The sequence below is a fragment of the Rhodococcus sp. IEGM 1305 genome, assembly GCF_030058635.1.
Classification (GTDB): domain Bacteria; phylum Actinomycetota; class Actinomycetes; order Mycobacteriales; family Mycobacteriaceae; genus Rhodococcus_F; species Rhodococcus_F opacus_D.
On the sequence record NZ_JASHKX010000002.1, the window covers coordinates 1 to 115,343 of the forward strand.

Annotated in this window: 103 protein-coding genes and 1 riboswitch (1 of these 104 running past the window's edge); of the genes, 57 read left to right on the forward strand and 46 right to left on the reverse strand. The window is 68.7% G+C overall.

Annotated features, from left to right (window positions below; all coding sequences use genetic code 11):
- Positions 1–132: 132 nt before the first annotated feature.
- Positions 133–1,221 (forward strand): 3-deoxy-7-phosphoheptulonate synthase, encoded by a 1,089-nt coding sequence (locus tag QM693_RS03875; RefSeq protein WP_283351489.1) that lies wholly within the window; start codon positions 133–135, stop codon positions 1,219–1,221.
- Here the strand turns inward: QM693_RS03875 and QM693_RS03880 are convergent, their stop codons facing one another.
- The 3 genes from QM693_RS03880 to thpD form a co-directional block, all read right to left on the reverse strand.
- The gene (locus tag QM693_RS03880; protein WP_283351490.1) at positions 1,222–1,869 is read right to left on the reverse strand and encodes an alpha-ketoglutarate-dependent dioxygenase AlkB; all 648 of its coding nucleotides are present in this window, start codon (positions 1,867–1,869) and stop codon (positions 1,222–1,224) included.
- Between the two features lie 170 nt (positions 1,870–2,039).
- A complete protein-coding gene (locus QM693_RS03885; protein WP_283351491.1) occupies positions 2,040–4,190 on the reverse strand; it encodes an MMPL family transporter in 2,151 nt (716 codons plus the stop codon).
- 169 nt (positions 4,191–4,359) lie between these two features.
- Complete coding sequence (thpD, locus tag QM693_RS03890; protein ID WP_054247095.1) at positions 4,360–5,271, reverse strand: ectoine hydroxylase; 912 nt, start codon at positions 5,269–5,271, stop codon at positions 4,360–4,362.
- A 145-nt stretch (positions 5,272–5,416) separates the two neighbouring features.
- On the opposite strand from thpD, the gene QM693_RS03895 reads away from it, so the two are divergent.
- From QM693_RS03895 to QM693_RS03905, 3 genes are all read left to right on the forward strand, one after another.
- The gene (locus QM693_RS03895) at positions 5,417–6,064 is read left to right on the forward strand and encodes a LysE family translocator (protein ID WP_283351492.1); all 648 of its coding nucleotides are present in this window, start codon (positions 5,417–5,419) and stop codon (positions 6,062–6,064) included.
- Positions 6,065–6,144: 80 nt separating this feature from the next.
- Complete coding sequence (locus QM693_RS03900) at positions 6,145–7,188, forward strand: zinc-binding dehydrogenase (RefSeq protein ID WP_283351799.1); 1,044 nt, start codon at positions 6,145–6,147, stop codon at positions 7,186–7,188.
- A gap of 63 nt (positions 7,189–7,251) precedes the next feature.
- Complete coding sequence (locus QM693_RS03905; protein ID WP_280778644.1) at positions 7,252–7,677, forward strand: VOC family protein; 426 nt, start codon at positions 7,252–7,254, stop codon at positions 7,675–7,677.
- 7 nt (positions 7,678–7,684) lie between these two features.
- Here the strand turns inward: QM693_RS03905 and QM693_RS03910 are convergent, their stop codons facing one another.
- Both QM693_RS03910 and QM693_RS03915 read right to left on the reverse strand, forming a co-directional pair.
- Positions 7,685–8,722: an AraC family transcriptional regulator gene (locus QM693_RS03910; RefSeq protein ID WP_283351493.1), complete on the reverse strand. Its 1,038-nt coding sequence runs from the start codon at positions 8,720–8,722 to the stop codon at positions 7,685–7,687.
- Complete coding sequence (locus tag QM693_RS03915) at positions 8,719–9,906, reverse strand: pyridoxal phosphate-dependent aminotransferase (RefSeq protein ID WP_054247104.1); 1,188 nt, start codon at positions 9,904–9,906, stop codon at positions 8,719–8,721. Before QM693_RS03915 ends, QM693_RS03910 begins: the two co-directional genes overlap by 4 nt.
- Positions 9,907–10,026: 120 nt before the next feature.
- Between QM693_RS03915 and QM693_RS03920 the strand changes: the two genes are divergently transcribed.
- Positions 10,027–10,626, forward strand: coding sequence for a carboxymuconolactone decarboxylase family protein (locus tag QM693_RS03920; protein ID WP_054247119.1), 600 nt, complete (start codon positions 10,027–10,029; stop codon positions 10,624–10,626).
- Here the strand turns inward: QM693_RS03920 and QM693_RS03925 are convergent.
- A complete protein-coding gene (locus QM693_RS03925) occupies positions 10,601–11,521 on the reverse strand; it encodes a sigma-70 family RNA polymerase sigma factor (RefSeq protein WP_283351494.1) in 921 nt (306 codons plus the stop codon). The genes QM693_RS03920 and QM693_RS03925 overlap by 26 nt on opposite strands.
- Positions 11,522–11,801: 280 nt before the next feature.
- Between QM693_RS03925 and QM693_RS03930 the strand changes: the two genes are divergently transcribed.
- From QM693_RS03930 to QM693_RS03965, 8 genes are read left to right on the forward strand one after another with little or no spacing between them, the layout of a single operon-like run.
- Positions 11,802–12,872 (forward strand): ABC transporter substrate-binding protein, encoded by a 1,071-nt coding sequence (locus QM693_RS03930; RefSeq protein WP_283330716.1) that lies wholly within the window; start codon positions 11,802–11,804, stop codon positions 12,870–12,872.
- Positions 12,873–12,910: 38 nt separating this feature from the next.
- Positions 12,911–13,999: an ABC transporter substrate-binding protein gene (locus QM693_RS03935; protein ID WP_280778641.1), complete on the forward strand. Its 1,089-nt coding sequence runs from the start codon at positions 12,911–12,913 to the stop codon at positions 13,997–13,999.
- Entirely contained in the window at positions 13,996–14,832 is an 837-nt protein-coding gene (locus QM693_RS03940; protein WP_005244194.1) for an ABC transporter ATP-binding protein, read from the forward strand. Before QM693_RS03935 ends, QM693_RS03940 begins: the two co-directional genes overlap by 4 nt.
- Positions 14,825–15,700 carry an ABC transporter permease gene (locus QM693_RS03945; protein WP_283330717.1) on the forward strand — a complete coding sequence of 292 codons (876 nt, stop codon included), beginning with the start codon at positions 14,825–14,827 and terminating at the stop codon, positions 15,698–15,700. The genes QM693_RS03940 and QM693_RS03945 overlap by 8 nt, the downstream gene beginning before the upstream one ends.
- A gap of 25 nt (positions 15,701–15,725) precedes the next feature.
- Positions 15,726–17,069: an LLM class flavin-dependent oxidoreductase gene (locus QM693_RS03950; RefSeq protein WP_009477994.1), complete on the forward strand. Its 1,344-nt coding sequence runs from the start codon at positions 15,726–15,728 to the stop codon at positions 17,067–17,069.
- Positions 17,066–18,292 carry an MFS transporter gene (locus QM693_RS03955; RefSeq protein ID WP_283330718.1) on the forward strand — a complete coding sequence of 409 codons (1,227 nt, stop codon included), beginning with the start codon at positions 17,066–17,068 and terminating at the stop codon, positions 18,290–18,292. Before QM693_RS03950 ends, QM693_RS03955 begins: the two co-directional genes overlap by 4 nt.
- A 13-nt stretch (positions 18,293–18,305) precedes the next feature.
- Positions 18,306–19,295, forward strand: coding sequence for an LLM class F420-dependent oxidoreductase (locus QM693_RS03960; RefSeq protein WP_283330719.1), 990 nt, complete (start codon positions 18,306–18,308; stop codon positions 19,293–19,295).
- A 36-nt stretch (positions 19,296–19,331) separates the two neighbouring features.
- Positions 19,332–19,895 carry a GNAT family N-acetyltransferase gene (locus QM693_RS03965; protein WP_283330720.1) on the forward strand — a complete coding sequence of 188 codons (564 nt, stop codon included), beginning with the start codon at positions 19,332–19,334 and terminating at the stop codon, positions 19,893–19,895.
- A gap of 7 nt (positions 19,896–19,902) precedes the next feature.
- On the opposite strand, the gene QM693_RS03970 is transcribed toward QM693_RS03965, so the two are convergent.
- Together QM693_RS03970 and QM693_RS03975 are read right to left on the reverse strand one after the other, a co-directional pair.
- Complete coding sequence (locus QM693_RS03970) at positions 19,903–20,571, reverse strand: DUF3239 domain-containing protein (protein WP_271210701.1); 669 nt, start codon at positions 20,569–20,571, stop codon at positions 19,903–19,905.
- A gap of 37 nt (positions 20,572–20,608) precedes the next feature.
- Complete coding sequence (locus QM693_RS03975; protein ID WP_009477999.1) at positions 20,609–22,288, reverse strand: DNA repair helicase XPB; 1,680 nt, start codon at positions 22,286–22,288, stop codon at positions 20,609–20,611.
- 174 nt (positions 22,289–22,462) lie between these two features.
- On the opposite strand from QM693_RS03975, the gene QM693_RS03980 reads away from it, so the two are divergent.
- The 7 genes from QM693_RS03980 to QM693_RS04010 all read left to right on the forward strand — a co-directional run bounded on the left by QM693_RS03980 (position 22,463) and on the right by QM693_RS04010 (position 32,634).
- Positions 22,463–23,224, forward strand: coding sequence for an LppU/SCO3897 family protein (locus QM693_RS03980; protein WP_283351495.1), 762 nt, complete (start codon positions 22,463–22,465; stop codon positions 23,222–23,224).
- Between the two features lie 147 nt (positions 23,225–23,371).
- Positions 23,372–24,583 (forward strand): ROK family transcriptional regulator, encoded by a 1,212-nt coding sequence (locus tag QM693_RS03985; protein ID WP_283351496.1) that lies wholly within the window; start codon positions 23,372–23,374, stop codon positions 24,581–24,583.
- A gap of 290 nt (positions 24,584–24,873) precedes the next feature.
- The gene (locus tag QM693_RS03990; protein WP_283330723.1) at positions 24,874–25,941 is read left to right on the forward strand and encodes an ABC transporter substrate-binding protein; all 1,068 of its coding nucleotides are present in this window, start codon (positions 24,874–24,876) and stop codon (positions 25,939–25,941) included.
- The gene (locus tag QM693_RS03995) at positions 25,938–26,795 is read left to right on the forward strand and encodes an ABC transporter permease (protein WP_283330724.1); all 858 of its coding nucleotides are present in this window, start codon (positions 25,938–25,940) and stop codon (positions 26,793–26,795) included. Before QM693_RS03990 ends, QM693_RS03995 begins: the two co-directional genes overlap by 4 nt.
- On the forward strand, positions 26,771–27,505 hold the full coding sequence (locus tag QM693_RS04000) for an ABC transporter ATP-binding protein (RefSeq protein WP_283351497.1): 735 nt from the start codon (positions 26,771–26,773) through the stop codon (positions 27,503–27,505). The genes QM693_RS03995 and QM693_RS04000 overlap by 25 nt, the downstream gene beginning before the upstream one ends.
- Before the next feature lie 12 nt (positions 27,506–27,517).
- The gene (locus QM693_RS04005; protein WP_283351498.1) at positions 27,518–28,879 is read left to right on the forward strand and encodes an LLM class flavin-dependent oxidoreductase; all 1,362 of its coding nucleotides are present in this window, start codon (positions 27,518–27,520) and stop codon (positions 28,877–28,879) included.
- A complete protein-coding gene (locus tag QM693_RS04010; protein WP_283351499.1) occupies positions 28,876–32,634 on the forward strand; it encodes an ABC transporter ATP-binding protein in 3,759 nt (1,252 codons plus the stop codon). The genes QM693_RS04005 and QM693_RS04010 overlap by 4 nt, the downstream gene beginning before the upstream one ends.
- Before the next feature lie 42 nt (positions 32,635–32,676).
- Here QM693_RS04010 and QM693_RS04015 read toward each other — a convergent pair whose 3' ends face one another.
- Together QM693_RS04015 and QM693_RS04020 are read right to left on the reverse strand one after the other, a co-directional pair.
- Complete coding sequence (locus QM693_RS04015) at positions 32,677–33,660, reverse strand: alpha/beta hydrolase (protein WP_280778628.1); 984 nt, start codon at positions 33,658–33,660, stop codon at positions 32,677–32,679.
- A gap of 146 nt (positions 33,661–33,806) precedes the next feature.
- Positions 33,807–36,125 carry a helicase-associated domain-containing protein gene (locus tag QM693_RS04020; RefSeq protein WP_283351500.1) on the reverse strand — a complete coding sequence of 773 codons (2,319 nt, stop codon included), beginning with the start codon at positions 36,123–36,125 and terminating at the stop codon, positions 33,807–33,809.
- Positions 36,126–36,185: 60 nt separating this feature from the next.
- Between QM693_RS04020 and QM693_RS04025 the strand changes: the two genes are divergently transcribed.
- Positions 36,186–36,374, forward strand: coding sequence for a hypothetical protein (locus QM693_RS04025; RefSeq protein ID WP_025431899.1), 189 nt, complete (start codon positions 36,186–36,188; stop codon positions 36,372–36,374).
- Between the two features lie 63 nt (positions 36,375–36,437).
- Here the strand turns inward: QM693_RS04025 and QM693_RS04030 are convergent, their stop codons facing one another.
- The 3 genes from QM693_RS04030 to QM693_RS04040 all read right to left on the reverse strand — a co-directional run bounded on the left by QM693_RS04030 (position 36,438) and on the right by QM693_RS04040 (position 38,123).
- A complete protein-coding gene (locus QM693_RS04030) occupies positions 36,438–37,019 on the reverse strand; it encodes a transglycosylase family protein (RefSeq protein WP_283330730.1) in 582 nt (193 codons plus the stop codon).
- An 8-nt stretch (positions 37,020–37,027) separates the two neighbouring features.
- A riboswitch (cyclic di-AMP (ydaO/yuaA leader) is annotated at positions 37,028–37,241 on the reverse strand.
- A gap of 234 nt (positions 37,242–37,475) precedes the next feature.
- On the reverse strand, positions 37,476–37,853 hold the full coding sequence (locus tag QM693_RS04035; protein ID WP_280778625.1) for a YccF domain-containing protein: 378 nt from the start codon (positions 37,851–37,853) through the stop codon (positions 37,476–37,478).
- 30 nt (positions 37,854–37,883) lie between these two features.
- A complete protein-coding gene (locus tag QM693_RS04040; RefSeq protein ID WP_280778624.1) occupies positions 37,884–38,123 on the reverse strand; it encodes a hypothetical protein in 240 nt (79 codons plus the stop codon).
- A gap of 153 nt (positions 38,124–38,276) precedes the next feature.
- Between QM693_RS04040 and QM693_RS04045 the strand changes: the two genes are divergently transcribed.
- Positions 38,277–38,687 carry a cold-shock protein gene (locus QM693_RS04045; RefSeq protein ID WP_005255275.1) on the forward strand — a complete coding sequence of 137 codons (411 nt, stop codon included), beginning with the start codon at positions 38,277–38,279 and terminating at the stop codon, positions 38,685–38,687.
- Between the two features lie 61 nt (positions 38,688–38,748).
- Here QM693_RS04045 and QM693_RS04050 read toward each other — a convergent pair whose 3' ends face one another.
- The 3 genes from QM693_RS04050 to QM693_RS04060 all read right to left on the reverse strand — a co-directional run bounded on the left by QM693_RS04050 (position 38,749) and on the right by QM693_RS04060 (position 41,777).
- Positions 38,749–39,234 carry a DUF2771 domain-containing protein gene (locus QM693_RS04050; protein WP_283351501.1) on the reverse strand — a complete coding sequence of 162 codons (486 nt, stop codon included), beginning with the start codon at positions 39,232–39,234 and terminating at the stop codon, positions 38,749–38,751.
- Between the two features lie 6 nt (positions 39,235–39,240).
- On the reverse strand, positions 39,241–40,911 hold the full coding sequence (locus tag QM693_RS04055) for an MFS transporter (protein ID WP_280778622.1): 1,671 nt from the start codon (positions 40,909–40,911) through the stop codon (positions 39,241–39,243).
- A 71-nt stretch (positions 40,912–40,982) separates the two neighbouring features.
- Positions 40,983–41,777, reverse strand: coding sequence for a glutaminyl-peptide cyclotransferase (locus QM693_RS04060; protein ID WP_283351502.1), 795 nt, complete (start codon positions 41,775–41,777; stop codon positions 40,983–40,985).
- Positions 41,778–41,815: 38 nt separating this feature from the next.
- Here QM693_RS04060 and QM693_RS04065 point away from each other — a divergent pair, with 38 nt between their 5' ends.
- From QM693_RS04065 to QM693_RS04075, 3 genes are all read left to right on the forward strand, one after another.
- The gene (locus QM693_RS04065) at positions 41,816–42,661 is read left to right on the forward strand and encodes a DUF3027 domain-containing protein (RefSeq protein ID WP_280778620.1); all 846 of its coding nucleotides are present in this window, start codon (positions 41,816–41,818) and stop codon (positions 42,659–42,661) included.
- Between the two features lie 176 nt (positions 42,662–42,837).
- Positions 42,838–45,402 carry an ATP-binding protein gene (locus QM693_RS04070; RefSeq protein ID WP_283351503.1) on the forward strand — a complete coding sequence of 855 codons (2,565 nt, stop codon included), beginning with the start codon at positions 42,838–42,840 and terminating at the stop codon, positions 45,400–45,402.
- Positions 45,392–45,946, forward strand: coding sequence for a phosphatase PAP2 family protein (locus QM693_RS04075; RefSeq protein WP_283330734.1), 555 nt, complete (start codon positions 45,392–45,394; stop codon positions 45,944–45,946). The genes QM693_RS04070 and QM693_RS04075 overlap by 11 nt, the downstream gene beginning before the upstream one ends.
- Before the next feature lie 19 nt (positions 45,947–45,965).
- Here the strand turns inward: QM693_RS04075 and QM693_RS04080 are convergent, their stop codons facing one another.
- Positions 45,966–46,214 carry a DUF2530 domain-containing protein gene (locus QM693_RS04080; protein ID WP_009478020.1) on the reverse strand — a complete coding sequence of 83 codons (249 nt, stop codon included), beginning with the start codon at positions 46,212–46,214 and terminating at the stop codon, positions 45,966–45,968.
- A gap of 76 nt (positions 46,215–46,290) precedes the next feature.
- Between QM693_RS04080 and QM693_RS04085 the strand changes: the two genes are divergently transcribed.
- The 3 genes from QM693_RS04085 to QM693_RS04095 all read left to right on the forward strand — a co-directional run bounded on the left by QM693_RS04085 (position 46,291) and on the right by QM693_RS04095 (position 49,748).
- Complete coding sequence (locus QM693_RS04085) at positions 46,291–47,745, forward strand: NCS2 family permease (protein WP_105414310.1); 1,455 nt, start codon at positions 46,291–46,293, stop codon at positions 47,743–47,745.
- A gap of 33 nt (positions 47,746–47,778) precedes the next feature.
- Entirely contained in the window at positions 47,779–48,210 is a 432-nt protein-coding gene (locus QM693_RS04090) for an Rv0880 family HTH-type transcriptional regulator (RefSeq protein ID WP_005244136.1), read from the forward strand.
- Positions 48,211–48,416: 206 nt separating this feature from the next.
- Positions 48,417–49,748, forward strand: coding sequence for an MFS transporter (locus QM693_RS04095; RefSeq protein WP_283351800.1), 1,332 nt, complete (start codon positions 48,417–48,419; stop codon positions 49,746–49,748).
- A 16-nt stretch (positions 49,749–49,764) separates the two neighbouring features.
- Here QM693_RS04095 and QM693_RS04100 read toward each other — a convergent pair whose 3' ends face one another.
- The 6 genes from QM693_RS04100 to QM693_RS04125 all read right to left on the reverse strand — a co-directional run bounded on the left by QM693_RS04100 (position 49,765) and on the right by QM693_RS04125 (position 56,533).
- Complete coding sequence (locus QM693_RS04100; protein ID WP_283351504.1) at positions 49,765–50,619, reverse strand: FAD binding domain-containing protein; 855 nt, start codon at positions 50,617–50,619, stop codon at positions 49,765–49,767.
- Positions 50,616–52,991, reverse strand: a complete 2,376-nt coding sequence (locus tag QM693_RS04105; protein WP_280778615.1) for a xanthine dehydrogenase family protein molybdopterin-binding subunit — start codon at positions 52,989–52,991, stop codon at positions 50,616–50,618. The genes QM693_RS04100 and QM693_RS04105 overlap by 4 nt, the downstream gene beginning before the upstream one ends.
- On the reverse strand, positions 52,988–53,521 hold the full coding sequence (locus QM693_RS04110; protein WP_280778614.1) for a (2Fe-2S)-binding protein: 534 nt from the start codon (positions 53,519–53,521) through the stop codon (positions 52,988–52,990). Before QM693_RS04110 ends, QM693_RS04105 begins: the two co-directional genes overlap by 4 nt.
- Before the next feature lie 96 nt (positions 53,522–53,617).
- Positions 53,618–54,742, reverse strand: coding sequence for a vWA domain-containing protein (locus tag QM693_RS04115; RefSeq protein WP_411194641.1), 1,125 nt, complete (start codon positions 54,740–54,742; stop codon positions 53,618–53,620).
- Positions 54,739–55,632: an AAA family ATPase gene (locus tag QM693_RS04120; RefSeq protein ID WP_283330738.1), complete on the reverse strand. Its 894-nt coding sequence runs from the start codon at positions 55,630–55,632 to the stop codon at positions 54,739–54,741. The genes QM693_RS04115 and QM693_RS04120 overlap by 4 nt, the downstream gene beginning before the upstream one ends.
- 61 nt (positions 55,633–55,693) lie before the next feature.
- Positions 55,694–56,533, reverse strand: coding sequence for an SDR family NAD(P)-dependent oxidoreductase (locus QM693_RS04125; RefSeq protein ID WP_283351506.1), 840 nt, complete (start codon positions 56,531–56,533; stop codon positions 55,694–55,696).
- A gap of 70 nt (positions 56,534–56,603) precedes the next feature.
- Here QM693_RS04125 and QM693_RS04130 point away from each other — a divergent pair, with 70 nt between their 5' ends.
- Together QM693_RS04130 and QM693_RS04135 are read left to right on the forward strand one after the other, a co-directional pair.
- Entirely contained in the window at positions 56,604–57,410 is an 807-nt protein-coding gene (locus tag QM693_RS04130) for a TrmH family RNA methyltransferase (RefSeq protein ID WP_007301148.1), read from the forward strand.
- 2 nt (positions 57,411–57,412) lie between these two features.
- Positions 57,413–57,703, forward strand: coding sequence for a DUF2537 domain-containing protein (locus QM693_RS04135; protein WP_283330740.1), 291 nt, complete (start codon positions 57,413–57,415; stop codon positions 57,701–57,703).
- Positions 57,704–57,728: 25 nt separating this feature from the next.
- On the opposite strand, the gene QM693_RS04140 is transcribed toward QM693_RS04135, so the two are convergent.
- The 3 genes from QM693_RS04140 to QM693_RS04150 all read right to left on the reverse strand — a co-directional run bounded on the left by QM693_RS04140 (position 57,729) and on the right by QM693_RS04150 (position 60,314).
- Positions 57,729–58,520, reverse strand: coding sequence for a DUF6928 family protein (locus QM693_RS04140; protein WP_283351507.1), 792 nt, complete (start codon positions 58,518–58,520; stop codon positions 57,729–57,731).
- A gap of 72 nt (positions 58,521–58,592) precedes the next feature.
- Complete coding sequence (gene sepH, locus QM693_RS04145) at positions 58,593–59,450, reverse strand: septation protein SepH (RefSeq protein ID WP_009478031.1); 858 nt, start codon at positions 59,448–59,450, stop codon at positions 58,593–58,595.
- A gap of 117 nt (positions 59,451–59,567) precedes the next feature.
- Entirely contained in the window at positions 59,568–60,314 is a 747-nt protein-coding gene (locus tag QM693_RS04150) for a GntR family transcriptional regulator (protein ID WP_283351508.1), read from the reverse strand.
- Between the two features lie 176 nt (positions 60,315–60,490).
- Here QM693_RS04150 and QM693_RS04155 point away from each other — a divergent pair, with 176 nt between their 5' ends.
- From QM693_RS04155 to QM693_RS04180, 6 genes are read left to right on the forward strand one after another with little or no spacing between them, the layout of a single operon-like run.
- Positions 60,491–61,507 (forward strand): BMP family protein, encoded by a 1,017-nt coding sequence (locus tag QM693_RS04155; RefSeq protein WP_283351509.1) that lies wholly within the window; start codon positions 60,491–60,493, stop codon positions 61,505–61,507.
- Position 61,508: 1 nt separating this feature from the next.
- A complete protein-coding gene (locus QM693_RS04160) occupies positions 61,509–63,056 on the forward strand; it encodes an ABC transporter ATP-binding protein (protein WP_283351510.1) in 1,548 nt (515 codons plus the stop codon).
- The gene (locus QM693_RS04165; RefSeq protein WP_283351511.1) at positions 63,053–64,171 is read left to right on the forward strand and encodes an ABC transporter permease; all 1,119 of its coding nucleotides are present in this window, start codon (positions 63,053–63,055) and stop codon (positions 64,169–64,171) included. The genes QM693_RS04160 and QM693_RS04165 overlap by 4 nt, the downstream gene beginning before the upstream one ends.
- Positions 64,168–65,091, forward strand: a complete 924-nt coding sequence (locus tag QM693_RS04170; protein WP_283330746.1) for an ABC transporter permease — start codon at positions 64,168–64,170, stop codon at positions 65,089–65,091. The genes QM693_RS04165 and QM693_RS04170 overlap by 4 nt, the downstream gene beginning before the upstream one ends.
- A 23-nt stretch (positions 65,092–65,114) precedes the next feature.
- Positions 65,115–66,095, forward strand: coding sequence for an ornithine cyclodeaminase family protein (locus QM693_RS04175; protein ID WP_283351512.1), 981 nt, complete (start codon positions 65,115–65,117; stop codon positions 66,093–66,095).
- Positions 66,092–66,577: a nucleoside deaminase gene (locus QM693_RS04180; RefSeq protein WP_280778597.1), complete on the forward strand. Its 486-nt coding sequence runs from the start codon at positions 66,092–66,094 to the stop codon at positions 66,575–66,577. Before QM693_RS04175 ends, QM693_RS04180 begins: the two co-directional genes overlap by 4 nt.
- Before the next feature lie 63 nt (positions 66,578–66,640).
- On the opposite strand, the gene serC is transcribed toward QM693_RS04180, so the two are convergent.
- The gene (gene serC, locus QM693_RS04185; protein ID WP_280778596.1) at positions 66,641–67,762 is read right to left on the reverse strand and encodes a phosphoserine transaminase; all 1,122 of its coding nucleotides are present in this window, start codon (positions 67,760–67,762) and stop codon (positions 66,641–66,643) included.
- A gap of 41 nt (positions 67,763–67,803) precedes the next feature.
- Complete coding sequence (locus QM693_RS04190; RefSeq protein WP_280778595.1) at positions 67,804–68,934, reverse strand: citrate synthase 2; 1,131 nt, start codon at positions 68,932–68,934, stop codon at positions 67,804–67,806.
- 270 nt (positions 68,935–69,204) lie between these two features.
- Here QM693_RS04190 and pdxH point away from each other — a divergent pair, with 270 nt between their 5' ends.
- The 5 genes from pdxH to QM693_RS04215 all read left to right on the forward strand — a co-directional run bounded on the left by pdxH (position 69,205) and on the right by QM693_RS04215 (position 74,351).
- The gene (pdxH, locus tag QM693_RS04195; RefSeq protein WP_283351801.1) at positions 69,205–69,876 is read left to right on the forward strand and encodes a pyridoxamine 5'-phosphate oxidase; all 672 of its coding nucleotides are present in this window, start codon (positions 69,205–69,207) and stop codon (positions 69,874–69,876) included.
- Between the two features lie 42 nt (positions 69,877–69,918).
- Entirely contained in the window at positions 69,919–71,205 is a 1,287-nt protein-coding gene (locus QM693_RS04200; RefSeq protein ID WP_283330749.1) for an MFS transporter, read from the forward strand.
- A 52-nt stretch (positions 71,206–71,257) separates the two neighbouring features.
- Positions 71,258–72,217 carry an aldose 1-epimerase family protein gene (locus QM693_RS04205; protein ID WP_283351513.1) on the forward strand — a complete coding sequence of 320 codons (960 nt, stop codon included), beginning with the start codon at positions 71,258–71,260 and terminating at the stop codon, positions 72,215–72,217.
- A gap of 428 nt (positions 72,218–72,645) precedes the next feature.
- The gene (locus tag QM693_RS04210; protein WP_005244092.1) at positions 72,646–73,941 is read left to right on the forward strand and encodes a citrate synthase; all 1,296 of its coding nucleotides are present in this window, start codon (positions 72,646–72,648) and stop codon (positions 73,939–73,941) included.
- Between the two features lie 47 nt (positions 73,942–73,988).
- Positions 73,989–74,351 carry an FKBP-type peptidyl-prolyl cis-trans isomerase gene (locus QM693_RS04215; RefSeq protein ID WP_280778592.1) on the forward strand — a complete coding sequence of 121 codons (363 nt, stop codon included), beginning with the start codon at positions 73,989–73,991 and terminating at the stop codon, positions 74,349–74,351.
- 30 nt (positions 74,352–74,381) lie between these two features.
- On the opposite strand, the gene QM693_RS04220 is transcribed toward QM693_RS04215, so the two are convergent.
- Positions 74,382–75,746: a sensor histidine kinase gene (locus QM693_RS04220; protein ID WP_283351514.1), complete on the reverse strand. Its 1,365-nt coding sequence runs from the start codon at positions 75,744–75,746 to the stop codon at positions 74,382–74,384.
- Positions 75,743–76,459: a response regulator transcription factor gene (locus tag QM693_RS04225; protein WP_005263316.1), complete on the reverse strand. Its 717-nt coding sequence runs from the start codon at positions 76,457–76,459 to the stop codon at positions 75,743–75,745. The genes QM693_RS04220 and QM693_RS04225 overlap by 4 nt, the downstream gene beginning before the upstream one ends.
- A gap of 82 nt (positions 76,460–76,541) precedes the next feature.
- Here QM693_RS04225 and QM693_RS04230 point away from each other — a divergent pair, with 82 nt between their 5' ends.
- Both QM693_RS04230 and QM693_RS04235 read left to right on the forward strand, forming a co-directional pair.
- Complete coding sequence (locus QM693_RS04230; RefSeq protein WP_105414289.1) at positions 76,542–77,459, forward strand: mechanosensitive ion channel family protein; 918 nt, start codon at positions 76,542–76,544, stop codon at positions 77,457–77,459.
- 29 nt (positions 77,460–77,488) lie between these two features.
- Positions 77,489–78,829 carry a cryptochrome/photolyase family protein gene (locus tag QM693_RS04235; RefSeq protein ID WP_283351515.1) on the forward strand — a complete coding sequence of 447 codons (1,341 nt, stop codon included), beginning with the start codon at positions 77,489–77,491 and terminating at the stop codon, positions 78,827–78,829.
- A 21-nt stretch (positions 78,830–78,850) separates the two neighbouring features.
- Here the strand turns inward: QM693_RS04235 and QM693_RS04240 are convergent, their stop codons facing one another.
- Entirely contained in the window at positions 78,851–80,074 is a 1,224-nt protein-coding gene (locus QM693_RS04240) for an MFS transporter (RefSeq protein WP_283351516.1), read from the reverse strand.
- A 96-nt stretch (positions 80,075–80,170) separates the two neighbouring features.
- Here QM693_RS04240 and QM693_RS04245 point away from each other — a divergent pair, with 96 nt between their 5' ends.
- Positions 80,171–80,746, forward strand: coding sequence for a TetR/AcrR family transcriptional regulator (locus tag QM693_RS04245; RefSeq protein WP_280778586.1), 576 nt, complete (start codon positions 80,171–80,173; stop codon positions 80,744–80,746).
- Positions 80,747–80,750: 4 nt separating this feature from the next.
- On the opposite strand, the gene QM693_RS04250 is transcribed toward QM693_RS04245, so the two are convergent.
- On the reverse strand, positions 80,751–82,685 hold the full coding sequence (locus tag QM693_RS04250) for a propionyl-CoA synthetase (protein WP_283330755.1): 1,935 nt from the start codon (positions 82,683–82,685) through the stop codon (positions 80,751–80,753).
- Positions 82,686–82,753: 68 nt separating this feature from the next.
- On the reverse strand, positions 82,754–83,791 hold the full coding sequence (locus QM693_RS04255; protein ID WP_283330756.1) for an alpha/beta hydrolase: 1,038 nt from the start codon (positions 83,789–83,791) through the stop codon (positions 82,754–82,756).
- Between the two features lie 146 nt (positions 83,792–83,937).
- On the opposite strand from QM693_RS04255, the gene QM693_RS04260 reads away from it, so the two are divergent.
- The 3 genes from QM693_RS04260 (at position 83,938) to asnB (ending at position 88,154) form a co-directional block, all read left to right on the forward strand.
- Complete coding sequence (locus tag QM693_RS04260; RefSeq protein WP_283351517.1) at positions 83,938–84,612, forward strand: GOLPH3/VPS74 family protein; 675 nt, start codon at positions 83,938–83,940, stop codon at positions 84,610–84,612.
- Between the two features lie 59 nt (positions 84,613–84,671).
- On the forward strand, positions 84,672–86,141 hold the full coding sequence (locus tag QM693_RS04265) for an HNH endonuclease signature motif containing protein (RefSeq protein WP_502942586.1): 1,470 nt from the start codon (positions 84,672–84,674) through the stop codon (positions 86,139–86,141).
- Between the two features lie 171 nt (positions 86,142–86,312).
- Positions 86,313–88,154: an asparagine synthase (glutamine-hydrolyzing) gene (gene asnB, locus QM693_RS04270; RefSeq protein ID WP_283351519.1), complete on the forward strand. Its 1,842-nt coding sequence runs from the start codon at positions 86,313–86,315 to the stop codon at positions 88,152–88,154.
- On the opposite strand, the gene QM693_RS04275 is transcribed toward asnB, so the two are convergent.
- A complete protein-coding gene (locus QM693_RS04275) occupies positions 88,151–89,647 on the reverse strand; it encodes an acetyl-coenzyme A carboxylase carboxyl transferase subunits beta/alpha (RefSeq protein ID WP_280778580.1) in 1,497 nt (498 codons plus the stop codon). The genes asnB and QM693_RS04275 overlap by 4 nt on opposite strands.
- Positions 89,648–89,863: 216 nt before the next feature.
- Here QM693_RS04275 and QM693_RS04280 point away from each other — a divergent pair, with 216 nt between their 5' ends.
- The 4 genes from QM693_RS04280 to QM693_RS04295 are packed head-to-tail and all read left to right on the forward strand — an operon-like array spanning position 89,864 to position 94,895.
- The gene (locus tag QM693_RS04280) at positions 89,864–90,691 is read left to right on the forward strand and encodes an FAD binding domain-containing protein (RefSeq protein WP_283351520.1); all 828 of its coding nucleotides are present in this window, start codon (positions 89,864–89,866) and stop codon (positions 90,689–90,691) included.
- Positions 90,688–93,405, forward strand: a complete 2,718-nt coding sequence (locus QM693_RS04285) for a molybdopterin-dependent oxidoreductase (protein WP_283351521.1) — start codon at positions 90,688–90,690, stop codon at positions 93,403–93,405. The genes QM693_RS04280 and QM693_RS04285 overlap by 4 nt, the downstream gene beginning before the upstream one ends.
- Positions 93,406–93,422: 17 nt before the next feature.
- Complete coding sequence (locus QM693_RS04290; protein WP_283351522.1) at positions 93,423–94,406, forward strand: antibiotic biosynthesis monooxygenase; 984 nt, start codon at positions 93,423–93,425, stop codon at positions 94,404–94,406.
- 21 nt (positions 94,407–94,427) lie between these two features.
- Positions 94,428–94,895, forward strand: coding sequence for an SRPBCC family protein (locus QM693_RS04295; protein WP_144285353.1), 468 nt, complete (start codon positions 94,428–94,430; stop codon positions 94,893–94,895).
- A 10-nt stretch (positions 94,896–94,905) separates the two neighbouring features.
- Here QM693_RS04295 and QM693_RS04300 read toward each other — a convergent pair whose 3' ends face one another.
- The 5 genes from QM693_RS04300 to QM693_RS04320 form a co-directional block, all read right to left on the reverse strand.
- Entirely contained in the window at positions 94,906–98,085 is a 3,180-nt protein-coding gene (locus QM693_RS04300) for a multicopper oxidase family protein (protein WP_283351523.1), read from the reverse strand.
- A 90-nt stretch (positions 98,086–98,175) separates the two neighbouring features.
- Positions 98,176–99,369: an ABC transporter permease gene (locus tag QM693_RS04305; RefSeq protein ID WP_283351524.1), complete on the reverse strand. Its 1,194-nt coding sequence runs from the start codon at positions 99,367–99,369 to the stop codon at positions 98,176–98,178.
- The gene (locus QM693_RS04310) at positions 99,366–100,262 is read right to left on the reverse strand and encodes an ABC transporter ATP-binding protein (RefSeq protein ID WP_283330763.1); all 897 of its coding nucleotides are present in this window, start codon (positions 100,260–100,262) and stop codon (positions 99,366–99,368) included. Before QM693_RS04310 ends, QM693_RS04305 begins: the two co-directional genes overlap by 4 nt.
- 31 nt (positions 100,263–100,293) lie before the next feature.
- A complete protein-coding gene (locus QM693_RS04315; RefSeq protein ID WP_283330764.1) occupies positions 100,294–100,833 on the reverse strand; it encodes a hypothetical protein in 540 nt (179 codons plus the stop codon).
- A complete protein-coding gene (locus QM693_RS04320) occupies positions 100,826–101,128 on the reverse strand; it encodes a helix-turn-helix transcriptional regulator (RefSeq protein WP_280778572.1) in 303 nt (100 codons plus the stop codon). The genes QM693_RS04315 and QM693_RS04320 overlap by 8 nt, the downstream gene beginning before the upstream one ends.
- A 178-nt stretch (positions 101,129–101,306) precedes the next feature.
- Here QM693_RS04320 and fdxA point away from each other — a divergent pair, with 178 nt between their 5' ends.
- On the forward strand, positions 101,307–101,633 hold the full coding sequence (fdxA, locus tag QM693_RS04325) for a ferredoxin (protein WP_005244047.1): 327 nt from the start codon (positions 101,307–101,309) through the stop codon (positions 101,631–101,633).
- On the opposite strand, the gene QM693_RS04330 is transcribed toward fdxA, so the two are convergent.
- Entirely contained in the window at positions 101,634–103,274 is a 1,641-nt protein-coding gene (locus QM693_RS04330) for an ABC-F family ATP-binding cassette domain-containing protein (protein ID WP_283351525.1), read from the reverse strand.
- A 15-nt stretch (positions 103,275–103,289) separates the two neighbouring features.
- Positions 103,290–103,883 (reverse strand): class I SAM-dependent methyltransferase, encoded by a 594-nt coding sequence (locus QM693_RS04335; RefSeq protein WP_005260540.1) that lies wholly within the window; start codon positions 103,881–103,883, stop codon positions 103,290–103,292.
- 137 nt (positions 103,884–104,020) lie between these two features.
- On the opposite strand from QM693_RS04335, the gene QM693_RS04340 reads away from it, so the two are divergent.
- Complete coding sequence (locus QM693_RS04340) at positions 104,021–104,869, forward strand: aldo/keto reductase (RefSeq protein WP_283330766.1); 849 nt, start codon at positions 104,021–104,023, stop codon at positions 104,867–104,869.
- 68 nt (positions 104,870–104,937) lie between these two features.
- Here the strand turns inward: QM693_RS04340 and QM693_RS04345 are convergent, their stop codons facing one another.
- Positions 104,938–105,378, reverse strand: a complete 441-nt coding sequence (locus tag QM693_RS04345) for a cupin domain-containing protein (RefSeq protein ID WP_105414350.1) — start codon at positions 105,376–105,378, stop codon at positions 104,938–104,940.
- Between the two features lie 152 nt (positions 105,379–105,530).
- Here QM693_RS04345 and QM693_RS04350 point away from each other — a divergent pair, with 152 nt between their 5' ends.
- Both QM693_RS04350 and QM693_RS04355 read left to right on the forward strand, forming a co-directional pair.
- Positions 105,531–105,659, forward strand: coding sequence for a hypothetical protein (locus QM693_RS04350; protein WP_009478066.1), 129 nt, complete (start codon positions 105,531–105,533; stop codon positions 105,657–105,659).
- Positions 105,660–105,663: 4 nt separating this feature from the next.
- Positions 105,664–106,035, forward strand: coding sequence for a tail fiber domain-containing protein (locus tag QM693_RS04355; protein WP_283330767.1), 372 nt, complete (start codon positions 105,664–105,666; stop codon positions 106,033–106,035).
- On the opposite strand, the gene QM693_RS04360 is transcribed toward QM693_RS04355, so the two are convergent.
- Both QM693_RS04360 and QM693_RS04365 read right to left on the reverse strand, forming a co-directional pair.
- Entirely contained in the window at positions 105,995–108,100 is a 2,106-nt protein-coding gene (locus QM693_RS04360) for an MMPL family transporter (protein ID WP_283351526.1), read from the reverse strand. The two genes, QM693_RS04355 and QM693_RS04360, sit on opposite strands and share 41 nt — an antisense overlap.
- Positions 108,101–108,157: 57 nt before the next feature.
- Positions 108,158–111,442 carry an ATP-binding protein gene (locus QM693_RS04365; RefSeq protein WP_283351527.1) on the reverse strand — a complete coding sequence of 1,095 codons (3,285 nt, stop codon included), beginning with the start codon at positions 111,440–111,442 and terminating at the stop codon, positions 108,158–108,160.
- A gap of 67 nt (positions 111,443–111,509) precedes the next feature.
- Between QM693_RS04365 and QM693_RS04370 the strand changes: the two genes are divergently transcribed.
- Complete coding sequence (locus tag QM693_RS04370; protein WP_283351528.1) at positions 111,510–112,184, forward strand: hemerythrin domain-containing protein; 675 nt, start codon at positions 111,510–111,512, stop codon at positions 112,182–112,184.
- On the opposite strand, the gene QM693_RS04375 is transcribed toward QM693_RS04370, so the two are convergent.
- Complete coding sequence (locus tag QM693_RS04375; RefSeq protein ID WP_283351529.1) at positions 112,157–113,650, reverse strand: phospholipase D-like domain-containing protein; 1,494 nt, start codon at positions 113,648–113,650, stop codon at positions 112,157–112,159. The genes QM693_RS04370 and QM693_RS04375 overlap by 28 nt on opposite strands.
- A 114-nt stretch (positions 113,651–113,764) precedes the next feature.
- Between QM693_RS04375 and QM693_RS04380 the strand changes: the two genes are divergently transcribed.
- On the forward strand, positions 113,765–114,865 hold the full coding sequence (locus QM693_RS04380) for a lipase family protein (RefSeq protein WP_283351530.1): 1,101 nt from the start codon (positions 113,765–113,767) through the stop codon (positions 114,863–114,865).
- Here the strand turns inward: QM693_RS04380 and QM693_RS04385 are convergent.
- Positions 114,858–115,343 carry the 3' portion of an NAD(P)-binding domain-containing protein gene (locus QM693_RS04385; protein ID WP_283351531.1) on the reverse strand. It continues 624 nt past the right edge of the window, so 486 of the gene's 1,110 nt are visible here — the last part of the coding sequence; its start codon lies beyond the right edge, outside the window; the stop codon is at positions 114,858–114,860. The two genes, QM693_RS04380 and QM693_RS04385, sit on opposite strands and share 8 nt — an antisense overlap.

Genomic DNA, 115,343 nt, shown 5'->3' on the forward strand with positions numbered 1-115,343 from the left:
CAGGCCGGCCCCGGGTGGGCCGGTCGGCGTAACCACGCGCTGACTTCTTCCACCCCAGAGCCGGATTACAGACCGGCTCGCGGGAATCTCCACAGTCTTCGAGGGCCGGCCTGAGAACAGGAACCCGAACCCATGACTGTCACTCTCGACACCACTACCAGCAGTGATCGGCTGGACGACCAGCGCACCGCCAGCATCAGTCCGCTGGTGGCCCCGTCGGTCGTGCGCCGCGAATACGCCCCCGACGACGTCGCGTCCGCGGCCGTCCGCTCCGGCCGCGCCGACACGGTGAACGTGCTGAACGGCGACGATGATCGACTGCTCGTCGTGGTGGGCCCGTGCTCGGTGCACGATCCGGACGCCGCCATGGACTACGCCCGCCGGCTCGCCGCGAAGGCCGAGGAATTGCGCGACGACCTGCACATCGTCATGCGGGTCTACTTCGAGAAGCCGCGCACCACGCTCGGCTGGAAGGGTCTGCTGAACGACCCGCACCTGGACGGCACGTTCGACATCGACACCGGGATCCGCATGGGCCGCAAGCTGCTGCTCGACGTGTCCTCGCTCGGCCTGCCGGTCGGCTGCGAGTTCCTCGACCCGATCATGCCGCAGTACATCGCGGACCTCGTCACGTACGGCGCGATCGGTGCCCGCACCGCCGCCAGCCAGGTGCACCGCCAGCTGTGCAGCGCGCTGTCGATGCCCGTCGGGATCAAGAACTCGACGGAGGGCGACGTGCAGGTGGCGGTCGACGGCACCCGCGCCGCCGCGGCGAGCCACGTGTTCCCCGGCACCGACCTCGACGGGCAGGCCGCGCTGATCCGCACGGTCGGCAACCCCGACTGCCACGTCATCCTCCGCGGCGGCAGCGACGGACCGAACTACGACGCGGAGACGGTGGCGGACACGCTCGCCCGGCTGCGCAAGGGCGGTCTGCCGGAGCGGGTCGTCATCGACGCCAGCCACGGCAACAGCAGCAAGAACCACGAAAAGCAGGTCGACGTGCTGAACGACATTGCGGCCCGGCTCGAGGAGGGCGAGAAGGGGATCGTCGGTGTGATGGTGGAGAGCTTCATCGAAGCCGGTCGTCAGGACCTCACCCTCGGGAAGGCCGAGGACCTCACGTACGGCCAGTCCATCACCGACGCGTGCATCGACTGGAACACGACGGCGGCGCAGCTGGACCGTCTCGCGCAGGCAGTGGCCGCACGTCGGAAGTGATCACCGCACGCCTCTCGTGCGGAACTGCACGCTGATCCGCGGTCCGAGCGGGCGGGTGCTCTTCGGTACGCAATGCTCCCAGGTGCGCTGGCAGGAACCACCCATCACCAGCAGGTCACCGTGGCCGAGCGAGTACCGGATCGAGTGCCCGCCGCCGCGCGGACGCAGCAGCAGCGGACGCGCGGCGCCGAGCGAGAGGATCGCGACCATGGTGTCTTCGGTGCGGCTCCGGCCGGTGTCGTCGCCGTGCCAGGCGACGCTGTCGGAGCCGTCGCGGTAGAAGCAGAGTCCGGAGGTGGCGAACTTCTCGCCCAATTCGGGTAGGTAGTGCCTGCTCAGGGCGTCGCGTGCCGCGACCAGCAGCGGGTCGGGGAGCGGCTCACTCTCCGGGTAGAACCGGACGAGGCGCGGGACGTCGACCACCCGGTCGTACATCTGGCGCCGCTCCGCCTTCCACGGCACCGTCTCCGCGAGCGTGGTGAACAGCTCGTCGGAACCGGTCAGCCACCCCGGCCGCACGTCGACCCACGCTCCCGCCGTGAGCGTGCGACGCTGCACCGTCGACCCGAGCGCGCCCAGCTCGACACCGAACGACGCGTCGTCGAACAGTGAAGCCTGGAGCGCATACCGCGCATCCGCGGAAGTCATGCCGCCATGCTACCCGATGTTCGAACGTATGTTCACATTGTTCGTGAGGCAGCAGTAGCCGCTCAGACGCACCCCTTCTTGGTTCGCGCACTACTTTTCGGGCCCTGGTAGGGGTGCGGCTGCGAAGAAGTGGTGCGTCTGCACGGAAGCCCGGGGAACGGCGGCGGTTGTTACCGCGGCACCGCCGGCTCGCGGTCGTCGCCGGTGTCGACGGTCGTCTTCTGCCTGCTCGGCCACCAGAAGGCGCGACGTTCGAGTGCCGACAGGCTCGGTACCAGCATCGGGGCCATCGCGAAGGCGGCGATGGCGACGCCGATCGCGACGCCGAAGCCGAGTTCGGCGAGGTTGGCCAGTCCGGTGAGGGTGAGGGAAGCGAAGGTCAGTGCCAGGATCAGACCGGCGGCGGCGACGGTGGGGGCGTCGTTGGAGACGGCGATCCGCGCGGACTCACGCGGGGTGTACCCGTTGCGGAATTCCTCGCGCAGTCGCGAGGCCAGCAGGATGTTGTAGTCGGTGCCGATAGCGACGACGAACAGGTAGAGCACGATCGGAATCGAGAAGTCGATCCCGTCGTAGCCGAGGCCGTGCAGGAACAGGAACACCACGGCGCCGAGGGTGGCGACGAACGTGAGTGCCACGCACACCAGCAGGTTGAGCGGGGCCAGCACGGCGAGCAGCAGCAGGGCGAGAATCAGCGCGATCGCGACTGCGGCGACGGGGAACACGAGGCGCGTATCCGCCGCGAGTTGCGCGCGGACGTCGACGAACGTGGACGTCTGCCCTCCCACAACGACTTCCGAACCGGGGACCGCGCCGTGGGCGGCGTCGCGGATCGGTCCCTCGACGAGGTCGAGGGACGCGTTCGAGTACGGGTCGTCGGCGAGTACGACGTTGACGAGCGCGGCGCGACCGTCCTGACTGGGTCGCGGCGGGGCGACCGAGGACACGCCCGGCACCTGTGTCAGAGCGGTGACGAGCGGGGTCAGCGACGCGGGATCGAGCGGCCCGGGAGCCACGACGTACACCTGGGTCGGGCTCAGCGCACCCGCGGGGAAGGATTGATCGAGGGTGTCGAAGGCCTGCTGTGACGGCGTGTCGGAGGGCAGTTCCCCCAGCGTGTTGTACGTCGACTTGTAGCCGGACGCGAAGGAGGCGAGCGCGATCAACACGACGCCGATCGCGATGGCGAACACGGCTGGGCGGTGCCCGATCGCGGCGCCGATCGACGCGAACGGGGTGTGAGGGCTGTCGTGCCCCGGTCCGAGCGGCCAGAACAGGTGGCGTCCCAGCACGGTGAACACGGCGGGGATGAGCGTCAACGCCGTCACCAGCATGAGGGCCACGGCGACGATGAGTCCCGGCGCGAGCGTGGTGAGCGAGCCGAGTTTCGCCAGCAGCAGGGCGGCGAAAGCGACGATGACCGTGAGCGCCGACGACGCCACGACGCGCCCGACGACGTCGGTGGAGAACACGAGGGCTTCTCGATGCATGTCGGTGGTGGACCCAGCCGCGGCCTGCTGCCGGAGGCGTTCGCGATAGCGGAACAACAGGAAGACGATGTAGTCGGTGCCGACACCGAAGAGGACGACCACGAGGATGGATTGCAGCGACGTGCTGACCTGGAAGTCGAACAGATCGGCGAGCACGGCGGTCAGTCCGGTGACCACCGACAGCACCACGCCGATCACGAGAACCGGCAGGGCGGCGATGACGGGGCTGCGGAAGATCAGGCCGAGCAGGGCGAGGATGACGATCACCGTGGCGATCGTGATGACCTTGTCGGCGTTGTCGTAGGCGGCTGTGGTGTCGACCTGAATGGCCGCGTTCCCGGTCAGCCCGCTCACGAGGCCGGTGCCGTTCAGTTGCTGCTCTGCGTCGCCCCGGATGACCGGCACGGCATCGTTGACCTGGTCGTCGCCGGGTTGTCCGTCGAACACCACCTGCAGTGCGGCAGCCTTCCCGTCGGCGGACAGCGACGCAGGCGACCCTTGCACGCTCACCACTCCTGGGATCGCCGAATTCTGCAGCGAGGTCGCGAGATTCAGTGCCGTCTGCTGGTCGGCGGGTGTCAGCGGGGCGGCGTCTGCACGGACCACCACCAGGCTGCCGGTGGCACCGGACAGGCTCGGGAAGTATTCGTTGCCGACGGCCTGCGCCTCGGAGGACTCGAAAGTGCTGGGCAGGAACGTCTGCTGGTTACCGGTGGTGTAGTCGTCGAGACTCGGTGCGAACAGGATGACGGCTATTGCGGCGACTACCCAGGTCGCGATGACCTGCCACGGGTGTGCGACGACGGTGCGCGCGATGTAGGCAAACATCATTCCCCGTTCCGGGAGATGAAGGTTCGGCCGGCGCCCGGCCGGGCGGTCGAACCGTGCCAAGCCATCGTCGCATGCAGGGCGGCGCGAAGGCTATGGGTTTCACGGCATCGACCGACCGCGGCCCCGCTCCGACATCAGGGAGCGGGGCCGCGGTACGTCATGGTGCTCGTTACCGCAAGGGGGTGAAATCCCGGCTGCCGAGGTAGTCGGGGCGCGGCGCGGGCGCCGAGAACGGATCCGTCAGGGTGTTCTCGACACTGTTGAACACGATGAAGAGGTTGGACCGCGCGAACGGCGTGATGTTGCCGTTCGACCCGTGCATGCAGTTGGAATCGAACACGGTGGCGGAGCCGGCCGGTCCGGTCATCATGTCGATGCCGTACTCGTTCGCCATCCGGGTGAGCGTCGGCTGATCGGGCGACCCGGTGGGGGGAACGTAGCTGACCAGCGATTCCTTGTAGTAGTCCTCGGGGGTCTCGCCGGCGCAGGAGACGAACGCGCGGTGCGATCCGGGCATGATCATCAGCCCGCCGTTGTGCCCGTAGTTCTCGGTGAGCGCGATCGAGATACTCGCGGCGCGAGGAGTGGGCATGCCGTCCTCGGCGTGCCAGGTCTCGAAGTCGGAGTGCCAGTAGAACGGGCCGCCGGTGAAACCGGGCTTGAAATTGAGTCGCGACTGGTGGACGTAGACGTCCGAACCGAGGATCTGCCGGGCGATACCCACCACCTCGGGGCGGCGGATGATCTCGTCGACGACGTCGCTGAGGCGGTGGACGTCGAACACGGAACGGACGGCGCCGTCGCCGTTCTCCCGTACGACGCGGTCGTCGCCGCGCAGCGTGTCGGTCTCGGCGAGGCGGGTCATCTCGTCGACCAGGTTGAACACGTCGCGTGGTGGGATGATCGACTCGGCGGAGTGATACCCGCGTGCGTCGTAGACGGCAATCTGATTCGCGGTGAGCGGACCGGAGCGGGTATCACCCCGTTTCCCGTCCGACCAGGTGACCGGGTCCTGGCGGACGGTCATCGTGCACTCGTTGCGGTCCCTCGTGGGGTAGTTGTCGGCTACGGCCGTACGCATAACTCGTGTTTCACCCTTTCGGATTGGACAACGCTTTACTCTTCCGACGTTCCCACTGGTCGTCGACGAATGCAACCCGGACACAGGTCCACCGAGGCCGTACTGGACCGCGACGGCGCGGCGCCGCGGTGGGATCGTCACGGGCATGATCGATTCGGCGGCGGTACTCGGAGTGGCGGCGATCGCCCTCGGCATGGTTCTCACACCGGGACCCAACATGGTGTATCTGGTCTCGCGCAGCATCACTCAGGGCCGGGCGGCGGGACTGGTCTCGCTGGCCGGTGTCGCTCTCGGATTCCTGTGCTATCTGGCTGCTGCGACACTGGGCATTTCGGCGGTGTTCTCCGCCGTCCCGCAGGCCTACACCGCGCTGAAGCTGGCGGGCGCGTGCTATCTGGGCTGGCTGGCCTGGAAGGCGTTGCGGCCCGGCGGGCACACGCCGTTCGCTCCGTCCCGGGCGCTGCCCCGGGATTCGTCCGCCCGGCTGTTCCTGATGGGACTCACGACCAACCTGCTCAATCCGAAGATCGCGGTGATGTACCTGGCGCTGATCCCGCAGTTCGTCCACCCCGGCGCCGGGCCCGTGTGGTTGCAGAGCCTGCTGCTGGGCAGTGTCCAGATCGTGGTGGCGCTCACCGTGAACGCGTTGATCGTCTGCGTCGCAGGAACTCTCGCGGCGTTCCTGTCCGGACGCCCGGTGTGGCTGCGTGTGCAGAAGTTCGTGATGGGAAGCGTCCTCGGCGGCCTCGCCGTTCACCTCGCCCTCGACCGGACGCGGCCCGCGACGATCTGAATCGGCAGTGGCCTGAATCATGCACACCTGAGCATGTTTCGCGGGTACCGTCGGAAGCGATGACGACGAAGGGGCGAGAGATGACCGGGACCATGCGGGCGCAGCGATTCCATGCGGACACGAAAACAATTGCTGTGGAGGATGTTCCGATCCCGAAGCCCGGTCCCGGTGAAGTGCTCGTCAAAGTGGAGTTCTGCGGCATCTGCCATTCCGACCTGAGTCTGATCGACGGCACGTTCCCCGCGCTGCTGCCCGAGGTGACCCAGGGGCACGAAGCGTCGGGCACCATTGCGAAACTCGGTGCCGGAGTATCCGGCTGGTCCGAGGGAGACCGCGTCGTGCCGTCCGCGGGCAGGCCCTGCTTCGGGTGCCGAAACTGCCGCCGCGGGGACCTCACGAACTGCCTGAACATCCAGCTCATGGCGTTCGCCTACGACGGCGCGTGGGCCGAGTACACGGTGGCGCAGGCCGGGGGCCTGACCCGTATCCCGGACAACGTTCCTTTCGAACAGGCGGCCATCCTCGCCGACGCGGTGTCGACGCCGTTCGGCGCGGTCGTGCGCACCGGCAAGGTGGTGGTCGGGGAGACCGTCGGGGTGTGGGGTGTGGGCGGAGTCGGCACCCACATCGTGCAGCTGGCACGTCTGGTCGGCGCTGTCCCGGTGATCGCGTTCGACATCAATCCCGCTGTGCGGGAACGTGCCCTGGAGCTCGGGGCCGATTACGCGTTCGACTCCCGGGACGAGAACCTGAAGGAGAAGGTCGCCGAGGCGACGGGCGGCCGGATGCTCGACGTCGCGTTCGACGCGGCCGGACTGAAAGTGACATTCGAGCAGGCACTCGACTGCCTGACGGTGGGTGGCCGACTCGTCGCGGTCGGGCTGAGCGCGCAGGAGGCATCGGTGGGAACGACCGCACAGTTCGGGCTGTCCCAGAAGCAGGTGCTCGGCCACCTCGGCTACAAGAACGTGGACATCGAAACCCTCGCCGAACTGGTGTCCCGTGGCCGGCTCGACCTGTCGCGGTCGATCAGCGAGATCGTCCCGCTCGAGGACGTCGCGAAGGGCATCGAGAAACTCGCGAACCACGAGGGTGATCCCATCCGGATCCTCGTCAAACCCTGAGACCGGCAGGTGCCGGGATTCGGCTGGCCGGGACCTGTCGGTGCCCCGCTGTACCGTCGGGCCATGGGATATGAATTTCAAGTCACAGTGGACTCGGAGAACCCGCATACCCTGGCCAAATGGTGGGCGCAGGCGCTCGGCTGGGAGGTGGAGCCGAGCAACGAGGAGTTCATCCGCGGGCTCGTCGAGGCCGGCCACGCGCAGGAGTCCGACACCATGGAGTTCGAGGGTGTCCTCGTCTGGCGGGAGGGTCAGGCGATCCGCGATCCGGAGCACCCGGAGCGCCCGCGTGTGCTGTTCCAGCTGGTTCCCGAACGGAAGACGGTGAAGAACCGGCTCCACCTGGACATCAGGGTCGGGGACGCCCGTTACGAGGTGGCCGAGAAGCTGGAGCAGTCCGGCGCCACCGTGCTCCACCGCGGCCGGCAGGGGCCGAGCGAGTGGGTCACGATGGCAGACCCCGAGGGCAACGAGTTCTGCGTCAGCTGACGCGCTGTCACGCTCCGCGGTAGGAACTCGGGGTGCTGCCGGTCCAGCGTTTGAAGGCGCGACGGAACGCACTGGGCTCGGAGAAGCCGAGCCGCGCCGACAGGTCCTCCACGGTCTCGCCGCGTCGGAGCCCGGCCACGGCGGCGTCGCGGAGCACTTCCTCGCGCAGCTGATTCAACGACGTCCCCTCCTGCCGGAGCAGGCGGCGCAGGTGGGGGACGCTGATCGACAGCATCTCCGCGATGTCCTCGGCCGTCGACGTCCGGCCTTTCATGCCCAGCTCGAGGACCCGGCGCACCTGCGCCGACGCCGTGCTGTCGTAGTCACGCTCCGACATCAGCAGCGTCGGTGACTCTCGGAGGTAGTCCTCGAGCGTCTCCTCGGTCTGGATGATGGGCGCCCGCATGACCGCGTTGTCGAATTCGATTGCGGGAATGTCGGAATCGAAAGTCACGGGGACGCCGAAGATGTGATCGTAGTTCTCGGCGAGCTGCGGCAGCGGCGCCGGATACGGCAGTTCCACCGCCAGCAACCGGACCCTCTTGCCCACGAGCCACGCCGCGAAACGGTGGAGCAGGATCAGCAGGAAATCGGTGGTGACCCGCGTGGCCTCGAGCGACGACTGCACGTCCTCGGTGGACCGTTCGGCCGCGGCCGGGCGGATGTCGATGGTCATCCGGGTTCCGCCGTTGATACCGGGACCGATGTGCAGCGCGGGCAGTGACGGCAGGGCGCGCAGGATGTCGGCCATCCGCTCGAGGGCGGCGGACAGGTCCGCGGTGTGGATCAGGGCGAGGCAGACGAGCCGAAACGTGCCGCGGGGGACCGGGGCCGGGCCAAGCCCGAACAATTCGTCGCCCGTGATCTGCCAGACCGCCTGGGTGAACGCGGTGACCTGGGTCGGCGTCAACCGGGCCAGCGGATCCTCCAGCGACGCCGTCGTGATTCCCGCCGCCGACAGCGCGGGGGAGAGATCGACCCCACTGCGCGCCGACAGTTCGAGCGACCGCCGCACGAAGTCGGCGGGGATGGTGCGGGCAGTCACGATCCGGGCTCCCCGAGGGTCCGGAGCCGCCGCGCCGCCTCCTCGAGCACGTGATCCTGCTTGCAGAACGCGAACCGCACCAGCGGGTTCCACGGCTGCGGATGGTCGGTGAACACACTGACCGGCACCGCGGCCACGCCGATTCGCTCCGGGAGCCTGCGGCAGAAGTCGATGCCGTCGCGTTCACCGATCGCGGTGATGTCGGCGCACAGGTAGTACGTGCCGCCACCCGAATGGACCTCCAGACCGGACGCGACGAGCGCGTCGTACAGCACGTCCCGCTTGGCCTGGAGACTGTCCCGCAGCTCTTTCACCCACTGCTGCTCGTGGCTCAGCGCATGCGCCACCGCGGGCTGGAACGGTCCGCCGCCGACGAACGACATGTACTGCTTCGCGGTCCGGACGGCGTCGATCAGTTCCGCCGGACCGCACGCCCAGCCTATCTTCCAGCCGGTGACGTTGAACGTCTTGGCGGCGCTCGACACCGAGACGGTCCGTTCGTACATTCCCGGCAGAGTGGCCAGGGCGGTGTGCGTCCGGCCGTCGAACACCAGGTGCTCGTACACCTCGTCGCTGAGAACCAGCAGGTCGTGCTCGCACGCCAGCTCCGCGACGGCGGCGATCTCCTCCGGGGTGAACACGGTGCCGGTCGGATTGTGCGGGGTGTTGATCACCAGCATCCGGGTCTTCGGCGTGATCGCGGCCCGCAGAGCGTCGAGGTCGACGACGAACTTCGTGCCGGAGCGGGCGAGCGGCACACTGCGGCGTACCGCCCCCGCCAGCGCGACAGACGCCGCGTAGGAGTCGTAGTACGGCTCGATCAGCACCACTTCCTCACCCGGTTCGACCAGCCCCAGAATGGCGGCGCTGATGGCCTCGGTGGCGCCGACGGTGACGAGCACCTCCGAGTCGGGGTCGTGGTCGAGCCCGTACCGGGCCAGGCGGTCGGCCGCGACCGCCTGGCGGAGCACGGGCATGCCGGGGCCGGGCGGGTACTGGTTGAGCCCGTCCGCGATGGCTCGGCGCGCGGCGTCGAGCATGGACGCGGGACCGTCGGTGTCGGGGAAACCCTGACCGAGGTTGATGGCGTCGTGGCGCACGGCGAGCGCGGTCATCTCGGCAAAGATGGTGGACGCGAACGGCTGCAAGCGCTGGACGGTGCGGTTGCGCGGCGTTGCGGGCATTACTGCAGCGTAGTCGGTGTGACGGCGAGGGTTGCACACGGCCGCGTCACGTTCTGCAGGGCTGTCTCGTCTTCTCTGTAGACGGCGCGCGAAGGGCGCCCGGTGACGATGGAGGACGCAATGCCCCGCATTCCCGCAGTGGCCCCGGCGGACGCGAGCCCGCTGGTGAAGGTCGCCTACAAATATGCTGCCCACAAGTTCGACGAGGTACCCGAACCGTTCACCGTGCTCGCCCATCACCGCAAGCTGTTCGTCGCGTCGGCCCGGCACGAGCTGGCGGTGCAGAAGGCGTCGACCGTGCTTCCCGCGAACGTGCGGGAGATCGCCGTCTACCGCGTGGCGTGGACGATCGGCTGCTCGTGGTGCGTGGACTTCGGCACGATGCTGCAACGCCTCGACGGCCTGGACGTGGAGCGGCTCCAGCACATCGCCGACTACGCCGACTCGCCCGCGTACAGCGAGGACGAGCGCGCGGCCATCGCATACGCCGACGCGATGACGGCGACGCCCACCACGGTCACCGACGAACAGGTGGCGGACCTCGAGCGCCGGTTCGGCCGGGCCGGTGTCGTCGAACTGTCCTACCAGATCGGCATCGAGAACATGCGCGCCCGGATGTACTCGGCGCTGGGCATCACGGAACAGGGTTTCGGCACCGATTCGTGCCGGGTGCCGTGGGCCGACGATGCGGCGGTCACGAAGAATGGTCCGGCAGCCTGATCCCGCCGAACTTCTCCGGATTGGCGATGTCGTACGCCGCGTAGACGAGTCCGTCCCGGACGGTGAACCCACCCACTCGCGGCGGCGAGCTGCGGTGGGCATCGTCGCCGGTGAGTGCGGCACTGAAGAAGCCCAGCTGGCCGTTGACCAGGACCGGCTGCATGACGGTGAACACCGCCGGCCCGTACCGCTTGATGAGGCCGAGGAAGAAGCGGGCGAACTTGTCCGCGCCGTGGATGACGTTGACGGCGGTGCTCGTGGTGCCGTTGGCGTCGCCGATGACGAGGGCGTCCGGGTGCAGCGCCGCGATCACCGCGTCGAGGTCGCCGGCGGCGAGTGCTTCGAGCAGTCGCTGCACGGCGACGGCATGCTCGTCGTCGGGAACGGCGGGTGTGGTTGCGGCAGCGGCCTTGCGGGCCCGCGACGCGAGCTGACGCGCCGCGGGCGTCTCGATGCCGAGAATCCCGGCAACCTCGTCGAACGGGACCCCGAAACCGTCGTGCAGCACGAACGCGACCCGTTGTGCAGGGGTGAGCGTGTCGAGCACGATCAGCGCGGCGAGGCGGTTGTCCTCGTCCCGGACGACCGCTTCCAGCGGGTCCGGCTCGGCCGACGGCGACAGTCCGGTGACGATGGGTTCCGGAAGCCATTGGCCGACATACTGTTCCCTCCGCACCGCCGCCGACCGCAACCGGTCGAGGCAGATCCGCCCGACCACCGTCGTGAGCCACGGCCGGAGGTCGCGGATGTTCTCGGCGTCCGCGTCGTCGAGTCGTAGCCAGGACTCCTGCACGGCGTCCTCCGCGTCGCTGACGCTTCCCGTCAGCCGGTACGCTACGGAGAGCAGATGCGGCCGGTGGGACTCGAATTCGTCTACCAGCGTGGCAGTGGGCATGCCGATATCCTACGTGCGGTCCAGACATAAAATCCGTCGTGTGCGTAACCGTTGACCCTGGTGGTGGGTCCGGACGTATGGTGTGGCGACCACACCACCTCCAGGGAGTCTGCCATGTTCCAGTGTTTCGGCTGTCGTAGCTGACCTGGCTTTTTCGCACCCCTTTTTCTTCTGCACGTCCTGCTCACCCGTCCGGCGACCGCCGGGCGGAGTTCGGGAGTGCGCTCGCACGACCCGCCGCTTCGTCGTGCGCGGGCAACACACACTAGGAAGACCTTCGATGATTCGTCCACGTTTCGCGCGGACTCTGGCCGCAGCGGCCGCCCTTCTCACATTCACCAGCCTTGCTGTCGCGTGCTCCAGTTCGGAGACGACCACGACAGCCGACGGGAAGACGGTACTTCGCTACGAGGGGACCACGGGACAGGTCTCGTTCCCGGAGCTCGCGGCCGACCTGGGCTACTACCAGAAGGTCGAACTGAACTGGATCGGCGACACCACGAGTGGGCCGCAGAGCATTCAGAATGCCGCCACCGGGCAGACCGACTTCGGTGGCGCGTTCAACGGTGCGGTGCTGAAGCTGGCCGCGGCCGACTCGCCGATCACGTCCGTCATCGGCTACTACGGCTCCGACAAGGAGACGTTCAACGGGTACTACGTGCTCGACGGAAGCCCGATCACGTCGGCACGTGACCTGATCGGCAAGAAGGTCGGCATGAACACGCTCGGCGCACACCACGAGTTCCTCGTGCGTGAGTGGCTGGCGCGGGAGGGGCTGACCCCGGACGAGATCAAGCAGGTCGAGCTGACCGTGGTGCCGCCGGTGAACACCGAACAGGCGCTGCGGCAGGGTCAGATCGACGTCGGCACGCTCGGGAGCGTGTTCCGCGACAAGGCAGTCGAACGCGGCGGCATCCGCCCGCTGTTCACCGACGAGTCCATCTTCGGTTCCTTCACCTACGGATCGCTGCTGTTCCGCAATGACTTCATCGCGAAGAACAAGGACGCCGTCGCTGACTTCGTGCAGGGCACGGCCCGCGCGATCCGCTGGACCCAGACGACTCCGCGCGACGACGTGATCGCGAAGTACAAGGACATCATCACCAAGCGGGGCCGCAACGAGACCACCGACCTCGTGGACTACTGGAAGTCGCCGGGTGTGGCGGGTCCCGGTGGCGTGATCACCGACAAGGAGATCGAGACCTGGATCGACTGGCTCGTCCGCAACGGGGAACTCGAGGACGGCAAGCTCACGCCCGCCGACGTCTACACCAACGAGTACAACCCGTACGCCAACGGCACGTACCCCGCCGACAGCGGCCCTGACGGACAAGCGCTGGCCGCCAAGTGAACTCCACCCCAGGTCCCCACGAGAAGAAAGTGATGTCGATGTCCCACTCCCGGTTCCGGCGAGGCGCCGTGCGCGCCCTCGCGGCGACCGCAGCACTGTTCACGTTGGCCTCGGGAGTGGCGGGGTGCGCCGGCTCGTCGGATACTGCCACCACCGAGGACGGGAAGACGGTCCTGCGCTACCAGGGGTGGGCCGGGGACGTGGGATTCCACGAACTCGCCGAGGACCTGGGGTATTACGACAAGATCAAGCTCGAATGGGTCGGCGACACCACCAGCGGCCCGCAGGACATCCAGTCGGCGGCCACCGGCGACATCGAGTTCGGCTCGGCATTCAACGGAGCCGTCGTCAAGCTCAATGCCGCGGGGGCACCGATCACGTCGGTGCTGAGTTCCTACGGTGCGGACGCCGGTGAGTACACGGGATACTTCGTGCTGGACGGCAGCCCCATCCGCTCGGCGCGCGACCTGATCGGCAAGAAGGTCGGGATGAACACGCTCGGTGCGCACCACGAGTTCCTGGTCCGGGAGTGGCTGGCCCAGCAGGGGTTGACCCAGGACGAGATCAAGCAGGTGGAGCTGACCGTCGTCCCGCCGGTGAACAACGAAACGGCCCTGCGCGAAGGTCAGATCGACGTGGCTGCCATCAACGACATCTTCCGCGAAACAGCCCAGGAGCGTGGGGGCATCCGGCCGCTGTTCACGGACCGGGATCTGTTCGGCGCCTTCAGCTACGGCACCTACGTAGTGCGCGACGACTTCCTGGCGAAGAACAAGGACGCCGTCGCGGACTTCGTGCAGGGCACGGCCCGGGCCATCCGATGGACCCAGGTCACTCCGCGTGAGGAGGTCGTCGCACGGTTCAAGAGCATCATCGACAAGCGTGGCCGCAACGAGAGCGACGAGGCCATCGGCTACTGGCGCAGCTCCGGGATTCCCGTCGCCGGGGCCGTGATCCAGGAGAAGGAGCTGCAGACCTGGGTCGATTGGCTCGTCCGCAACGGTGAGCTCGACGAGGGCAAGTTGACCGCAACCGACCTCTACACCAACGAATTCAACCCGTACGCCAACGGCACGTTCCAGCCCGAGAGCGGGCCCGACGGAGAAGTACTGGAAGGACAGAAATGAGCACCACCGCCTCGAACCCCGATCGGGTTCAGACGCCCAAGCTCCGCCTCGAGCACGTCACCAAGCAGTTCGACGTGCGCGGGTCCAAGGACAAGTTCACCGCGATCGAGGACATCGACATCGATCTCGCGGACGGCGAATTCCTCGTCCTCGTCGGTCCGAGTGGTTGCGGAAAGTCCACGCTGCTCGACCTGCTCGGCGGGCTCAGCACCCCCACGTCGGGTCGGATCCTGCTCGACGGGCAGCCGGTGACCGGGCCCGGTCTCGACCGCGGAATCGTCTTCCAGCAGTACGCACTCCTGCCGTGGCGGACGGCCCGGCACAACATCGAGTTCGGGCTCGAGGCCAAGGGACTGCCCAAGAAGGAACGGCGCGAACTCGCCGAGCACTACCTCGAGCTCGTCGGTCTGAAGGGCTTCGGCGACCGGTACCCGCACGAGCTGTCGGGCGGCATGAAGCAGCGTGTCGCGATCGCCCGCAGCCTCGCGTTCGATCCCGAGGTGCTGCTGATGGACGAGCCGTTCGCGGCGCTCGACGCGCAGACCCGTGAGTCGCTGCAGGACGAACTGCTGCGCATCTGGAAGGCCACCGGCAAGACCATCCTGTTCATCACGCACGGCATCGACGAGGCCATCTACCTCGGGCAGCGGGTCGCGGTCCTGACGTCGCGGCCCGGCCGGGTGAAGACGTTCGTGGACATCGACATCGACCGCAGCGGCGAGGACGTCCGGTCCAACGAGCAGTTCCGGCACTACCGCCACCGCATCTGGACGCTGCTGCACGGCGAAGTGGAGCGTGCACAGGTAATCGAGAAGGAGGAAGCACATGTCTAGCGCACTCGCGTCACCGGAAGCTCCCGTTGCAATCGATCGGCCCGGGACGTCGGCTCCGTCGCCCGCTTCCACCCCACCGCAGCCGGGTGCCGTCCAGCGTGCCGGCGCGGCACTGCGTCCGATCGCCTGGCGGATCCTCAAGCCGTCCGTCGCGATCGTCGCCTTCCTGGCGCTGTGGGAGATCGCTCCGCGGGTCGGTCTCGTCGACGAGGTGTTCTTGCCCCCGTTCACCACGGTGGTCGAGGCGTTCTTCGACCTGGTGCAGAGCGGTGAGCTGTGGCAGCACGTGTCCGCCAGCCTCTCCCGCGCCCTGATCGGATTCTTCGTGGCGGTCGTGATCGCGATCCCGCTGGGCATCGCGATCGCCTGGTACCGCCCGGTGTCGGACTTCCTGAACCCGATCCTGGAGCTGTTCCGCAACACGGCGGCGCTGGCGTTGCTCCCGGTCTTCATCCTGATCCTCGGCATCGGTGAGGAGTCCAAGATCGCCCTGGTGATCTACGCGTGCACCTTCCCGATCCTGCTGAACACGATCTCCGGTGTGCGCACCGTCGACCCGTTGCTGATCAAGTCGGCGTCGTCGCTGGGACTGTCGCCCGTGCGCCTGTTCCAGAAGGTCGTGCTTCCCGCCGCCGTTCCCACCATCTTCACCGGCATCCGCATGGCGGCGGCGTCGTCGATCCTCGTGCTGATCGCCGCCGAGATGGTTGGGGCCAAGGCCGGCCTCGGTTACCTGATCACGGCCTCCCAGTTCAACTTCCAGATCCCCAACATGTATGCGGGCATCGTCGCCATCTCGGTTCTCGGGCTGACGCTCAACGCCGTTCTCGTACTGATCGAACGCAGGCTGTCCCGCTGGCGGGTCTAGTCACTTACCGGAAAAGAAACTCCACATGTCACAGGATTCCCAGTTCCACCTCAACGCCTTTCTCATGGGTGTGGGACATCACGAGGCGGCGTGGCGCCATCCCCGCACCGAGGCGCACCGCGTTCTGGACGTCGCACACTTCCAGGAACTCGGCCGGATCGCGGAGCGGGGCAAGCTCGATTCGGTGTTCTTCGCGGACGGTCTCGCCGTCGGACCGCGGATCAAGCACAACACCCAGGCGATCTTCGAGCCCGTCACGTTGCTGTCGGCGATCGCCGTCGCCACCGAACACGTGGGACTGATTGCCACCGCGTCCACGAGTTACTCCGACCCGTACAACCTGGCGCGCAAGTTCACGTCGCTCGACCACATCAGCGGCGGCCGGGCGGGGTGGAACATCGTGACCTCGGCCGGTGCGGACGAGGCTGCGAACTTCGGCGTCGACGGCATCCCCGCACACAGCGGACGGTACGAGCGCGCAGAGGAATTCGTCGACGTCACGCTCGCCCTGTGGGACAGCTGGGAGGACGGCGCGGTGGTGCTCGACCCGGAGACCGGCGTGTTCGCCGACCCCGGCAAGGTTCACACCATCGACCACGACGGACCGCGGTTCCGGGTCAAGGGCCCGCTCAACTCGCCGAGGTCCGCCCAGGGGCGGCCGCTGCTGGTGCAGGCCGGCTCGTCCGAGAGCGGCAAGGAGTTCGCCGCGCGGTACGCCGAGGCCGTGTTCACCGCGCAGCGCACCCTGGAACAGGGTCAGGAGTTCTACCGCGACCTCAAGGCGCGTGTCGTCAAGCACGGCCGCAATGCGGGCGACCTGAAGGTGCTGCCCGGCATCGTGCCGTTCATCGCGGACACCGAGGAGGAGGCGAAGGCGCTCGAGCAGTCGTTCACCGACCTGATCTCGCCCGAGTACTCGCTGCGTCAGCTGTCCACGATGCTCGGTGTCGACCTCACCAAGCATTCCCTCGACGCCCCGCTTCCGCCGCTTCCGCCGCTGGACGAGATCCAGGGCAACAAGAGCCGCTACCAGCTGGTGAAGGACCTCGCGGCGGACGGTTCGCTCACCGTCCGGCAGCTGATCGGGCTGCTCGGCGGCGGACGTGGGCACCGCACGTTCGCCGGGACCCCCGAACAGGTCGCCGACGAGCTGCAGACGTGGTTCGAGCAGGGCGCGGCCGACGGTTTCAACATCATGCCGCCCTACCTGCCCGGCGGACTGGACGACTTCGTCGACCGTGTCGTCCCGATCCTGCAGCAGCGCGGACTGTTCCGGACGGAGTACACCGCGACCACCCTGCGCGGTCACTACGGTCTCACGGACGTCGGTAACCGGTTCGCGGGCGCGGTCGACGAAGCGAGCGCATGAGCGGCGAGACCGGTCTGAAACCTCTCGTCACCACCGTCTTCGTTCCCGCCGCGATCTTCGGCATCGGCCAGGGGGCCGCCGCCCCGGTCATGGCACTGACGGCCCGCGAACTGGGTGCGTCCGTGGCCGTGTCCGGGCTGATCGTCGCGGTCGTCGGGCTCGGCGCCGTCCTGGGCGACCTGCCCGCAGGCCGGATCGTCGCCAGGTTCGGGGAGCGGCGGTCCATCATCGGCGGCAGTACCGTCGGCGCCGCCGGAGTGCTGGTCTGTCTGCTCGCGCAGACACCCTGGATGCTGGGTGTGGGGGCACTGCTGACCGGGCTCGCCAACGCCGTGTGGGGGCTGGCCCGCCAGAGCTACCTGGCCGACGCCGTGCCGATCGGGCTGCGGGCCCGGGCGATGTCGTCGTTCGCGGCGATGTGGCGGCTCGGCTTCTTCGTGGGACCGCTGCTCGGCGCCGCCGTGATCCTGGTGGTCGGCGCCCGGGGCGGATTCATGGTGCAGTTCGTCGGCGTCGTCCTGTCCGGGTGGCTGATGTCGAGGGTCCCCGACCCGCCGCGGCGCCACGCAGGCACCGCCGGTACCCACGCGACGCTGCCGTCGATTCTGCGCCGGCACCGGAAGCTGCTGGCCACGCTCGGCGCCGGGTCGCTCCTGATGGGTGCGGCCCGCGCCTCGCGGGAGGCGGTGCTGCCGCTGTGGGCTGCCCATCTCGGACTCGACGCCGCCCAGGTCAGTCTCGTCTTCGGGGTCGGAGCGGCCGTCGATCTGCTGTGCTCGTATCCGGCCGGACACTTCATGGACCGGTACGGTCGCCGGTTCATCGCGGTGCCGTCGCTTCTGGTGATCGGGGTGTCCTACCTGGCGTTGCCGTTCTCGCACGATCTCCTGTCGATCGGGGTCGTCGCCGTCGTGATGGGCATCGGCAACGGGCTCGGCAACGGTGTGATCATGACGCTCGGCGCCGACATCGCCCCACCGGCGACCCGCGCCGAATTCCTCGCCGCCTGGCGGCTCACCCACGACACCGGCATGTTCGCCGGACCCTTCGGCGTCGGCGCGCTCGCCGCGGTCGTCCCGCTCGGGGCCGCCGTCGCCGCGATCGGGGGAGCGGCGCTGGTCGGCGCCGGCCTCCTGTTCCGGTTCATCCCGGTCTATTCCCCGTGGCCACCGCCGACCCCGCCGGAGCCCGATTCCTTACCGCTCGAAAAACAGGAAGCATAGGTACATTCGTTTCATGCGCTTCGGATTGTTCGTTCCTCAAGGTTGGCGTCTGGATCTCGTCGGAATCGATCCCGCGGATCAGTGGTCGGTGATGCGCGACTTCGCGTTGCGCGCCGATCAGGGTTCGTCCTGGGATTCCCTGTGGGTCTACGACCACTTCCATACCGTCCCGGCACCGACGGAGGAGGCCACGCACGAGGCGTGGACCCTCATGTCCGCGTTCGCGGCGGTCACCTCGCGGGTGCGTCTCGGCCAGATGTGTACGGCGATGAGCTACCGCAACCCGGCTTACCTCGCGAAGGTCGCCGCCACCACCGACCTCATCTCGGGCGGACGCGTCGAGATGGGTATCGGCGGCGGCTGGTACGAGCACGAGTGGCGGGCATACGGATACGGATTCCCCTCTGCCGGTGTGCGTCTCGGTCGCCTCGACGAGGGCGTGCAGATCATGCGTCAGGCCTGGGCCAACGGCATCGCGACCCTCGAAGGCAAGCACTACCAGGTCGACGGTGCCATCGTCCGCCCACTTCCGTTGCAGGAAGGCGGCATCCCGCTGTGGATCGCCGGTGGCGGCGAGAAGGTGACGTTGAAGATCGCGGCAAAGTACGCGCAGTACACCAACTTCGACGGCACACCCGAGGGCTTCGCGCAGAAGTCCGAGATCCTGCGGAAGCACTGCGACACCGTCGGCACCGACTTCGACGCCATCACCCGCTCGGCCAACTACAACGTCGCGATCGGCACCACCGAGGCGGAGGTCGAGCAGCGGTTGCTCACCCTGAAGGACCGGCTCACCCCCCACGTCGGCGCCGACGCCGCCGAGGGTGCCCTGGGAGCCTTCCGCGGAATGCCCGGTGTGGGAACGCCGGAGCAGATCGTCGAGAAACTGTCGGCGCTGAAGGAGCAGGGCATGTCCTACGGCATCTTCTACTTCCCCGAAGCCGCGTACGACACGTCGGGCATCGAACTGTTCGAGAAGGAAGTGCTGCCCGCGCTGCGTTGATCCATAGGCCGCCTCACCGGGCATAGAGTGGCGGGCATGTTCGTCGTCACCCTCGCCGCCGACACGCTGTGGCTGAGCCCGCCGGTCGTCACCGACGTCGACGAGATCTGCGCGGCATGCAGCGACGCGTCGATCGCCGAGTGGACGACGATGCCCGCGCCGTACGGCCGCTCGGACGCCGAGCAGTTCGTGCGGCAGACGGTGCCGTCCGGCTGGGCCGACCGCAGTCCCACGTGGGCGCTGCGCGAACGCGAGGACGGTCCCGTGCTGGGGATGATCGGTCTGATGGCGCGGGATGTGACGGCGGCGGAGATCGGATACTGGCTGTCGCCGGCGGCACGGTCGCGGGGCCTCATGACGACCGCGGTGAACCTGGTGTGCGATTTCGCGTTTCGGCCGGACGGTATGGGGCTCGAACGCATCGAATGGCGCGCGTTCGTCGGCAATCTCGACTCGGCGGCGGTCGCCCGCCGGGTGGGCTTCCGGTTCGAGGGCGTCCAGCGCGCCGGGCTCGTGCAGCGCGGCGTCCGGCGCGCTTCGTGGGTGGCCGCCCTGCTCGCCGGCGACCCGCGGCAACCGGCCGAAGGCTGGCCCGACTAGTTGCCGATCAGCGCAGGCCCTCCGGAAGGTCGTGCTCGGACACCGCGACTCGCTGCTCGGGGCTGGTCCGGATGTGCTCGGACTCGGGGATCCGGCTCTGCAGGAAATCCCATTCGACCTGATCGATGGCGTCTTCCGCGCGGGAACGCACCGCCGCGTCGCGGGTGCCCCACGCGATCGGCATCGGGCTGACCATCTCCCACGTGGCGGCGTCGTTGCGGGTGCTGCGGTCGTTCAGGAGTGCGACGGACGGCACCCTGTCGCCCACCCTCTGCTTCTGACCGGTCCGGATCGGAACGTTGCGAGTGACGAGGGCGTACGACGCCCGGCCCGCGGAGGGCTTCGCGACGTCGATCAGCGACAGCAGGGTGACCGCGCGGGGATGGACCTCCGAGACGACGGCAGGCACCAGCGGGCTCTTCGCGTACAACTCCTCGATGCTGCCGACCTTCTTCGGCACCCAGAACGCCACCCACACGGACGTCAGTGCGGCGATCGCCACGACGACACCGAGGATGATCGACCAGGGGTGGGCGAGCAGGATCAGACCGGCAGCGGCGGCCGCGAACAGCAGAGCCACCACGATCGCCGACACCTGCAGGCGTCGCATGTCGGCGAACGTCTGGTTGACAGACTTCGCGTAGGGCCGGTCGACGGTGAACTCGAAATGTCGCACGGCCCCAGCTTAGAGGCCCCGGTCCGGTGGCAGGCGGTCACCCGATGGCGGGGCCCAGCAGATCGTCGGCGTCGGTGATCCGGTACGCGTACCCCTGCTCGGCGAGGAAGCGCTGCCGGTGGGCGGCGTACTCGGCGTCGAGCGTGTCGCGTGCCACCACCGAGTAGAAGTGGGCCTGGCCGCCGTCGTGCTTGGGTCGCAGCAGGCGGCCCAGACGCTGAGCCTCCTCCTGGCGAGAACCGAACGTACCCGAAACCTGAACGGCGACAGACGCTTCCGGCAGGTCGATCGAGAAGTTCGCGACCTTGCTGACGACCAGCGTCTGGATCTCGCCCGCCCGGAAACGGTCGAACAGCTCCTCGCGCTCCTTGTTCTTGGTCGACCCCTTGATGACCGGGGCGTTCAACGCCTCACCCAGTTCGTCGAGCTGGTCGAGGTACGCGCCGATGATCAACGTCGGTGCATCGGTGTGCCGTTCCAGGATCGACTTCACCACCGCGATCTTGGTGTGCGCGGTGGAACACAGCTTGTACCGCTCGTCGGGTTCGGCGACCGCGTACGACATCCGTTCGGCGTCCGTCAGCGTCACCCGCACCTCGACGCAGTCGGCGGGCGCGATCCACCCCTGCGCCTCGATGTCCTTCCACGGCGCGTCGTACCGCTTGGGTCCGATCAGCGAGAACACGTCGCCCTCACGGCCGTCCTCGCGCACCAGGGTGGCGGTGAGGCCGAGGCGTCGACGGGACTGCAGGTCGGCGGTCATGCGGAACACCGGGGCGGGCAGGAGGTGCACCTCGTCGTAGATCACGAGACCCCAGTCGCGGGAATCGAAGAGCTCCAGATGCTTGTATTCGCCCTTGGTGCGCCGGGTGATCACCTGGTACGTGGCGATCGTGACCGGACGGATCTCCTTGCGCTCGCCCGAGTACTCGCCGATCTCCTCCTCGGTGAGCGACGTGCGCGCGATCAGCTCACGCTTCCACTGCCGTCCCGCGACCGTGTTCGTCACCAGGATCAACGTGGTGGCCTTCGCCTTGGCCATCGCCGCCGCACCGACCATCGTCTTACCCGCACCACACGGCAGGACGACGACACCGGACCCGCCCGCCCAGAACGAGTCGGCGGCCATCTCCTGATAGTCGCGCAGGTGCCACGTGCCGTCCGCGGACCCGGGGGACGTGCCGTCGAAGTCCAGGTCGATGGCGTGCGCCTCACCGTCCACGTACCCGGCGAGGTCCTCCGCCGGCCAGCCGACCTTGAGCAGCAACTGCTTGAGACGACCGCGCTCGCTCGGGTGAACCACCACCGTGTCGTCGTCGACGCGCGCACCGAGCATCGGGGCGATCTTCTTGTGCCGGGTCACCTCGGTGAGGACCGCGCGGTCCAGGCTGACCAGCGTCAGACCGTGGGCCGGGTTCTTCACCAGCTGCAGGCGCCCGTACCGGGCCATCGTGTCGACGATGTCGACCAGCAGCGGCTGGGGCACCGCGTACCGGGAGAAGTTGACCAGTGCATCGACCACCTGCTCGGCGTCGTGTCCGGCGGCGCGCGCGTTCCACAGGGCCAGCGGGGTGATCCGGTAGGTGTGGACGTGTTCGGGCGCGCGCTCGAGTTCCGCGAACGGCGCGATCGCCTGACGGGCGTCGTTCGCGCGTTCGTGATCGACCTCCAACAGCAGGGTCTTGTCGGATTGGACGATCAACGGTCCGTCGGTCACGGAAGCCTCCTCGAAAATGCGGTGCCGGATGTAGCCAGCCTGTCCATTGTCCTGATCTGAGCGACACCGCGCCACGTCGCGGCCTTCGACGCGGCCCGATACCTGCACATCCGGGGCGGTCGGGGCCTAAATTGAGGGACAGCCGGATGGATCGACCCAGAGACGAGGCTCGCGATGACCCAGCCCCCCGACGACCCCAACCGTCCCGATCCGAACGTCCCCGGCGAACCGCCGAACAACCCGCAGCAACCGTACCCGCAGGGTGGGTCGCAGCAGCCCTACCAGCAGGGTCAGTACCCGCAGCAGCCGTACCCGCAGGGGCGGTACGCGCAGCAACCCGGCCAGTATCCGCCCGGCCAGTACGGGCAGCAGCCCGGCCAGTACCCGCCCGGCCAGTACGGGCAGCCGCCGAAGAAATCGCGGAAGGGGCTGTTCATCACCCTCGGCGTCGTCGCCGTCGTGATCCTCGCCGCTATCGCCGCGTTCGTTGTGTTCACCGTGAAGAGCGCCGACAAGAACGCTCTCGACGTCGGCGACTGCCTCTTCTTCGAGTCCGCGTCGACGACCGCGGCCGACACCTCACACGAGAAGCGGGACTGCTCCGACAGCGAGGCCACGTACGAGGTGGCGCAGAAGAACGACGGCGACGTCCAGTGCGCGGAGGACTACTTCTCGTACACCCTCGTGAGCGAGGACGAGGACGTGCAGACCACGCTCTGCCTCGTTCCGAACATGCTCGAGGACTCCTGCTACCTACTCGAGGACGACGGCCGGATCGTGCCGTCCGACTGCACCGACATGCAGACCGTCAAGGTCGTGAGACGCGCGGACGGCCAGAACGACGAAACCCTGTGCAACGAGTTCGACAACGCATTTCCCATCGCGTTCTCCGAACCCGAGCGCACGTACTGCATCGAGGTCAATCTGGGTGGCTAGCCCCCGCGAGTACTTATTAACCGCCCGTGGTTAACAAGTACTCACAGGGAGTTAAATTCACGGGAATCGAGTCCGTTGAACTGCACGTTCCCCTTCGATAGCGTTCGAGATCAACCGAAATCACTGCGCGCGGGGAAGGTGGGAACGATGGCGCGAACCGAGCCCGACACCCGGCGTGGTGCCGGCCGTTCCGGCGCCAGCGCGGGCACGGTGCTGCGCACCGTCCTCGACCACGGGCCGATCGCGCGCAGCACGATCGCGCGAGTCACCGGACTCTCACCCGCGACGGTGACCACCGCCAGTGCGCAGCTCGTCGAACGCGGTCTGCTGCGGGAACTGCCGGAGATCTCGGGTCCCACCGGTCTGGGACGGCCACACGTCCCGGTGGACCTCGACGACACCCGCTTCGTGGTCTACGGCATCCACCTGGCGATGACCCACGTGACCACCGCGTTGCTCGACCTGCGCGGGCAGGTGCTGGCCCGATCCCGTGATCCGCACTTCGGGCTCGGACCGGCCGAGATCCTGCGGAACGCCGTGACGACCCTCGAGGGGCTGGCCGCCCGACACGGTGACGTGTCTGTCCCGATCGGCGTCGGATTCGCGGCCGGTGGCTGGATCGACTCGGAATCGGGTGTGGTGCGTGAGCATCCGATCCCCGGGTGGAACGGGTACCCGGTCCGGGCGGATCTCGAGCACCGCACGGGTCTGGACGTGCGGATGGATTCGCACGCGCGCGCCCTCATCGACGCGGAGGTGTTGTTCGGGGAGCCGAGGGCACGGGACAGTGTGGTGCAGCTCTTCGTCGGGAACGTGGTGGACGCCGCGTTCGCGACCGGAGGCGTGGTCCACCACGGACCGCGCGCGGCGGCAGGCGCGGTGGCGCACGTGCCCGTCGAGAACAGCGTCGAGGAGTGCGCCTGCGGGCGTACCGGATGCGTGCAGGCCACCCTGTCGGATCGGGTGCTGGTGCGCAGGGCGATGCAACTCGGCATCATCGAGCGGCCGATTTTCGGCGACCTCCTCGACGCGGGTCGACGTCGGCAGCCGGCGGCTTTGGCACTGTTCGAGGAACGGGCGCACGGCGTGGGGGTGGTGGCTGCCCGGCTGCTCGATCTGTTCAATCCGGAGGTCCTGATCGTCTGCGACCAAGGTGTGAGCCAGATTCCGGGCACTCTCGACACGGTTCGGCGAGCAGTCGGGGAGTCGTCGGCGACATGTGACGACCCGTCACGGTCGGTGCTGTCCACCAGTTTTCCGGGGCGGGCACTGCCGGTATCCGCCGGTTCCGTGATCCTCGCGGAGCTCTACCGGGCGCCTCTCACCAGCTTCGTGCGGCCGTTGGCCGGCATATCGTGACATGTATCACAGGCCCCGAGTTAATTCGGTGGGAAGCAATGTTGACGTCGATTGCGCTGGATCGCAAGGATATTGGTGTGAACACCACCATGGCGGACAGTGTGCGTACATCCTCGTGTCGCTCCGAGTCCTGTTGTCGCCGCACGCGACCGGGTCGCATCTGACGCCTCCCCGCTGACTTCGGCGGACGCTCGAAACACCTTTCCGTTCTTCCTCTTCGCTCCTCTGTGGCACTCGACGACCGCGTCCGGTGTGCCCGACCGGAGATCACATCCTTCGAAGGATCAATCATGTCCAGTTCACTCGTGTCTTCCCCCGGGTATCGGCGCCTCACGCGCGTCGCCTTCGCCGGCGTCGTGGCGCTCGGGCTCGCGTCCTGCTCTTCCGGTTCCTCCGGCGGATTGTCTCTCGATGACGCTGTCCCCGATCAGGTTCCGGACGGAACCTCGCTCAGCGTGTCGATCAAGACCACCCGGCTGCAGCTCGAGGCGACCGGCCAGCTCGCGGACCTCCCGTTCACCGTGTCGGACTGGCCGGACGTCAGTGCCGGTCCCGACGTGATCCAGGCCTTCCGGGGCAACGCGGTCGATCTGGCCACCAACGCCGCGATCCCGCCGATCCAGGCGCACGCCACCGGGCTCGACGCGAAGATCGTCGCGGTCCGGGAGAAGGAACAGCCGCAGTACCGGCTGGCCACCGCTCCCGGCTCGGACATCACGGAACTGCCGGACCTGCGGGGCAAGAAGATTGCGTTCTCACCCGGGCAGGCGCAGGGTGTGGTGATCCTGCGAACGCTGAAGGCGCAGGGTCTGACCACGAAGGACGTCCAGCTCGTCGAACTCCCCAGCCCGCAGTTCCTCACCGCACTGCAGTCGAAGCAGGTGGACGTCGCGCCGCTGTCGGAGCCGACGGTGACGAAGTACCTGAACCAGTACGGGCCGGACGGAGCCAAGGCGCTGGCCACCGACGCCGTGGACGCGCTCACCGTGCTCTGGGCACCGGTGGAAGTTCTCCAGGACCCGGCCAAGGCCGCGGCGATCAAAGCGTTCATTCCGTTCTGGGCCCGCGGGGAGATCTGGGCGTGGGAGAACCAGGACGCCTGGATCCAGAAGTACTACGTGGAGAGCGAACAGGTATCGGCCGAGGACGGCAAGCGCATCGTCGCCTCCGTCGGGCAGCGCCCGGTCTACCCCGCCAACTGGGACGCCGCAGTCGAGTGGACGCAGGACACCGTCCAATTGCTCTCCGATGCAGGCTACTTCAGTGAGTTCGATGCCAACGAGTTGTTCGACCGGCGATTCGAGACGATCGCCGCCGACGCTGTTCCGGCCGAGTACCGGGGCGGTGTGCAGCGATGACCAGCACTCTCTCCGCGCCGGCACCGGCACGCAGTGTCGCCCCCGAGGCCCCGAGGCTCGGCGTCGCCGATCGGCAGATCCGCCGACTCGGGCTGCGTAAGGCGTTTCCGTTCTCCCGGCTGGCCGGTGTCCTGCTCCTCCTCGCGGTGTGGGCAGTGGGAAGTCTGACCGGCGTCATCGACGCGCGAAAGCTGTCCGCGCCGTGGACCGTGGTCACCACGGCCGTCGACCTGATCTCCACCGGCGTCCTGCAGGAACACGTCCTCGCGTCGTTGAGCCGCGCCGCCATCGGTTTCGCATTCGGCGTGGTGATCGGGACGGCCCTGGCCGTCGTCGCCGGTCTGACACGTTCCGGTGACGCCCTGATCGACGGGCCGATCCAGCTCAAACGCGCCATCCCGACGCTCGGCCTCATCCCACTGCTGATCCTCTGGCTCGGCATCGGCGAGACGTTCAAGATCGTGATCATCGCGCTCGGTGTCGTCGTCCACATGTACATCCAGACGCACAACTCGTTGACGTCGATCGACAACCGATACGTCGAACTCGCCGAGGTCCTCGGGTTGTCCCGGGCCACGTTCATCCGCAAGGTGGTACTGCCTGGTGCGATGCCGGGATTCTTTCTGGGACTGCGCCTCTCGGTGACCGGTGCCTGGCTCACTCTCATCGTCGTCGAGGGAATCAACGCGGTGACCGGTTTGGGAAAGATGATGTACAACGCACAGAACTACGGACAGTCCGACGTGATTCTCGTGGGGCTCGCGGTCTACGGCATCTTCGGTCTCCTGTCCGACTCCGTCCTCCGCTACATCGAAAGGCGGTCGCTGTCATGGCGCAAGACGCTCGCCGCCTAGAACCCGCCGCCGTGCAGGTGCGATCCCTCGTCCGCGGATTCGGCGACAAGACCGTACTCGACCGCCTGGACCTCGACATTCCCGACGGGCAGTTCGTGGCCCTGCTAGGAAAGAGCGGGTCGGGCAAGAGCACGCTGCTCCGCGCGCTCGCCGGTCTCGACTACGACGTCGAGGGCCGCGGCGGAACCCTCACGGTGCCCGAGGAGGTGTCGGTGGCATTCCAGGACTCACGACTGCTGCCGTGGCTGAGGGTGCTGGACAACGTGACGCTCGGACTGGGCCGCACCGGCACGAGCAAGGGAACGTCGGCGCTCGCGGAAGTCGGGCTCGCGGGCCGGGAGAAGGCGTGGCCCAGCGAACTGTCCGGCGGTGAACAGCAGCGGGTGGCGCTGGCCCGAGCGCTGGTCCGCGAGCCCCAACTGTTCCTGGCCGACGAGCCCTTCGGCGCTCTCGACGCGCTGACCCGGATCAAAATGCACGCCCTCCTGCAGGAGTTGATCCGCCGCCACCGCCCGACCGTCCTGCTCGTCACACACGACGTCGACGAAGCGATCGCGCTCGCCGACCGGGTGCTCGTTCTCGACCGCGGGCAGATCGTCGTCGACGAGAGCATCGACATCCCGAAGCCGAGAGCGCTCGGCGACAGCAAGTTCCACGAGTTTCGCAACACGCTGCTCGGCGCCCTCGGCGTCGAGGTAGCGGCACAGTAAGGGAGTTACACCATGAGTTCGTCACCCCAGCGCCGACTGCATCTCAACGCATTCCTGATGGCGATCGGACACCACGAGGCCGCCTGGCGCCTGCCCGAGAGCGATCCGAACGCCAATCTCGATATCAAGCACTACATCTCGTTGGCGCAGACCGCCGAACGCGGAAAATTCGACTCGGTGTTCCTCGCCGACAGCCCGGTGCTGTTCAGCAATCCGGAACGCAGGCCGAGCGGCAAGCTGGAGCCGACGATCATCCTCACGGCGATCTCCGCGGCCACCGAGAAGATCGGCCTGATCGCGACCGCGTCGACCAGCTACAACGAGCCGTACAACCTGGCGCGGCGGTTCGCGTCCCTCGACTTCGTCAGCGGTGGACGCGCCGGCTGGAACATCGTCACCACGGCCGGCGCCGATGCGGCGCAGAACTTCGGTCTCGACGACACCCCCGCGCACCGGAGCCGGTACGAGCGGGCCGCGGAGTTCGTGGAGGTGTCCACCAAGCTGTGGGACAGCTGGGAGGACGACGCCATCGTCGCGGACAAGGACGTCGCGATCCATGCCGACTCCGCCAAGGTGCACGTCATCGAACACGAGGGCCGGTTCTTCAAGGTGCGGGGACCCCTCAACGTGCCGCGGTCGCCGCAGGGATATCCGCTGCTCGTGCAGGCCGGGTCGTCCGAGGACGGAAAGGATTTCGCCGCCCGGTACTCGGAGGCCATCTTCACCGCCCAGCCCACTCTCGACGAGGGGAAGGCGTTCTACGCGGACGTCAAGGACCGTGTCGCGAAAGTGGGCCGGGACCCCGAGCAGGTACTGATCCTGCCCGGCATCGTGCCGGTCATCGCTGACACCGAAGAGGAGGCCCGCGAGCTCGAGGCCGAACTGGAGAGGTTGATCTCGCCGGAATACGCCCGCAAGCAGCTGGCGCAGCGGTTCAATCTCGAACCGGAGCAGCTCCCGCTCGACGAGGAACTTCCCGAGGACTTGCCGTCCGAGGACGAGATCGAGGGTGCGAAGAGCCGGTACACGCTGATCGTGGACCTCGCCCGCCGCGAGAAGCTCACCGTCCGGCAGCTGATCGGGCGACTCGGTGGTGGTCGCGGTCACCGCACGTTCGCGGGCACCCCGCTCCAGGTGGCCGACACGATCGAGTACTGGTTCCGGAACGGCGCCGCCGACGGTTTCAACATCATGCCCGCGGTCCTTCCGTCCGGGCTGGAGAAGTTCGTCGACTCCGTTGTCCCGATCCTGCAGGAGCGCGGACTCTTCCGCACCGACTACACCGAGACCACACTGCGCGGGCACTACGGTTTGCCGCGGCCCGGCAATCAGTTTGCGGTCGAGAAGGATTCCACGCTGGTGTCTGCGCAGTGACGACGGAAGCTTCGGGGGAGAACGTCGGCTGGCTGCGGTACCTGTTCGGGTACTGTCTGCGCCAACGCCGCAATCTCGTTCTCGCGTACGGCGCGGCGGCGGTGGCCGCCGCGGCCACCGCCACCATTCCGCTGGCCGTCCGGCACGTGATCGACAATGCCGCGGTCGACACGAATCACGCACTGGCGCCGTGGATCGCGGTGCTCATCGCCCTCGCATCGCTCCGTTTCGCCGCCGCATACACGCGACGGTACCGCTCCGGGCAGCTGTCCCTCGGAGTGCAGTACGACCTGCGGGGCGACGCCTTCCGGTCCCTGCTGCGGCTGGACGGCGTCAAGCAGGACGGACTGCAGACCGGGCAGGTGGTCAGCCGGTCGATCTCGGACATCACGCTGATCCAGATGCTCCTGCAGTTACTGCCGCACATGGCAGGGAACCTGCTGATGTTCGCGATCTCCCTGGCCGTGATGGCCGTGCTGTCGCCGATCCTCACCCTGGTCGCCCTGGCCGTCCTGCCTGCGTTGTGGTTCATCTCGATGCGCAGCCGCGTCGACCTGTTCCCCGCCAATTGGCATGCCCAGGAACAGGCGGCGATCGTGGCCGGGGGAGTCGAAGCCGCCGTCACGGGGGTGCGCGTCGTCAAGGGATTCGGCCAGGAAAGCCGCGAACTCGAAGACCTCGAGAAGCGGGCAGGGGACCTCTTCCGTTCCCGGCTGCGCGTCGCACGGCTGACCAGCCGGTACAACCCTGCACTGCAAGCGGTCCCGATGCTCGGGCAGGCACTCGTCCTGGCACTCGGAGGATGGCTGGCGCTGCACGGCACGCTGTCGCTCGGCACGTTCGTCGCCTTCACCACGTACCTGGCGTCGTTCGCCTCGCCCGTGCGTCAGCTCGCCACGCTGCTGACCGTGAGCCAACAGGGCCGGGCCAGCGTCGAGCGCGTCCGCGAGGTGATCGACAACGCCCCCGCCGTCACGACCCCACCCGGCGCCGTGGACTTGCCGCGGGGTCCCCTCGAGGTGGTGTTCGACGACGTGGCCTTCGGATACGACCCGTCGAATCGCCTCCTCGACGGACTGTCCCTGCGAATCGCACCCGGCGAGACGGTGGCGGTGGTCGGCGCGGCCGGATCAGGGAAATCAACTCTGGCCATGCTTGTTCCGCGGTTGTACGACGTCGACGCGGGTGCGGTCACCGTCGGGGGGATCGACACCCGCCGGCTGTCGCTCGACTCGCTGCGCTCCGCGCTCGGCGTCGTCTTCGAAGACAGCTACCTGATGTCCGAAACGATCCGCGCCAACGTGTCCTACGGCCGGCCGGATGCCGACGAGGCACTGGTGCGTGAGGCGCTCCGCGTGGTGCAGGCGGAGGAATTCGTCGACGCACTGCCGGACGGCCTCGACACCGTCGTGGGGGAGCAGGGGGTGACGTTGTCGGGTGGGCAGCGGCAGCGGATCGCCCTCGCCCGGGCATTGGTGACCGATCCGCGGATCCTGGTGCTCGACGACGCGACATCGGCGGTCGACGCCCGCGTCGAGGCCGCCATCCACCACGAACTGTGCGTCGCGACCAGCGAACGGACCACGCTGATCATTGCGCATCGCCGGTCGACGCTCGCGTTGGCCGACCGTATCGCGGTCCTGGCACACGGGCGCATCGTCGATGTGGGCACGAGCGCCGAACTCGACGAGCGGTGCCCCCTGTTCCGTGCGCTGCTGTCGAGCGCGGACGACGTGACCGCTCCGGACACGTCGAACGAGCCACCGGACGTCGACGGTGTCACCGCCGAACTGTGGCGCCGGGAGGACGGAGACGAGGCTTCCGGGGGGTTCGATGCCAGAGCCGCAGCGGCTTTCGCGACCGCAGCCGCGGGTGCCAGTGGGCCGTCGCGCGGAGGCGCGTCGGGCGGCATCCTCTCGTCGGCGCCGCCCAGCCCCGAAGTAATGGCTCGGCTCGACGACCTGCCGCCACTCACGGGAGACCCCGACGTCGCCGCGGACGAGGCCCGGGCCGCCGACCCGGCGTTCGGACTCCGCTCACTGCTGCGTCCGCTCCTCCTGCCGCTGGTCGCAGGCTTGGCGCTCGTCGGGCTGGACGCCGTCGCGCAGATCGCGGTGCCGGTGCTCGTCCGTACCGGGGTGGACCGGGGAGTGCTGCAAGGCGCCCGCGACCTGCTGCTCCTCGCGGCGGCCGCGACCATTCTGGTGGTGCTGCTGGACTGGGCCGTCAACATCGCCCAGGCGCGGGTGACCGGGCGGACGGGCGAACGGCTGCTGTACACATTGCGGGTCAAGACGTTCGCGCAGCTGCAGCGGCTCGGGTTGCAATACTACGAGCGAGAACTGGCCGGCCGGATCATGACACGCATGACCACCGATGTCGACAGCCTGTCCAACTTCCTGCAGACAGGTCTGGCGACGGCGGTGGTGAGCGGGTTGACGATTTCCGGTGTGCTGGTGGCACTCCTGGTGATCGACGCGGAACTGGCCCTCGTGCTGGTCCTCGTGGTGCCCGTCCTCGTCGCGGCCACGGTGGTGTTCCGCCGAAAGTCCGTGCCCGCCTACGCGGAGGCGCGTGATCGCGTCGGGATCGTCAACGCCTACCTGCAGGAGAACGTGACGAATATCCGCGTCACCCAGGCATTTCGGCGCGAGGATTACAACGCGGCCCAGTTCGCCCGGCGGGCCTGGGACTTCCGGGAGTCGCGGCTACGGGCCCAGCGGTACATGGCCCTGTACTTTCCGTTCGTCGAGTTCCTGTCGGTGGTCGCGACCGGGCTGGTGCTCGCGGCAGGGACGGCACGGATCCACGGCGGAACCCTCACCGTCGGCACCCTGATCGCCTTCGTGCTTTACGTCGAACTGTTCTTCGCCCCCGTACAACAGCTTTCGCAGGTGTTCGACGGCTACCAGCAGGCGGTGATCGGACTCGGTCGACTGCGGGGGCTGATGAGGACACCGACCACCACGCCCCAGGCGGGCGATCCGATCGTCCTCGACCGCCTCCAGGGCGGCATCGTGTTCGACGACGTCCACTTCGCGTACGAATCCGGCAAGGGAGAGGCGCTGCGAGGGGTGGCGCTTCGCATCGAACCGGGCGAAACGGTTGCCCTCGTCGGTCAAACCGGCGCGGGCAAGTCGACGGTGCTCAAGCTGCTCGCCCGGTTCTACGACCCCACGCAGGGTGCGGTGCGCGTCGACGGTATCGACACCCGGTCACTCGACCTCGCGTCGTTCCGGCAGCGGCTCGGTGTCGTTCCGCAGGAGCCGCACCTGTTCGGCGCCACCGTCCGCGACGCCGTCGCCTACGGGCGCCCGGACGCGACCGACGCGGAGGTGGAGGCCGCCAGCCGAGCGGTCGGGGCCCACGAGATGGTGTCGGGACTGGCCCTCGGCTACCTGCAGCCGATCGGGGAGCACGGGCGCAACCTGTCGGCCGGACAACGCCAGTTGCTGGCACTCGCCCGCGCCGAACTGGTGGACCCCGACATCCTGCTGCTGGACGAGGCCACGGCGTCACTGGACCTGGCCACCGAGGACCGCGTCCGGCTCGCGACCGAGAACCTGTCCCGGCGGCGCACCACCGTCGTCGTGGCGCACCGGTTGAGCACTGCGGCGCGAGCCGACCGGGTGGTGGTCCTCGACGGCGGACGGGTCGCGGAAGTCGGAACGCACGACGAGCTGCTCGACCGGGGCGGTGTCTACCGGGAACTCTGGGACGCCTATGCGGCTTCGCCGCCCGTGAGTACTTATTAACCGCGGGTGGTTAATAAGTACTCACGGGGCCGGAGGCCATGGTCAGGCGCCGATCGACGCCTTCATCATCGGCAGCATGGCCCACAGCTGGTCCTGCCAGTAGCCCCAGCTGTGGGTTCCCGTCGCCGGAAAGTCGTAGTGCGCGCCGATGCCGAGGGTGTCGAGCCGCACCTGGAAGGCACGGTTCTGGGCCAGCGCGATGGCCTCGAGACCCATGCCGGTTCCGACGTTGAAGACGTCGATGGCGGATTGCGGCTGATCGTGCGGGCCGGGGAGGCCGGCGCCCGCCGAGATCCACATCGGGAGCCCGCGCATGAGGGGCGCCGCGACGAACGGGTCGTTGCGCAGCCACGCCGGATCCCACGGCGGTCCCCACATGCAGTCGGCGTTGTAACCGCCGGAGTCGAGCATCGCGATACGGATCGCCTCACGCATGCCCGGGGCCGACAGGTTCAGGTACCCGGACATCGACCCGGCGAACGTGAACTGGTCGCGGTGGTATGCGGCGAGGATCAACGCCGCGTTGCCGCCCATCGACAGTCCGGCGATGGCGTTGCTGGTGCGGCTGATGCCGTAGTTGTTCGCCAGGAAGTCGGGCAGGTTCTGGGTGAGGAACGACTCCCACTTGTACGTGTACGGCTGACCGTTGGTGTTGCTGGGCGCGTACCAGTCCGTGTAGAAGCTGGACTGTCCGCCGACCGGTTCGACGACGGTGATCCCGTGGTCGGACAGCCACGCGGCGTTGGTCTCGTGCTCCCACCCGCTGACGTCGTTGGTCGCGCGGAGGCCGTCGAGGAGGTAGAGGGCTTTGTTGCTGCCGTTGTTCGCGAGCCACATCCGCACCTTGATCTGCCCGACCCCGCCGGGTGCGTCGACCCAGTGCTCACGGAGACGGCTGTACGGGTCCGCGGAGGCCGTTCCGCCGCCGACGAGGACGAACGCCAGCGGCAGGATCACCACGGCAACCATCAGCCGGACGACGCCTCGTAACCAACTTTGTGACGGCTTCGTTGCTGTGACAATCACGGTTCTGCCTCCTGGTAGTCGTCCCCGGCCAGGTACATACCAGCATCACGGTATTGCGCGTCCCGGAATTCCTCGGCGTTTGCGCAGAATCGTTATCTGACCCGTGAGTACTTGTTAACCGCCCGTGGTTAACAAGTACTCACGGGTCAGTCGACGCGGGCGACGGACGTGATGCGGTGAAGGGTGAACCGCCGGACCGCGCCGCTCGCCGGGTCGAACGCGTCGAGCTGGCCGCCGCCGACGCTCACAGGATCGACGATGCGGTGCGTCGCCACACCCTGAGCGTCGACGTAACCGATGGTCACGCTGGTGCGTTCTCGCGCCGCAGCGTTGAGCAGGGCGATGGTCGCGGCGCTGCTGGCCCGCGACCCGTCGGAGCGGATGCTGCCGGATCCCCGGGCCGACGCGGCCAGGTCGCCCGCGCGGAGGGTCCGGACGACCGCGTCGAGTTGGGCGTCCGTGGCGACGGCCGGGGTGCGGCCGGCGGGAGCCTTGCGCCGGGTCACGACCCGGGCGCCGCGGGGGCGCAGGTCGACCAGTGCGCCGGACGAGTCCTCGCCTGCGGGCGCGAAACCGGCCGCCCGCAGTTCGCCCAGTACTTCCCGCAGCGGTGCCTGCGACACCGCCACCGTCGGAGCCAACGCACGCAGGGCCAAAGTTGCGGCCACCGGCGACGCCAGGACCTCCGCGAGCAGGGTGGGGTCCTCGCAGCGGACGAACGACGCCGCGACCCCGGCCCGGAGCCGCCCGTGCCGCCTCGCGACGTCGTCGATCAGATACGACAGCGACTGCGGGACGGGTGTGCGCGACCGGGACGCGAAGAGGCTGTGCAGTTCGGCGGCCGTCATCCCGACGTCGAGGGCACGGCGGACGCTGTCTTCGCTGATCCGGTACATCGACGCCGCACCGGCGGACTCGATGTCCGCGACCAGGGTGATCTGCTCCAGTAGGTCCGGAGTCAGAGGTCCGGGGGCGACGACGGTGAGGTCGGCCTGGACGAGGACGTGGTCGACGGGTTCGGGCAGCGACGCGTGCATCTCGGCCTCGGCGTCGCCGCCGTGGAGCAGTGCCCGTCCGGGGGAGCTGAGCGCTCCGCGGGCGACGAGTCCGAGCGTCGCGGCCTCGTCGAGGGTGCGTTCGACCGCGTGGACCCGCAACCGGGCACCCCAGCGGGGGCGGCGCCACGCCAGCAGCCGGCTGACCTCCGCCGGACCCGCGGAGTGGCCGCTGCCCAACTCCGCCAGCAGCCCGAGTATCGCCTGCCGGTCGCGCGGCGCGGACGGTGCGCGCACCTCCTCGGACAGCGCGGCGACCGGTTTGTCGTTGGCATCGCGCATGCCGATGAACCACGCCATGCGCGGCAGTTCCAGCCATGCGGCGGCCAGAGCGTGCCACCGCCGGGCGACCGGCGCGGTGAGCCAGTTGTCGACCGCGGTGGTCGGGGCCCAGTAGTTCTCCCCGCTGTCGGACGTCGGCGCCGGATCCGGGGTGCCGCTCGCGATCAGTCCCGCGGCGGAGAGTAGTTCGACGAGCAGGCTCAGCCGGTTCTCGTCGATGCCGGACGTCTTGGCGATGCGGCGCAGTTCGCGGACACCGAGCCCACCTGCCCGCAGGGCGGGCGCCGGGATCTCGCCGAGAGCCTTGACGACGTCCTCGCAGTGGCGAACCAGTTCGAGCGCCTCGCCTGCCGCGGCGGCGTTGATGTCGGCCGGCTTGTGCTTGCGGCCCGTCACGGTGGGAGCGGCCAGCGACGTGGGGTCGAAGACGGCCTCCCCGCGCAGGACCTGTCGCACCTGATAGGGCAGTTCGACGGTTTCGTCGTCGATCCACCGCAGCAGCCCGGCGGCGAGGAGTCGCTGCACGGGACGGTCGGGGGGTGTTCCGGGGGCCGCGTCCCGGGTGCGTCCGATCGAACTCGACTTCGACAGCGTCTCGAGGATGTCCCGCTCGACGCTCTGCAGTCCGGCCAGCGCGGCCGTGATCCCGGGTTCGTCCAGCGTCTCGACGGGTTCGGCGCTGCGTCCGACCCGCCACGGGATGGTGGCCACGACAGCGGGAACGATGCGCAGCGACGTCTTGTCCCCCCAGACGATCCCCACGGACCGCAGGCCGTCCAGCGTGGCGTCGACGGACTTCTTCGTCGCCCGCGACCCCACCGCGTCCTGCAGGGTGGCCCGCGGCACGGCGACCTCGTCGGCCCGTTCGAGCGCCAGCAGTTCGAGGATGCCGAAGTCCACCGACGTCAGGTTGTCGGCCGCGCGGGCCACCGATGCCCGCTGTTCGGCGCGGCCGGCGAGGACGACGATCGTGGCAGGCGGTGGAACCGCCAGGTCGGGGCGCTTGCGGAGCAGATCCGTCAGTTCGGCGTCGCTGCGCGCGGCCAGCCAGTCCGCGAGGGTCGCGGCGCCGCGCGGGGAGGCAGCGGTGCCGTTGGTGCTCGCGGTGGCGTCGTCGGTGTCGGTCATCGACTATCAGATTAGAGACCTGGGCTGTACGTCGCCGAATGCTCCTGTCAAAATGGCACCGTGGCTAACAATTCGAAGAAGCAGTACGTGGATCCAGGGTGGCCCGAAACCGCCGATGGAGATAGCGCCGTGACCGAACTGTCGTCGAGCCGTGCGGGCGGATTGTCCCCGTTCGGCGAGGACACCGAGTTCCCGCTGCCGGCGGACTCGCTGCCGTACGCGCATCCGCACACCGTGATCAACCGCTGACCCGACGACACAAGAGGGGCCCTGCACCGGATCGGTGCAGGGCCCCTCTTGTGTCGCGGGGGATTACTGCGGGAGCAGTCCCTTGTTCGCGTCGATGAGCTGCAGGATCTGGGGATCGATCGCGATGCCCTGAGCCTTGACGGCCTCGATCGCGTTGTCGACGACACCGGCGTACTGCGAGGTGCCGTTGGTGCTGGGGACGCCGCCCGTGAGGTCGGGGAGTGCCGGCGCCGCGGGGGCCTCGGGCACGGTTGCGGGGGCGGTGCGCTGGGTGGGTGCGCTGCTCAGGCCGAGGCTCGAGGAGCAGGACGGCCATGCGCCCCAGCCCTGGGAGTCGAGGACCTTCTCGGCGACGACGATCTGCTCTTCACGCGAGGCCTGGTTGGCGCTGGCCGCGTACTGGGTTCCACCGTGTGCGTTCCAGGTGCTCGGGGAGAACTGGAGTCCACCCTGGAAGCCGTTTCCGGTGTTGATTCCCCAGTTTCCGCCGGACTCGCACTGCGCGAGGCGGTCCCAGTCGGAGTCGGGTGCCGCGTTCGCGGTGCCCGAGAAGGCTGCTCCGGCGACGCCCATGATGGCGCCGGTGACGGCGACCTTGGCGACGGTGCGGCCGGTGGTGGTGGGCTTGCGATGGCGTCCGCTCATAGTGGTCGAGATCCTCTCCACACGCGCCTGCGAGGTCAGCTGTCGGGTTCGGGCTGAGAGGTCGCCCGGCCTCGCCTCTCCTGGCTGGAGAGGGTCTGGCTTCACCCCAAGATCCGAGTGTGCGAGGCACATTCGGGCCGGTGTCCGTCTGAGAACTTGCGTTCCCTGGAGGACTTTGGGTCCCCCGTCCTCGTCCCTGGAATGCTTCGTCGGGACTCCGGTACCCGCGGGACGAGGTTTGGCGCGGCGGGCCGGATGTGGCCGATGTTTCCTCGGCCGGTGACGACGGTAACGGGCCGAGGCCGCAGTGTCACCATTTGATAACGCGGAGTGTCTTCGCCTGTTGCGGGGCCTCATTGGGCGCGCAGGGACTCTTCCCAGCTAGTGGCGACAAGACGTGCGGATCGCCGAGCCGTTGCCCTTCCGTTACCGGGTCGTTATGTGAGTAAGCTCACATCACTGGGGAGCGTCGATGATGTCCTTGCCGAGGGGCATGAGCGAGATGGGGATCATCTTCAGATTCGCGACCGCGAGCGGGATCCCGATGATCGTGATCGCCATGGCGATTGCCGTCACGACGTGCCCGATCGCGAGCCACAGACCGGCGATGACGAACCAGATGACGTTGCCGATCAGCGAGGCCACACCGGCCGTCGGCTTGTCGACCACGGTCTTCCCGAACGGCCACAGCGCGTAGACGCCGACCCGGAACGACGCGATGCCGAACGGGATCGTGATGATCAGGATGCAGCACAGGATTCCGGCGACGAAGTACCCCAGCGCCAGCCACAGACCGCCGAAGATCAGCCAGATGATGTTGAGCAGAATTCTCATGATCGTCCCCTCGGTCGGTGGTCGGGTGTGTCAGCGCGAGCGTCTGCCCTGCCTCAGTGCCGCGACGATTCCGAGGAGGAATCCGATCGGGCACGCGAGGGCGATGAGATAGAGAACGAGGCCCGGTTCGGAATCGGAGAGCACCGGGGTCAGGAAGATCGCCACGATCGCGACGAAGCCGACCGCGAAGAGGGCGAGTGCGACGCGCAGGAGTCCGTCGCCCCTCCGGGGTGTCTGAGGAGTGCTCGAAGGAGTCGGTTCGTGGGCCACACCAGCAACGATAGTGCCTGGAAACCCGGATGCCGGAGGGGGTCTCTGCAAGGTAGACTGTGGGCACTGCGCGTCCCGCACCAGAGGTGGGGCGCGCTGTTTTGCATACCAAGTGCAACCAACTGCACTCCAAGTGATGAGCGGGTGAACGCGGTGCCGACCGGCAAGGTGAAGTGGTACGACGTCGAAAAGGGCTTCGGCTTTCTGTCGCAGGAAGAAGGGGAGGACGTCTACGTGCGTTCGTCCGCTCTTCCCGAGGGCGTCGAGGGCCTCAAGGCCGGTCAGCGCGTCGAGTTCGGCATGGCCGCCGGTCGACGCGGCCCCCAGGCTCTGAGCCTGAAGGTGCTCGACCCGGCGCCGTCGCTGCGTCAGAACGCCGCACGCAAGGAGCCGTCCGCCAAGAAGCACACGCCGGACGAACTCCACGGCATGGTCGAGGACATGATCACGCTGCTCGAGGCGAAGGTCCAGCCCGACCTCCGCAAGGGCAAGTACCCGGACCGCAAGACCGCCCAGCGCATCTCCGAGGTGGTCCGCGCCGTCGCGCGCGAGCTCGACAGCTGATTCGACGGACGACGAAGAAGGCCCCTGCGCTTCGGCGCAGGGGCCTTCTTCGTGTGTCGTGCTAGGCGGTCTTGATCGACCAGGCTGCCCGGGCCTGCGTGAGCCCCTGCTCGTCGATGACGGCGGACGGCAGCTGGATCTCGACGCCGGCCAGCTGAAGGTCTTCCGAGGAGGGCACGGTCACGGCGCGGGTCTCACCGGCGCGGTGAGCCTGTTCCTGGACGAGGACCTGCCCCGACGCGTCCTGGTAGACGACGAGCATGCGCCACGGCGCGTCGACGATCTCCTGTGGCAGCGACAGCTGCAGCGAGGAGCCGGGTGGCACGTCGAGTTCGGCGAGGTCGCCGGTCGTGCAGTCCTCGAGATACAGGTTGCAATACGCCAGCGGGGGGATCTGCTCGGCCCGATCGTGCGCGAAGGCCGTGATCTCGGGCAGGCGGGGCGAGGAGTTGCGGACCAGTGCGTACAGGACTCCGACGAAGGCCACCAGGACCACCATCAGGCCCACCACGATCAGTGCCAGGATCTTCTTGGTTCGCGCCTGCATTCTCACTTACGTCACATTTCCTGTCGATCGGTCGGCCCGGTGGGTCGAGTGGGGCTCGGTCACTTCTTGTTCGGCCAGGTCGGGACGTTTGCCGCCGAGCCCGGGCAGGAGGGTGCTCCCGCGGTAGGTGAGGACGGTCTGGACGAGCCCGATGGTCATGACGGCAGAGACCACGGAGAACCCGATCCAGTACTCGGTGGGCAGCAGTACGCCCAGCGCGCCGCCCACGACCCAGCTCAGCTGCAGAACCGTCTCCGACCTACCGAATCCGGACGCGATCGATTCCTCGGGCAGGTCGTGCTGCAGCGACGCGTCCAGCGACACCTTGGCCAGGGCGCTGGCCGCCGACGCGACGAGGGTGGCCAGGGCGGCGGTCAGCAGATTGTCGGTGATCGCGGCAAGAACCGCGATGATCCACACGGCGCCCGTGCAGCGCAGCACGATGAGGGCGGGGCGGCCGAGTTTGATCCGGGCGCCCGCGGCGTTGCCTGCGAAGTTGCCGATGCCTGCGGCGGCGCCGACCAGGCCGAGCATGGCGGCCTGCACCAGCGGCTCGTGGTCGGTCTTCGACTTCGCGACGAACGCGATGTACAGCGTGAGGAACCCGGTGAGCACGCGGATGGTGCTGTTTCCCCACAGTCCGGTGATGACCGCGCGGCCCAGCGGTTGCCTGCGTTTACCGGATTTCGCGGTGGCCGCGGCTTCGGCCTGCAGCACGCGGGTGCGGCCCAGCACCTCGGTCGGGTGCTCGTCGCCGTGGTAGGTGAGGGTGGCGGGCACCTCGCCCTCGGTGACCTCCACCCACGACGGGATCCGCATGCTGAGGTACGCGCCGAGGGCGGTGATGACCGCCGCCAGCCACAGCGCGCCGACGGACCCGGTGGCCATCGCGAGACCACCCGCGAGGGCGCCGGCACCGATGGTTCCGCCGAGCAGTCCGAACACGGTGAGCCGGGAGTTGACCCGCACCAGGTCGATCTCCGGTGGCAGCACACGTGGTGTGACCGCACTCTTGAGCACCGAGAACGACTTGCTGAGCACCATCATTCCGAGCGCGGCCGGATACAGCACCCAGCTGTCGAAGTTGAAGACGAGAACGATTGCCAGGATTGTCCGGAGACCGAACGACGTGGCCAGCGCGACGCGACGGCCGTGCTGAAGCCGGTCGAGCATCGGACCGATCAGCGGAGCGATGACGGCGAACGGGGCGATGGTGATCAGTAGGTACAGCGCGACCTTCGTCTTGTCCTCGCCCGTCGCGGCCGAGAAGAACAGGGTGTTCGCCAGGGCGACGGCGATGGCCGCGTCGGTCGCGTTGTTGGCCATCACCGCGTAGGTCAGCGCGGTGAGCCCCGACTTGTCCGCGCCGTCCGCCTTGGCCGCGCGATGGAACGTCGCGATGCCCTTGTTGGTGAGTTCCCGGCTGCGCATCGCCGCGACCCGGGTGACGGTGAGCTTGCGCGGCATCGGCGGCGCTTTGGGGGCGTCGGCCCGTTCCTCGTCGGAACGGGGACGCTGCCCGCCGCCGACCGGATGGAGGGGAGGGAGCGGCGTGCGTCGACCTCCCGAGCGTGCGGCGGGCGGGTATTTGTCGTAGCCGGGATGAACGGGGGGCCCGGAATTCTCGTCAGGAGCCCGACCGCCGTCAGGCTCGTAGGGTTCGCGCGGTCCGGTCACTCCCTAATTCTGTCCTAGTCGGGAGACATGCGACCACAGCAACCCCGGCCAATGCTGGTCAGATCGGCCTGTCAGGGAACGAACCGCACCTCGAACATGCGCGGCCAGTACTTTCCGGTGACGAGGAAGCGGTCCGTTCCCGGGATCTGCGCGATGCCGTTGAGGACGTCGACGTCCCGCGGGCCGGGCGGGAGCGCGTCGCGGACGGCCGAGGCGTCGATCTCCGCGGTGACCCGCCCGTCCGAGGGATCGATGCGGACGAAGGTGTCGGTGGTCCAGACGTTGGCGTAGATGGCGCCGTCGTCCGCGCATTCGAGTTCGTTGAGGCGGCCCAGGAGGTTTCCGTCCCGCACCGCCTGCACGGTGCGCCGTGGTTCGAACGTGACCGGGTCGCGGAACGTGAGGGTGGGTGAGCCGTCGCTCGTGACCAGTGCGTCGGGCAAGGCGCAGATGCCCCACCCTTCGCCGTCGAACGGGACGCGCCGCTGTTCGGCGAGTGTCGCGCGATCCCGGGCGACGGCGACCCCGTCACGCCACGTCAGCTGCCAGACCGTGTCGCCGCTCACCGTGATGCCCTCGCCGAACAGGGGCGACGGCAGTTCCGCGCGCGTCCGGACGGTGCCGCTGTCGAGGTCGGTGGCCTGCACCCAGGACTCACCGGGCCGGCCGGTGCCCTCGAGCAATTCGGTGCCGTCGATCTCGAGTCCCTGGGTGAACGCATTCGGGTCGTGGTCGAGGGTGCGGAGGATCTCCACACGAAGGTCCGCACCGGACGCGCCCGCCGCCACGGGACTCTGCGGGGAGCACGCGGTGACCATCCACGCCACCGCGAGCAGGGCTGGGACGAGGTGCCTCCGGCCGGTCATCGGACCAGCATGACAGCCCAGGTGGGCACGCACTTGCGGTGGTGCGGCAAACTGGTGGTGTGAGTGTTGCTTCTTCCGACGAGCGCGCAGTGGCGCGTCCCGTACTGACCGACGCCGTCGAGCTCGCCCGAACCGCCTTGGTCGAACTGCAGGAAGGGGGAGTCGGCGACTACCTGGGCGTCACGTCCGAGGACGCGTGCGCCGCGACTCACCGTTTCGTTGCGGACCTTCCGGGCTACCGGGGCTGGCAGTGGGCGGTGGTGGTGGCTGCCGATCCCGAAGCGGACCATGCCACCGTCAGCGAACTCGCCCTCCTCCCCGGACCCGATGCGCTGGTCGCACCCGAGTGGATCCCGTGGGACCAGCGCATTCGCCCCGGCGATCTGTCCGCGGGCGATCTGCTGGCACCGCCGGCCGGTGACCCCCGCCTCGTCCCGGGCTATGTGGCGACGGGTGACCCCGAGATCGACGAGACCGCCCTCGAACTCGGCCTGGGCCGCAAGCAGGTGATGAGCCTCGAAGGTCGCGTCGACGCTGCCGAACGCTGGCACGACGGCGACTACGGCCCCGATTCCGAGATGGCCAAGGCCGCGCCGTCGACGTGCGGGCTGTGCGGCTTCTACCTTCCGCTCGCCGGTTCGCTGCACGCGTCGTTCGGGGTGTGCGGCAACGAGATGGCCGCCGACGGGCACGTGGTCGACGCGGCCTACGGTTGCGGCGCCCACTCCGACACCCTGCTGCCGACGGGTGCCGGTTCGCCGCAATTCGACGCCTACGACGACGGCGCCGTCGAGGTAGTCGAGCGGGCCGTCGCCGAAACGGAGAACGAGCCCGAAGCTGCTGCCGAGGTCACCGAGGCCGAGGAATCCGCATCGACCAGCTAGCCGATCCTTTCGGCACCGCCGCCCTGAGGGATTCGACGCTTCTGGCGTGGCGAACGTCCCCGACCCGTCTGCGGGAGGATGCGGCGGCCGAATCCGATCTGGCCCGCGCCGGCTACCGCGACCGGCTCCTCACCGAGCTGGCGCAGAACGCGGCCGATGCCGCAGCTCGCGCCGAAGTGCCCGGCGAGCTGTCCGTGCAACTCGACGGACGCGTCCTGAGCGTGTCCAACACGGGCACGCCGCTGGACGAGCCGGGAGTCCAGGCGCTGGTCGCGTTGCGGGCGTCGAGCAAGTCCGGCACGACCGTCGGCCGGTACGGTGTCGGTTTCACGGCGGTGCTGTCGGTGAGCGACGAGGTCGAACTGCGGTCGACGTCCGGTTCGGTGCTGTTCTCCGCGGAACGGACAAGGTCGGAGCTGCGGGAACTCGACGGTGCGGACCCGGGAGCGGACGTGCCTGCCCTGCGGCTGGCGTGGCCGACGGAAACCCGCCCGGCCGCAGGCGCGGCGTCGGAAGTCGTGTTGAGGCTGCGCGAGGACGTGGACGGTGAATCGCTGCTCGCCTACATGGCCCGCGAGGCGCCCGACCTTCTGCTCGAACTGCCGGCGCTCGTCTCGATCACCGTGGGCGACAAGCAGTTCCGCCGCCGCGAACGGCCACTCGATTTCGGGTTGACCGAGGTCGCGATCGGCGACGACCGCTGGTGGCAGTACGAGTCCGGGCGCGCACGCTGGCTCGTCCCGGTCCGCGACGGCGTCGTCTCACCCGTCACGGAGGACGTCCTGCGCGCGCCCACCCGGTCGGACGAGGAACTGTCGATACCCGCGATCCTCGTCGCGGACATCGCCATGCAACCCGACCGCAGGCGCATCCTGCCCGGCGCCGCGATCGCCGAGTTGGCGTCCGGTTACGCCGAGTTCGTGGCCGCGGTGCCGCCCGGGCAGCGACTGTCGCTGGTTCCCGTTCCCGCGTTCGCGCGCAGCGAGGTGGACTCGGCGTTGCGGGACCATCTCGTCACCGAACTCCGGGAGCAGCCCTGGCTGCCGACCGTCGGCGGCACGAACAAGGCCCCGGTTCGGGCGTCCGTGGTCCCCGGGCTCACCGACGAACTCGCCGAACTCCTCACCGAGATCGTCGACGGCCTCGTCGTCCCGGATCTGTCCGGGCCGCGCTGGGCGCCCGCGCTGGCCGCCGTCGACGCCCACCGCCTCGGCCTGGCGCGCCTCACCGAACTTCTCAGTGGCATCGAACGGACACCGTCCTGGTGGCATCGCCTGTATGCGGCGCTCGAACCGCTGGCCGTCGACGCCCTCGCGGCGGAGGAACTGGCATCGATCCCGGTGCCGCTGTCCGACGGCCGCACGGTGACCGGTCCGCGAACGGTGTTGCTGGGCCACGACATCGACGGTGTCCTGGGGGTCGACTGGACGCGGCTCGTCCACCCGGATGCCGCGCACCCGCTGCTGTCGCGGCTCGGCGCGAAGACCGCCACCGCCGTCGACCTGCTCTCGGATCCGGCGTTGCGGGCCGAGATCGAGGACCTCGACCCCGACGACGCGGCGGCGGCCGAAGAACTGTCGACCGCGGTGCTCGCACTCGCCGGGCGCGTCGATCCCGGCACCTTGCCGTCGTGGCTCGGACAGCTGCCCCTCCCGGATGTCGACGGGGAGTTGCGCGGTGCGGACGAATTGCTGTTGCCCGGTGCGCCTCTCGCCGACGTCCTGGTGGACGATTCACCGTTCACGTCCGTGGACGCCGCGTTCGCCGAGCGGGTGGGGGAGGACGCCCTCCGCGCGGTGGGCGTCGGCTGGGGTTTCACCGTGCTCCGCGCCGAACTCCCCACCGGTCCCGATCACGACCTCGACGACGAGGACCGCTGGTGGGACACACTCGACGACGACCCCGACGAGATCGGGGCGGTGCGCGACCTGGACCTGGTGGACGAGGACCGCTGGCCGCAGGCGCTGACGATGCTCGCCCGGGACCAGTCGACGCGTCCTTTGCTGGCCGACCGCGCCGGGTACACGGCCTGGTGGCTGCGTCACAACGCAGAATTGGACGGTCAGGTGCTCGGTCTGCTCCGCGATCCGTCCGACGCGACGTTTGCCGGACTGCTCGACCCCGTCGAGCACCCGGAGTCCGCCGTGTTCGCGGCGGCCCTGGCGCCGTCGACGGTCGACTCTCCCGAACTCGCACAGCTACTCCTGGATCGACTGGCCGACCCGGACCGTGAACCCAGTCCCGCGGTGATCGCGCGGGCACACAGCCTGCTCGCGGCCGCCGCGGCCGCACATCTTCTCGACCTCGAGGACCTGCACCTGCCCGAACACGTGCGCGGCCTGACGGGCGCACTCGTCGACCCCGGCGACGCCCTGGTGCTGGACGCACCGTGGCTGGCCGCCTCGGTGCCGCGTGCGCGCCTGGTGGTCGGGAGCCTGGACACCGCTGAGGCACTCGCGGATCTGCTGGACCTCCCCCTCGCGTCCGCGGCGATCCGCGGCACCGTCACCGGTTCCGGCCGTGAATCCTCGTGGGATCGCGAACCCGCCGCCGTGCTCGCCTTCGCCGCACTCGGCCGCGACCTGCCGCACGGGCCCGTCGTCGTCCATCCCCGGCTCACGGTGAAGCTCACGGGCGCGGTCGACACCGAGATCGCGGTCCCGTGGTGGGTGGACGAGCAGGGGACCACCCATTGCTCCGAGTCGTGGGCCGAAGGCACGTGGGGCGCCGGTGTCGTTTGACCAGAGCGTTCTCGACAGCGCCGTCGGGGATCGCACACCGTGGTTGATCGACGTCGTCACCGTCGTCACGCACAGCGGCGGAACGGTCGCGGCCTGGATCGTGTCCACCGTCCTGACAACGACCCTCCTGCTCCAGGGCCGCCGGCGCGAAGCCGTCCTCGTGGCCGGCGCGATGCTGTCGGGTCTGGCCGTGATGACCACGCTCAAGAATCTGTTCGAGCGGCAACGCCCGCCGCTGCCCGATCGGCTGGTGGAGATCTCGACGTTCTCGTTCCCGTCCGGTCACGCGATGATGACCGCGATCCTCGCCAGCGTTCTCGTCGCCGTGACCCTCCGGGTCGTGCTGGTGGGGCACGTCCGGATCGCGCTGGTCTTCCTGCTGGTGCTGTACACGCTGGCAGTGGGGCTGTCGCGTGTCTACCTCGCCGCGCACTGGATGACCGACGTCCTCGCCGGGTGGGCGTTCGGCGCGCTGTGGGCGGCGTTCTGGATCCTGCTGACCCGTACCCGGCCCCGCCGGGCCCTGACCTCGAGCGAGATCTAGAGCAGTCCCTGCTGCATCACTAGAGCAGTCCCTGCTGTGCCCCGCGGCTGCCGCGCCGGGCCGCCCGCCGCTGCAACGCGAACAGTCCGTAGCCGAGGAATCCGACCACAACCCCCGCTATACACGTCGGAAGCGCATCCGACCACCGGTCGCCCGTGACGATCACCACGACGATCGCGACCGCCCACGCCAGCGTTCCCAGTATCAGCGCAGGTCGCGGGTCGGCGAGGCGCTGAGTGAGGGGTGGGCGATCTGCGGATTCGTTCACCGAATGAACGCTACCCTCGCCGTGGTGCCCTAATCTCCAAGGGCGACGCGCGACTTCTGGCGATGGGGACTGAACAATGGGTGCTGCTCCGAAACTGCTCGACAACTACTTCAAGATCACCGAGCGTGGTTCGACGGTAGGCGCGGAGATTCGCGGCGGAGTGGTGACGTTCGTCGCAATGGCATACATCGTGGTGCTGAACCCGCTCATCCTCGGCAGCTTCTCCGCCGACGACGCCGTCGCGAAGACCGACGTCCTCGGCAACATCCTCCCCGTCAACCAGGTGGCAGCGGTCACCGCCCTGGTGGCGGGACTGATGAGCATCGTGTTCGGGGTCGTCGCGAACTATCCCTTCGCGATCGCGGCGGGCCTCGGCATCAACAGTCTTCTCGCCGTCACCATCGCACCGCAGGTCACCTGGCCCGAGGCGATGGGCCTCGTGGTGATCGACGGTGTCATCATCGTCGTGTTGGCGCTCACCGGATTCCGGACGGCCGTCTTCAATGCCATTCCGGCCGAGCTCAAATCCGCCATCGCCGCCGGCATCGGCATGTTCATCGCGTTCATCGGTCTCGTCGACGCCGGGTTCGTGCGGCGCATCCCGGACGCCGCCGGCACGACCGTCCCCGTCGGCCTGGGCATCAACGGATCGATCTCCTCCTGGCCGACCGTGACGTTCGTGTTCGGTGTGCTGCTGATGGGTGTCCTGGTGGTGCGCAAGGTGCGCGGCGGTCTGCTGATCGGCATCGTCGTCACCACCGTGCTGGCCGCGATCATCGAGGCCGTCGCCGGTGTCGGACCGTCGCTGGGCGTGAACCCCTACGGCTGGAACCTCAGTGTCCCGGCCGCACCCGATGTGCTGGCGGAACTTCCGGATCTCAGCCTCGTCGGCGACGTCAGCATCTTCGGCGCGTTCACCCGCATCGGCGTACTCGCGGCCAGCTTGCTGGTGTTCACGCTGGTGCTCGCCAACTTCTTCGACGCCATGGGCACGATGACCGGGCTCGGCAAGGAGGCGGGCCTCACCGACGAGGACGGCAACCTGCCCAACATCGGACGGGCCCTGGTCGTCGAGGGCACCGGCGCCATCGTCGGTGGCGGCGCGTCGGCGTCGTCCAACACGGTGTTCGTGGAATCCGCTTCGGGTATCGCCGAGGGCGCCCGCACCGGACTCGCGAATGTGGTGACGGGACTGCTGTTCCTGGCCGCGATGTTCCTGACCCCGCTGTATTCGGTGGTGCCGATCGAAGCGGCCGCGCCGGCACTGGTCGTGGTGGGCGCGATGATGATCGGTCAGGTCCGCGACATCGATTTCACCCAGTTCTCGATCGCGCTGCCCGCGTTCCTCACCATCGCCGTCATGCCGTTCACGTACTCGATCGCCAACGGCATCGGCGTCGGATTCGTGTCGTGGGTCGTCCTCAATGCTGCGAGCGGTGGTATCAAGAAGATTCACCCGTTGATGTGGGTGGTGGCGCTTCTCTTCGTGGCCTACTTCGCGGTCGGTCCGATCACCGACGCAGTAACGTAAACGGCGGCCGATCGGTCCCGTATTGTCATTCCCGTGACCACGGATACGCGAGCACTCGCCAGTGACCTTTCCCTGGCTGTCGTGCGCCTCACGCGTCACCTGCGTGGGCGTCGCGTCGACGCCCAGGTATCGCTGACCCAGCTGTCGGCTCTGGCCACCCTTGCCCGCGACGGCGCCATGACGCCGGGCAATCTCGCGGCTCGGGAGAAGGTGCAGCCGCCGTCGATGACCCGGGTCATCGCTTCGCTGGTCGAACTGGGGCTGGTCGAGCGGGCACCGCATCCCACCGACGGACGGCAGATCATCGTCACGCTGTCGGATGCCGGTCACGCCCTGATCGCCGACGAGACCCACGCCCGCGAGGCGTGGATGAACGAGCGGCTGTCCGGGCTCGACGAGGCTCAGCTGAAGACCCTCCGCGACGCAGTCGGCATCATCACGTCCATCGTCGCCGACTCGGAGTAGCCCGAAGGCTGCCCGCAGTCCCCACCCGTACAACGGCATTCGACTGCCCGCACCCCGCGGTGCAGGGAAACCCGTTGCCGGAGAACGTAGCCGACATCCGGAAAGATCTCTCCCAGGGCCGGTCGATGGCGCGCGGGGCCCGGGAGCAAGATGGATGTGTGCCGCCCGAATCCGAGTCCACCGCCTCAGCCCAGCCGAAGACCGGCATGTTCGTCGCTCTCCGCACCCGGAACTACCGGCTGTGGGCGTCGGGGCAGATCGTCTCCCTCGTCGGAACCTGGATGCAGCGGGTGGCGCAGGACTGGCTCGTCCTGACGTTGTCGAACGGCAACGCGCTCGCGGTCGGCATCGTGATGGCACTGCAGTTCGGTCCGACCCTGTTCCTGTCCGTGTGGGGCGGCGTGCTCGCCGACCGGTACGACAAGCGGCGCATCCTGATCGCGACGCAGGTGTCGATGGCCTTGTGCGCACTGGTGCTCGGGCTGCTGGACGTCGGCGGGCTGGTGGCCCTGTGGCACGTCTACCTCATCGCGTTTCTGCTCGGCTGCGCGTCGGCGATCGACGCGCCGGCGCGGCAGTCGTTCACGATCGAGATGGTCGGCAAGGAGTCGCTGCCCAATGCCATCGCCCTGAACTCCATGACGTTCAACACCGCTCGAATCATCGGTCCGGCGATCTCGGGTGTGCTGATCACTCTCATCGGCACGGGGTGGGTGTTCCTGCTCAACGTGGGCACGTTCACCGGTGTGCTGATCGCCCTGCTGATGATGAACGCCCGCGAACTGTTCACGGCGCCGCAGGCGGAACGCGGGAAAGGGCAGGTCCGCGAGGGTTTCCGTTACGTGTGGGGGCGCACCGACCTGCGGGTGCTGATGGTGGCGGTGTTCATGGTGTCGACGTTCGGGCTGAACTTCCCGATCAGTCTCGCCGTTCTCGCCCGCAACACGTTCGATCGCGGCGCGGACGCCTACGGACTGCTGTCGACGACTCTCGCCGTGGGCACGCTCGCCGGCGCCACGATCGCCGCGAGACGCAAGACCCCGCCGCGGCTGCGCACCTTCCTCGGGGCCGCGGCCGCATTCGGAGCCTTCGAGATCCTCGTGGGACTCATGCCCACCTACGTGCTGGTCGCGATCATGCTCGTCCCGACCGGAGCGCTGACGCTGACGTTCACGACGGCGGCGATGAACATCCTGCAGATGTCCGTGCCGTCCGAGATGCGCGGCCGGGTGATGGGCATCTACATGCTCTGTTTCCTCGGCGGCACCCCGCTGGGCAGTCCCGTTCTGGGATGGCTGGCCGACGTCCTCGACCCCCGCGCCCCGCTCGTGATCGGAGGCGCGATCTCCCTGGTCAGCGGGATCGGCGCGGCCCTGTACCTGATGCGGCACCAACGGGTGCGGGTGAAAGTACGCAGACCGGACGCCGGCAGCTACCTCCCGGTGATCGAACTGCACAACGTTCTCGAACCACACCCCGTGGTGGTCTGCGACGCCACCGAGCAGGCCGTGGAAGCGAGCCGCGACCCGCGGCCCTGACGGCTGCCGGAACCGTTCAGACGCCGACCGCCGTCGCCACGGCCCGCCGGGTCAGCACTCTCGCGAGGTGGCTGCGGTACTCGGCGTCGGCGTTGCCGTCGGTGACCGGGTCGGTGCCCTCGGCGGCGTGCTCGGCCGCCGCCCGGATCAGCTCGGGATCGGCGGCATTGCCGACGAGCGCGTCCTCGACGCCGCGAGCCCGCACCGGCACGGCCCCCATGTTGGTCAGCGCCACCCGGGCCTGCCGGATGATGCCGCCGTCGACCTGGATCGTCGCGGCCACCCCCACAATCGACCACGCCTCCGCGACCGTGTTGAACTTCTCGTACCGCGCCTCCCAGCCGGTGTGCTTGGGGAACCGGACGTCCACGAGGATCTCGTCCGGGCGCAGCGTGGTGGTGTAGTAGCCCTCGAAGAAGTCCGCGACCGGGATGCTCCGCCTGCCCGCGGTACCCACGGCGGTCAGGGTGGCGTCGAGTGCCAGCGCGGGCGCGCACAGGTCACCGGCCGGATCGGCATGCGCCAGAGCACCACCCAGCGTGCCGCGGTGCCGGATCTGCGGATCGGCGACGGTGCGGGTGGCCTCGACGAGCAGCAGCGCGTGCTCGTGGACGAGCGGGTCGCGGATCACGTCGTAGTACGTGGTCATCGCACCGATCACGATGCTGTCCCCGTCGTCACGGACGCCGCGCAACTCACCGATCCGGCCCAGGTCGACGAGGGTGCTCGGCGAAGACAACCGCAGCCGTAGCACCGGCAGCAGGCTCTGACCGCCCGCGAGTATCTTGGCGTCCTCCCCGGCCTCGGCGAGCGCCGCCACCGCCTGTTCGACGGAGGTCGGGGACACGTAATCGAAGCTCGACGGAATCACTGGGCACCTCCCTGAGCGGTGCGGATGGCATGCCAGACCCGCATCGGCGTACACGGCATCTCGACGTCACGCACCCCGAACTGGCGGACGGCGTCGAGGACGGCATTGACGACGGCCGGGGTGGACGCGATCGTCCCCGCTTCACCGACGCCCTTGACGCCGAGCGGATTACCGGTGGCGGGAGTCTCGGTGCGACCCGTGGTGAACGTCGGCAGGTCCGCCGCCGACGGCACGTGATATTCGGCGAAGGAACCCGACAGCAGGGTGCCCGACTCGTCGTACACCGCCTCCTCGTACAGGGCCTGCGCGATGCCCTGGGCGAGTCCGCCGTGCACCTGACCCTCCACGATCAGCGGGTTGACCACGTGCCCGATGTCGTCGACGCACACGTAGGAGCGGATGCCGACCTTCCCGGTCTCGGTGTCCACCTCCACCGCACACAGGTGCGTGCCGTGCGGGAAAGAGAAGTTCTCCGGGTCGTATGCGGCCTCGGAATCCAGATTCGGTTCCACACCCTCGGGCAGGTCGTGCGCGGCGAACACGGCGAGCGCGACATCGGCGATGCCGACAGCCTTCTCGGTGCCCTTCACCCGGAACCGGCCCTCGGTGAACTCGAGATCGTCCTCGGCGCACTCCATCAGGTGCGCCGCGATGGGCCTGGCCTTCGCGATCACCTTCTCGGCGGCCTTCACCACCGCGATCGCCCCGACCGCCAAAGACCGGGAACCGTACGTGTCCATGCCTCGCGGCGACGTCTGGGTGTCGCCGTGCAGCACCTCGACGTCCTCGAACGGAACCCCGAGCTGATCCGCGACCACCTGGCTCCACGCGGTCTCGTGCCCCTGGCCATGCGCCGAGGAACCGGTGACCACCTCGACCTTGCCGGTGGGCAGCATCCGGATCGCCGCGTGTTCCCACCCGCCGGCCCCGTAGGCCAGGGCGCCGAGGGTGCGCGACGGCGCCAGACCGCACATCTCGGTGAACGTGGACACCCCGATGCCGAGTTGCACCGGGTCCTTCCGCTCGCGGCGCTCCGCCTGTTCGCGTCGGAGGCCGTCGTAGTCGAACAACTCCCGCGCGTGCGCGGTGGCAGCCTCGTAGTTACCGGAGTCGTACGTCAGGCCCGCGACGGTGTCGAACGGGAACTCCTCGTGGGTGATCCAGTTCTTCGCCCGCAATTCCAGCGGATCCATCGACAACTCGGTCGCGAGTTCGTCCATCATCCGCTCGATCGCGAACGTCGCCTCCGGGCGCCCCGCCCCGCGGTACGCGTCGGTGGGCACCTTGTTGGTGAACACGTTGGTGCACGTGAAGTGATACGCCGGGAACTTGTAGATGCCGTTGAACATGAACGCGCCCAGGATCGGCACCCCTGAGGTGACCAGCCGCAGGTACGCGCCCATGTCGGCGAGCAGTTCGACCTTCATCCCGGTGACGGTGCCGTCGCGGCGGGCGGCCAGTGTCAGTTTCTGGATCTGGTCGCGTCCGTGATGCGCCGCGACCATCGATTCACTTCGCGACTCGGTGTACTTGACGGGCTTGCCGAGTCGCCGCGCGACGAGCAGCGCGATGACTTCCTCCGGCGTCACCTGAAGCTTGCCGCCGAAACCGCCGCCGACGTCCGGGGCGACGACGCGCAGTTTGTGCTCCGGTATGTCGAGCGTCATCGCCAGCATCAGCCGCAGGATGTGCGGGATCTGCGTGGCCGACCACATGGTGATCTGGGCGCCGGTCGGGTCGACCACCACTGAGCGGGGTTCCATGAACGCCGGGATCAGCCGCTGCTGCCGGAAGGTGCGCTCGACGAGTACCTCGGCGTCGCGGATGGCCTGCTCGACGTCGCCTCCGGTACCGGCCTCCGCGGAGTCGAACGTCCAGGTGGCGCTGACGTTCGTCCCGAGATCCGGGTGCACGAGGTCGGCGCCGTCGGCGGCCGCGGCCGCGAGATCGAGCACGACCGGCAGGTCATCGTACTCGACGTCGATCGCCTCGAGTGCGTCGTGCGCCTCGTACGCGCTGCGCGCGACCACGACAGCGACCGCCTCGCCCGCGAAATTGACGGCGTCGACCGCGAGGGACGGCGCGGGCGGCGACTTCATGTCCGGTGTGATCGGCCAGGCACACGGCAGGCTGCCCTGCTCGCCGGCGAGATCGGCGCCGGTGAGGACCGCGACGACACCGGGCATCTCGCGGGCGGCGGAGGCGTCGACACCGGTGATGCGGGCGTGGGCGAACGGGCTGCGCAGGATCGCCAGGTGCTGCATGCCCGGCAGCACCAGGTTGTCGGTCCAACGGGTGCGGCCCGTGACCAGATGCTCGTCTTCCTTGCGCTTCCGGGCCTTCCCGATTTCCGGTTCCGCGGTGGCGGTCATCGCACACCTCCCTGCGCGGTGTCGGTCTTCGGCGCATCCGCCGTCGTCGGTGTTTCGGTGGTGCCGCCGCTGCGCAACCGCTGCGCCGCGTCCTGCACCGCGCTGACGATGTTCTGGTACCCGGTACAGCGGCACAGGTTGCCTTCCAACCCCAGCCGCACCGTCCGCTCGTCCGGGTCGGGTTCCTCGGCGAGCAGGTCGAGAGTCTGCATGATCATGCCGGGGGTGCAGTAGCCGCACTGCAGGGCGTGATTGTCGCGGAACGCCTGCTGCACGGGGTGCAACGTCCCGCTCCGGGACAGGCCCTCGACGGTGAGGACGTCGCCGCCGTCGGCCTGCACGGCGAGCACCGAGCAGGACTTGACGCTGTGACCGTTCAGATGAACGGTGCACGCCCCGCAGTTTCCGGTGTCGCAGCCGATGACGGTGCCGACCTTGCCGAGCCGGTCCCGAAGATAGTGGACGAGGAGCAGTCGCGGTTCCACCTCGTCCGTGTATGCCGTTCCGTCGACGGTGACAGTGATGCGCATTGCGCCTCCAAAGCCGGGAGCGTCAGGTGATACGTCCTACTCTGCGCCGACGGAGCGCGAACAACACCCGAAATCGTGGAACCGGTTCAGGATCGGTCACGTTCGGCGTGCGACCTCGAGCAGTTCCTGCAGTGTCGCGAGACTGTGGCCGGCGAGCAGACGATCGACGAACGGCAGGGCGGCCGCGATCCCGGACTGCACCGGCTCGTATCCGTCAGCGCCGGCGTGCGGATTCACCCACAGCACGGTGCGCGCGAGCCGGCGCAGCTGAGCCATCTGCTCCGCGAGCAGGGCCGGGTCACCGCGCTCCCAGCCGTCGGAGAAGATCACCACGACGGCGCCGCGCGCGACGCCGCGCCTTCCCCAGCGGTCCAGGAACGCGCGCAGCGTCTCGCCGAGGCGGGTGCCGCCCGCCCAGTCCGGCACGGCCCGGCCCGCGGCGGCGAGCGCCACTTCCGGGTCGCGGACCCGCAGCGCCCGGGAGAGCCGCGTCAGTCGGGTGCCCAGTGAGAACACCTCGGTGCCTGCGGGGTTGCCGCGGGCGACGACGTGCGCGAAGCGCAGCAGCGCGTCGGCGTACGGGCTCATCGATCCGGACACGTCGATCAGCAGCACCATCCGGCGTGGCCGGGTGGCCTTGCGATGGTGGCTCGGCCGCACCGGTTCGCCGCCCGCCGCGAGCATGCCCCGCACGGTGCGCCGCGGGTCCACGGCGCCCCGGCGGGCCGGGCGCATCCGGATGGCCGGGCGGGTCGGAGGCCGTGGGCGCAGGGCGGCGATCAGTTCGGCGAGGTGCGCGCGCTCGGCCGCGGTGAGGTCGGCGATGTCCCGGTGGCGCAACACCTCGGTGTCGTCCGCGGCGACCCGCAGATGCGGCGCGTTCCCACCGGTGTCGCCGCCGTCCGTCGTGGTCAGCGCCGCTGTTGCGGCGCGGCGCGGCTGCTCCCCGGACCGCGGCGTGCGCGCCGGGACGGTACCGCCGAACCAGGCCGAGAACGCCGAGTCGTACCGCGGGATGTCGTCGGGACCGCGGCACAGCGTCGCGCGACCCGCCCAGTACACCTGACTCGGATCGCCCACATCCACCTGGCGGAGGGCCCGTGCGAACGCGGCGACGGCGTCCGACGCGACCGACAGTCCCGCCGCCGCGAGGGCGTGCGCGAACCCGGCGATGCCCACGAGCGGGTCACCGATGTCCGGGTTCGTGGACATGCCTCTCATCCCGCCAGGAGCCGGTCCAGTCCGGCACGGGCCACCCGTTCGAGGTCCTCGCGGTACTTGAGGACCGCGCCGAGCGTCGCGGCGGCGGTCTCCGCGTCCAGCACGTCCCGATCGAGTTCCCGGAGTGCGCGGGCCCAGTCCAGCGACTCGGCCACCCCCGGCGGCTTGAGCAGTTCCATCTCGCGCAGGGAGTGGACGGCCCGGGCGACCTGGCCGGCGAGTTCGGCCCCGATGCCGGGGATGCGGCGGCGCAGGATCGCGACCTCCCGCGCCAGATCGGGGTGTTCGAGCCAGTGGTAGAGGCAGCGGCGTTTGAGGGCGTCGTGCACCTCGCGGGTGCGGTTGGAGGTGAGCACCACCAGCGGTGGTGTCGCCGCCCGCACCTCGCCCAGTTCGGGGATGGTGACGGCATTCTCGTCGAGCACCTGCAGCAGGAATGCCTCGAACTCGTCGTCGGCGCGGTCGATCTCGTCGACGAGCAGCACGCACGGGGCTTCGGTGAGCGCCCGCAGCAAGGGGCGCGCCAGCAGGAACCGCTCGGTGTACAGCGAGCGTTCGACCGTGTCGGCCTCGAGCGTGCCGTCGCTCGCCGCCTCCAGCGTCCGCAGGTGCAGCAACTGCCGCGGGAAGTCCCAGTCGTAGAGCGCCTGCGCGGCGTCGATGCCCTCATGGCATTGCAGGCGGATCAGCGGCAGACCGAACGCCTCCGACAACGCGGCCGCGAGCGACGTCTTGCCGGTGCCGGGTTCGCCCTCGCAGAACAGCGGACGTCCCATACGGATGGCGAGGAACGCGGCCATCGCGACCCCGTCGTCGGCGAGGTAACCGGTGGCGTCGAGCGCCCGCGCCAGTTCCGCTGGCGAACCGACCGTCGGCGTGGAATCACTCACGCCCGCGAGCCTAGGTGAGTGCCGGCCCCCGGACACGCGACTCGGACAACCCCGCCGGCGGTCAACCGTCCGGCTCCACCCTGCCGCGGTCCTCGCTCAACCGCCGGAACATCGCGGTGGCGCCGAACCTCGCGGCCGCCCGTTCGACGAGTCCCGGCGCGATCTGCGCCAGCGCGAGCAGCGGGCGGATCGGCGCTCCGCTCTCGACGATCTCGGGCCGGTCACGCCGAATCGCCCGGATCACGGCGGCGGCGACCTTGTCGGTGCTGGTCTCGCCCGTGATCCGGCCGGCCCTGATTCCGCGTTCCGTCATCCGCTGGTACATGCCGTCGCCCGCGATGAATCCGGGGCACACGACGGAGAAACCGACGGGCGAGCCCGCGTACTCCGCGCGCAGCGACTGGGTGAGACCGATCAGCCCGGCCTTCGTCGCGGCGTACGGCGCGCAGTACGCCGGACCGATCTTCGCGGCCAGCGACGAGATGAACACCACGTGACCACGACCGCGGCCCAGCATCCCGGGCACCACTCGGCGCGTGAGAAGCAGTGGCGCGGTGAGATTCACGTCGACCATCGCGGTGAGCTCGCCGGGGTCGAGTCGGGTGAAGGCCGAGACGTTCTCCACGCCGGCGTTGTTCACCAGCAGGTCGAGGGGGCCGACCGCCGTCTCGGCGCGTTCGATCAGCGAATCGAGCTGATCGAGTCGGTTCAGGTCCGCGGCCACGGCCTCGGCGCGCACACCGAGCGCACGCAGTTCTCCGACGACTTCCGCGAGTCGGTCCTCACGCCGGCCGGACACCGCGACGGCGACGCCCTCCCGCGCGAGGGCCCGGGCGACGACGCGGCCGAGACCGCCGGAGGCGCCGGTCACCAGAGCCGTGCGTCCCTGCAGTTGCTTCATTCCTCCGAGCTTTCGCGCTCGGTGGAGGGGAGTCAACGCTGTGACGCCCCGCATACGGCACGATGGACCGGTGGTACACGTCATCGACATAACAGATCCGGCCGACACCAGGCTGGACGACTTCCGCGATCTCAATTCCTCGGACCGCCGTCCCGACCTCCCCGAGGGCAAGGGCCTGGTGATCGCGGAAGGCGTGCTGGTGGCGCAGCGCCTGCTCACGTCCCGGTTCGACCCGATCGCGCTGCTCGGCGTCGACCGGCGGCTGGAGGAACTCACGGACGACCTCGCAGACGTGGACGTGCCGTTCTACCGGACGACGGCGGATGTCATGGCCGAGGTCGTCGGGTTCCACCTCAACCGGGGTGTGCTCGCGGCGGCACGCCGCCCCGCGCCGCTCGAACTGCCGGACGTGCTCGAGCACGCCCGGACGGTCGCAGTGCTCGAGGGCGTCAACGATCACGAGAACCTGGGTTCGATGTTCCGCAACGCGGCGGGCCTCGGCGTCGACGCCGTGGTGTTCGGCAAGGGCTGCGCCGACCCGCTGTACCGCCGGGCGGTCCGGGTGTCGATGGGGCACGTTCTCCGGGTCCCGTTCGCGCACGTCACGAAGTGGCCGCATGACCTGGACGCCCTGCGGGAGCGGGGTTTCCAGCTGATCTCGTTGACCCCGAACCCCGAGGCGGTGACGCTCGCCGAGGCGATGACGGGGGAGAAGGTGGCGTTGCTGCTGGGTGCGGAAGGCCCCGGCCTCACCGAACACGCCATGCGGGCCACGGACATTCGTGCCCGCATCCCGATGGCACCCGGAACGGACTCGCTCAATGTCGCGACGGCGGCGGCGATGGCGTTCTACGAGCGCGTCCGCACGGGTCGGTGAGAATGCTGCACCCTCATTCCCCGTATCCGCAGCCGACGGGAACACCGTGGTTCACGGGACTTCTCGTGGCGGGGTTCGCCGCAGCCGTGGTGGCGGTCGCGATCATGGCCTTCGGCTCGCAGCTCGCCCGGATCAACCTCGTCCTGGCGGTGGTCCTCGAACTCGTCGTGGTCGCCGGGGTCGCGCCGTCGGTGTGGCGGCTGCGCCGGACACCGGTCTGGCGGTGGCTGGTGTACGGGGCTGCGACCGGAGTTGTCGCCGGCTGGACGGCGCTGCTCGTCGGTGCCGCCTGACTCCGCCTGACTCCGGCCGGAGTGGTCAGAAACCGAAGTAACGGCGGAGGAGTCCGCCTTTGCGAGCCGGCGGCGGAGCGGGTGCCGGCACCGGGCCGGGGGCGGGAGCGGGGGCAGGTTGTTCCACCTCGGCTTGTTCCACCTCGGCTGGAGGCTCGATTTCGGGACCCTCGCCGGGCGGGTGAACGGTGAAGCCGAGCACGGTGAGCGTCTTCGGGTCGATCTCGGTGCCCTCGGGGGCGCCCGTGTACCGGAAGCCCAGCCATTCCCGGTTGGCGCCCTCGGCGAACTGCTGCGGGTGGAACGGCAGCGACTGCGGGTCGGGCAGGACACCCGCCGGATGTTTCAGCGGAAAGTCGCCCGCCCAGAACGGCCTCTCCCACACCAGGGGGAGGCCGAGGTCCTCGTGGATGTGGACCGGTGTCGCGCTGAACGATCGAGTCAGGTGCCCGTCCTCCCACATCGCGAACGAGCCCCACGCGATGTCGGGCTTGGACGCCACGTAGTACGTCTTCGCGAATTCGGTGGGCCGGACGCGTGTTTCGGGCAGCGTCGACGGTCGGGGGACGGCCAGATCGGGCCCGCACACGACGGTGACGCCGGGGTAGGAACCGATGTGCACGGTCCCGGCGGCGTCGAGCCGTGCGGCCTCGGCCAGCGGAACCGGGCCGGTGGGGGTGGCCACCAGGTCGGGATAGAGACGGGAGGCGAGCTGCTGCGCCGCGCCCGGATCAGGCTCCGGGTGGCCGCGCAGCACAGCCGCAGGGTCGGGGACGTCGACGTACCAGATCGTTGATACCTTGGCCCCCACGGTCATCCCTCTCTTCCGGTGTCTTACTGAAAGAGTACGACCCCGACCGTGTTTCCGGCCTGCTCACCGCGCAGACGGTCAGCGTCCGCTGCTGCGGACACCGAGCAGGACGTCGTCCCAGGACGGGAGGGCGGGTTTGCCGCGCTTGTCCTTGTTGTTCGTCTGGTGCGGGGCGATCTTGGGTGCGGCGGGTTCCTCGGACGGGGCGGGCTCGTCCTCGGGTTCCTCGGTGACGTCGGCCTCGATGATCTCCTCGGGCTCGATCGTCGGCACCTCCACCTCGGTGGGGAACTCGGCGAGTTCGAGTTGCTCCGGCTCGTCGGACGCCACCGGCGCCAATCCGCGGAGCGGACGGCCGAAGTCGGGATCGATCAGGTCGAACGCGGTGTCGTCGAGCGCGACGATGGTGCCACCGTGCGCGTCCGGCTGGTACCGCCAGTGCGCCGCGTTGGTGGTCCGACCGGCCTGCCACTGCAGCTGGGCGACCCAGTGATTGTCCTCGTCGCGCCACGCGTCCCACGTGGCGTCGTCGATGTTGTGCCCCCGAGCACGGAACGCCTGCGTGACGATCTCGGCGAGAGTGGGAACGGCGGGGCCGTTGTCGCGGACCGGGTGTCCGCCCTGCGCCATCTCGGCCGCACGGGAACGTTCGAGCAGGACCGGATAGGCGAACCGCTCCACCTTCGCCAGGGGGATACCGGCCTCGTCGGCCACCTGTTCGACGGAGGCGCCGGCACGGATGCGGGCCTGGATTTCGCGGGGCCTGAGCTGACTGTCCATTTCGATCTCAATCTGGCCGAGTCGAGCGATGTCCCCGCGGGATGCGGCGCGGAGTTTGTCATCGGCGGGAAGCCGGAATTTTTCGCCGGTACTGGCATCTGCGCACACGACGTGCGATCCATCTGGCTCGAGACCGATCACTCGAAGCTCTCGCACGTTGACCTCCTTATCGCGCCGGCTCGCGACTTTGCACCTGCGCAACTGTAATTCATTCGTGACAGCCCGCGCGGCAGGACACGCGCGGGTAAATCCCGTCCCGGCGTCGCGTGCGCGCTAGGCTTCGTCGTTTCGTGATCGGTCCTTCCTGCGGGGTGTGCGCTGCCTCGTGCGGGTGGCCTCGACCGGGTCGATCGCCGGTGCGGACCAGTGTTCGGCCAGCTCGAGGCTGGGTTCGCGGCCCGACGCGACGTGCCGGTACGCGATGTCCGCGGCGCGGTCGGCGTCGCCCGCCGCGATCGCGTCGTACAACTCGGCGTGCTCGTCACACTGCTGTCCGGGATCGCGTTCCTTGGTGAGGTGGAACAACCACTGCACGCGCGTCGCGAGGGGTTGCAGCATCGACTGCAGCAGGGGGCTGCCGGACATCTCCACGATGACGGTGTGGAATGCGGCGTTCGCGGCGGCGATCGCGGGCTTGTCGTCGCGGACGGTGGCCGAACGCGCCGCGGTGAGTTGGTCGCGCAGTGCCGTGAGATGGGAGTCGTCCGCTCGCTGCGCGGCGAGCCGGGCCGCGAGCACCTCGAGGCTTTCGCGGACGTCGAAGAGGTCGCGGACCTCGTCGACGCCGAACGGGGCGACGATCGCTCCGCGTCGCGGAACGATCACGACGAGTCCGTCGGTCTGGAGCTGTTGCAGGGCCTCGCGCAGCGGGATCCGGGACACCTGCAGTTCCGCGGCGAGGTCGCGTTCGATCAGGCGCTGGCCCGGCGCGAGCTGCAGGTTGACGATGCGCCTGCGCAGTTCTTCGTACGCGGTCTCGCGCAGTGACTTCGGCGCCGACGCGTCGGTTGCACCGTTCACCCGGTCTCCTGTCGTCATGGTGGCCACGTCCGCCACCGTAGAACGCACCCATGCGCCGCCCTCGGGTGGATGCGGGTCCTTACGTCTGTGTAACACGGCGGAAATGCCGCGCCTCCAAGATTCAAATAACGGTATACCGCTAACTGTGGCGGTTCCTGAGTCAAGGAGTCCAGCGCGTGAACACGACCCTCTCCGCCCGAGCCCGAACCCTCGTCCCCGCGCTGTGCGCGGCCGCGGCTCTCGCGGCGACCCTGACAGCCTGTGGGTCGTCGGACGCCGGCACCGCCTCCGGTGACACCCTCCGCGTCGGAGTGTTCTTCCCCGGCTCCGTCTCCGACACGGGCTTCATGGAATCGGGATACCTCGGCTACCAACGTCTCGAGGAAACCCTCGGTGACCGGGTGGAACTGAGCTACGTCGAGCAGGTCGCCGCCGCCGACTACCAGCAGGCCCTGGTGCGGTTCGCGACCGCGAACGACCTCGTCGTCTCGCTCGGCGGTCAGACGGACGCCGACGTCCGCAAGGTCGCACCCCAGTTCCCCGACGTGAAATTCGTCGAGATCGGCGGACCCGCCGACGCGTCCCCGCTGCCGAACCTCGCCTACTACGACCCGCAGCAGGCGGAGGCCGAGTTCCTCAGCGGAGCGGTCGCGGCGACGGCGTCCGAGACCCCGTCCGTGTCGTTCGTCGGCGGTGTCGAACTGCCCGCCATCGTGAACGCCGCGAAGGCCTTCGGCAACGGCGCCGAGTTCGCACGGCCCGGCACCCAGGTGCTCACCCCGCAGTACCTGGGCGACTTCAACGACCCGGCCAAGGCGAAGCAGGCCGCGCTCGCCAACTACGGCGCCGGCGCAGGCGCGGTGGGGCAGATCGTGAACCTCGGCAAGTCCGGGCTGGAACAGGCCGCCGCGCAGTCGGGCGCGCTGATGGTGGGCGGCCCGATTCCCGGCGACTGCTCGAACCCCGCCTACGTCGGCTACGTGCACACCGACATCGGCAAGGAAGTGGAGTACGCCGTCCAGTCCACCCTGGACGGAACGTGGAAGGCCGAGAACGTGGCGTTCGGCCTGACGTCACCGAACGGCGGCACCGACTTCCTGCTCTGCAGCGCCGACCCCGCCGTCGCCGACGCACTCGGCAAGGCGAAGACCGCCCTGGCCACCGGTGCCGTCGAGCCCTACCGAGCGGGCTGACATGAGCACACCAGCACTGCAACTCACCGGAATCGGGAAGAGCTTCGGCGACGTCCGGGCCCTCCGCGGTGTCGACCTGTCGGTGCAACCCGGCACGGTGCACTGCATCCTCGGGGAGAACGGGGCCGGGAAGTCGACGCTCTGCAACGTGGTGTACGGCGGTCTGCGGCCGGACACCGGAACTATGACCCTGGCCGGTCGCCGATACGCGCCCGGTTCGCCCGCGGCCGCGATGGCGGACGGCGTGGCGATGGTGCACCAGCACTTCAGTCTCATCGGCACGATGACCGTCGCCGAAAACCTGCTGCTCACCGGACGGGGACTGCGACTGCGCCGCGCGGAACTGCGGACCCGCCTCGATCGACTCGCCGACGACTATCACCTGAGGATCGATCCGGACGCGCTGGTCTCCGCCATGCCGATCGGTGCGCGGCAGAAGGTCGAGATCGTGAAGGCCCTGCTCACCGACCCCGCGTTGATCCTGCTGGACGAGCCGACCGGGGTACTCGACCCCGGCGAGATCGACGCCCTGATCGAGACGTGCCAGGCCGTCGCGGCGGCGGGCAAGGCCGTCGTCCTCGTCACCCACAAACTCGGTGAGGTGGCCCGCGTCGCGGACGCCGCGACCGTACTGCGCGGGGGTGAGGTGGCAGGCGGGGGCCGCATGTCGGAGCTGACGATCCCCCAGCTGACGACGGCGATGGTCGGAAGACCGGTGTCCGAACTCGGTCCGGTGCTCGCCGCGGGAGTCGGCGCGGAGAGCGACGGCGGCGCGATGCCCGAGCGGCGGGCGACCGGCCCCGTCGTCCTCGGGCTCCGCGGCGTCCGCGCCACCCGGGCGGACGGCAGCGTCGCCCTGTCCGGCGTGGGGCTCGACGTGCGGGCCGGTGAGATCGTCGGGATCGCGGGCGTCGAGGGGAACGGGCAGAGCGAACTGGTCGCCGTGCTCTCCGGTGCCACCCGACCCGAGTCCGGCACGGTCACGCTCGGCGACGCCGACATCACGTCGGCGTCCCCGGCCCAACGCACCCGGCTCGGTCTCGGGGTGGTGCCGGAAGACCGCCACCGGGAGGCGATGGTGGCGGAACTGTCCCTGTCGGAGAACCTCTTCCTCGGCCGCCTGCACCGCTTCCGCAGGATGGGTCTGCTCGACCGCCGCCGGATGGACGCCGCGGCCGGGGACCTGATCGAGCAGTTCTCGGTACGGACACCCGGACCGGGTACATCGATGGGTTCGCTGTCGGGCGGCAATCAGCAGAAGGTCGTCCTCGCCCGCGAACTGTCGACGGAGAACCTGCAGTGTCTGGTCGCGGCGCAGCCCACCCGCGGACTCGACATCGGGGCGGTCGAATTCGTTCTGAACCAACTCCGCGGCTGCGCGTCCGCGGGAAACGGAGTCCTCGTCGTGTCCAGCGAGATCCCCGAACTGCTCGCGCTGTGCGACCGCATCTTCGTCAGCTACCGAGGGGCCCTGCTCGGGCCCGTCGACACGGCGGCGGCCACTGCGGGGCAGCGCATCGGTGAACTGATGACGGGAACGGCGGCATGACTCGACTTCGAATCTGGGTGCATCACCCACTTCCGGTGGCAATCGCCGCGATCGCGGTCGCGGGACTCGTCGGACTGCTCCTCGCCGCGGCCGCGGGTGCCACCGTGCCCGAGACCGTCGACGCGCTGTCCGAGGGGATGTTCGGCAGCAGCTACGCGATCGGAGTCTCGCTCAACACTGCCGCGGTGCTGGCTCTCGTCGCGGCCGGGTTCACCGTCGCACACAGGGCCGGACTGGTGAACGTCGGTGGCGAGGGCCAGCTGTGCGTCGGGGGCATCGCCGCGACCGCGGTCGGCACCGCTCTCGGGGAGGACACCCCCGCCCCGATCGCCGTCACCGCGGTACTCCTCGCCGCGGCCGGCGCCGGGTGGGCATGGGCCGCGATCGCCGCGTACCTGCGGGTCCGCCGGGGCACGAGCGAGATCATCACGACGCTGCTGCTGAACTTCGTCGGCCTCGCGCTGGTGCTGCTGATGGTGCACGAGCCCAGCCTCCTCCGCCAGCCCGTCACGTCGTCGGAGACACTGCCGCAGTCCGCGCCGCTGATCGAAACCGCGCACCTGCCGTTGCTGGGGATCGAGCGTTCGCCGGGGACGATCGCGCTGTGGATCGCCGTGGTCGCGGTGCTGATCGTCGGCGTGATCCTGCGCCGGACGGCGGTCGGCGTGCGACTGCGCTCCGTCGGCCTGAACCCGGACGCGTCGGCGCGGCTGGGACTGCCGGTCGGACGGCTGCGATTTCTCAGCCTGTCCTCGGCAGGCGCGTTCTCCGGGCTCGCGGGCGGGATCCTCGTCGCGACGGCGCCGTTCGTGCTCGTCGAAGGATTCTCCTCCGGCTACGGGTTCTCCGGTCTGGTCGTCGGACTCCTGGCGCGCGGTTCCATGCTCGCCGTCGGCGCCGTGTCGCTACTGCTCGGCTTCCTCGTGTCCGGTGGAATCAATCTTCAACTCGCAGCCGGTGTTCCGGCCTCGACCGTGTCGATCGTGGAATCGCTCATGATCATCCTGATCGCGGGAGCGGTGCTGTGGACCGCGACCGGCGGGAGATCGAGATCCGCGGCCGCGACGACGGCGAAGACCCACGACGTCCCCGACCTGGCTGGAGCGAAGCAATGATGAACACGGTGTCGGACATCGCCGTCAGCGGCGTGGGATTCGCACTCCCGATCCTGGTGGCCGCGAGCGGGGAACTGGTGAGCGAGCGGGCAGGCGTACTGAACCTCAGCCTCGAGGGCATGATGCTGACCGGGGCGTTCGCCAGCGTGCTCGGCGCCGTCGCCACCGGATCCGCGGTGGGCGGTCTCGCGGCCGGACTGGCGGCCGGGGTGCTGTTCGGACTGCTGCAGGCACTGCTGAGCGTCACGCTGCGGGCCGACCAGATCGTGGTGGGCATCGCGAGCAACGCCCTCGCGCTCGGTGCCACCACCTACGGTGCCCGGCTGCTGCTCGCGGACGGCAAGGGGCAGAATGCCCCAGGTTTCGCGGCACTCGAGATCCCGCTGCTGCACCGGATCCCGATCCTCGGACCGGCTCTCTTCTCCCAGACGGCTCTCGGCTACTTCTGCTTCGCGGTGGTCGGGCTGTTGGCCGTCACGCTGTCGCGCCGGACGCGGGCAGGTCTCGTCGTCGACGCGGTCGGGGAAGACGCGAAGTCGGCCGACTGGAGTGGACTGCCGGTGCGGAAGATCCGCTACCTGTGCGTGCTCGTCGCGGGACTGACGGCGGGACTGGCCGGGGCGCAGCTCGCGCTTTCCGAGGTGCGCTCGTTCAGCGACAACATGACCGCCGGAATCGGGTACCTGGCCGTCGTGGCCGTGATCGCGGGCAGGTGGCGCGCGCTCGGCGTGATCTGGGCGTCCGTGTTCTTCGGGATCGCGCAGGCGCTCCAGTTCGCGTTGCCCGCGCTCGGTGTCAGCGTCCCGTTCGCCCTGCTCGTCATGCTGCCCTACGTGATCGCGATCGTCGCGGTCAGTGGATTCATCCGCAACAGTCGCTCACCCGCAAACCTGACCGTCGCGTTCGCGCGCGCGTCCTGATCGATCTCAGCGAGGAAACTCTTGTGACACTGATCCTTTCCCATTCCGACGTGGCCGGCCTCATCGACCGCGCCGAGGTGTTCGCCGCGGTGGAACGGGCGCACGCCGACCTGGCAGCCGGGACGGCGTCCGCACCCGCCCCACCCGCCATGACCCTGCAGTCCGCGGCCTTCGTCCCGATGGTTGCGGCGGCTCAGTCGGCCGGCGCGGCCGCGGTGAAGATGCTCGTCGATCTTCCCGGCAACGCCGCCCGCGGTCTGCCCGTGCAACGCTCGGCCGTGCTCGTGACGTCCGCGGACACCGGCGAGTGCGAGGCCCTGCTCGACGGCCGCCTGATCACTGCCGTGCGCACCGCCGCCGCCAGCGCCGTGGCCACGAAACACCTCGCCCGCCGAGGCAGCCGGGTGCTGGGATTGGTGGGCGCCGGGACCCTCGCCGTCGAACACGCCCGGGCGATCACCCGGGTGTCGGACGTCGAGACGGTGCTGGTGTGGTCGCGCTCGGACGCGACGGTCGAGGAATTCCGCAGCCGAACAGAGGATCTCGGAATCTCGGTCAAGCCGATGGACTCGCCCGAGGCGGTCACCCGGTCTTCCGACGTCCTCTGCACACTCACGCCGTCGAGGGACCCGATCGTGCGGGGAGCCTGGTTCGGCGAAGGCTTGCACGTCAACGCCGTCGGTGCGCCCCCGCGCGCGGACCACCGGGAGATCGACGGCGAGGGCATGCGGCGTGCCCGGGTGGTCGTCGACTCGGTGGCCACCACCATGACCAAATCGGGGGAGACGCTGCTGGCGCTCGCCGAGGGAGCGATCACCGAGGACGACGTCGCGGTGGAGCTGGGCGACGTGATCGCGGGCCGCACCGTCGCCCGCACCTCCGATCGGGACATCACGCTGTACAACTCCGTCGGGATCGGCCTCCAGGACCTCGCCGCGGCGCGCATACTGATCGACAGAGCCCGGGAACGGGGCGTCGGAACAGAAGTGGATCTGAGTCGATGAGCCAGAGCGATGTCGACGACGCGGACCTTGCGCACCTGCGGCGAGCCATCGAACTCGCCGACGAGACGGGCGACGCGGGCAACAGACCGTTCGGTGCGGTGGCGGTCGGGGCCGACGGTCACGTGATCAGCGAGGGCGCCAACTCCGTCGCGACGTCCGCCGACGTCACCGAGCACGCGGAACTCGACGCGATCACCACCGCCTGCGGTGAGGGACGCACCGGCGACCTCGTCGGCGCCACCATGTATGCCAGCGGTGAGCCGTGCCCGATGTGCAGCGCGGCGATGGTGTGGGCCGGCATCACGCGGGTGGTCTACGCGGCGTCGTCCGCGGACTTCTCCCGGATACTCCCGGACGGTCCCCGGTTCACGCTGGGCTGCTCCGACGTGCTCGAATCCGCGAGCGTCGAGATCGAGGTCAGCGGACCGCATCTCGGCGACGAGGCGCTCGCACCGTTCCACCGTTTCCTCGACACGGACTGACCCCGAACGCCGTCAGCCCCCGGCACCGAGGTGCCGGAGGCTGACGGACGTGGGTGCCGGGACTCAGCCGAGCTGCGAGACGACCCAGTCGATGCTCTTCGTGAGCTGCGAGACGTCCTCGGGATCGATCGCCGGGAACATGCCGACACGCAGCTGGTTGCGGCCCAGCTTGCGGTACGGCTCCGTGTCGACGACGCCGTTGGCGCGCAGGATCTTCGCCACCTGAGCCGCGTCGATCTTGTCGTCGAAGTCGATGGTGCCGACCACCTGCGAGCGGTGAGCGGGATCGGTGACGAACGGGGTGGCGTAGTCGCTGGCCTCGGCCCACTGGTACAGGCGCGAGGACGAATCGGCGGTACGCGAGGTGGCCCAGTCGAGGCCACCCTTTCCGTTCAGCCAGTCGATCTGGTTGGCGAGCAGCAGCAGCGTCGCGACCGCCGGGGTGTTGTACGTCTGGTCCTTGGAGCTGTTGTCCACGGCGATGGGCAGCGACAGGAAGTCGGGGGTCCAGCGACCCGAATCCTTGATCTCCGCGACGCGCTCGAGCGCCTTCGGGCTCATCAGCGCGATCCAGAGTCCACCGTCGGCGGCGAAGCACTTCTGCGGGGCGAAGTAGTACACGTCGGCGTCGGCGACGTTCACCGGCAGGCCGCCGGCGCCGGACGTGGCGTCGATGGCGATGAGCGCATTCTCCGAGCCCGCGGGACGCGAGACGGGGATCGCGACACCGGTGGACGTCTCGTTGTGCGCCCAGCCGATGAGGTCGACGGACGGATCCGAGACCGGCTCGGGCGCACTGCCCGGGTCGGCGGAGACGACGATCGGGTCGCCGATGAACGGGTTGTTCTTCGCGACCGACGCGAACTTGGAGCTGAACTCACCGTTCGTGAGGTGCAGCGACTTCTCCCGGATCAGGCCGAACGCGGCCGCATCCCAGAACGCGGTGGTGCCGCCGTTGCCGAGCACCACCTCGTAGCCCTCGGGCAGGGAGAACAGATCGGCGAGGCCGGACCGCACGCTGGCGACGACGTCCTTGACAGGCTTCTGGCGGTGGCTGGTGCCGAACACCGAGGAGCCCACCTCGACCAGCGACTGCAGCTGTTCGGGCCGAACCTTCGACGGTCCGCAGCCGAAACGTCCGTCGGCGGGCAGGAGGTCTGCGGGGATGATCGGTGTGGAGGTCATCGCTACTTTCTGTTCCTTACTGGTTCTGGCGGGGGAGACGGTCAGCTGGTGTGGGCGATCTGGTCCCAGCCCTCGACGGATTCGGGGGTGCGGGGTGCGGGTCCGGTGTAGATGGCGGCGGGGCGGACGAGCTTGCCGAGACGCTTCTGCTCGAGGATGTGGGCGCACCAGCCGGCGGTGCGGCCGCAGGTGAACATCGCGGGCATCATGTGCGCGGGGACCTCGGCGAAGTCGAGGATGACCGCGGCCCAGAATTCGACGTTGGTTTCGATGGCCCGGTCGGGGCGGCGTTCGCGCAGTTCGGCGAGGGCGGCCTGCTCGAGGGCGGCGGCGGCCTCGTAGCGGGGGGCGTTCAGGCGTTTGGCGGTGGCGCGGAGCACCCGGGCGCGGGGGTCTTCGGCGCGGTAGACGCGGTGCCCGAAGCCCATCAGCTTTTCCTTGCGGTCGAGGATGCCCTTGACCAGGGCGCGGGCGTCGCCGGACTTTTCGGTGTCCTCGATCATCGGCAGGACGCGGGCGGGGGCGCCGCCGTGCAGGGGGCCGGACATCGCGCCGATCGCCCCGGACAGGGAGGCGGCGACGTCGGCGCCGGTGGAGGCGATGACGCGGGCGGTGAAGGTGGAGGCGTTCATGCCGTGTTCGGCGGCGGAGACCCAGTAGGCGTCGATGGCGGCGACGTGGGCGGGGTCGGGGTCGCCTTTCCAGCGGACCATGAACCGTTCGGTGACGGTCTTGGCCTCGTCGATGCGTTTCTGCGGGACGGCGGGCTGGTAGATGCCGCGGGCGGACTGGGCGACGTAGGACAGGGCCATGACGGAGGCGCGGGCGAGTTGTTCGCGGGCGGTGTCGTCGTCGATGTCGAGGAGGGGTTGGTATCCCCAGATGGGGGCGAGCATGGCGAGGCCGGCCTGGACGTCGACGCGGACGTCGCCGGTGTGCACGGGCAGCGGGAACGGTTCGGCAGGGGGTAGTCCGGGGCCGAAGCGGCCGTCGACGAGCAGGGCCCACACGTTGCCGAACGTGACGTGCTTGGAGACGAGTTCTTCGATGTCGACGCCGCGGTAGCGCAGGGCGCCGCCGTCCTTGTCGGGTTCGGCGATGTCGCTGGTGAACGCGACCACGCCTTCCAGTCCGCTGACGAAATCGTCCGGTATTGCCGCGCTAGCTGACATAGCTCGTGGACTCTCCTCGTTCGAGTGCCCCCGGTCAGAGCGGCACTGTCTCGGCGTTCGACAATTGCGCTCGGCGTGCATGCGGGATGGGCAGGCACCTTCGTCCGCGCAATCGACTTCCCTTCCCCGGGCATCGCACGATCGCGGCTGCAATCCGAGGGGACGGGTTCGGTCCCCAAAACTTTAGCCGGTGTCACCGGAGAGTTGATCAGTGCATACCCGGGAGTAGCGTTCTCGGCTGTGTCTCCAGATGCAGAACAGCCGAAACCGGTGAACAAGAACCTCGCGGCCATGCGCGTCGGTTACGCACACCAGGGCGCTGACGGACGGTACGTCGACTCCGATCTGGACGCCGACCAGCTGAGCGACGGCTGGCTTCCCCTGATGCGCGTGTGGCTCGAGGACGCCGTGGAGGCCGGGGTTCCCGAACCCAACGCGATGACACTCGGAACCGTCGACGAGCACGGACATCCGTGCACCCGCACCGTCCTCTGCAAGGGATTGAGTGCCGACGGTGTGCTGTTCTTCACCAACTACGACTCGGACAAGGGCCGCCAGCTGGAGGCGGCGCCCTACGCGTCGGTGACGTTCACCTGGGTGCCCGTCGCCCGGCAGATCACCGTCCGCGGTCCAGTCGAGCGCGTGAGCGCCGAGGTCACGGACGAGTACTGGCACAGCAGGCCCCGCGGATCCCGGCTGGGGGCGTGGGCCTCCGAGCAGTCGAAGCCGATCGGTTCGCGGGCCGAACTGGACGCCGCGCTGCTGCACGCGGCGGAGCGTTTCCCCGTCGACGTCGACATCCCGGTCCGGCCGGACTGGGGGGGAATCCTGATCCGCCCCACGGTCGTGGAGTTCTGGCAGGGCCGCGCCAACCGGATGCACAACCGAATCCGGACGTCGCTGGTCGACGGCTCGTGGACGGTGGAGCGACTGCAGCCGTGACGGCCTGGGAATAGTGAGCATGGGAAACGAGCTAAGGGAAGAATGACCGAGACCGTCACCGAGAAGAAGAAGCGGCGGCTGCTCGCCGACACGGCGCCGCTGCAGAACCGGGACTACCGCCGCCTGTGGGCGGCCGGGATCGTGACGGTGATCGGCGGGCAGCTCAGTGTCGTCGCCGTGCCGCAGCAGGTGTACGAGATCACCCGCAGCTCGGCGTACGTGGGTCTGACCGGTGTCTTCGCGCTGGTACCGCTGATCGTGTTCGGGTTGTGGGGCGGCGCGCTGGCCGACGTCATGGACCGGCGGAAACTGCTGACGATCACCACCGTCGGACTCGGTGTGACGTCCGTGCTGTTCTGGGTGCAGGCGGCGCTGGGCCTGGACAACGTGTGGCTGGTGCTCGGACTGCTGGGGTTGCAACAGGCGTTCTTCGCGGTCAACCAGCCCACCCGCAGTGCGATCATCCCGCGGCTCATCCCCGCGGAACAGCTGGCCGCCGCCAACTCGCTCAACATGACGGTCATGCAGTTCGGCGCCATCGCCGGACCGCTGCTCGCCGGCGTGATGATTCCGACGGTCGGGCTGTCGACGCTGTATCTCGTCGATTCGATCGCCCTGCTGGCCACGCTGTGGGCGGTGCTCCGGCTGCCTGCCATTCCGCCGACGGGGGAGTCGCGCCGGGCCGGGCTGCGGGAGGTGTTCGACGGGTTCGCCTACCTCGCGACGCAGAAGGTCCTGCTCGCGTCGTTCGTCGTCGACATCATCGCCATGGTGTTCGGCATGCCGCGGGCGTTGTTCCCGCAGATCGCGCACGACACGTTCGGCGATCCGGCATCGGGCGGTGTGGCGCTGGGCCTGCTGTTCGCGGCGATGTCCTTCGGCGCGGTGGCCGGTGGGGTGTTCTCCGGCTGGCTGCCGAGGGTCCGGCGCCAGGGCCTCGCCGTGATCGTGTGCATCGTGTTGTGGGGTCTCGCGATGGTCGGCTTCGGCGTCGTGGTGGGGCTCGCGTCGCCCGGCGACAGTCCGGTCCTGTTGTGGATCGCTCTCGCGTTCCTCGCATTCGGTGGTGCCGTCGACATGGTCTCCGCCGCGTTCCGCAGCACCATGCTCCAGCAGGTCGCCACGGACGAGATGCGCGGACGACTCCAGGGCGTCTTCATCGTCGTCGTGGCCGGGGGCCCGCGGATCGGTGACGTCGTGCACGGCGCGGCCGCGGCGGCGGTCGGGACGAGTGTGGCGGCCGCGGGCGGCGGCGTCCTCGTCGTCGTCGGTGTGGTGATCGCCGCGCTCGCGTTCCCGGCACTGGTGCGGTACAAGGTCACCCGCTAGGTTCCTGTGCGCCATCACATATCTCGTGCCCATCTCGGGCACACTGAAGTGCATGGGTGAACCGCAGTCTTCGAAGACGGACAGGCCTGCCACGGCCGGATTCGAGATCCGGGGAGGCGGCTACCGGGCCGGTATCGCGGCCACCGGCGCCGGACTACGGCTACTCGAATGGGACGGTCCGGAGGGGCCGATGGCGCTCACCGAGACGTGGGACATCGGAACCCGGCCACCGTTGTCGGCGGGGTTGATCCTCGCGCCGTGGCCCAACCGGATCCGCGACGGCCAGTTCGTCTTCGACGGCATCGACCATCAGCTCGAGATCACGGAACCGACATTCGGCAATGCCAGTCACGGATTCGTCCGACGCCGGGACTGGCGTGTCGTGAATCACGCCGACGACCGCATCGAGTTGTCGATCGACGTCGGCCTCCACAAGGGGTGGCCGTACCCGCTGCGGCTCACCGTCGCCTACGTCGTGGGCGACGACGGCCTGACCGTGACGCACACCGCCACCAACACGGGAGCCATCCCGGCCCCGTTCGGGATGGGCTTCCACTCCTACGTCCGCGCCGGCGACTTCCCGCTCGACGAGTGCACGCTGCGACTGTCCGCCGGCACCCGGCTGCCTCTCGACGAGCGCATGCTGCCGAGTGGGGGTTCGCAGCCCGTGGCAGGCACCGAATACGACTTCACCAGCCCGCGCACGTTGGCGGGCGTTGCGCTCGACACCCCGTTCAGTGCACTGGACGTCGACGCGGACGGCAGGTCGCGGCACGAATTGCGGGCGCCGGACGGCACTGGAACGATCCTGTGGGCGGCTCGTGAGTTCGGTTGGCTGCAGGCGTTCGTCGCGGATCCGGACGCCGGGAAGTCGTACCCGGGCCGCGGGCGGGCGCTGGCGCTCGAACCGATGACGTGCCCGCCGGACGCGTTCAACTCCGGGATCGATCAGTTGGTGCTCGCTCCGGGGCAGCAGTGGACGGGTGTGTGGGGCATGTCCGCGGTGGCGTAGCGGTTCAACTTTCGAGCATCGAGTGCCCACTTGGTGAGACGGTGTAACACCGGTCGCGGTCCGGCCGATACGTCGGGCGGGGGTTCTTCTGTCGCGGCTGCGGCGCTTTGTGTCACCTTCTGTTCTTCCCTCACCGCCTCGCGCATCGCGGTGTGCGTTCTCCGCAGTCTTCGGTATCTGTGCAGGTAACGCGGCCAGTCCAGTCTCGGGCAACTGGCCCTCACCGATTCCACTCCCGTGCCGTGCGGGCAAATCGGACACTCGCCGATCCCGTTCGGCGACCCTTCCCGGTGGTCGCCGCGCATCCCGCGGCGGACCCTGATCGCGGGCTCTGAGCGGACCCGCCTTCGGCACGCAGGCCAGAGTGGGACTAGTTTCTACCTGAATGAAGTTGTTACTCATTGGTTTGAGCTTGAGAGGGATGCTTCGTGCCTGACAATGACACAAAGCCCACGCTTACCTACCCTGGTGGTGAGCACACGATGTCCATTGCCAGGGCAACCGAGGGCAATGACGGTATCGAACTGGGCAAGCTGCTCGCCAGCACCGGGTACACCACCCTGGACCCGGGTTTCGTCAATACCGCCTCCACCAGCTCCGCGATCACCTACATCGACGGTGAGCACGGGATTCTCCGCTACCGCGGGTACCCGATCGAACAGCTGGCCGGGAAGTCGACCTTCATCGAGGTCAGCTATCTGCTGATCTACGGTGAGCTGCCCACCACGGCGCAGCTCGAGTCGTTCACCGACAGGATCCGGCGCCACACGCTGCTGCACGAGGACCTCAAGAGGTTCTTCGACGGATTCCCGCGGAACGCACACCCGATGCCGGTCCTGTCCAGCGCCGTCAACGCGCTGTCCGCGTACTACCAGGACTCCCTGGACCCGGCCGACCCGGAACAGGTCGAGCTGTCGACCATCCGACTTCTCGCGAAGCTGCCGACCATCGCGGCCTACGCGTACAAGAAGTCCGTCGGGCAGCCGTTCCTGTACCCGGACAACTCCCTGAACCTGGTCGAGAACTTCCTCCGGATGACGTTCGGCTTCCCCGCGGAGCCCTACGAGATCGATCCCGAGATCGCCAAGGCTCTCGACATGCTGCTGATCCTGCACGCCGACCACGAGCAGAACTGCTCGACGTCGACGGTGCGGCTGGTCGGCTCGTCCGACGCCAACCTGTTCACCTCGATCTCCGGTGGCATCAACGCACTCTGGGGCCCGCTGCACGGCGGCGCCAACCAGGCCGTGCTGGAGATGCTCGACGAGATCAAGGCCAGCGGCAGCAACGCGGACGACTTCGTCCGCAAGGTCAAGAACAAGGAAGACGGTGTGAAGCTCATGGGCTTCGGGCACCGCGTCTACCGCAACTACGACCCGCGCGCGGCGATCGTCAAGCAGACGGCACACACCATCCTCGAGAAGCTCGGCGGCGACGACGAGCTGCTCGACATCGCGATGGCGCTCGAAGAGGCGGCGCTCACCGACGACTACTTCGTCGAGCGCAAGCTGTACCCGAACGTCGACTTCTACACGGGTCTGATCTACCGCGCGATGGGTTTCCCCACGCGCATGTTCACCGTTCTGTTCGCCATGGGCCGCTTGCCCGGGTGGATTGCACACTGGCGCGAGATGCACGAAGATCCCGCTACGAAGATCGGCCGTCCGCGCCAGATCTACACCGGTTACACCGAGCGTGACTACAAGGACGTCACAGGTCGCTGATCGCGAATTCCTGTGCCGAACCATAGAGGCCTCACCGAGGAGGACATATGACCAAGCCCGAGATCGAGTTCCAAGACGGACCTGCCCCGACCGACCTGGTCATCAAGGACGTGGTGGTCGGAGAGGGCGCCGAGGCCGTACCCGGGGGCACCGTCGAGGTGCACTACGTCGGCGTCGAGTTCGAGTCCGGCGAGGAGTTCGACTCTTCCTGGAGCCGCGGCGAGTCCATCCAGTTCCCGCTGCGCGGCCTCATCAAGGGCTGGCAGGACGGCATCCCCGGCATGAAGGTGGGCGGACGTCGTCAGCTCACGATCCCGCCGGAGCTGGCCTACGGTCCCGCCGGCGCCGGACATCAGCTGTCCGGCAAGACGCTGGTCTTCATGATCGACCTGCTGGACGTGAAGGAATAGTCTCCCCAGCACCGAAAGCCCCGCATCACCTCACGGTGACGCGGGGCTTTCCGCTTTTCCTGCTTCCGCTTTCGGGGGCTGGTGTGTGGTGTCGGTGTGGAGTTCGACGACGAGGCGCGCGCCACCGAGCGGGCTGACCTCGAAACGTGCGCTGCCGTTGTGCAGTGCCGCCTGCTGCGCGACGAGCGCGAGGCCGAGGCCCGACCCGCTCTTCGTTGCGTTGGAACCGCGGTGGAACCGTTCGAACACCACGGCCCGTTCGGCCTCGGGCACCCCCGACCCGTTGTCGTCGACGATGACGGTGGTGATGCCGTCGGCCGCTCTCAGCGTGATCGTCACCGCGGTGGCGCCGCCGTGCCGGACCGCGTTCTTGATGGCGTTGTCCAGGGTGAGCCGCAGCCCACCGGGCATGCCCCGAACCGTCACCGGGGTCGCGTCGACGGTCACCTGCAGTCCCGGATTGTGACGCATCGCCTCCTCGGCGGCGAGGTCGCTGATGTCGACGAGGTCGCAGTCCACGAAGTCCTGGTCGGTGGACAGTTCGCCGCGGGCGAGGCGTTCGAGATCGGACAGCGTCGATTCCACCCGGTCTTGTGAGCGGGCGAGGTCGCGGAGGATCTCGTGCTGCTGCTCCGGCGTCAGGTCGAGAGTGGTGAGGACCTCGAGGTCGGTGCGCATCGCGGTGAGCGGGGTCCGGAGTTCGTGTGCCGAGACAGCCGCGAAGTCGCGTGCGGTGGCGAGCGCGGCGGTGGTCGCGTCCTGCGCCTCCGCGACGTCGCGCAGCATCGATTCCGCAGCGGAGGCCAGTTCGTCCGCCTCCCGGACACCGGAGGTCGTGGGTGTCAGCTTCGGTTCGCGGCGCACGATGCGGCCGGTCAAGTCGACCAGCGGTCGCACGGCCCGACCGCCGAACAACCAGCCGAGACCGCTGGCCGCGGCGATGGCGAGCACTCCGACGAGGGCCACCTGTCGTTGCTGCTCCGACGTCACGTCCTGGGCTTCGGCGTACGGCACGGCCAGGGAGATCCGGGTGCCGAGGAGCGGAACGGTCGCGGTGTACGCCCGGTACTTCGTGTCACCGACCTCGACGGTCTGCTGGCCCGGGTCGAGTTCGGGCAGCTGGGTGGGGGTGCTGACGAGCACGGTGTTGCCGTCGGCCGAACGGATGGTGATGGCGAACGCACCCTTGTCGCCCAGTGCCCCGAGGAACAGTCCCGCGGTGGCCGCGTTGGGAACCAGGACGTCCGACGCCGTCTCCAGCCGCCGGTCGAGTTGCGACAGGTTGTTCCGGTTGATCGCCAGCGACACCAGGATGCCGAGGGCCACGACGATGATCGTCGCCCCCAGTGCGGTCGCGGCGGCCACGCGGGTCCGGAGGGAGAACGACCGTTTCACGACGGTTCCCGGAGCACGAACCCGACTCCGCGGACCGTGTGCAGGATGCGCGGTTGACCACCGACTTCGAACTTGCGACGCAGGTAGCCGACGAACACGTCCACCACGTTGGTGTCGGCGACGAAGTCGTACCCCCACACCAGTTCGAGGAGTCGCTCACGGCTCAGGACGATGCCGACGTTGCGGGCGAGAACCTCGAGGAGTTCGAATTCCCGTTTGGTCAGCGTGACCTCCTCGCCCGCCATGAAGACCCTGCGTGCGGACGTCCGGATCTCCAGCGCACCGACGCGGATCGGTGGGGTCGCGGGCGAGTCGGCCGGCGCGGCGGCCGTCGTTCCGTGCCGCCGCAGCATCGCCCGGATCCGAGCGATCAGTTCGGCGAGGACGAACGGCTTGACCAGGTAGTCGTCGGCGCCCGACTCGAGGCCGGAGATGCGGTCGTCGACGGTGTCGCGGGCGCTGAGCACGCAGATCGGGATGTCGTTGTTCATCGCGCGCAGGGCGGTCACCACGCCGGTGCCGTCGATGACCGGCATGTTCATGTCGAGCACCATCGCGTCCGGACGTCGTTCGCTGACCACCCGGAGCGCGTCGGCGCCGTCGACGGCCGTGAGGACGGTGAATCCGGACAGCCGCAGGCCGCGTTCGAGGGACGTCCGCACGTCCTCGTCGTCGTCGACCACGAGGACACTGGCTGAGTCGGTGACGGTCACTCCTGCATTGTGCCGTGAGCGCGACCACTGAGCGTGCGGATGGCAGTTGTGAGAGCGTGTCTCGTCCGTACACTCGTTGGAGATGTTTTCTTCGCTGCAGGCATTCGAACTGACCGAAACCAACCGTGACTGGCTGATTCACCGCCCGGCCGAGATCGCGACCTACGTCGTCCTGGCGCTCGTGCTGCGTTTCGCGTTGCACCGGATGATCGACCGGATGACGCGGCCCCGGGAGCCTTCCGACAAACCGGCCATGCTCCGACCCCTGCGGGAACGCGCCCCGCGCGGCGTCAAGGAGGCAATGGTCAACGAGCGCCGCGCGCAACGTGCCCGGACGATCGGGTCCGTCCTCAAATCGACCGTGTCGATCGTGGTGCTCATCTGGGTGGTGCTCCAGGTCCTCGCCGTCCTCGGCGTCAACGTGGCCCCGTTCATCGCGTCGGCCGGTGTGATCGGTGTCGCACTCGGTTTCGGTGCGCAGAACCTCGTCCGGGACTTCCTGTCGGGCATCTTCATGCTGCTCGAGGACCAGTACGGGGTCGGGGACGTCGTGGACCTCGGCGAGGCCGTGGGAACGGTCGAGACGGTGGGTCTGCGGGTCACCACGATCCGCGACGTCAACGGCACCCTCTGGTACTGCCGCAACGGTGAGATCGTCCGCGTCGGCAACATGAGCCAGGGTTACGCGGTCGCGGTGGTCGATCTGCCGATCGCGCACGCCGCCAACGTGCAGCGGGCGTGCGAGGTGGCGCTGGAGGCCGTCACCGAGGCGGCGAAGGGTGACGCGATCGCGGCCGACGTACTCGAACCCCCTGAACTGCTGGGCGTCAACTCGGTGACCGCGGAATCGGTCACTCTGCGGATCACCGCGCGGACCAAGCCGGGCAGGCAGTGGGCGGTGCAGCGGGCGTTCGCCCGCGCGGCGCTGTCGGCGTTCGAGCACTACGACATCGACGCGCCGTACCTGTCGGTGCTGTCCTCGGCTCGCTCCATGAACTGATCGGCCCGCGCTTCGTTACCGTGGCAGGTATGGACACCGCACTCGTCTGGTTCCGGCGCGACCTCCGGCTCGGTGATCTGCCGACGCTTCACACGGTGGCCGAGTCGGGGGCGCGGGCGCTCGGGCTGTTCGTCCTCGACGACCGGCTGCTGAAAACATCGGGCGGTGCTCGCCGGGACTTCCTGTTCCGCAGTCTCGCCGCACTGGACGACCAACTCGACGGCCGGTTGCTGGTGGTGAAGGGCGATCCCGTCGACGTGGTTCCGAGGGTCGCGAAGAAGGTATCCGCCGAGGAAGTGCACGTGAGCGCCGATTACGGGCCGTACGGTCGCGAGCGCGATGCCGCCGTCGCCGAGCACGTCGATCTGGCGGCCACCGGTTCGCCGTACGCGGTGGCGCCCGGCCGGGTGACGAAGACGGACGGGGAGCCGTACCGCGTGTTCACCCCGTACTTCCGGCAGTGGCTCGAACACGGGTGGCGCGCGCCGATCGACACCGGGCCTGCGACGGTGGAGTGGGTCGACCCGGACGACGTGAAGGCGCGGCGGGTGACGATCCCCGAACCGGAATCCGACGGGTGCCCCGCGGGTGAGGCGGTGGCGCTGCAGCGGTGGGCGGAGTTCTGCGAGGACGACCTCGCCAGTTACGAGGATGCGCGGGATCGTCCCGGTCTCGACGCGACGAGCCGAATGTCGGTGTACCTGAAGTACGGCAACATTCATCCGCGGACGATGCTCCGCGATCTCGCGCGCCGCCGTAGCAAGAGCGCCGAGCAGTACCGGCGGCAGCTCGCGTGGCGGGACTTCTACGCCGACATCCTCTTCCAGCGTCCCGACAGCGCCCGCGGAAACTACGATCGCCGCTTCGACCACATCCGCTACGACAGCGGTCCCGACGCCGAGGAGGCGTACACGGCGTGGTGCGAGGGCCGCACAGGGTTCCCGATCGTCGACGCCGGGATGCGTCAGCTGAAGGCCGAAGCCTGGATGCACAATCGGGTGCGGATGATCGTCGCGTCGTTCTTCGTCAAGGATCTGCACCTGCCGTGGTGGCGGGGTGCCCGCTACTTCATGAACCAGCTCGTCGACGGGGATCTGGCGAACAATCAGCACGGCTGGCAGTGGACCGCGGGATCGGGGACGGACGCGTCGCCGTACTTCCGGGTGTTCAACCCGACGACGCAGGGGGAGAAGTTCGACCCCGACGGCGAGTACGTGCGGCGGTGGGTGCCCGAACTGCGTGGCATCCCGGGGAAGGCCGTTCACGCTCTGAAAGACGGTCGCCCCGAGGATTATCCGCCGCCGATCGTCGACCACGCCCACGAACGGCAGGAGGCCCTCGCCCGCTACGGCGAGATCAAGGCCCCGTGAGTACTTGTTAACCGCGGGCGGTTAACAAGTACTCACGGGCGCTTTGCGCATGAGGAGCCCGAGGAACGCTGCCGCGGCGAGGACGATGACGAGTCCGCCGTAGATGCGGGTGGTGTCGACGAGTCCGACCTTTCCGACGAGGTATCCGGCGATCAGTGCCGGAACGCTGTTGGCGAGGTAGGCGATCACGTAGATGCTCGACAGCAGGCCCGCGCGCTCGTGCGGTTCGGCGAGCGGCATGACGGTGCGGATGGTGCCCTGGAAGCCGGCGCCGAACCCGATGCCCGCCACCGCCGTTCCCGCGAGAATCCACAGCGCCGAGGACGTTTCGGCGCCGATCAGGGTGACGGCGACGCCGGCGACGAGGGCGGACGCGCCGACGTACAGGATGCGGCGTGCCGCCACGTTGCGCAGTAGGAACACCGCGAATGCGCCGGTCCCGGTGAGTGTCGCGACCATGACGGCGCCGATCAGCGACGTGTGGACGTCGAGCGCGTTGCGGGCGAGCGAAGGTCCGAGTGACAGGTAGAAGCCGCCCAGCGCCCACACGGCGACCAGGCAGGGTCCGGTGAGGACGAGCATGCCCAGTGCGGTGGACGGGACCGCGAGCGTCGGCCGCATCGATGCCAGAGCCCCCCTTTGCCGGACCGCAGTCTCGGGTGCGGCCCAGATGCCGAGGATCTCGAGGAGGAACAGCGCGAAGAACACCAGGAACACGGTGCTGGTGGGCAGGGGAAGGTGCTCGCTGATCAGGCTCGATCCGATGGCGCCCAGTGCGAGGCCGACGGTGGGCGCGATGCTGTTGACGGTGGCGCCGCGTCCGGGCGTGCGTTCGAGGTCGAGGAGTGTGGAACCGAGTGCGCTGATCGCGGCGCCGGTGGCGAAACCCTGCACGACCCGGGCGAACAGCAGGAGGCCGATGCCTTCGGCCGTCGCGAACATGATCATCGAGGCGGCTTCGACCACGAGTGCCGTGATCAGCACGGGCCGACGGCCGACGTAGTCCGAGAGCGACCCGACGGTGAGCAGCGCCAGCAGCAGACTCACGGCGTAGATGCCGAAGACCAGGGTCGACTGCAGCGACGAGAAACCCCAGTTCGACTGGTACACCTCGTACAGCGGGGTGGGTGCGGCAGACGCGCCGAGCAGGGTGGCGATCACGACCGCGACGAGCGTGAAGGCGGCTCCTCGGCGCAGTGCGGGTCGAGACGTCGGTGGTGCTTCGGGCGCGGCAAGCGTCGTCATGGCGTACTCCCGGAAACATTAATGCAAAAGGTTTGCGTTAATGGACGCTACGCCGCCACCATTCTTAATGCAACGTCTTTGCGTTAGCATGGGGGCATGAGTCCGGCTCCAGGTCCACGCCCCGGTGGTCGCAGCGCCCGCATCCAGCAGGCGGTGCACGCGTCCACGCGCAAACTTCTCGACGAGCGCGACCGTGCGGACATCACCGTCCCGATGATCGCCGCCGACGCCGGGGTCACCCCGTCGACCATCTACCGGCGCTGGGGCGACATCACCGAATTGTTCGCGGACGTCGCGCTCGAACGTCTGCATCCCGACGCGCCCCCCCGTGAAACCGGCAGTGTGCGAGGCGACCTCGTCGCCTGGGCGCAGGACTACCTCGAGGAGATGTCCTCGCCGGTGGGGCGGGCGGCACTGCGCGACGTCGTGATGAGCGCCGACACCCTCAGGTCCGAGGACGGCACCAATCAGTTCAAGTGCGCGACGTTCTGCCGCACCCAGATCGAGACGATCCTCGGACGCGGCGAACCCGTGCAGGGCGTGGTCGAGCACGTGATCGACCACGTCGTGGCGCCGATCATCTACCGCATCCTGTTCGACCTCGACCCCCTCGAACCGGACCGCGTCGAGGAACTGGTGGATCACGCACTCGACGCGGCCGTCCGGGTCTGAGAGGTCAGCCGCCCAGCTGCTTCTTCAGCGCGTCGAGCACGGCGACGTCCTCGATGGTGGAGGGCACCGTGTACTCCTCGTGGTCGGCGATCTGCCGCATCGTCTTGCGCAGGATCTTGCCCGAGCGGGTCTTGGGCAGCGCCTGCACGACCGTCACGTCGCGGAACGTGGCGACGGCGCCGATCTGCTCGCGCACCATCGCGACCAGTTCGTTGCGGAGTGTCTCCGGGTCGATCTCGACCCCGGCCTTGAGTACCACGTAACCGCTGGGCCGCTGGCCCTTGAGTTCGTCGCGGATCCCGACCACCGCGCACTCGGCGACCGCGGGGTGTCCCGCGACCACCGCCTCCATGCTGCCCGTCGAAAGCCGATGTCCGGCAACGTTGATGACGTCGTCGCTGCGGCCGAGGACGAACACGTACCCGTCCTCGTCGATGTAACCGGAGTCGCCGGTCAGGTAGTAGCCCTCGAATGTGGCGAGATACGACCGTACGTACCGCTCCGGGTCGCGCCACAACCCGGCCAGAGTGCCCGGGGGCAGCGGCAGTCCGATCACGATGTTGCCCTCGGCCCCGGCGGGAACCGTGTTCCCTTCGGCGTCGACCACCTGGACCCGGTACCCGGGTACCGGGACGGTGGGGGAGCCGGCCTTCAGCGGCATCGGTTCGAGCCCGCGCAGGTTGGCGCAGATCGCCCAGCCGGTCTCGGTCTGCCACCAGTGGTCGACGACGGGACGGCCGAGGACACGGGTGGCCCACGCGTACGTGTCGGGGTCGAGGCGCTCGCCCGCCGCGAACAGCGTCTTCAGGGAGGAGATGTCGTACTTCTCGATCTCCTTCGCGTCGGGATCGGCCTTGCGGACGGCGCGGATCGCGGTCGGGGCGGTGAACAGCGCCGACACACCGTGATCGGAGATCACCCGCCAGAACGCGCCCGCATCCGGGGTCCCGACCGGCTTGCCCTCGTAGAGCACGGACGTGGCACCGGCCAGCAGCGGCCCGTAGACGATGTACGAGTGCCCGACCACCCAGCCCACGTCGGACGCGGTCCACCACACGTCGCCCGCGCCGATATCGTAGATGTTGCGCATCGACCACGTGAGCGCGACGGCGTGCCCGCCGTTGTCGCGGATCACGCCCTTCGGCTTCCCGGTGGTGCCGGACGTGTAGAGGATGTACAGCGGGTCCGTCGCGGTCACCGGAACCGGTTCCACGGGTGCCGCATCCGCCATCAGCGCGTCCCAGTCGAACCACGCAGCCCCGTCACCCCGGTAGTCGGCGGCCGAACCGGGGACCTGCTCCCGGTCCTTGACGATCACCGTGTGCGGAGGGGTTCCGGACAACTCCAGCGCCTTCGCCACCATCGGCAGGTAGTCGACGGTGCGCCCCGGCTCGAGGCCGCCCGACGCCGTCACCAGCACCACCGGCCCGGCGTCGTCGATGCGGGTCGCGAGTTCCTTCGCAGCGAAACCACCGAACACCACCGAGTGCACGGCGCCGATGCGGGCGCAGGCCAGCATCGCGATCGCCGCCTCGGGGATCATCGGCATGTAAACGATCACCCGGTCACCGGCCACCACACCCTGGTCCTTCAGGACGCCGGCGAACCGGGACACCTCGTCGAGAAGTTCTGCGTAGGTGTAGGTGCGGGATGCAGCGGGGGCCATCGCCGAGTCGTAGATCAACGCCGCCCGGTCCCCGTTGCCGTCCCGCACGTGCCGGTCGAGGGCGTTGAAGCAGGTGTTCAGCGTCGCGTCCGGAAACCACCGGTACATCGGGGCGGCGGAGTCGTCGAGCGCCTGCGTCGGCGGCGTCACCCACTCGACGGCCTCGGCGGCGGCGAGCCAGAAGTCCTCGGGACTGTCGGTGCTCCGGCGGTACACCTCGGCGTAGTTCTGGCCATGGTTGTCGCTCGAAGGCGGAGTCCCCGGGGAGCTCATCGATGCACATCCTCTCGTCGTCGTGTGACCCGCAACACCCTATGCGACGTCGGCGCGCGATGATGCGGTCAGAGGCCGAGGGAACCGGCGATCATCGGCCAGGAGTTGTGCAGGTCGTCCTGCCAGTAACCCCACGAGTGGGTGCCGGTGGGCCGGAAGTCGTACGTGGCCGGGATTCCCAGCGCGTTCAGTCTGTCGGCCAGCCGATGGGTGCACTCGTTGGTTCCGGCCTCGATGATGCCGCCGATGATCACCTGGTTAGCCAGCGTGCCCACATCTCCGTTGATGTCCGGGCCGTTGAGGTTCTCGTGGACGCCGGGCAGCCCGGTGGCGTTGCTGATGTACAGGTCGATGCCACGCAGCTTCTCGGCGTTGACGACGGGGTCGTTGGCCACCCACGCGGGGTCGTCGGGCGGTCCCCACATGTTCTCGACGTCGCCGCCTCGGAAGCTGACGACGAAGGTGACGTAGTCCCGGCCCGGTTTGGTGCTCGTCTCGGCGCACCCGCTGAACGCGCCGACGGCGCGATACAGCGACGGGGCCGCCTCGGCCAGGCTCAGGACGGATGTGCCCGACATCGACAGACCCGCGATGGCATTCTCACCGTTCGTTCCGAGTGTGGCGTCGACGATCGGGGGAAGTTCCTCGGTGAGGAAGGTGGTCCACTTGTTCACGCCGAGGACGGGATCGGGCTTCTCCCAGTCGGTGTAGTAGCTGTACGCCCCGCCGACGGGAGTGACGACGTTGACGTTCTTGTCGGCGAAGAAGTCGACCACGTCGGTCCTCGCCTGCCAGGTTGCCGAATCCTCGCCGCCGCCGGCGCCGTTGAGCAGATACAGGGTCGGCCGGGGCACGCTCGTGTCGGCGGGGCGGATCACCTCGAGGAGAATCACTTTCTCCATCGCCGCCGAGTAGACGTACATGTTCAGTTGACGGTCGTCGATCTCCTCGATGTGGTCGAGGACGGATCCGTCTGCCGACGCCGGCTTGTCGGCGGGAAGGGCCCGCCACTCGTCCGCCGACGCCGCTGCCACCTGACCGAACATGGCCGACGACGCAACGACGGCAACCGCCAGGAGTGCCCGACAGTGTCCGATCGCGCTCATAGCCGCTCCTCGTGCTTTTCTGCGGTGCCCGACAACCGTCCGGTGAATACTCAGAACATTGCCCCTTCACGGTAACCGGCAAACATTCCCCGGGGCGGCTGAACGGACACCGGACTTCGTCGCGACGTCGGCCCTATCGTGGAAGCATGACGCTGCTCGCCGAAGACCTGCTGTTGCTGCTGCTCGACGACACGTCGGGAAAGCCCGTCGTCGACGGGACCCGGATGCCGCGCGTCCTCGCCGGCGCCGTTCTTCTGGAACTGGCTCTGGGCGACGTCGTCACCCCGGCCGAACCCGGCGAGGACGTGAAGAAGGGGCGTCTCGTCGTCCGGGACGGAGCGTGGCCGCAGGATCCGCTGCTCGCGCGGGCCGTCGACCTCATCGGTACGTCCAAGCCGATGAAACCGGAAGCAGCCATCGAGAAGCTCGCCAAGAACCTGCGCGACGAACTCGTGAAGCGCATCGTCGACGCGGGATGGGTCCGCGAGGAGAAGGGCAAGGTGCTGGGCATCTTCCCCACCACGCGGTGGCCGGAGGTCGACGGCAGCCACGAACGCGCGCTGCGGTCCGAACTGAGCGCCGCACTCCTCGACGGGGTCGCCCCCACTCCACGCACCGCCGCGCTCGTCTCGCTGCTGTCCGCCGTCGACGCGGCCCCGAAGCTGTTCCCGGACGCCGATCGTCGCGCCGTGAAGAAACGGGCGAAGGAGATCGCCGAAGGGGACTGGGCAGGCGCTGCCGTGCGCAAGTCGGTCGAGGCCGTCAACGCCGCAATCATCGTCGCCGCCACCGTGCCTGTCATCGTGGCGGGGAGTGGCTAGGCGTTGGGCTATTCTTCGGGGTCTTGTGGAGCGCAAGGGATTTCGCTAGGGTAGAACACATGTTCGATACGGGGGTATTCGATCGGGGGGTTCGCGAGACAGTCTGCTGTCTCGTCGACGGGGAATCCGATGTGGGTCTGGTCGTGTTGATGACCGACCTGCATCGCAGTGAATCGGTGGTGGCCGAACGGAAGCTGGCGGTCATCGCCGAGCTTTTCGTGCGCCGCACTGCCGAGGTCGAGTCCGACGGGGCGTGGACGTCGACCGCGCACGAAGTCGTCGAGGCCGAGATCGGTGCCGCGCTCACCATGGGCCGTGCGGCGGCGGGTCGGCTGATCGGTCTGGGTATGTCGCTACGCACCCGGTTGCACGCCACACGCGAGGCCATGGCACGCGGTGATCTCGACATGTACCGGGTGCGCCTGATCGAGGACGCGACGGCAAACGTCAGCGATGACCAGATCGGCGAGGTCGAACATCAACTCCTCGAACAGGTTCTGGTCCCACCGCGCTCCGGTGGAACCGGGTTGACCGGCCGCAGGCTGACGAATGCCGCCAACCGCATCATCGCAAGGCTCGACCCGGCAGGGGTGCGGGCCAAGCGGGAGAAGGCGCAGGCAGACCGGTTCGTCCGAGTCAGCGCGGCCGAGGACGGCATGTGCCGAATCCTCGGATCCATCCCTGCGGCGCAGGGTCGCGCATTCGACGCGAGATTGCGTGAACTGGCAAACACTGTGTGCCCGAACGACCTTCGAACGTACGAACAGAGGCGGGCCGACGGATTGTCCGCGCTCATCGACGGGGTCGGGTTCGTGCACTGTGAATGCGGGCGGGTCGATTGTGGCCAGGACTCCCGCATCGCGACGACCGCGCGCAAGCCCCTCGTGCACCTGATCATGCTCGACTCCACACTTGCGGGCGACGACGAACCGGCCTACCTCGACGGCTACGGAATCGTCGCCGCGGCGCACGCACGCGAGATCGCGGCCGTCGCGGAAGTCGAACCGGTGCGGGCACCGAGCTCTGTCGTCCCGACCACGTACCGTCCCGGCACCGTGCTCGACACCTGGATGCGGGTGGTGGCCGGCGGGTGCGAATGGTTGCACTGCGATGTAGCGGCCTGGAACACGGACCTCGATCATCATCGGCCGTTCGACCATTCCGATCCCGCGGCCGGAGGTCCGACAGTGGCCGGGAACATGACTGCTTACTGTCGAAATCACCACCGGCTCAAACATTCCGGTCACTGGAGGGTGACCGCTGGCGGTGGAATCGAGTTGGTCGCGCCCACCGGTCACCGATACCGACCGCGGCCGTCGGGGCTCCTGGGTGCCGGAAGTGACCCGGCCGCGGCCGCGAGTGGCCATGCCAAGACCGCGGCCCGCCGCCGCACCCGTGCGCAGAACACCGCTGCCCGGATTCGGGCGGAGCGCCGCCGACGGCAGGCACACCTGGATGCGGTGCGGCACCGGTCGCCCGGTGCACGTGCATCCGAGGCCTACGCGACCGACGAACCCGCGCCGTTCTGACCGGCGGTGCTCCGGGCCCACCGCCTGCGCGCCGAAAAGGGTTACCGTGGAATGTAGGTGGTTAGCAAGAGTAAAGAACTGTCAATGTGATTGCTACGGTTCCGACTCGGTTCGCCACCTCGCAACTGACCACGCGCTGAAGGAAGGCGCCAGCGACAGCCGGAGGAACACATGTGCGGAATCGCCGGATGGATCTCGTTCGAACGCGATCTACGCGTCGAACAGTCCACCGTGGATGCCATGGCCGAGACGATGAACTGCCGGGGGCCGGACGATCGCGGTACCTGGGTCGTCGAACACGCCGCGCTCGGGCACCGAAGGCTCGCGATCATCGATCTGCCGGGTGGGCATCAGCCGATGAGCGTGGACACCCCCGGCGGGACCGTTGCGATGGTCTACTCCGGTGAGGTGTACAACTTCGGTGAACTGCGCGAGGAGCTGTACGGGCGCGGTCACCGATTCGCCACCGACTCCGACACCGAGGTGGTGCTCCACGGATACCTGGAGTGGGGAGAGGCCGTCGCGGAGCGGCTCAACGGCATGTATGCCTTCGCCATCTGGGATTCGCGGACCGACACCCTCGTGATGATCCGCGACCGGATGGGCATCAAGCCGTTCTACTACTACGAGACCCGAGACGGTGTCCTGTTCGGTTCGGAACCCAAAGCGATCCTTACCAATCCGATCGCCGAGTCGACCGTCACGATGGACGGGATCCGGGAACTGTTCGCGTTCGTGAAGACACCGGGACACGCCGTGTGGGACGGCATGCGTGAGGTGGAACCGGGCACGGTGGTCACCGTCTCGCGCACCGGACTGCGGGCGCACAGGTACTGGACCCTGCAGACCCGTCCGCACACCGACGACCGGGACACCTCCGTCGCGCACGTCCGTGAACTCCTCGACGACATCGTGCGCAGGCAACTGGTCGCCGACGTGCCGCGTTGCACCCTGCTGTCCGGTGGTCTCGACTCGTCCGCGATGACCGGCATCGCCGCCGAGCAGCTCGCCGAGGTCGGTGAGACGGTCCGCACGTTCGCCGTCGACTTCGTCGGTCAGACCGAACATTTCGTGGCCGACGAACTGCGGGGCACCCCGGACACTCCGTACGTGCACGACGTGGCCCGGCGGTCCCGGACCGCGCACCAGGACATCGTCCTCGACTCCGACGCACTCGCGGACCCCGCTGTGCGCGCGAAGGTCATCCGGGCACGCGACATCCCCATGGGCCTCGGTGACATGGACGCGTCGCTGTATCTGCTGTTCAAGGCGATCCGTCAGCACTCCACGGTGGCGCTGTCGGGTGAGTCTGCCGACGAGGTGTTCGGCGGATACAAGCAGTTCTTCGATCCGAAGGCGCAGCAGGCGAACACCTTCCCGTGGCTCGTGCAGGTCGCCGAGCACTTCGGCGACGAGAGCAACATCTTCACCCCGGAGGTCACGGCGGGGCTGAACATGGACGACTACGTGCAGGACTCGTACTACGCGGCCGTGTCCGGGATCGACCGGCTGGACGGCGAATCCGACTTCGAGTGGCGGATGCGCAAGATCTGTTACCTCCATCTGACGCGTTTCGTCCGCGTGCTGCTCGACCGCAAGGACCGCGCGAGCATGGCCGTCGGACTCGAGGTCCGGGTGCCGTTCTGCGATCACCGGCTGGTCGAGTATGTCTACAACACGCCGTGGTCGCTGAAGACGTTCGACGGCAAGGAGAAATCGTTGCTGCGGGCGGCGACCAGGGATGTGCTGCCGCAGTCGGTGATCGACCGGGTGAAGTCGCCGTACCCGTCCACCCAGGACCCGAAGTATGCGGTGGCGTTGCAGCAGCACGGCAAGGACCTGCTCAGCGATCCCTCGAACCCGGTGTTCGGCCTGGTCAGTGCGGACTGGCTGTCCCGGGCGGTCTCCGTCGACACCCCGCAGATCAATCAGGTGTCGCGTCGCGGACTCGAGCGCACGCTCGACCTCGCGCTGTGGATGGACATGTACAACCCGACGATCAAATTGTCTTAGTCCAGGCCGAGGTTCCGGTAGCGGGCGAGCCGGGCTGCGAAGCGTTCGCTCTCGGGAACCCCGGTCAGGGCACGGAGTTCCCGGGAGATGGCCTCGCCGACCCGCTTGGAGAAATCGACGGCCTCGTCGGCGGCGTCCGGATGCTCGGGGATGATGGCGTCGATGACGCCGTCGCGCAGCAGGTCGAGCGAACGGATGCCCTGCGCGGCCGCCATCTCGGGGGCGTGCGAGGTATCGCGGTGGACGATCGCGCTGGCGCCTTCGGGAGGAAGCGGGGCCAGCCACCCGTTCTGCGCGGCGAGCACCCGGTCGGCAGGGAGGAAGGCGAGCGCCCCGCCGCCCGTGCCCTGACCGAGCAGGACGGACACGGTCGGCGTCTTCAACGTCACGAGGTCGGAGATGCAGCGGGCGATCTCAGGGGCCAGGCCGCGTTCCTCCGCTTCCTGAGACAGCGCTGCACCGAGGGTGTCGATCACCAGGACCAGGGGGATCTGCAGCTCCTCGGCCAACCGCATGCCGCGGCGGGCCTCGCGGAGGGCGGCGGGCCCCATCGTGTTCAGGGCCGACTGCCCGGCGCGGTCCTGGCCCAGCAACACGCACGGTGCGCCCCGGAAACGAGCCAGCGACAGCAGCACCGTCCCCTCGGTTTCGCCCTGACCGGTGCCGCTGAGGGGCACCTGCTCGGTGGCCGCGTGCCGTAGCAGGTGTCGGATGCCGGGCCGGTCGGCGCGCCGCGACAGCATCACCGACTGCCACGCGGGCACGTCGGGAATGTCGACGTCCGGCGCCGGTTCGGTGACGGTGGCGGTCGACGTCGGCGGATCGATCAGCACCCGCAACGCCCGGTGGACGAGCCGGCGCAGGCGCGTGGCGGGGACGACGCCGTCGATGACGCCGTTGCGGTACAGGTTCTCGGACGTCTGCACGCCCTCGGGGAACTTCTCGCCGTAAAGGGCCTCGTAGACGCGGGGTCCGAGGAACCCCACGAGTGCACCGGGTTCGGCCACCGTGATGTGCCCGAGGGAACCCCAGGACGCGAACACGCCGCCGGTGGTCGGGTTCCGCAGGTACACCAGGTAGGGGAGATGGGCGGCCTTGTGAGTGGCGACGGCCGCCGCGATCTTCACCATCTGCACGAAGGCGACGGTGCCCTCCTGCATGCGCGTGCCGCCCGATGTGGGCGAGGCGAGCAGGGGGAGACCCTCACGGGTGGCGCGTTCGATGGCGGAGACGATCCGCTCGGCGGCGGCTACGCCGATCGAACCGGCCAGGAACGCGAACTCGCACGCGATCACCGCGACCGGGCGCCCGCGAACGGTGCCGACGCCGGTGATCACCGATTCGTCGACACCCGACTTCTCGGCGGCCTTCTGCAGGTCGGCGCGGTACTTCTCGTTCGGCCGCGCATCGACGGGTGTGGTGTCCCAGGAGACGAAGCTGCCTGCGTCCAGTACCAACTCGAGCACGTCGTGGGCGGAAATCTTGGCGGCCATGGCCCTGAGAGTAGCGGTCGGTCCGGGGCGGCAGATGTCTGCTACGGCGGGTGACGGTCGCCCACCCGGCCGCCCACACAGCCGGAACACCGCAAACAGTGCCCGGGTGGAACCCGGCAATTGACACCGAAACCGCTGTCGCGGTGTCTAAAGTCAGATGGGTTGACGCAGGTCGGGTACGAGAACGACGACACATTTCCCGAGTGGAGCAGTCATATGGACCTCAACACCATCACCGATGTCGTTCGGCGTCCAGCCGACCATCCGGGTGCGGCGTGGCGGGAAGGCGACGCGTGGCTGGCCGGGGGAACGTGGCTGTTCTCCGAGCCGCAGCCCGACCTGCGCCGTCTCGTCGATCTCACGACGCTCGGCTGGGAGACCCTGCTGCCGAGCGACGCGGGCCTCGAGATCGGCGCGACGTGCACGATTCGTGAGCTGTATGCGCTTGCGCCGCCGGACGACTGGAGAGCCGCCTCGCTGTTCGGAACGAGTTGCGAGGCCTTCCTGGCGTCGTTCAAGGTCTGGAATTCGGCGACGGTGGGCGGCAACATCTGCATGTCGCTTCCCGCGGGCCCGATGATCACGATGGCGGTCGCGCTCGAGGCGACGTACACACTGTGGGCCGCCGACGGGTCCGAGCGCACCGTCGACGCCGCCGACTTCGTGACGGGCAACCGCGAGAACGTGCTCGCACCGGGTGAGATCCTGCGCCGCATCGACATCCCGATCGGTGCCCTCCGCAAGCGTCACACGCATCGGCGCTTCACCCTCACGCGCCTCGGCCGTTCGACGGTGTTCATGATCGGCACCCAGGCGCCCGGCGGCGACGACTTGCTGCTCACGATCACGGCGGGCACCACCCGTCCGATCCGGCTGGCCTTCGACGCCGTACCCGACGCCGGCTCGCTCCAGCAGAGCATCGACGCGATACCCGACGACGTGTGGTTCGACGATCCCAACGGCACCCCCGACCACCGTCGCCATCTGACGAAGCACTTCGCCGAGGAGATCCGGACCGAGTTCACCGCAGGAGACCGGCAATGACGTACACCGTGAACGGCAGGGCGTTCGACGAGGAACCGAATCCCGGGCAGTGTCTGCGCACGTTCGTGCGGTCGCTCGGTCATCACGGCGTCAAGAAGGGTTGCGACGCAGGCGATTGCGGAGCCTGCACGGTGTGGCTCGACGGCGATCCCGTGCACAGTTGCATCACGCCCGCGTTCCGCGCGGAGGGGCGGGAGGTGACCACCATCGAGGGCCTCGGTTCGCCGGACGACCTGCATCCGCTGCAGCGGCAGTTCCGTGACGCCCCCGGGTTCCAGTGCGGATTTTGCACCGCGGGCATGATCATGACGTCGGCGACGTTCACCGACGCCCAGAAGGAAGACCTGCCACGCGCGCTGAAGGGCAATCTCTGCCGCTGCACCGGCTATCGGGCCATCGAAGATGCCGTGAACGGTGTCGCCGCGGTGGAGGTCGCCGAGCCGGGGCGCGCGGTCGGCACCAGCGTCGGGGCACCCGCGGCCACCGATGTGGTGACCGGCCGCGCCGAGTTCACCATGGACACCGAGATCGAGGGCATGCTGCACCTCGAGGTGCTGCATTCTCCGCATGCGCACGCCCGCATCGTGTCGATCGACACGACGGCGGCGCTCGCCGTCCCCGGCGTGCACCGCGTGTACACGTGGGAGGACGTGCCCCGGAAGCGGTTCACGACCGCGATCCACACCGATCATCTCGTCGACCCTGATGACACGTACATCCTCGACGACACGGTCCGCTTCGCCGGTCAGCGGGTGGTCGCGGTGCTGGCCGACACGGTCGGCGCCGCGGAGGAGGGGTGTCGCAGGGTGGTCGTCGAATACGACGTGCTGCCCGCGGTGTTCGACCCGGAGGAGGCGATGGCCGACGGTGCACCGCAGTTGCACGGTTCGGACGACCCGTTCGTGCGGGATCCCGTGCACAACATCCTGCTCGAGCTCCACGGGGAGGTGGGTGACATCGAGGCGGGGTTCGCCGAGGCCGACGTGATCCACGAGGGCACCTACTTCACCCCGCGCGTGCAGCACGCTCATCTCGAGACGCACGGGTCGATCGCCTGGATGGAGGACGGCCGCCTGCACGTGCGCACGAGTTCGCAGTCGCCGTCGATCGCGAAGGTCAAGTTGGCTCACCTGTTCGACCTGCGCCCCGACCAGTTGCGCGTGTTCTGTATGCGCGTCGGGGGTGGTTTCGGCGGCAAACAGGAGGTGATCTCGGAGGATCTGGTCGCGCTCGCGACCCTCGACACGGGCAGGCCCGTCTGCTTCGAGTTCACTCGGGAGGAAGAGTTCACGACGGCGTCGCCGCGGCACCCGATGAAGCTGACGATCACGCTCGGCGCCCGGGCCGACGGCACACTCACGGCGTTCCGGGTGCGCAACGTGTCGAACACGGGCGCGTACGGCAACCACGGCGGCGAGACGTTGTTCGCCGCCGGTGCCGCCATCTCGGCGTACCGGTGTCTCAACAAGAAGTTCGATGGGTACTCCGTCTACACGAACAGCGTGCCCAGCGGAGCGCTGCGCGGGTACGGCATGACCCAGCCCGCCTTCGCGGTGGAGTCCGCCATGCACGAGCTGGCGGTCGCGCTCGACATCGACCCGCTCGAGTTGCGGCGCCGCAACATCGTCCGCCCCGGTGACTCACTCGTCGCGATCGACGACGGTCCCGACGACGTCGTGTTCGCGGAGGACGGGCTCGGGCAGTGCATCGACCTCGTCGACGCCGCACTGAGGCGGACCGCGAACGGGCAGGTGCTGGGCGACGACTGGCTCGTCGGCGAGGGCACCGCGAGCTCGCTGCACGAGACGGCGCCCCCGACCGAACATATCTCCGAGGCGTGGGCGACGCTCGGCGACGACGGCGTGTACGAACTCGCAGTCGGCACCGTCGAATTCGGTGAGGGGACGTCGACTGCACACGTGCAGATCGCGGCCACCCACCTCGGCACCACCCCGTCGCGGGTGCGTCTCGTGCAGTCCGACACCGACCGTACGGGCTTCGACACGGGGGCGTTCGCCAGCGCCGGCCTCTTCGTCGCGGGCAACGCCGTGTCGCGGGCGTCGGAGGCCCTGCGCGACCGCATCCTGGCGTTCGCCGCCGCGCACACCGGGGTCGACGTCGCGTCGTGCTCGATGGACGACGACGGGGTGCTCTGCGACGGCACGCGCGTGCCGCTGACCGAACTCCTCGACGCCGCCCGCCGGCGCGGCATCCGGTTCACCGAGGCGCGCAAGGCGTACGGGTCGCCGCGCAGCGTCGTCTCCAACACCCACGGTTTCCGCATCGCCGTCCACCGCGTGACGGGCGAGATCCGCATCCTCTACAGCGTCCACGCCACGGACGCCGGGGTAATCATCAACCCGGTGCAGGTCCGCGGCCAGATCGAGGGCGGCGTCGCCCAGGGCATCGGATTCGCGCTGACCGAGAACTTTCACGTCGACGACAACGGTGTGATGATCAACCCCAGCCTGCGCAACTACCGCATCCCCACCTACGCCGACATTCCCCGTACCGAAGTGCTGCTGGTCGATTCGATGGATTCCGTCGGACCGATGCGTGCGAAGGGAATGGCGGAGTGCTGCATCAACCCGGTGGCGCCCGCGCTGGCCAACGCCCTGGAAAACGCGACGGGCGTGCGTTTTCGCGAGTTGCCGCTCACCCCCGAGCGGATCTACCACCGAATCGGCGAGAACCGATCGGTTCCGACGACCTGAGCCGTGAGGAGAGGGCGATGGACACCGAGAAGCCCACCGAGAAATCCACCGGCAACGCCGCGACGGTCATCATCGGCCAGAAGGTGCGCGCCGGAGCCGAGGAGGCGTTCGAGGCCTGGCAGCAGGACATGAACACCGCCGCGTCCCACTACCCCGGGTTCCTGGGCGCCGAGATCTCCGCGCCCACCGCCGTGCAACCCGACTGGGTCGTGGTCTACCGCTTCGACTCCGTCGCCCACGTGCAGGCCTGGATCAACAGCGCCACCCGGCAGCAGCGGCTGGACGAGGGGCAGCAGTACTTCGACGGCCCCGCCACCCAGCAGGTCATCAGCGGGGGCGCACGCGAGTCGGATCCGCTCGTGACGGTCGTCGTGACGCACCGTGTCGGTCCGGAGCACGTCGACGATTTCCTCGCGTGGCAGGATCGACTGCGATTGGAAGAGAGCAAGTTCGACGGCTTCCGCGGCAGCGAACTCTTCCGGCCCATCGAGGGAATCCAGGACGAGTGGACAGCGCTGTACCGCTACGACAACGCCGCCGACCTCGACAGGTGGCTCACCTCGGCGAAGCGTCAGGAACTTCTCGCCGAGGGGGAGAAGTTCCACGACTTCGAATTGCGCACCATCGACAACTCCTTCGGGAGCTGGTTCGCGTTCGACGAAAACGGCAACGAGGCGCCGCCGCCGTCCGAAACCAAGACGTCGATCGCGGTGTGGGTCGGTCTCTATCCCACCGTCGTGATTCTCACCCTCGCGTTGTCGCCGCTGAAGATGCCGCTGTGGCTCGGTCTGCTCGTCGGAAACCTGCTGTCCAGCTTCATCATGAGCTTCGTGACGATGCCGTACTACGTGAACCGGGTGCTGGGGCGCTGGCTGCGGCCACTCCCGGACGTTCCGGAAGCGACAACGAACCGTCGAGGGCTCGCGATCGTCGCCGGGGTTATGGTGTTCTGGGTCATCGTCTTCTACCTGATGACCCGCCAATTCTGGACCCTGCCCTGAGAAGAAAGAAATCGGTGCCCCATGTCAGCCTCGGAGATCCGCGTGAGCCGAACGATCGATGCGCCCGTCGGCGCGGTCTGGGCGGTCGTCACCGATCTGGACAACGCGGAATCGGTGCTGAGCGGTGTGGAGAAGCTCGAGAGGCTGGACTCGACGAAATACGAAGTCGGCACGCGGTGGCGCGAGACCCGGGTGCTGTTCGGCAAGTCGTCGACCGAGGAAATGTGGGTCACGGAGATCGACCCGGAGAAGCGCACCGTGGTGAAGGCGTCGTCCCACGGCGCCGACTACACGACGGTGTTCACCTTGGAGCCTGCCGGTGACGGCACCACCCTGACGTTCCACTTCTCAGCGGAAGCAACTGGGCTCGGCGCAGTGTCGAAGTTCATGATGAAAGTGTTCGGCTCCTTCGCGCTGAAGGCCACCACCAAGGCGATCCGGCGCGACCTCGACGACATCGCCGACGCCGCCGAGAAGCGGGCCGGCTGACCGACTGCACCTACCGCCCGCCGAGAGGCACGGACCCGTGCGCTGCGGGGAGCGCGGGGAGGGCGCCCAACGGCAGCGGCACCAGCGTGGTGGATAGGGGTTCGGCGCGGCCCAGTCCGAACTTGCGCACCTCGGTGCCGCCCGGCCCGGGGCCGCTGACGAGCAGGTCGGCGCCGCTTGTGGTGCTGTTGGTGGCCACCTGAACCCCGCTGCCGGGAGGGCCGCCGGCGAACGGTGCGAACGACGCGATCTGAGTGAACACGACGTCGCCGGAGTGGTGGTTCGGGCTCGCGAGATACATGGCCGGTTCACCGTCGAGGCGTGACCCACTCGACCACACACGAACGGTGCCGTCGCCGCCCAGCATGCCGGTGACGATGCTCTTCGCTCCGCCTTCGGCACCGGCCACCCATCCCGTCGAGAGTGAGACACCGCCGAGGTAGCTCTCGTCGAAGGCCAGGAACTCCGACGTCGTCCGCGGTCCGTCGGTGTGGCCGGCGTGCTCGTCCGCGGTGCCGTCGGCAGTCGCGGCGGCGGTCGGCTCGAACAGGTCGTAGCGGAACGTCTTCACACGAGGCGCTTCTCCCGGCCCGGGGGCGGTGACGATGCTTGCCCGGCCCGAGGCGGCGTCGACCAGGCCCGTCGCGACGGTGACCCCGGACTGCGACCCGGGGTAGGGGGTGAAGCTCGAGAAGACCTCGGGTGCCGTGCCCTTCTCCGTGGGCAGGGTTGACGAGAACACCTTCACCTGCGATTCGGTGCCGGGGCCGGTTCCGGCGATGATGTTGTCGGCCAGTGCGTTTCCGTCGATGTCCGCACCCGCGACGTTCACGCCCCCGCGGAAGCCGTCGTCGAACGGGGCGAACCGGGTCAGCTCGGCGGTGAACGGGCCGGAGCCGACATCGTTGCCGTCGTACGCGACGACCTCCGGCGACACACCCGCACCGGTCCCGGCGACGAGGTCGAGGATCATGTCGCCGTTGACGTCGGCCATCGCCACCGTCGGGGTGCCCTCGAACGACGGGAACGGTGCGACTGCGGCGATCACCTTGTCGCCGTTGCCGTCGTGGACCTGCACGGTCGCGGGGGTGCCCGCCGAACCCGGCACCGCCACCGCGTACGTCGACATCTCGGGGATGACGTTGACGGTGGCCATCAGTCCGTTGTCCTCGTGGTTGAGGCGATGGCAGTGGATCACGAAAGTGCCCGTGTACTCGGTGAATTTCGTGCGCAGCGTCACCGATGCGGGCACGAGCGGGTTCTCGTTCGCGTCGGTGACGGGCGCCGGCACGTTCACGTTGTCCTCGCCCCACGGTTGCACCCCGGTCCGGGTGCCCGCGATCGGATCGACGATCTCCATCACCTGGAAGTCGTTGACGTGGATGTGCATCGGATGTTCGTCGTTGTTGAGGTTCGTGATCAACCATTCCTCGACCGAATTGAGGCGCGGCTGGATCAGCGGGATGTTCGGGAACGTGTTGTCGTCGAACTCGTAGGTGAAGGCCTTCGGGTCGCTGTTGCTGGCCTTCTCGTTGCCGAATCCGCCCGAGACCGTGAGGGTGCGCTTCACGTCCGGTGTCATCACCGACGTGTCCACGAACGATGTGTACGCGTCGAGGTTCTGACCGGGCTCGAACGGCGTGGTCCGGCCTTCACCGCTGTCGGGTGTGACGTGGAGGAGGGTCTGGGTGGGGAAGGTGAAGAAGCCGTCGGCGTAACTGATCACCGACGGGTCGACCGTCACCGTGCCCAGCTCGGCCGGCGGATTGTCGGTGCCGTTGTTGGTGTAGAGCACGCCGGGATTGGTGACGGGTTTCGCCCCGTCCAGCGGTGGCATGTCGAGCACCAGATCGCCGGTGTCCGGCATCGTCACGGCGATCGCGTACCGCGACCCCGGCGGGATGACGAGCCGGGTGCCGTCACCACCGACGGGCAACTGCACCTGGGTGAAGGGGTTTCCGTCCTGGCCGACGACGGCGAACTTCGGGTGGTTGCCCGTCGCGGTCTCGGTGAGCCTGAGCGGCATGTAGGCGAAATCGCTGATGTTCGCCAGCGACCAGATCTCCGTCTGGCCCGGCTTCAGTTTCAGCTCCGGCTGGAACTGCCCGTTGACCGTGTACTGCACGTCGCGTTCGTTGTCCGGCAGCGACGGGTCGGCGGGAATGTTCGTCGAATCACTGCTGAAGCTCTGGAGATTGCCCGGCACGAACTGGTTCTGCCCGCGATGATTCGCCGGCGACAGCGGCCCGGAATACCAGTTGGTGACGTACTGGGAGCCCTCCGTGGTTTCCGAGAAGTTCACGGGCGCCAGGCTCGGCTCGTACGTTCCGTCGGCGAGCTGAGTCCCCTCCGGCGGCGTCAGCGTGCTCACGAACTGTGGCCAGTTCGGGTCGTTCAGCTGGTGGCCGTTGCCTTTACGGTCGAAGACGAAGTTGTACTGCAACGCCATGTCACGGATGGGAACGTCGTTCTGCGTCACCAGCGGAAGGTTGCCGTCGGACCTGCCGATCTCCAGCAGTCCCGCGAGCCCCGCATACGTCTGCTGCGCCGTCATCGTGTGACGGTGACTGTGGTACCAGTACAGGCCGTTCGGCATGTCCTTCGGCACCGCGTAGTCGTAGACGTTGCCCATCCCGGCGGGGATGTCGAGCAGCACGTTGTCGGCGTTGCCGTCCGGGCTCACGTGAAGACCGTGGGTGTGCAGGTTCAGCGGCGCCGAGTCGAGGGCCGGGGGATAGATCGGGACCTCCCCGCCCGCCGGCGTGAACGCGGGGTCGTAGAAGTCCTCGATCGTCAGGTTCCGGAGATCGTTGTCGTAGTGGATGATCAGGCGCTCACCCGGATCGACGCGCAACGTCGGTGCCGGGTAGACGTCGTCGCCCGTGGTCGAACCGTCCGAACTCGTGCCCCGCAGAACCTCGTATCCGAAGACCAGGAAGCCCGACACCGGCTCCGAGACGGTGTCGAGGTCGACCGTGCCCTGATGGGCCGACAGTCGAACCTCGAGCACCCCGTTCTCGCTCGACAGCTTCACCGGCTCCTGGTAGGCCACCGGGGTGCCGTCGGGGCCGGCGTTGCCACCGCGCGCAGTGGCCGGCTCGTCGGACGTGCAGGCCGTCAGCATCAACGTCATGGACGCGACCACGGCGACGGCGAGGGCGGCGATCGGCTTCCCGCGACGGACGACCATGGGTGTTCCCCGTTCCACGACGGCAGCTGAGCAGCATCGATCGACGATTCGAAGACTACACAGGGAACTTGGCCGTGCGCTGGGAATTCACTACCTGCCGAGCGCCTCCTTCCACGACACGACCTTGCCGATCCGCAGGATCGAGCGCTGGTAGATCTTCGCGGCCAGCACGCTGAGTGCGGCGGTCACCGCGAGCATCAGAGCGACCGTGACGACCACCTGGACCGGGGACGCCACGCCGGCGGCGATGCGCAGCGGCATCAGGATCGCCGAGAACGGCGGAATCCAGCTGAGGACGTTGCTGAGGGTGCCGTCCGGGTTGCTCACCGAGGAGAAGGCGCTGAAGAACATGATGACGATCAGCACCATCAGCGGTGACGCGGTGGCGTTGACGTCCTCCTGCCGCGACACCATCGACCCGGCCGCGGCGTAGAGGACCGCGAAGAACGCGAATCCGAGCACGAACCAGCCGAGCGTTCCGGCCAGCACCCCGATCGCCGTCCCCGTCACGGTGAGCACGCCCGTCGCGAGCCCGGCCGCGACACCGGCCACACCGTAGGCGGTCAACTGGACGAGACCGACCGCGCCGATGCCGATCACCTTGCCCCAGAGCAGCTGCAGCGGACGGAGGGTCGACAGGAGCAGTTCCACGACGCGGCTCGACTTCTCCTCCACCACACCCATCGCCACGTACATGCCGAACATCATGATCTGCATGTACAGCAGGACGACCACGGCGATGGAGAGGGCCACGCGCTGGCCCTTCTCCGGGTCGGGCGGATCGAGTGCGTCGACGGTGACCACCGCCCGGCCGGTCGCTTCGGCGAGTTGCGCGGGATCCACGCCCTGCGCGGCGAGCGCACCGGACTGAGCCTGCTGCACCACGGCCGCGTCGATCACGGTGCGAAGCCCGGAGCCGATCTCGGATTCGGTGAAGGCCGTGACGGATCCGTTGGTGCCGGGAATCAGGGCGACGTCGAGGTCACCGTTCCCCACCTCGTCCCGCGCGGCCTGTTCGTCGGTGGTCGGGACGACGTCGACCGGCGTCCCGACCGCGTCACCGGTGGCGACGAGAGCGGGCGCGAGCGACTGGTCGCCGACGAGTCCGATGGTGGCGCGTTCGTCGTCGCCGCCCGAGAACAGCGAGTACGCGACGATGCCGCCCACGATGGCCAGCAGGATGATCACGTTGCTGATGACGAAGCTCTTCTTCGCCACTTGTGTCAGGAATTCGCGGCGGGCCACGAGGCCGATCGCGCGGGCGGGGCTCAGTGGGGCACTCATGCCGTGACCACCTCTCGGAACAGATCGGTCAGGGTCGGCCGGCGCAGCGAGAATTCGTGCACCGGTCCGGTCTTCAGGGCGGTGTGCAGGATCAGCTGGTCGTCCACGTCAGTGTCGAGCGACAGCAGGGTCCGGCCGTCGAGGTGACTGATCGTGGTGACGCCCTCGAGGTGATGGGCCCAGCCGACCGGCGCCTCCGGAGCGTGGACTTCGAGTTGGGCGTTGCCGCCGCCGCGGAGTTCGTCGACGGTGCCGACGGCACGCATCCGGCCGTGGCTGATGATGCCGACGCGGTGGCACAGGCGCTGGACGAGTTCGAGCTGATGGCTCGAGAAAATCACCGGCACCCCAGTGTTCGCCTTCTCCACCAGCACCTCGCTCATCACGTCCACCGCGACGGGGTCGAGCCCGGAGAAGGGTTCGTCGAGAACCAGCACCGCCGGATCGTGGACCAGCGCGGCGGCCAGCTGGACGCGTTGCTGATTGCCGAGCGAGAGTGCGTCGACGGTGTCTCCGACACGGTCCGCGATGCCGAGGCGTTCGGTCCAGCGGCCGACCGCCTCCCGCGCCGCCGAGCGGGAAATGCCGTGCAGCTCGGCGAGGTATTCGAGTTGTTTGCCCACCTTCATCTTCGGGTACAGCCCGCGTTCCTCCGGCATGTACCCGATGGTGCGCCGCACATCCAGGTCCACCGGCTTGCCGCCGAGCCGGACCTCGCCGGAATCGGCGGACAGGACGCCCAGCGCGATGCGCATGGTGGTGGTCTTGCCGGCACCGTTGCTGCCGACGAAACCGAAGATTTCACCGGGGCGGACTTCGAAGGACAGGTCGTCGAGTGCGACGACCTCGCCGTACCGTTTGGAGATGCCGTCGATCGTGAGGGTGTGAGACATGGGTCCTTCCCGTTCTCGAGTGCGGGTGTTCCTACGAAGCGAGGTCGTCGGGGTCGGGATCGGGTTGCGTCCAGCCGAGGATCATGGCGGGCGTGCACCCCCCGACCATCAGCGCGGTGACGACGAGCAGTCCCGCGGCGTACGGCACGTTGCCGTGATCGCCGTCCAGCGCGCCGACGAAGATCAGGTAGAGCGCGGGAACGAGCGTCAGTAGCTGGGTGACCGTGAGTCCGATCGACCGGGCACTGTTGCGCTGCTGGATCTCCCACTCGTCGAGAGCGTCGCGCGGAGCGTCGCCCTGCCGCCCGGACACGATCTGGAGCATCGTCCACAGCGGGAAGAACAGCAGGCACGCGGGCAACCACAGCAGCGGCCCGACGACCATGTCGAAATGGCACACGATGCCGACGGCGGTCATGAACACGAACGTCACCCCGAGAGCGATCACCAGGATTCGTCTGCGGCTGCGCGTCCGCCACCTCGGTAGCCACGTCCGGTACCGGCGTTCGTTCTGGAGGAATCTGCGCGTCCGGAACCCCTGGTACCGCTCGATCAGATTGGTCTCAGGCATGGCTCTCCCCGTTTCCTGTCGTGGACGGCGGTCGGTCGGTGCGGTAGAGCTCGGTGGACAGGGGTCCGAACTCGGTGCGGGAGAAGATGGCCTCCACGGGCAGTTCGAACACCCACGAGATACGGAACGCCAGGTCGAGGCTGGGGTAGTGGTCGCCCCGTTCGAGCGCGCCGACGGTCTGGGGATTGACGTCGATGAGTCCCGCCAGCTGAGCCCGGCTCATCCCGCGTTCGGCGCGAAGGACGCCGATGCGGTTGTAGATGGGGAGGGCGTCCCCCCGCCGTACTGGGCTCATGCAACAAAGTGTTGTGAAAACCCAACAGTTTGTCAATGGGATACAACGGAGTGGGTGTCGCAGACCACCGTCCACCCCCCTCGCCGCCGGCCGCACGCCGACAAGTTGACCTCGGGAAATTGAGTGGCAGAGTGGAGGCGATTCGCGCGGGACGGCAGGAAAGGACAGGATTACTGACGTGACCTACACCATCGCAGAGCCTTGTGTCGACGTTCTGGACAAGGCATGCATCGAAGAATGTCCTGTCGACTGCATTTACGAGGGCGGTCGGATGCTCTACATCCACCCCGACGAATGCGTCGATTGCGGCGCCTGTGAGCCGGTCTGCCCCGTCGAGGCGATCTTCTACGAGGACGACGTCCCGGACCAGTGGGTGGAGTACACCAAGGCGAACGCCGACTTCTTCGACGACCTCGGTTCCCCCGGAGGCGCGGCGAAGCTGGGCAAGGTCGACTACGACCCGCCGTTCGTCAAGGCGTTGCCGCCGATGGCCGAAGGCGACTGACTACTCCTCGGACAGCCGGCCGCCGTCCATCCGCCACCGGCGCGTGCTGCGAGTCGAATCCAGCATCCGCCGGTCGTGGGTGACGAGCAGCAGCGTGCCGTCGAAGTTCTCCATGGCCTGCTCGAGCTGTTCGATCGCGGGGAGGTCCAGGTGGTTGGTGGGCTCGTCGAGCACCAGCAGGTTGACGCCCCGCGCCTGCAGCAGGGCCAGGGCGGCGCGGGTGCGTTCGCCCGGTGACAGCGACGCCGCCGGCCGCAGCACGTGGTGTCCCTTGAGCCCGAACTTCGCGAGCAGTGTCCGCACGTCGGCGTCCGGCCAGTCCGGGACCTGCGCCGCGAACGCGTCGGCCACCTTCTCGCCGCCCTCGAACAGGCCGCGGGCCTGATCGATCTCGCCGATCGCCACACCCGAACCGAGTGACGCGGTGCCCGCGTCCAGGGCGATCTTGCCGAGCAGCACCTTCAGCAGGGTCGTCTTGCCGGACCCGTTGGCGCCGGTGATGAGGATCCGGTCACCCCAGTCCACCTGAGTGGTGACCGGACCGAACGTGAATTCGCGGTCCCCGCCCCATGCGACGGTGGCACCGTTCGCCGTCGCCACGACCGATCCGCTGCGTGGGGCTGCCGCGATCTCCATCCGCAGCTCCCACTCCTTGCGCGGCTCCTCGACCACCTCGAGCCGCTCGATCCGGCGTTGCGTCTGCCGGGCCTTCGCGGCCTGCTTCTCGGTGGACTCGGTGCGCAGGCCCTTGCCGATCTTGTCGTTGTCCTTCGCCTTACGCCGCGCATTCCGGACGCCGTGCTCCATCCAGTTCCGCTGCATCTGCGCGCGGTCCTCGAGGTCCGAACGGGTCCCCGCGTACTCCTCGTACGCCTCCCGCGCATGCCTGCGCGCGATCTCCCGTTCGGCGAGGTACGAGTCGTAGCTGCCGTCGTAGACCGCGATCTGCTGCTGTACCAGGTCGAGTTCCACGATGCCGGTCACGGTGCGCGCCAGGAATTCTCGATCGTGACTCACCACCACCATCGCAGCCCGGCTCTCGGCGACGAAACGCTCGAGCTGCTCGAGCCCCACGAGGTCGAGGTCGTTGGTCGGCTCGTCGAGCAGCAGCACGTCGTACCGGGACAGCAGCAGCGACGCCAATCCGGCGCGCGCGGCCTGCCCACCGGACAGCGACGTCATGTGCGCGTCGAGCGGCACCCCCAGCCCGAGTTCGCTCACGACCTTCTCCGCGCGCTCGGCGAGATCGGCGCCGCCCAGCGCCAGCCAGCGTTCCAGGGCGGGGGAGTAGAGATCCTCATCCGACTCGCCGAGCGTTTCCGCGGCCGCATTCATGGTGTGCTCGGCCTCGGTGACGCCGGTCCTGCGACCGAGGAAGTCGAGCACCGTCTCGCCGGAGATCCGGTCGGGTTCCTGGGCGAGGTAGCCGACGGCCGCGTCGGGCGGGCTCAGCACGATACTGCCCTCGACGTCCGCCGAGCCGACCCCCGCGAGCGCAGTCAACAGCGTCGACTTGCCGGCACCGTTCGCCCCCACGAGTCCGGTCACGTCGCCCGGTGCGACGGTCAGATCGAGGCCGGAGAAGAGGGTGCGCTCACCGCGCGAAGCCGACAGTCCGCTGATGCGCAGTGTTGCAGTCACCCGGCGATTATCCACTCAGCGCTTGACGAGGCGGAACCAGCGGGGGTCGGCCTTCTTGAGCGGTCCCGGCATGCCGGTCGTGTCCGCGTCGACGTCCGACACGAGTTTCCACTTCTCGAACGTCCGCTCCACGTCGGAGCGGGAGACCCCGCGCGGCAGCGGTCCGCGATGCCCCGGCCCGAACGCGAACATCAGCAGGGTGGCGTGCGGTTCGCTCACGGTCGTGACGTTCTCGGCGTACGCGACCCGGTCGTGGTCGCTGAGCCCGTGGTAGCACCCCACATCCAGGATCAGGTGGTACCCGCGACCGACGGCGTGCTCGAGGTCGGTGGCGTCCGCGTGCATGAAACGCACGTCGACGCCCGCCTTCCGGGCCTTGGACCGCGCCTTGTCGAGGGCCAGCTGGACGGTGTCGATCCCCGTCACCTGCCACCCCCGCCGGGCCATCTCGATGGCATGGTCACCGGTGCCGCATCCGATGTCGAGGACCTCTCCCGGTGGGGCGTCGAAGGGATCGAGCAACGTCTCGATCTGGCTTCCGAACACGCGGCCCGCTTTCACCCAGGGCGTGATCTTGAACCGATAGGCCAATGTGTATCCGAGGCCCATGTCCGCCCCTTCCACCGGGCGCGTCACCACCTGAACGCCGATGCCGTCGGATTACCCGGTCGCACCGAAACGACACGCGAAAGTCCACATCCTGAGACGCGGGAACATCTGCTCCGGGTCCCCGGTTGGACAGTCTCATGGGTTTCAACAATGCACAGAGTCCTGTACCTACGGTCACGCTCAACGACGGGAACAGCATTCCTGCCCTCGGCTTCGGCGTGTGGCAGGTGCCGGACGACGAGAGCCACGCCGCGGTCACCGAGGCGCTGAAGGCCGGGTACCGCAGCATCGACACCGCCAAGATCTACGAGAACGAAACCGGAGTGGGCCGCGCGCTCGCGGACTCCGGAATTGCCCGCGACGAGCTGTTCGTCACGACCAAGCTGTGGAACGAGGACCAGGGGTACGACTCCACGCTCCGCGCGTTCGACGCCAGCCTGAACCGCCTCGGGCTCGACTACGTCGACCTCTACCTCATCCACTGGCCGGTGCCGTCCGCGGACCGCTACGTGGACACGTTCAAGGCCTTCCAGAAGATCAAGGCCGACGGGCGTGCGCGGTCGATCGGTGTCTCCAACTTCACCCCCGAGACCCTCGACCGGCTGATCGCCGAGACGGGCGAGGTGCCCGCAATCAACCAGGTCGAGCTGCACCCGCGGTTCAACCAGGCCGACCTGCGCGCCTTCCACACCGGAAAGGGCATCGCGACCGAGGCATGGAGCCCGCTCGGGCAGGGCACCGTCCTCGAGGACGAGTCCATCGCGAAGATCGCTGCAGCGCACGGTAAGACGACCGCACAGGTGATCATTCGCTGGCACCTGCAGATCGGCAACGTGGTCATCCCCAAGTCGGTGACGCCGGAGCGCATCGCCGCCAACTTCGACGTCTTCGACTTCGAGCTGACCCCCGACGAGATCAACACGGTCGGGTCGCTGACCCGGGCCGACGGGCGCATCGGCCCCGACCCGGACACGCTGGGCTCGTAGGCGGCTCCGCCGCCCGTGCGCCTTTCTGGTTGCTGCAGCTACCAAAAAGGCGCACGGGCCCGGAGGGCCTAGAGCCGGAAGTCCGCGAAGTCGAAGCCCGGGGTGACGACGCAACTGACGAGAGTCGGTTCGTCGCCCTCGGGCTTCGCTCGTTGCCAGTGCCGCGGCGGGACCAGCAACTGTGGTTGCTGGCCCGCCGCGACGTCTGCGCCGAGGATCTGCGCGTCCGGATTCGCGGGTTCGCTTCCGTCCCCGCCGAGTTCGAGCCGCAGGGGGCTTCCCCGGTGGTACAGCCAGATCTCGGCGCTGCGCACGCTGTGCCATTCCGACTGCTGTCCGGGCATCAGCAGGAACAGGATTGCGGTACCGGCCGCCCTCGGTCCCGGGTAGTCGCCGGGCAGGCTCCCCTCCGGGATCGTGACGTCGCTGCGCCACGTCTCGCGGTACCAGCCGCCTTCGGGGTGCGGTGCGAGGTCGAGGGTGCGGGCCCATTCCGGCAATTCCGTCATGGCGGCCATTCTGCCGCCCCGGCGCCGCGTCCGGGGGTGCGGTTGCACCACCCTGGGGTGTCTTATCTCGGAGGGCCGGAGCCGCGAGAGTCGTAGGTGTTCAGAAAGCGGGGGCACGAAATCCCGCACACCAGCGACGAACAGGAGACAACATGCTCGGAATCATGCTCGGACTCGGCGGAGCCGCAATCGGACTCGGAATCGGCGTCATGGCCCTCGGGGTCGGACTCCTTCTCAGTGACGCGACGATCAAGCACGATGTCGGCGAACTCCCCGACTGACTCCATGTGGGTCGACACCCGTCGGGGGCGGGTGCGGGCGCGAACAGCGGCCCGTACCCGCCACCCGCTGGCGTGGTTTCACTCGGTTCTGACCCGCAAACGCGGTGTTGCCGTCCAGACGCCGCCTGCCAGTGCCGGGGAGGTGCTCGAACGCCTCGCCGACATGCCGGTCAGCGTCTGGACCTACGGTTTCGATCACGATTCGGTGCGGCACCTGGGCCCGATGGCGCAGGATTTCGCCACCGCATTCGGTCTCGGTTCCAACGACCGACGGATCGCGATGGTCGACGCGAACGGGGTGTGCATGGCGAGCATCCAGGCCCTGTACCGGCGGGTCATCGCGCTCGAAGCGGAAGTGGAACGCCTGCGGAGGTAGCGTCCGAGTCCGGTTTTGCGTCCCGGCGTCCGCCCGGCCGCCACCAGTTGGCGTTGCCCAGCAGGTACATCGTGGCGGGCACCAGCACCATCCGCACGATCGTCGCGTCGATGAGGACCGCCGTCGCGAGGCCGACGCCCATCATCTTCACGGTCACGTCGCCGTCGAGTGCGAACCCGGCGAACACCGCCACCATGATCGCCGCGGCGCTCGTGATCACCCGGCCCGTCGACGCCAGTCCTTCGACGACGCTCCGGTGCGAGTCGCCCGTGTCGAGCCAGCGCTCGCGTATCCGGGAGAGCAGGAACACCTCGTAGTCCATCGACAGGCCGAACAGGATGGTGAACATCAGGATCGGCACCCAACTCGACACGGGAAGCGCATGCGGAAGTCCGAATAGCTGCGCGCCCCAACCCCATTGGAACACCATCACCATCACGCCGTAGGCGGCGGCCACCGACAGCAGGTTCATCACGGCCGCCTTCACCGCGACCACCGGCGCGCGGAACACGAACGTGAGCAGCACGACGGACAGTGCGACGACGAACGCGATCACCAGCCACAGCCGTTCGGCGAGGCGGGCGGAGATGTCGGCGAACGTCGCGGTGAGTCCGGTGACGTGGACGCCGTCGGCGGCGTCGGACCGGATCCGCTCCAGCAGTTCGGTGCTGCGGGGGTCGCTGGGACCGGTGGTCGGCTGCACCGAGATCAGCGCGGCCGTCGAGTCGGAGTTCAGTAGGACGGGCGTCACCGAGGCCACCCCGGGTTCGGCTGCCAGTTCACGCGCGATGGCCGGAAGTTCGGCTGCCGGAACCGTGTTCAGGTCGACCGCCACCATCAGGGGTCCGTTGGCGCCGGGCCCGAACTCGGTGTCGATCAGGTCGTACGCCTGACGGATCGTGTTGGCGGCCGGCGCGCTACCTGCGTCCTGCGGCCACGTCCGCATGCCCAGAACCGGAGCGGCCAGGAGCAGCAGCACGCCGAGCGCCGTCAGGGCCCACAGCCACGGGCGGCGGCTCACCCGGATCGCCCACCGTTCCGTCAGCGGCGACGTCGGGCGACGTTCGGCCCGGGCACGGGACCGCTTGCCCAGCACCCGCGTGCCCGCCAGCCCGCACAGTGCGGGCACCAGCGTGACCGAGGTGAGCATGACGATGCCGACCATCGCGAACGTGGCGTAGCCGAACGACGCGTACATCGGCAGCCCGGACAGTCGCAGCCCGAACAGGGAGACGAGGACTGTGGTGCCGGCGAAGATCACCGACGTCCCGGCCGTGGAGTTGGCCGCGGCGACGGCGTCCCGCACCGACATCCCGGACCGCAGGCCTTCGGTGTACCGGGTGACGAGCAGCAGCGCGTAGTCGATCCCGACGCCGATGCCGACCATCGTGGCGATGGTCGGGGCGATGGTGCTGATGCTGGTGAACCCGGCCATGATCGCGATGAGCCCCGACCCGATGCCCACGCCGACGAGCGCGACGGCCAGGGGCAGTCCGGCGGCCACCACGGAACCGAACGCGAACACCAGGATGATCAGCGCCAGGACCATGCCCACCGCCTCGGCGGTACCCGACGGCTTGGAGATGTTCTCCGGGACCTGCCCGCCCAGTTCCACCTGAAGTCCCTGCGCCTGAGTGTCGGCCACCGCGGCGTCGAGGGCGTCGACCCCTTCGCTGCCGTGGAAGTCGGTGACCGGGATGCGGTAGTTGAGGCTGATCACCGCGGTGTCGGAATCCTGGGACAGGCGGGGCGGCGACACGGAACTCACGCCGGTCACCTCCGCCAGCCTGGTGCCGAGATCGGCGAGGACCACGGGGTCGAGCGGGCCTTTCTCGGAGTGCACGACCACCCGCGCGTCCGCTCCCGACATCTCCGGGAATCGCTCGGTCAGCAGATTCGTCCCCTGCTGCGACGGCAGACCGGGCACGTTGTAGTCGTCGTGGTTGGTTCCGCCGAACGCGGACGCGGCGGCAAGCACCAGGACGAGCAGCGTCAGCCACGCGGCGATCACCCGCCAGGGACGGGTGGCGGCAGCCGAGCCGAGGCGCGCGAGCAGGGAACTCATGGGGGAGCCTCCAGGAAAGCCGGTTGGTTCTGTCGCCTCCGACTCTGCGCCCGGCGGCTAGTGGCCCACTTGGAACTCGCTTGGGCGGGTGGTCACCCGGGTGCGCGCGGCCTCCACCCACGCCGGGCAACCGCAGCGTTCGGCCAGTTCGAGTGCCGCCGCGTAGTGCCTGCGGGCGTCCTCGGGGCGGCCGAGGAGCATCTCGAGGTCGCCGAGAATGGTGTCGACGGGGCCGACCGCGAACGCCGCCGTGTCGCCGCCGCCGATCTGGCCGCTGTACGGGCTCAGCTCCGCGTGCACCGCGGGCGCCTCGTCCCGCTCACCCAGCCCCGCGACGACGATGCCCCGCAGCGACATCATCAGGGAATGGAAGAAGTCGCGGCGGACGGGGCGGAGGTGACGCCGGACCTGCCGCGCCCGGTCCGGTTTGCCGTTGCCGAGTAGTGCGAGGGCGTGCAGATCGGCGATCACGTCCATCGCGGCACTGTCGACGGTCTCGATCACCGTTTGGAGTTCTCCGGCGCGTCCCTCGGTGAGCCGGAGCGTGAACAGCGCGAGGGCGAAGACGCTGTCCGCGTCGAGGCCCGCCCGGGTCATCAACTCGTGGCCGCGCCCGTAGTGTCGTTCCGCCGTGGCCAGATCGCCGGTGAGGTGTGCGACCATCGCGCGGCTCATCTCCCGGGTCGCCTGTGCCTGCTGGAACTGATACCGGTCCGCCAGCTCCGACTGGATGCCCATGTGATGCTCGATCGCCGGGATGTCACCGTTGCCGGACGCGATCTCGGCCAGCAGGTGGTGGCCGAGCATGGTGAACACGGGAAGCTGCGTCCGGTCACCGATCCGGAGCAGCTCGTCGCCGATGACGTGGTGGCCGAGCGTGCTGGTCGGGGAACCGGTGCCGGCGTGGACGGCGCAGAGCACCAGCCCGAGCAGCACCGGATCGTCCAGGTCACGGGCGAGAGTCTCGGCCTCCCGGACCGCGGAACCGGTGCGCTCGTGGTCCTCCGCCCCGATCTCGTGGACGAGGGTGACCAGCAGCCGGCACCGCACCGCCGGTTCCAGTTCCTCGTCCCGCAGCAACGCCTCGATCTGATCGACGACGGCCGTGTCCACTTCGCCGTATCGCCGATTGATCCACGGAGTCGGGGTGTCGACGAACGCGAGCGCCCGGATCGCCAGGTCGGTGCGTCCCGCGTCCCGCGCGAGCGCGAGAGCCCGGTTCCGTGAGCGGGATCCCGCCAGTCCGATGCCGGCGGCGAGTTGCGTGCGACTCAGCTCGGTGAGGATCTCGACGCGCTCGTCCACGGACGCCGCCGCGTCCGGCGGCAACCGGTCGGCCGCTCGAAGGGCGTTGTCGAGGAAGCCGATCTCCGCCTCGTGGGCATAGCGGTCGGCGGCTTGCGCCGCGGCCGCGACATTGTGGTCGAGGGCCTGCCGTGCGGTGGCGGCGGACAGCGCCTCGGTGAAGTGGTGGGCGAGAGCCGCGACATCGTGCGGCCGCAACTCCTCGAGTGCCGTCCCGACCCGCGCGTGCCAGCGGCTCCTGCGCAGCCGGGTGAGGTCGGAGTAGAGCGTGTCGCGGACGAGGGCGTGCGTGAACCGGACCGTCCCGGCGCGCGGCTCACCGAGAAGACCGGCGATCACGCCCAACTCGAGGGCGTCGAACACGGTGTCCTCGTCGACCTCGGCGGCGCGGGTGAGGACGTCGATGTCGGATTCGCGGCCCACGACCGCGGCCAGCCGCAGGACGGACACGGCGAGTTCGGGGAGACGGGCGATCCGCCGGCGCAGGACGTCCCGCACCCCCTCCGGTACCTCCGACGTGGCCACCAGTTCGCCCTCACTGGCCAGGAGCCGGGCGCTCTCCTGCAGGTAGAACGGGTTTCCGCCGGTCCGGTCGGCGAGCGCGCGGAGGGTGTCGGGATCGGGGTCGCGTCCCGCCACCTGCCGGATCAGCTCCGCCGAATCGCCGGGTCCGAGTCCGCCGAGGCGGATGCGGGTCGGTTGCAGCGCCGCGAGATCGGCGAAGCAGCTCTCCAGGTTCGGGTCCACCTCGTCCGGGCGGAACGCGAGGAGCAGCAGGATCGGCGACCGCTGCTGCGCGAGCCGCACGAGGATCGACAGGGTGTCCTCGTCGGCGCGGTGAATGTCGTCGAGGACGACGGCGAGAGGGCCGTGCTCGCGGACGGTCCCGATGTAGTCGGCGACGGCGCGGTGCAGCAGGAACCGTCCGCTCGGATCGTCCGGTCGCGCCGCGTGCGAACGGTCGTCGGAGAGCAGGGGTGCCAGCGCGTCGGTCTCGGCGCCGGGGTCGACCGTTTCGCGCAGTGCGCGCAGGATCTCCACCCACGCCCAGGCGGGTGGGGCGCCGTCCACTTCGGGGCAGCGACCCACCGCCACCTGCCACCCCGCGTCGTGCAGTGTTCGACGGAACCGGCGCAGCAGGGACGACTTCCCGGATCCGGCGTCGCCTCCGAGGAGGACCACGGGGGTGCCGGGGTCGGTCATCAGGTCGGTCAGGGTCGCCAATTCCTCGCTGCGGCCGAGGAACCAGGGGTCCGGCGTCGTGTCGACCGGCCCGGCGGCGAGGGCGGGTGCGGGTGCGGCCGGGACGGTGCCGGTGAGGATCTGTCGTTCGAGTTCCGTCAGGGCGGGACCGGGGTCGAGGCCGAGTTCGTTCGCAAGCCGGCCGCGGGCCTCGCGCAACGCGGCCAGGGCGTCGGCCTGTCTCCCACTGCGGTGCAAGGCCAGGGCGAGCAATCGCCAGCCCTCTTCCCGGAGCGGGTGGTCCCGGGTGAGGGCCTGCGCGTCGAGCACGGCGCCGGCCGCATCCCCGCTCGCGACGGCCGCCGACACCAGACGTTCGCGCGCGACTACCCGCAGTTCCTCGAGCCGGGCGATCTCGGCGAGAGCCCAGTGCTCACCGGCCACCTCGGCGAATGCCGGTCCTCGCCACAGGCTCAGCGCGTGTTCGAGGTCCGCGCGCCCGGTGTCGGCAGCCGACCGGATCAGGGTCTCGAACTCCCACGCGTCGACGCCGGATGGGGGCAGGACGAGCGCGTAACCCGGGGCCCGGCTCACCAGGACGGTGGAGTCCGCCCGGGGCGCGCGGTGCGGTTCCAGCGCCCGCCGCAGATTCGAAATGTATGCCTGAAGTGCACCGACCGCCCGCGGTGGGGGAGCGCCGTGCCAGAGGTCGTCGATGAGCCGATCCACCGGCACCACCTCGCCGTGCGCGACGAGCAGTAGCGCGAGCACGGCGCGCTGGCGGGGGCCGCCGAGGTCCACCGCCCCCGATTCGTCCTCCGCCTCGAACGTCCCGAGTACTCGAATGCGCAGCATCGTGCAGCAAGCGTAAGCACTAGTGGCCTCCAAGTCCTCTCCAAGACGCCGAACCGACCCTGAATGCATGACTACGTCAACTGCTCACACAGTCCGTCCCGACACCCGCGAGATGGTGGTGGTCCACAACTGCTTCCGTCGGCAGTTCGCCGCGCTGCCCGTACTCGTCCGGGGCGTTCCCGCCCGAGACACCGCCCGTGCCGGGGAGGTGGTGACGTTCTTCGAGGAACTCGCCACCGCCCTCCACCACCATCACACGAGTGAGGACGACCTGCTGTGGCCGAAGCTGCTCGACCGCGCGCCCACCGACGCGGCGCTGGTGCTGCGAATGGAGGAACAGCACGAACGCCTCTCCGAACTGCTGTCGCGGGCGCAGTCGCAGGGCGCCGCGTTCACGGCGGATGCGGTGGACGGCGAACCGCTGGCGAAGACACTGACCGCGCTGTCCGCCGCGCTCGACGAGCACCTCGGCGAGGAGGAACACCGCATCCTCCCGATGGCGGAGCGGTTCATGACGCTCGCCGAGTGGCAGGAGATGGGCGACCGTGGCCGCGCGTCGATCCCCAAGGACCGGCTCCTGGTGTTCCTCGGCTTCATCCTCCAGGGTGCGACCCCCGAGGAGCGCCGAATGTTCCTGTCCGAGATGCCCTTCGCGGCCCGAATGGCGTGGTCGATCCTGGGCCGCCGGGCATTCCGCAAGGACTACCGGCGGATCTACCGCACCGAACCGGCCGCCTTCTGACGCCGGATCACCCTGCGCCGCAGCCGGCCCCGGCTGGTGCGCTCCCAGAGGCTCGGCGGTGTGCGTTCGGGGTCCATCAGTTCGTTCTCCGCGAGCGGACTGTCCTCGTCCTCGACCGTCTCCGGCTCGAACTTCTCGAGCGTCCGGCCACCGCCGCGCAGCGCCTCCACGGTGCCCAGGAACGACGACGTCTGTGCCAGCGTGTCCTCGAACAGTGTCGCCGGAACACCGAGGTGCTCGCAGACGAGCTGACGGCGAATACCGAGAATGGTCCGCCGCAGCTCGTCACCGTTCGCCGTGTCGGCGGTGACCTCGACTGCCAGATCGCACTCGGTGTCGAACCCCATCGACCGGTTGTTGAGGTTCGACGAACCCACGCGCAGGAGACGGTCGTCCATCACCAGCACCTTGGCGTGGACGTAGATCGGCTCACCACCCGCCGTGACGGGGTAGTAGACGCCCAGCCGGTTCCCGGTATCAGCCTGCCACAACAGGTGCAGTAACCGGCGGCGGGCGCCGTCCATGGCCTTCTGCTCGAGCCAGCCGTCGGCATTGCGCGGCAGCACCAGCACGATCTCCGGTCCGTCCGGTTCGCGTAGTCGCTCGGCGATCGCCTCGGCGAGGGTGCGGGAGGCCAGGTACTGGCTCTCGATGTACAGCGACCGCTCGGCGCCCGCGATCGCAGCCAGATACAGGGCCTCGATCTCCCGGACCTCGTCCCGGTCGGACAGTTCCGGCAGCGTGCGCGCGATGCCCACGTCCACGGAGCGCATCGCCGGCTTCAGCCCCTCCGGCCACGGCGTCCTCCCCGCGATGTCGTCGACGGGCGCCAGATCCTGCCCCGTTGCCGCCTTCCACCGGGTGCGGGCGAGCTCGCCGATGGCCTTCGCCGCGTCCCCGTCGACGGCGGTCGTCGCGTCGTGCCACGGCCCGTACCGCCTGCCGTTCGGCTGCGTCCGGTAATGGTTGCGGTCCCGATGTTCCGGGGTGTCCCATCGGTCCACGGTCATGTCGATGCCGCCGCAGAACGCGAGCGCGTCGTCGATGACGACGATCTTCTGGTGGTGCGCCGAGCCGACCGGGTGGGCGGCGTCGAGTTCGAAGTGCAGGCGGCGGTCGGTCACCCAGTTGACCACGAAGATCGGCGTCATGCCACGCCCGATCGCGGTGAAGGCCCCGATGTTCCATTTGAGCAGGTAGATGTCGAGATCCGGGCGTTCCCGCGTCAGCCACGCCAGGAACCGGCCGAGCTGGTTGGGGCCGTCGAGCGTCTTCTCGTCCGGCTCGAACTTGATCCTCGTGTCGAAGTCCCAGCCGATGAGAATGATGCGCCTGCGGGCCTGCAGCATCGCGGACTTGGCATGACGGAAGTAGTCCGCCGCATCGACGATGCACGCGAGACGATCGGCGTGGGCAACCTGCCAGCACGTGTCACCGGGAGTCAGGATCGGGCCGTCGTCGCTCATGTCTCTTCTGCTCCCCGTCTCGTTCGTCCGCCCGTCCCCTGCGGGTGGACGATTCACAGTACTGCGCCACCCCCACCCAGCTACCGTTGAGAGGTGCGGAGGTGGTGGCGCATCGTGGCGTTGCTCGCACTGGTCAGCGTGCTGTGGGCACCAACTGTCGGTGCGGATCCGCTGCGGGCCGGATCGAGCCCCGGCACGGTCGTCGCCTCGTCCGAATTGCCGGCGGAGCTCTGGCTCCGCGGAACCGGCAGTGCCTACCGGATGACGTACCTGACCACCGACCGGCACGGCATCACCCCGTGCACCGGAATGGTGTTCGTGCCGCCCGGTTCACCGCCCGCCGGGGGCTGGCCCGTCATCGCGTGGGCGCACGGAACGGTCGGGGACTCCGACGCCGACGCACCCTCCGTGACCGGGGTCGACAGGGAATCCTCCGACTACGTGAGCAGCTGGCTGCAACTCGGTTACGCCGTCGCCGCCACCGACTACGTGGGCCTGGGCACCCCCGGGGTGCCGCCCTACCTCGACGGGAAGGTCGCCGGGCGCAGCGTCGTGGACTCCGTGCGCGCCGCCCGCGAGGTCGACGCCGACCTCTCCGCCACGTGGATGGCGGTCGGGCTGTCCCAGGGCGGGCAGGCCGCGGTGTTCGCCGCACACGCCGCCACGTCGTACGCGCCGGAACTCGACTACCGCGGGGCAGTCGCCAACGGGGTGCCGTCGAACATCGAGATGGTGGCGAACTGGAGCGGTCCCTCGTTTCCGCCGCAGGGCCTCGCCGGACTCACCGTGTACATCTCGTATCTGATCGCCGGGGTCCGTGACGCGTATCCGGAGCTGGACATCGACAGCTATCTGACGCCGGTCGGGAAGCAGTTCGTGGACGCTGCTCCCGAAGTACCGTTCCGGCAGTTCGCGGCCATGACCCGGAACGTGTCGGTGGCGCAGATGCTGTCGCGGGCACTCGACGTCCCGGCGCTGCAGGACGCGCTGCGCGAATATCTCGCGGTCCCGGTCGCGGGGTACGACCGTCCGCTGCTGCTCGTGCAGGGGGTCACCGACGCTTCGGTGCCGATCCCGCTGACGGAGAAGCTGGTCTCCGAGATGCATAGTGCAGGAACAGCTCTCGACTATCGGGTGTACTCGGGTGGTCACTTCGGCAGCATGTACCAGGCCGGCCCCGACCAAGCGGCGTTCATCGCCTCGCTGATCAGGTAGGGCGCGCCGATCCGGCCGGCACGCCGAGGTGCCGGGTGAGCTCGCGGGCCGCGGCCTGCCCGGCCCGGTTCGCGCCGATCGTCGACGACGACGGTCCGTAGCCCACGAGATGAATCCGCGGATCCGACGCCACCTGGGTGGCCAGGCGTCCCGTCATCGTGATCCCGCCGCCCGGCCCGCGCAGCCGCAGCGGGGCAAGATGATCGAGTGAACTGCGAAACCCGGTGCACCACAGGATCACATCGACCTCCAGTTCGCGGCCGTCGGACCACCGGACGCCGTCCGCGGTGATCTCGCTGAACATCGGCTGCCGCGCCAGCACCCCGCGTTCGCGGGCGGCGCGGATCGCAGGCGTCACGGGCAGGCCCGTCACCGACACCACCGAGCCCGGCGGCAGCCCGCGACGGACCCGGTCCTCGACGAGAGCGACGGCGGCGCGGCCGATCTCGGGCGTGAACGGCTCGTCCCGGAACTCCGG

Coding starts and splice junctions, on each gene's coding strand:
- QM693_RS03875 (WP_283351489.1), top strand. CDS start 133: ATGACTGTCACTCTCGACACCACTACCAGCAGTGATCGGCTGGACGAC.
- QM693_RS03880 (WP_283351490.1), bottom strand. CDS start 1,869: ATGACTTCCGCGGATGCGCGGTATGCGCTCCAGGCTTCACTGTTCGAC.
- QM693_RS03885 (WP_283351491.1), bottom strand. CDS start 4,190: ATGATGTTTGCCTACATCGCGCGCACCGTCGTCGCACACCCGTGGCAG.
- thpD (WP_054247095.1), bottom strand. CDS start 5,271: ATGCGTACGGCCGTAGCCGACAACTACCCCACGAGGGACCGCAACGAG.
- QM693_RS03895 (WP_283351492.1), top strand. CDS start 5,417: ATGATCGATTCGGCGGCGGTACTCGGAGTGGCGGCGATCGCCCTCGGC.
- QM693_RS03900 (WP_283351799.1), top strand. CDS start 6,145: ATGACCGGGACCATGCGGGCGCAGCGATTCCATGCGGACACGAAAACA.
- QM693_RS03905 (WP_280778644.1), top strand. CDS start 7,252: ATGGGATATGAATTTCAAGTCACAGTGGACTCGGAGAACCCGCATACC.
- QM693_RS03915 (WP_054247104.1), bottom strand. CDS start 9,906: ATGCCCGCAACGCCGCGCAACCGCACCGTCCAGCGCTTGCAGCCGTTC.
- QM693_RS03920 (WP_054247119.1), top strand. CDS start 10,027: ATGCCCCGCATTCCCGCAGTGGCCCCGGCGGACGCGAGCCCGCTGGTG.
- QM693_RS03925 (WP_283351494.1), bottom strand. CDS start 11,521: ATGCCCACTGCCACGCTGGTAGACGAATTCGAGTCCCACCGGCCGCAT.
- QM693_RS03930 (WP_283330716.1), top strand. CDS start 11,802: ATGATTCGTCCACGTTTCGCGCGGACTCTGGCCGCAGCGGCCGCCCTT.
- QM693_RS03935 (WP_280778641.1), top strand. CDS start 12,911: ATGTCCCACTCCCGGTTCCGGCGAGGCGCCGTGCGCGCCCTCGCGGCG.
- QM693_RS03940 (WP_005244194.1), top strand. CDS start 13,996: ATGAGCACCACCGCCTCGAACCCCGATCGGGTTCAGACGCCCAAGCTC.
- QM693_RS03945 (WP_283330717.1), top strand. CDS start 14,825: ATGTCTAGCGCACTCGCGTCACCGGAAGCTCCCGTTGCAATCGATCGG.
- QM693_RS03950 (WP_009477994.1), top strand. CDS start 15,726: ATGTCACAGGATTCCCAGTTCCACCTCAACGCCTTTCTCATGGGTGTG.
- QM693_RS03955 (WP_283330718.1), top strand. CDS start 17,066: ATGAGCGGCGAGACCGGTCTGAAACCTCTCGTCACCACCGTCTTCGTT.
- QM693_RS03960 (WP_283330719.1), top strand. CDS start 18,306: ATGCGCTTCGGATTGTTCGTTCCTCAAGGTTGGCGTCTGGATCTCGTC.
- QM693_RS03965 (WP_283330720.1), top strand. CDS start 19,332: ATGTTCGTCGTCACCCTCGCCGCCGACACGCTGTGGCTGAGCCCGCCG.
- QM693_RS03980 (WP_283351495.1), top strand. CDS start 22,463: ATGACCCAGCCCCCCGACGACCCCAACCGTCCCGATCCGAACGTCCCC.
- QM693_RS03985 (WP_283351496.1), top strand. CDS start 23,372: ATGGCGCGAACCGAGCCCGACACCCGGCGTGGTGCCGGCCGTTCCGGC.
- QM693_RS03990 (WP_283330723.1), top strand. CDS start 24,874: ATGTCCAGTTCACTCGTGTCTTCCCCCGGGTATCGGCGCCTCACGCGC.
- QM693_RS03995 (WP_283330724.1), top strand. CDS start 25,938: ATGACCAGCACTCTCTCCGCGCCGGCACCGGCACGCAGTGTCGCCCCC.
- QM693_RS04000 (WP_283351497.1), top strand. CDS start 26,771: ATGGCGCAAGACGCTCGCCGCCTAGAACCCGCCGCCGTGCAGGTGCGA.
- QM693_RS04005 (WP_283351498.1), top strand. CDS start 27,518: ATGAGTTCGTCACCCCAGCGCCGACTGCATCTCAACGCATTCCTGATG.
- QM693_RS04020 (WP_283351500.1), bottom strand. CDS start 36,125: ATGACCGACACCGACGACGCCACCGCGAGCACCAACGGCACCGCTGCC.
- QM693_RS04030 (WP_283330730.1), bottom strand. CDS start 37,019: ATGAGCGGACGCCATCGCAAGCCCACCACCACCGGCCGCACCGTCGCC.
- QM693_RS04035 (WP_280778625.1), bottom strand. CDS start 37,853: ATGAGAATTCTGCTCAACATCATCTGGCTGATCTTCGGCGGTCTGTGG.
- QM693_RS04050 (WP_283351501.1), bottom strand. CDS start 39,234: ATGCAGGCGCGAACCAAGAAGATCCTGGCACTGATCGTGGTGGGCCTG.
- QM693_RS04060 (WP_283351502.1), bottom strand. CDS start 41,777: ATGACCGGCCGGAGGCACCTCGTCCCAGCCCTGCTCGCGGTGGCGTGG.
- QM693_RS04085 (WP_105414310.1), top strand. CDS start 46,291: ATGGGTGCTGCTCCGAAACTGCTCGACAACTACTTCAAGATCACCGAG.
- QM693_RS04095 (WP_283351800.1), top strand. CDS start 48,417: ATGTTCGTCGCTCTCCGCACCCGGAACTACCGGCTGTGGGCGTCGGGG.
- QM693_RS04105 (WP_280778615.1), bottom strand. CDS start 52,991: ATGACCGCCACCGCGGAACCGGAAATCGGGAAGGCCCGGAAGCGCAAG.
- QM693_RS04110 (WP_280778614.1), bottom strand. CDS start 53,521: ATGCGCATCACTGTCACCGTCGACGGAACGGCATACACGGACGAGGTG.
- QM693_RS04115 (WP_411194641.1), bottom strand. CDS start 54,742: ATGAGAGGCATGTCCACGAACCCGGACATCGGTGACCCGCTCGTGGGC.
- QM693_RS04125 (WP_283351506.1), bottom strand. CDS start 56,533: ATGAAGCAACTGCAGGGACGCACGGCTCTGGTGACCGGCGCCTCCGGC.
- QM693_RS04135 (WP_283330740.1), top strand. CDS start 57,413: ATGCTGCACCCTCATTCCCCGTATCCGCAGCCGACGGGAACACCGTGG.
- QM693_RS04140 (WP_283351507.1), bottom strand. CDS start 58,520: ATGACCGTGGGGGCCAAGGTATCAACGATCTGGTACGTCGACGTCCCC.
- QM693_RS04160 (WP_283351510.1), top strand. CDS start 61,509: ATGAGCACACCAGCACTGCAACTCACCGGAATCGGGAAGAGCTTCGGC.
- QM693_RS04165 (WP_283351511.1), top strand. CDS start 63,053: ATGACTCGACTTCGAATCTGGGTGCATCACCCACTTCCGGTGGCAATC.
- QM693_RS04170 (WP_283330746.1), top strand. CDS start 64,168: ATGATGAACACGGTGTCGGACATCGCCGTCAGCGGCGTGGGATTCGCA.
- QM693_RS04180 (WP_280778597.1), top strand. CDS start 66,092: ATGAGCCAGAGCGATGTCGACGACGCGGACCTTGCGCACCTGCGGCGA.
- serC (WP_280778596.1), bottom strand. CDS start 67,762: ATGACCTCCACACCGATCATCCCCGCAGACCTCCTGCCCGCCGACGGA.
- QM693_RS04190 (WP_280778595.1), bottom strand. CDS start 68,934: ATGTCAGCTAGCGCGGCAATACCGGACGATTTCGTCAGCGGACTGGAA.
- QM693_RS04200 (WP_283330749.1), top strand. CDS start 69,919: ATGACCGAGACCGTCACCGAGAAGAAGAAGCGGCGGCTGCTCGCCGAC.
- QM693_RS04205 (WP_283351513.1), top strand. CDS start 71,258: ATGGGTGAACCGCAGTCTTCGAAGACGGACAGGCCTGCCACGGCCGGA.
- QM693_RS04215 (WP_280778592.1), top strand. CDS start 73,989: ATGACCAAGCCCGAGATCGAGTTCCAAGACGGACCTGCCCCGACCGAC.
- QM693_RS04230 (WP_105414289.1), top strand. CDS start 76,542: ATGTTTTCTTCGCTGCAGGCATTCGAACTGACCGAAACCAACCGTGAC.
- QM693_RS04235 (WP_283351515.1), top strand. CDS start 77,489: ATGGACACCGCACTCGTCTGGTTCCGGCGCGACCTCCGGCTCGGTGAT.
- QM693_RS04240 (WP_283351516.1), bottom strand. CDS start 80,074: ATGACGACGCTTGCCGCGCCCGAAGCACCACCGACGTCTCGACCCGCA.
- QM693_RS04245 (WP_280778586.1), top strand. CDS start 80,171: ATGAGTCCGGCTCCAGGTCCACGCCCCGGTGGTCGCAGCGCCCGCATC.
- QM693_RS04250 (WP_283330755.1), bottom strand. CDS start 82,685: ATGAGCTCCCCGGGGACTCCGCCTTCGAGCGACAACCATGGCCAGAAC.
- QM693_RS04255 (WP_283330756.1), bottom strand. CDS start 83,791: ATGAGCGCGATCGGACACTGTCGGGCACTCCTGGCGGTTGCCGTCGTT.
- QM693_RS04260 (WP_283351517.1), top strand. CDS start 83,938: ATGACGCTGCTCGCCGAAGACCTGCTGTTGCTGCTGCTCGACGACACG.
- QM693_RS04265 (WP_502942586.1), top strand. CDS start 84,672: ATGTTCGATACGGGGGTATTCGATCGGGGGGTTCGCGAGACAGTCTGC.
- asnB (WP_283351519.1), top strand. CDS start 86,313: ATGTGCGGAATCGCCGGATGGATCTCGTTCGAACGCGATCTACGCGTC.
- QM693_RS04275 (WP_280778580.1), bottom strand. CDS start 89,647: ATGGCCGCCAAGATTTCCGCCCACGACGTGCTCGAGTTGGTACTGGAC.
- QM693_RS04280 (WP_283351520.1), top strand. CDS start 89,864: ATGGACCTCAACACCATCACCGATGTCGTTCGGCGTCCAGCCGACCAT.
- QM693_RS04285 (WP_283351521.1), top strand. CDS start 90,688: ATGACGTACACCGTGAACGGCAGGGCGTTCGACGAGGAACCGAATCCC.
- QM693_RS04290 (WP_283351522.1), top strand. CDS start 93,423: ATGGACACCGAGAAGCCCACCGAGAAATCCACCGGCAACGCCGCGACG.
- QM693_RS04295 (WP_144285353.1), top strand. CDS start 94,428: ATGTCAGCCTCGGAGATCCGCGTGAGCCGAACGATCGATGCGCCCGTC.
- QM693_RS04300 (WP_283351523.1), bottom strand. CDS start 98,085: ATGGTCGTCCGTCGCGGGAAGCCGATCGCCGCCCTCGCCGTCGCCGTG.
- QM693_RS04305 (WP_283351524.1), bottom strand. CDS start 99,369: ATGAGTGCCCCACTGAGCCCCGCCCGCGCGATCGGCCTCGTGGCCCGC.
- QM693_RS04310 (WP_283330763.1), bottom strand. CDS start 100,262: ATGTCTCACACCCTCACGATCGACGGCATCTCCAAACGGTACGGCGAG.
- QM693_RS04315 (WP_283330764.1), bottom strand. CDS start 100,833: ATGCCTGAGACCAATCTGATCGAGCGGTACCAGGGGTTCCGGACGCGC.
- QM693_RS04320 (WP_280778572.1), bottom strand. CDS start 101,128: ATGAGCCCAGTACGGCGGGGGGACGCCCTCCCCATCTACAACCGCATC.
- QM693_RS04335 (WP_005260540.1), bottom strand. CDS start 103,883: ATGGGCCTCGGATACACATTGGCCTATCGGTTCAAGATCACGCCCTGG.
- QM693_RS04340 (WP_283330766.1), top strand. CDS start 104,021: ATGGGTTTCAACAATGCACAGAGTCCTGTACCTACGGTCACGCTCAAC.
- QM693_RS04345 (WP_105414350.1), bottom strand. CDS start 105,378: ATGACGGAATTGCCGGAATGGGCCCGCACCCTCGACCTCGCACCGCAC.
- QM693_RS04350 (WP_009478066.1), top strand. CDS start 105,531: ATGCTCGGAATCATGCTCGGACTCGGCGGAGCCGCAATCGGACTCGGA.
- QM693_RS04355 (WP_283330767.1), top strand. CDS start 105,664: ATGTGGGTCGACACCCGTCGGGGGCGGGTGCGGGCGCGAACAGCGGCC.
- QM693_RS04360 (WP_283351526.1), bottom strand. CDS start 108,100: ATGAGTTCCCTGCTCGCGCGCCTCGGCTCGGCTGCCGCCACCCGTCCC.
- QM693_RS04365 (WP_283351527.1), bottom strand. CDS start 111,442: ATGCTGCGCATTCGAGTACTCGGGACGTTCGAGGCGGAGGACGAATCG.
- QM693_RS04370 (WP_283351528.1), top strand. CDS start 111,510: ATGACTACGTCAACTGCTCACACAGTCCGTCCCGACACCCGCGAGATG.
- QM693_RS04375 (WP_283351529.1), bottom strand. CDS start 113,650: ATGAGCGACGACGGCCCGATCCTGACTCCCGGTGACACGTGCTGGCAG.